This is a genomic window from Knoellia locipacati (assembly GCF_007992835.1).
GTDB classification, from domain to species: Bacteria; Actinomycetota; Actinomycetes; order Actinomycetales; family Dermatophilaceae; genus Knoellia; species Knoellia locipacati.
Window position 1 is genome coordinate 1 of sequence record NZ_BKBA01000011.1, and the last position, 113,441, is coordinate 113,441.

General features: G+C 72.4%; 101 protein-coding genes (1 of these 101 running past the window's edge). 57 read left to right on the forward strand and 44 right to left on the reverse strand.

Features of this window, described 5'->3' with window-relative positions; all coding sequences use genetic code 11:
• Window positions 1–155 precede the first annotated feature (155 nt).
• The 3 genes from KLO01_RS13975 to KLO01_RS13985 are packed head-to-tail and all read left to right on the forward strand — an operon-like array spanning window position 156 to window position 3,803.
• Window positions 156–761, forward strand: coding sequence for a hypothetical protein (locus KLO01_RS13975; protein ID WP_147066214.1), 606 nt, complete (start codon window positions 156–158; stop codon window positions 759–761).
• 2 nt (window positions 762–763) lie between these two features.
• Complete coding sequence (locus tag KLO01_RS13980) at window positions 764–2,296, forward strand: S8 family peptidase (protein WP_147066216.1); 1,533 nt, start codon at window positions 764–766, stop codon at window positions 2,294–2,296.
• On the forward strand, window positions 2,280–3,803 hold the full coding sequence (locus KLO01_RS13985; RefSeq protein ID WP_147066218.1) for a hypothetical protein: 1,524 nt from the start codon (window positions 2,280–2,282) through the stop codon (window positions 3,801–3,803). The genes KLO01_RS13980 and KLO01_RS13985 overlap by 17 nt, the downstream gene beginning before the upstream one ends.
• Window positions 3,804–3,834: 31 nt before the next feature.
• Here the strand turns inward: KLO01_RS13985 and KLO01_RS13990 are convergent, their stop codons facing one another.
• Complete coding sequence (locus KLO01_RS13990; protein ID WP_147066219.1) at window positions 3,835–5,436, reverse strand: hypothetical protein; 1,602 nt, start codon at window positions 5,434–5,436, stop codon at window positions 3,835–3,837.
• 135 nt (window positions 5,437–5,571) lie between these two features.
• Here KLO01_RS13990 and eccCa point away from each other — a divergent pair, with 135 nt between their 5' ends.
• From eccCa to KLO01_RS14010, 4 genes are all read left to right on the forward strand, one after another.
• Window positions 5,572–9,540, forward strand: a complete 3,969-nt coding sequence (gene eccCa / locus KLO01_RS13995; protein WP_147066221.1) for a type VII secretion protein EccCa — start codon at window positions 5,572–5,574, stop codon at window positions 9,538–9,540.
• 101 nt (window positions 9,541–9,641) lie between these two features.
• Window positions 9,642–10,721 (forward strand): hypothetical protein, encoded by a 1,080-nt coding sequence (locus KLO01_RS14000; protein ID WP_147066222.1) that lies wholly within the window; start codon window positions 9,642–9,644, stop codon window positions 10,719–10,721.
• Window positions 10,718–11,482, forward strand: coding sequence for a hypothetical protein (locus tag KLO01_RS14005; protein WP_147066224.1), 765 nt, complete (start codon window positions 10,718–10,720; stop codon window positions 11,480–11,482). The genes KLO01_RS14000 and KLO01_RS14005 overlap by 4 nt, the downstream gene beginning before the upstream one ends.
• Window positions 11,479–11,940 carry a hypothetical protein gene (locus tag KLO01_RS14010; RefSeq protein ID WP_147066227.1) on the forward strand — a complete coding sequence of 154 codons (462 nt, stop codon included), beginning with the start codon at window positions 11,479–11,481 and terminating at the stop codon, window positions 11,938–11,940. Before KLO01_RS14005 ends, KLO01_RS14010 begins: the two co-directional genes overlap by 4 nt.
• Here KLO01_RS14010 and KLO01_RS14015 read toward each other — a convergent pair.
• Entirely contained in the window at window positions 11,909–12,655 is a 747-nt protein-coding gene (locus tag KLO01_RS14015; protein WP_147066229.1) for a hypothetical protein, read from the reverse strand. The two genes, KLO01_RS14010 and KLO01_RS14015, sit on opposite strands and share 32 nt — an antisense overlap.
• A 71-nt stretch (window positions 12,656–12,726) precedes the next feature.
• Between KLO01_RS14015 and KLO01_RS14020 the strand changes: the two genes are divergently transcribed.
• On the forward strand, window positions 12,727–13,494 hold the full coding sequence (locus KLO01_RS14020; protein WP_147066231.1) for a lysophospholipid acyltransferase family protein: 768 nt from the start codon (window positions 12,727–12,729) through the stop codon (window positions 13,492–13,494).
• A 229-nt stretch (window positions 13,495–13,723) separates the two neighbouring features.
• Here the strand turns inward: KLO01_RS14020 and KLO01_RS14025 are convergent, their stop codons facing one another.
• From KLO01_RS14025 to KLO01_RS14050, 6 genes are read right to left on the reverse strand one after another with little or no spacing between them, the layout of a single operon-like run.
• Entirely contained in the window at window positions 13,724–14,263 is a 540-nt protein-coding gene (locus KLO01_RS14025) for an NUDIX hydrolase family protein (protein ID WP_147066233.1), read from the reverse strand.
• A 29-nt stretch (window positions 14,264–14,292) separates the two neighbouring features.
• Complete coding sequence (locus KLO01_RS14030; protein WP_246136227.1) at window positions 14,293–15,132, reverse strand: ECF transporter S component; 840 nt, start codon at window positions 15,130–15,132, stop codon at window positions 14,293–14,295.
• Window positions 15,129–16,748 carry an ABC transporter ATP-binding protein gene (locus KLO01_RS14035; RefSeq protein WP_147066235.1) on the reverse strand — a complete coding sequence of 540 codons (1,620 nt, stop codon included), beginning with the start codon at window positions 16,746–16,748 and terminating at the stop codon, window positions 15,129–15,131. The genes KLO01_RS14030 and KLO01_RS14035 overlap by 4 nt, the downstream gene beginning before the upstream one ends.
• Window positions 16,745–17,884, reverse strand: coding sequence for an energy-coupling factor transporter transmembrane component T (locus KLO01_RS14040; protein WP_246136228.1), 1,140 nt, complete (start codon window positions 17,882–17,884; stop codon window positions 16,745–16,747). The genes KLO01_RS14035 and KLO01_RS14040 overlap by 4 nt, the downstream gene beginning before the upstream one ends.
• 46 nt (window positions 17,885–17,930) lie before the next feature.
• Window positions 17,931–18,842, reverse strand: a complete 912-nt coding sequence (locus KLO01_RS14045) for a hypothetical protein (RefSeq protein ID WP_147066237.1) — start codon at window positions 18,840–18,842, stop codon at window positions 17,931–17,933.
• Window positions 18,842–20,818 carry a prenyltransferase/squalene oxidase repeat-containing protein gene (locus KLO01_RS14050; protein ID WP_147066239.1) on the reverse strand — a complete coding sequence of 659 codons (1,977 nt, stop codon included), beginning with the start codon at window positions 20,816–20,818 and terminating at the stop codon, window positions 18,842–18,844. Before KLO01_RS14050 ends, KLO01_RS14045 begins: the two co-directional genes overlap by 1 nt.
• A 533-nt stretch (window positions 20,819–21,351) precedes the next feature.
• On the opposite strand from KLO01_RS14050, the gene ileS reads away from it, so the two are divergent.
• The 5 genes from ileS (at window position 21,352) to KLO01_RS14075 (ending at window position 28,164) form a co-directional block, all read left to right on the forward strand.
• Window positions 21,352–24,702 carry an isoleucine--tRNA ligase gene (gene ileS, locus KLO01_RS14055; RefSeq protein ID WP_147066241.1) on the forward strand — a complete coding sequence of 1,117 codons (3,351 nt, stop codon included), beginning with the start codon at window positions 21,352–21,354 and terminating at the stop codon, window positions 24,700–24,702.
• A 156-nt stretch (window positions 24,703–24,858) separates the two neighbouring features.
• Window positions 24,859–25,767 carry a sterol desaturase family protein gene (locus tag KLO01_RS14060; RefSeq protein ID WP_147066243.1) on the forward strand — a complete coding sequence of 303 codons (909 nt, stop codon included), beginning with the start codon at window positions 24,859–24,861 and terminating at the stop codon, window positions 25,765–25,767.
• A gap of 21 nt (window positions 25,768–25,788) precedes the next feature.
• Window positions 25,789–26,268, forward strand: a complete 480-nt coding sequence (locus tag KLO01_RS14065) for a helix-turn-helix domain-containing protein (protein WP_147066684.1) — start codon at window positions 25,789–25,791, stop codon at window positions 26,266–26,268.
• 23 nt (window positions 26,269–26,291) lie between these two features.
• A complete protein-coding gene (locus tag KLO01_RS14070) occupies window positions 26,292–26,735 on the forward strand; it encodes a VOC family protein (protein ID WP_147066245.1) in 444 nt (147 codons plus the stop codon).
• Window positions 26,736–26,772: 37 nt separating this feature from the next.
• Window positions 26,773–28,164, forward strand: coding sequence for a bifunctional folylpolyglutamate synthase/dihydrofolate synthase (locus KLO01_RS14075; protein ID WP_147066247.1), 1,392 nt, complete (start codon window positions 26,773–26,775; stop codon window positions 28,162–28,164).
• Between the two features lie 204 nt (window positions 28,165–28,368).
• Here KLO01_RS14075 and KLO01_RS14080 read toward each other — a convergent pair whose 3' ends face one another.
• Window positions 28,369–29,034 carry a cation efflux transmembrane domain-containing protein gene (locus KLO01_RS14080; protein ID WP_246136229.1) on the reverse strand — a complete coding sequence of 222 codons (666 nt, stop codon included), beginning with the start codon at window positions 29,032–29,034 and terminating at the stop codon, window positions 28,369–28,371.
• Window positions 29,035–29,073: 39 nt separating this feature from the next.
• On the opposite strand from KLO01_RS14080, the gene KLO01_RS14085 reads away from it, so the two are divergent.
• The 9 genes from KLO01_RS14085 (at window position 29,074) to lpdA (ending at window position 38,415) form a co-directional block, all read left to right on the forward strand.
• A complete protein-coding gene (locus KLO01_RS14085; protein WP_147066249.1) occupies window positions 29,074–29,340 on the forward strand; it encodes a hypothetical protein in 267 nt (88 codons plus the stop codon).
• Complete coding sequence (locus KLO01_RS14090; protein ID WP_147066251.1) at window positions 29,337–29,741, forward strand: DUF4233 domain-containing protein; 405 nt, start codon at window positions 29,337–29,339, stop codon at window positions 29,739–29,741. Before KLO01_RS14085 ends, KLO01_RS14090 begins: the two co-directional genes overlap by 4 nt.
• Before the next feature lie 10 nt (window positions 29,742–29,751).
• The gene (ndk, locus tag KLO01_RS14095; RefSeq protein ID WP_147066253.1) at window positions 29,752–30,174 is read left to right on the forward strand and encodes a nucleoside-diphosphate kinase; all 423 of its coding nucleotides are present in this window, start codon (window positions 29,752–29,754) and stop codon (window positions 30,172–30,174) included.
• Window positions 30,175–30,336: 162 nt separating this feature from the next.
• On the forward strand, window positions 30,337–32,421 hold the full coding sequence (locus tag KLO01_RS14100) for a M14 family zinc carboxypeptidase (protein ID WP_246136230.1): 2,085 nt from the start codon (window positions 30,337–30,339) through the stop codon (window positions 32,419–32,421).
• A 226-nt stretch (window positions 32,422–32,647) separates the two neighbouring features.
• Window positions 32,648–33,658, forward strand: a complete 1,011-nt coding sequence (locus tag KLO01_RS14105) for a rod shape-determining protein (RefSeq protein ID WP_147066689.1) — start codon at window positions 32,648–32,650, stop codon at window positions 33,656–33,658.
• Window positions 33,655–34,494 (forward strand): rod shape-determining protein MreC, encoded by an 840-nt coding sequence (gene mreC, locus KLO01_RS14110; protein WP_147066255.1) that lies wholly within the window; start codon window positions 33,655–33,657, stop codon window positions 34,492–34,494. Before KLO01_RS14105 ends, mreC begins: the two co-directional genes overlap by 4 nt.
• The gene (gene mreD, locus KLO01_RS14115; protein ID WP_147066257.1) at window positions 34,491–34,979 is read left to right on the forward strand and encodes a rod shape-determining protein MreD; all 489 of its coding nucleotides are present in this window, start codon (window positions 34,491–34,493) and stop codon (window positions 34,977–34,979) included. The genes mreC and mreD overlap by 4 nt, the downstream gene beginning before the upstream one ends.
• Window positions 34,976–36,991, forward strand: a complete 2,016-nt coding sequence (mrdA, locus tag KLO01_RS14120; protein WP_147066259.1) for a penicillin-binding protein 2 — start codon at window positions 34,976–34,978, stop codon at window positions 36,989–36,991. Before mreD ends, mrdA begins: the two co-directional genes overlap by 4 nt.
• A 26-nt stretch (window positions 36,992–37,017) precedes the next feature.
• The gene (gene lpdA, locus KLO01_RS14125; RefSeq protein ID WP_147066262.1) at window positions 37,018–38,415 is read left to right on the forward strand and encodes a dihydrolipoyl dehydrogenase; all 1,398 of its coding nucleotides are present in this window, start codon (window positions 37,018–37,020) and stop codon (window positions 38,413–38,415) included.
• A gap of 87 nt (window positions 38,416–38,502) precedes the next feature.
• Here lpdA and KLO01_RS14130 read toward each other — a convergent pair whose 3' ends face one another.
• The 5 genes from KLO01_RS14130 to KLO01_RS14150 all read right to left on the reverse strand — a co-directional run bounded on the left by KLO01_RS14130 (window position 38,503) and on the right by KLO01_RS14150 (window position 41,931).
• Window positions 38,503–38,898 (reverse strand): VOC family protein, encoded by a 396-nt coding sequence (locus tag KLO01_RS14130; protein WP_147066264.1) that lies wholly within the window; start codon window positions 38,896–38,898, stop codon window positions 38,503–38,505.
• 132 nt (window positions 38,899–39,030) lie between these two features.
• Window positions 39,031–39,501 (reverse strand): SRPBCC family protein, encoded by a 471-nt coding sequence (locus KLO01_RS14135; RefSeq protein WP_147066266.1) that lies wholly within the window; start codon window positions 39,499–39,501, stop codon window positions 39,031–39,033.
• Entirely contained in the window at window positions 39,498–39,848 is a 351-nt protein-coding gene (locus KLO01_RS14140) for an ArsR/SmtB family transcription factor (protein ID WP_147066268.1), read from the reverse strand. Before KLO01_RS14140 ends, KLO01_RS14135 begins: the two co-directional genes overlap by 4 nt.
• Before the next feature lie 32 nt (window positions 39,849–39,880).
• Entirely contained in the window at window positions 39,881–41,305 is a 1,425-nt protein-coding gene (locus tag KLO01_RS14145) for a pyridoxal phosphate-dependent decarboxylase family protein (protein ID WP_147066270.1), read from the reverse strand.
• 74 nt (window positions 41,306–41,379) lie between these two features.
• A complete protein-coding gene (locus KLO01_RS14150; protein WP_246136231.1) occupies window positions 41,380–41,931 on the reverse strand; it encodes a CGNR zinc finger domain-containing protein in 552 nt (183 codons plus the stop codon).
• A 107-nt stretch (window positions 41,932–42,038) separates the two neighbouring features.
• Here KLO01_RS14150 and KLO01_RS14155 point away from each other — a divergent pair, with 107 nt between their 5' ends.
• From KLO01_RS14155 to KLO01_RS14180, 6 genes are all read left to right on the forward strand, one after another.
• Window positions 42,039–43,244, forward strand: coding sequence for an MFS transporter (locus tag KLO01_RS14155; protein ID WP_222611986.1), 1,206 nt, complete (start codon window positions 42,039–42,041; stop codon window positions 43,242–43,244).
• 44 nt (window positions 43,245–43,288) lie between these two features.
• Window positions 43,289–44,803 carry an amidohydrolase gene (locus KLO01_RS14160; RefSeq protein WP_147066274.1) on the forward strand — a complete coding sequence of 505 codons (1,515 nt, stop codon included), beginning with the start codon at window positions 43,289–43,291 and terminating at the stop codon, window positions 44,801–44,803.
• Between the two features lie 190 nt (window positions 44,804–44,993).
• A complete protein-coding gene (locus tag KLO01_RS14165; RefSeq protein ID WP_246136232.1) occupies window positions 44,994–46,757 on the forward strand; it encodes a polysaccharide biosynthesis protein in 1,764 nt (587 codons plus the stop codon).
• Window positions 46,754–48,067 (forward strand): Vi polysaccharide biosynthesis UDP-N-acetylglucosamine C-6 dehydrogenase TviB, encoded by a 1,314-nt coding sequence (tviB, locus tag KLO01_RS14170; RefSeq protein ID WP_246136233.1) that lies wholly within the window; start codon window positions 46,754–46,756, stop codon window positions 48,065–48,067. The genes KLO01_RS14165 and tviB overlap by 4 nt, the downstream gene beginning before the upstream one ends.
• Before the next feature lie 61 nt (window positions 48,068–48,128).
• Window positions 48,129–49,055, forward strand: coding sequence for a glycosyltransferase (locus KLO01_RS14175; protein ID WP_186828070.1), 927 nt, complete (start codon window positions 48,129–48,131; stop codon window positions 49,053–49,055).
• 74 nt (window positions 49,056–49,129) lie between these two features.
• Window positions 49,130–50,221 carry a glycosyltransferase family 2 protein gene (locus tag KLO01_RS14180; protein WP_186828071.1) on the forward strand — a complete coding sequence of 364 codons (1,092 nt, stop codon included), beginning with the start codon at window positions 49,130–49,132 and terminating at the stop codon, window positions 50,219–50,221.
• A gap of 13 nt (window positions 50,222–50,234) precedes the next feature.
• Here the strand turns inward: KLO01_RS14180 and KLO01_RS14185 are convergent, their stop codons facing one another.
• The 5 genes from KLO01_RS14185 to KLO01_RS14205 all read right to left on the reverse strand — a co-directional run bounded on the left by KLO01_RS14185 (window position 50,235) and on the right by KLO01_RS14205 (window position 56,236).
• On the reverse strand, window positions 50,235–51,377 hold the full coding sequence (locus KLO01_RS14185) for a glycosyltransferase family 4 protein (protein WP_147066282.1): 1,143 nt from the start codon (window positions 51,375–51,377) through the stop codon (window positions 50,235–50,237).
• A 7-nt stretch (window positions 51,378–51,384) separates the two neighbouring features.
• The gene (locus KLO01_RS14190) at window positions 51,385–53,145 is read right to left on the reverse strand and encodes an ABC transporter ATP-binding protein (RefSeq protein ID WP_147066284.1); all 1,761 of its coding nucleotides are present in this window, start codon (window positions 53,143–53,145) and stop codon (window positions 51,385–51,387) included.
• Window positions 53,142–54,305, reverse strand: coding sequence for a glycosyltransferase family 4 protein (locus tag KLO01_RS14195; protein ID WP_147066286.1), 1,164 nt, complete (start codon window positions 54,303–54,305; stop codon window positions 53,142–53,144). Before KLO01_RS14195 ends, KLO01_RS14190 begins: the two co-directional genes overlap by 4 nt.
• A complete protein-coding gene (locus KLO01_RS14200) occupies window positions 54,302–55,480 on the reverse strand; it encodes a glycosyltransferase family 4 protein (protein WP_246136234.1) in 1,179 nt (392 codons plus the stop codon). The genes KLO01_RS14195 and KLO01_RS14200 overlap by 4 nt, the downstream gene beginning before the upstream one ends.
• Before the next feature lie 63 nt (window positions 55,481–55,543).
• On the reverse strand, window positions 55,544–56,236 hold the full coding sequence (locus tag KLO01_RS14205) for a hypothetical protein (RefSeq protein WP_147066288.1): 693 nt from the start codon (window positions 56,234–56,236) through the stop codon (window positions 55,544–55,546).
• Between the two features lie 234 nt (window positions 56,237–56,470).
• On the opposite strand from KLO01_RS14205, the gene KLO01_RS14210 reads away from it, so the two are divergent.
• Window positions 56,471–56,719: a PqqD family protein gene (locus KLO01_RS14210; RefSeq protein ID WP_147066290.1), complete on the forward strand. Its 249-nt coding sequence runs from the start codon at window positions 56,471–56,473 to the stop codon at window positions 56,717–56,719.
• Entirely contained in the window at window positions 56,712–57,761 is a 1,050-nt protein-coding gene (locus KLO01_RS14215) for a nucleotidyltransferase family protein (protein WP_147066292.1), read from the forward strand. The genes KLO01_RS14210 and KLO01_RS14215 overlap by 8 nt, the downstream gene beginning before the upstream one ends.
• On the opposite strand, the gene KLO01_RS14220 is transcribed toward KLO01_RS14215, so the two are convergent.
• Both KLO01_RS14220 and KLO01_RS14225 read right to left on the reverse strand, forming a co-directional pair.
• Window positions 57,703–58,026, reverse strand: coding sequence for a PqqD family protein (locus KLO01_RS14220; protein ID WP_147066294.1), 324 nt, complete (start codon window positions 58,024–58,026; stop codon window positions 57,703–57,705). The two genes, KLO01_RS14215 and KLO01_RS14220, sit on opposite strands and share 59 nt — an antisense overlap.
• Entirely contained in the window at window positions 58,023–58,958 is a 936-nt protein-coding gene (locus KLO01_RS14225) for a hypothetical protein (RefSeq protein ID WP_147066296.1), read from the reverse strand. Before KLO01_RS14225 ends, KLO01_RS14220 begins: the two co-directional genes overlap by 4 nt.
• A 44-nt stretch (window positions 58,959–59,002) precedes the next feature.
• Between KLO01_RS14225 and KLO01_RS14230 the strand changes: the two genes are divergently transcribed.
• A complete protein-coding gene (locus tag KLO01_RS14230) occupies window positions 59,003–60,070 on the forward strand; it encodes an O-antigen ligase family protein (protein ID WP_147066298.1) in 1,068 nt (355 codons plus the stop codon).
• On the opposite strand, the gene KLO01_RS14235 is transcribed toward KLO01_RS14230, so the two are convergent.
• Entirely contained in the window at window positions 59,969–60,949 is a 981-nt protein-coding gene (locus KLO01_RS14235; RefSeq protein WP_147066299.1) for a GNAT family N-acetyltransferase, read from the reverse strand. The two genes, KLO01_RS14230 and KLO01_RS14235, sit on opposite strands and share 102 nt — an antisense overlap.
• Window positions 60,949–62,859, reverse strand: coding sequence for an asparagine synthase (glutamine-hydrolyzing) (asnB, locus tag KLO01_RS14240; protein WP_186828072.1), 1,911 nt, complete (start codon window positions 62,857–62,859; stop codon window positions 60,949–60,951). The genes KLO01_RS14235 and asnB overlap by 1 nt, the downstream gene beginning before the upstream one ends.
• Before the next feature lie 78 nt (window positions 62,860–62,937).
• Between asnB and KLO01_RS14245 the strand changes: the two genes are divergently transcribed.
• The 4 genes from KLO01_RS14245 (at window position 62,938) to KLO01_RS14260 (ending at window position 67,903) form a co-directional block, all read left to right on the forward strand.
• Window positions 62,938–64,062: a glycosyltransferase gene (locus tag KLO01_RS14245; RefSeq protein ID WP_246136235.1), complete on the forward strand. Its 1,125-nt coding sequence runs from the start codon at window positions 62,938–62,940 to the stop codon at window positions 64,060–64,062.
• Window positions 64,063–64,174: 112 nt separating this feature from the next.
• Window positions 64,175–65,752 carry a polysaccharide biosynthesis tyrosine autokinase gene (locus KLO01_RS14250; RefSeq protein ID WP_147066305.1) on the forward strand — a complete coding sequence of 526 codons (1,578 nt, stop codon included), beginning with the start codon at window positions 64,175–64,177 and terminating at the stop codon, window positions 65,750–65,752.
• 5 nt (window positions 65,753–65,757) lie between these two features.
• Entirely contained in the window at window positions 65,758–67,095 is a 1,338-nt protein-coding gene (locus KLO01_RS14255) for a hypothetical protein (RefSeq protein WP_147066306.1), read from the forward strand.
• A complete protein-coding gene (locus KLO01_RS14260; protein WP_147066308.1) occupies window positions 67,079–67,903 on the forward strand; it encodes a polysaccharide deacetylase family protein in 825 nt (274 codons plus the stop codon). Before KLO01_RS14255 ends, KLO01_RS14260 begins: the two co-directional genes overlap by 17 nt.
• On the opposite strand, the gene KLO01_RS14265 is transcribed toward KLO01_RS14260, so the two are convergent.
• Window positions 67,886–68,827 carry an NAD-dependent epimerase/dehydratase family protein gene (locus KLO01_RS14265; protein ID WP_147066311.1) on the reverse strand — a complete coding sequence of 314 codons (942 nt, stop codon included), beginning with the start codon at window positions 68,825–68,827 and terminating at the stop codon, window positions 67,886–67,888. The genes KLO01_RS14260 and KLO01_RS14265 overlap by 18 nt on opposite strands.
• Before the next feature lie 121 nt (window positions 68,828–68,948).
• Between KLO01_RS14265 and KLO01_RS14270 the strand changes: the two genes are divergently transcribed.
• The 4 genes from KLO01_RS14270 to KLO01_RS14285 all read left to right on the forward strand — a co-directional run bounded on the left by KLO01_RS14270 (window position 68,949) and on the right by KLO01_RS14285 (window position 73,636).
• Window positions 68,949–69,551, forward strand: coding sequence for an arsenate reductase/protein-tyrosine-phosphatase family protein (locus KLO01_RS14270; RefSeq protein WP_246136236.1), 603 nt, complete (start codon window positions 68,949–68,951; stop codon window positions 69,549–69,551).
• Window positions 69,552–69,671: 120 nt separating this feature from the next.
• Entirely contained in the window at window positions 69,672–69,941 is a 270-nt protein-coding gene (gene rpsO, locus KLO01_RS14275; RefSeq protein WP_147066313.1) for a 30S ribosomal protein S15, read from the forward strand.
• A gap of 158 nt (window positions 69,942–70,099) precedes the next feature.
• Window positions 70,100–72,502: a polyribonucleotide nucleotidyltransferase gene (locus KLO01_RS14280; protein WP_147066315.1), complete on the forward strand. Its 2,403-nt coding sequence runs from the start codon at window positions 70,100–70,102 to the stop codon at window positions 72,500–72,502.
• 198 nt (window positions 72,503–72,700) lie between these two features.
• A complete protein-coding gene (locus KLO01_RS14285; protein WP_147066316.1) occupies window positions 72,701–73,636 on the forward strand; it encodes a glycosyltransferase family 2 protein in 936 nt (311 codons plus the stop codon).
• Here the strand turns inward: KLO01_RS14285 and KLO01_RS14290 are convergent.
• Both KLO01_RS14290 and rfbC read right to left on the reverse strand, forming a co-directional pair.
• On the reverse strand, window positions 73,566–74,768 hold the full coding sequence (locus KLO01_RS14290; protein WP_147066318.1) for a methyltransferase C-terminal domain-containing protein: 1,203 nt from the start codon (window positions 74,766–74,768) through the stop codon (window positions 73,566–73,568). The two genes, KLO01_RS14285 and KLO01_RS14290, sit on opposite strands and share 71 nt — an antisense overlap.
• On the reverse strand, window positions 74,765–75,328 hold the full coding sequence (rfbC, locus tag KLO01_RS14295; RefSeq protein ID WP_147066320.1) for a dTDP-4-dehydrorhamnose 3,5-epimerase: 564 nt from the start codon (window positions 75,326–75,328) through the stop codon (window positions 74,765–74,767). Before rfbC ends, KLO01_RS14290 begins: the two co-directional genes overlap by 4 nt.
• 113 nt (window positions 75,329–75,441) lie before the next feature.
• Between rfbC and KLO01_RS14300 the strand changes: the two genes are divergently transcribed.
• The 5 genes from KLO01_RS14300 to KLO01_RS14320 are packed head-to-tail and all read left to right on the forward strand — an operon-like array spanning window position 75,442 to window position 80,587.
• A complete protein-coding gene (locus KLO01_RS14300; RefSeq protein WP_147066322.1) occupies window positions 75,442–76,476 on the forward strand; it encodes an NAD-dependent epimerase/dehydratase family protein in 1,035 nt (344 codons plus the stop codon).
• Window positions 76,476–77,750: a class I SAM-dependent methyltransferase gene (locus tag KLO01_RS14305; protein ID WP_147066324.1), complete on the forward strand. Its 1,275-nt coding sequence runs from the start codon at window positions 76,476–76,478 to the stop codon at window positions 77,748–77,750. The genes KLO01_RS14300 and KLO01_RS14305 overlap by 1 nt, the downstream gene beginning before the upstream one ends.
• Window positions 77,747–78,595, forward strand: a complete 849-nt coding sequence (locus KLO01_RS14310) for a sugar phosphate nucleotidyltransferase (RefSeq protein ID WP_147066326.1) — start codon at window positions 77,747–77,749, stop codon at window positions 78,593–78,595. The genes KLO01_RS14305 and KLO01_RS14310 overlap by 4 nt, the downstream gene beginning before the upstream one ends.
• Window positions 78,592–79,935, forward strand: a complete 1,344-nt coding sequence (locus tag KLO01_RS14315; RefSeq protein WP_147066328.1) for a glutamate-1-semialdehyde 2,1-aminomutase — start codon at window positions 78,592–78,594, stop codon at window positions 79,933–79,935. Before KLO01_RS14310 ends, KLO01_RS14315 begins: the two co-directional genes overlap by 4 nt.
• 22 nt (window positions 79,936–79,957) lie before the next feature.
• Window positions 79,958–80,587: a PIG-L deacetylase family protein gene (locus tag KLO01_RS14320; protein ID WP_147066330.1), complete on the forward strand. Its 630-nt coding sequence runs from the start codon at window positions 79,958–79,960 to the stop codon at window positions 80,585–80,587.
• Between the two features lie 13 nt (window positions 80,588–80,600).
• Here KLO01_RS14320 and KLO01_RS14325 read toward each other — a convergent pair whose 3' ends face one another.
• The 5 genes from KLO01_RS14325 to KLO01_RS17235 all read right to left on the reverse strand — a co-directional run bounded on the left by KLO01_RS14325 (window position 80,601) and on the right by KLO01_RS17235 (window position 86,162).
• On the reverse strand, window positions 80,601–81,950 hold the full coding sequence (locus tag KLO01_RS14325; protein WP_147066332.1) for a polysaccharide pyruvyl transferase family protein: 1,350 nt from the start codon (window positions 81,948–81,950) through the stop codon (window positions 80,601–80,603).
• Window positions 81,947–82,915 carry a polysaccharide deacetylase family protein gene (locus tag KLO01_RS14330; RefSeq protein ID WP_147066334.1) on the reverse strand — a complete coding sequence of 323 codons (969 nt, stop codon included), beginning with the start codon at window positions 82,913–82,915 and terminating at the stop codon, window positions 81,947–81,949. Before KLO01_RS14330 ends, KLO01_RS14325 begins: the two co-directional genes overlap by 4 nt.
• A complete protein-coding gene (locus tag KLO01_RS14335) occupies window positions 82,912–84,009 on the reverse strand; it encodes a GNAT family N-acetyltransferase (RefSeq protein ID WP_186828073.1) in 1,098 nt (365 codons plus the stop codon). Before KLO01_RS14335 ends, KLO01_RS14330 begins: the two co-directional genes overlap by 4 nt.
• A gap of 246 nt (window positions 84,010–84,255) precedes the next feature.
• Complete coding sequence (locus tag KLO01_RS14340) at window positions 84,256–85,899, reverse strand: hypothetical protein (protein WP_147066338.1); 1,644 nt, start codon at window positions 85,897–85,899, stop codon at window positions 84,256–84,258.
• 122 nt (window positions 85,900–86,021) lie between these two features.
• Window positions 86,022–86,162 (reverse strand): hypothetical protein, encoded by a 141-nt coding sequence (locus tag KLO01_RS17235; RefSeq protein WP_186828074.1) that lies wholly within the window; start codon window positions 86,160–86,162, stop codon window positions 86,022–86,024.
• 179 nt (window positions 86,163–86,341) lie between these two features.
• On the opposite strand from KLO01_RS17235, the gene dapB reads away from it, so the two are divergent.
• Window positions 86,342–87,085: a 4-hydroxy-tetrahydrodipicolinate reductase gene (dapB, locus tag KLO01_RS14345; protein ID WP_147066340.1), complete on the forward strand. Its 744-nt coding sequence runs from the start codon at window positions 86,342–86,344 to the stop codon at window positions 87,083–87,085.
• On the opposite strand, the gene KLO01_RS14350 is transcribed toward dapB, so the two are convergent.
• Genes KLO01_RS14350 through KLO01_RS14365 form a run of 4 tightly spaced genes read right to left on the reverse strand, consistent with a single transcriptional unit; the run spans window position 87,082 to window position 89,457 of the window.
• Window positions 87,082–87,396 (reverse strand): AzlD domain-containing protein, encoded by a 315-nt coding sequence (locus KLO01_RS14350; RefSeq protein ID WP_147066342.1) that lies wholly within the window; start codon window positions 87,394–87,396, stop codon window positions 87,082–87,084. The genes dapB and KLO01_RS14350 overlap by 4 nt on opposite strands.
• Window positions 87,393–88,160 carry an AzlC family ABC transporter permease gene (locus KLO01_RS14355; RefSeq protein ID WP_147066343.1) on the reverse strand — a complete coding sequence of 256 codons (768 nt, stop codon included), beginning with the start codon at window positions 88,158–88,160 and terminating at the stop codon, window positions 87,393–87,395. The genes KLO01_RS14350 and KLO01_RS14355 overlap by 4 nt, the downstream gene beginning before the upstream one ends.
• Entirely contained in the window at window positions 88,157–88,735 is a 579-nt protein-coding gene (locus KLO01_RS14360; protein WP_147066345.1) for a GNAT family N-acetyltransferase, read from the reverse strand. The genes KLO01_RS14355 and KLO01_RS14360 overlap by 4 nt, the downstream gene beginning before the upstream one ends.
• Complete coding sequence (locus tag KLO01_RS14365; protein ID WP_246136247.1) at window positions 88,732–89,457, reverse strand: enoyl-CoA hydratase-related protein; 726 nt, start codon at window positions 89,455–89,457, stop codon at window positions 88,732–88,734. The genes KLO01_RS14360 and KLO01_RS14365 overlap by 4 nt, the downstream gene beginning before the upstream one ends.
• Before the next feature lie 36 nt (window positions 89,458–89,493).
• Here KLO01_RS14365 and KLO01_RS14370 point away from each other — a divergent pair, with 36 nt between their 5' ends.
• A complete protein-coding gene (locus KLO01_RS14370) occupies window positions 89,494–90,318 on the forward strand; it encodes an FAD-binding oxidoreductase (RefSeq protein ID WP_147066349.1) in 825 nt (274 codons plus the stop codon).
• 34 nt (window positions 90,319–90,352) lie between these two features.
• On the opposite strand, the gene KLO01_RS14375 is transcribed toward KLO01_RS14370, so the two are convergent.
• On the reverse strand, window positions 90,353–90,817 hold the full coding sequence (locus tag KLO01_RS14375; RefSeq protein ID WP_147066351.1) for a dihydrofolate reductase: 465 nt from the start codon (window positions 90,815–90,817) through the stop codon (window positions 90,353–90,355).
• An 84-nt stretch (window positions 90,818–90,901) separates the two neighbouring features.
• Entirely contained in the window at window positions 90,902–91,693 is a 792-nt protein-coding gene (locus KLO01_RS14380; protein WP_147066352.1) for a thymidylate synthase, read from the reverse strand.
• Window positions 91,694–91,766: 73 nt separating this feature from the next.
• Here KLO01_RS14380 and dapA point away from each other — a divergent pair, with 73 nt between their 5' ends.
• The 3 genes from dapA (at window position 91,767) to KLO01_RS14395 (ending at window position 97,330) form a co-directional block, all read left to right on the forward strand.
• Complete coding sequence (dapA, locus tag KLO01_RS14385; RefSeq protein ID WP_147066354.1) at window positions 91,767–92,654, forward strand: 4-hydroxy-tetrahydrodipicolinate synthase; 888 nt, start codon at window positions 91,767–91,769, stop codon at window positions 92,652–92,654.
• Window positions 92,651–94,336 (forward strand): ribonuclease J, encoded by a 1,686-nt coding sequence (locus KLO01_RS14390; RefSeq protein ID WP_147066356.1) that lies wholly within the window; start codon window positions 92,651–92,653, stop codon window positions 94,334–94,336. Before dapA ends, KLO01_RS14390 begins: the two co-directional genes overlap by 4 nt.
• Before the next feature lie 252 nt (window positions 94,337–94,588).
• Window positions 94,589–97,330 (forward strand): FtsK/SpoIIIE family DNA translocase, encoded by a 2,742-nt coding sequence (locus tag KLO01_RS14395; protein WP_246136237.1) that lies wholly within the window; start codon window positions 94,589–94,591, stop codon window positions 97,328–97,330.
• 38 nt (window positions 97,331–97,368) lie between these two features.
• On the opposite strand, the gene KLO01_RS14400 is transcribed toward KLO01_RS14395, so the two are convergent.
• Window positions 97,369–98,508 (reverse strand): MauE/DoxX family redox-associated membrane protein, encoded by a 1,140-nt coding sequence (locus KLO01_RS14400; RefSeq protein ID WP_147066357.1) that lies wholly within the window; start codon window positions 98,506–98,508, stop codon window positions 97,369–97,371.
• A 53-nt stretch (window positions 98,509–98,561) separates the two neighbouring features.
• Here KLO01_RS14400 and KLO01_RS14405 point away from each other — a divergent pair, with 53 nt between their 5' ends.
• Complete coding sequence (locus KLO01_RS14405; protein WP_147066359.1) at window positions 98,562–99,269, forward strand: ion channel; 708 nt, start codon at window positions 98,562–98,564, stop codon at window positions 99,267–99,269.
• 3 nt (window positions 99,270–99,272) lie between these two features.
• On the opposite strand, the gene KLO01_RS14410 is transcribed toward KLO01_RS14405, so the two are convergent.
• A complete protein-coding gene (locus KLO01_RS14410) occupies window positions 99,273–100,463 on the reverse strand; it encodes a dipeptidase (RefSeq protein ID WP_147066361.1) in 1,191 nt (396 codons plus the stop codon).
• A gap of 18 nt (window positions 100,464–100,481) precedes the next feature.
• On the reverse strand, window positions 100,482–101,456 hold the full coding sequence (locus KLO01_RS14415) for a hypothetical protein (RefSeq protein ID WP_147066363.1): 975 nt from the start codon (window positions 101,454–101,456) through the stop codon (window positions 100,482–100,484).
• Window positions 101,457–101,654: 198 nt separating this feature from the next.
• Between KLO01_RS14415 and rimO the strand changes: the two genes are divergently transcribed.
• The 5 genes from rimO to KLO01_RS14440 all read left to right on the forward strand — a co-directional run bounded on the left by rimO (window position 101,655) and on the right by KLO01_RS14440 (window position 105,177).
• Window positions 101,655–103,064 (forward strand): 30S ribosomal protein S12 methylthiotransferase RimO, encoded by a 1,410-nt coding sequence (gene rimO, locus KLO01_RS14420; protein ID WP_147066365.1) that lies wholly within the window; start codon window positions 101,655–101,657, stop codon window positions 103,062–103,064.
• Window positions 103,061–103,717, forward strand: a complete 657-nt coding sequence (gene pgsA / locus KLO01_RS14425) for a CDP-diacylglycerol--glycerol-3-phosphate 3-phosphatidyltransferase (RefSeq protein ID WP_147066367.1) — start codon at window positions 103,061–103,063, stop codon at window positions 103,715–103,717. The genes rimO and pgsA overlap by 4 nt, the downstream gene beginning before the upstream one ends.
• Entirely contained in the window at window positions 103,714–104,187 is a 474-nt protein-coding gene (locus KLO01_RS14430) for a CinA family protein (RefSeq protein ID WP_147066368.1), read from the forward strand. The genes pgsA and KLO01_RS14430 overlap by 4 nt, the downstream gene beginning before the upstream one ends.
• A 109-nt stretch (window positions 104,188–104,296) precedes the next feature.
• The gene (locus KLO01_RS14435; protein ID WP_147066370.1) at window positions 104,297–104,599 is read left to right on the forward strand and encodes a helix-turn-helix domain-containing protein; all 303 of its coding nucleotides are present in this window, start codon (window positions 104,297–104,299) and stop codon (window positions 104,597–104,599) included.
• A gap of 11 nt (window positions 104,600–104,610) precedes the next feature.
• Window positions 104,611–105,177, forward strand: a complete 567-nt coding sequence (locus tag KLO01_RS14440) for a GrpB family protein (RefSeq protein WP_246136238.1) — start codon at window positions 104,611–104,613, stop codon at window positions 105,175–105,177.
• A gap of 235 nt (window positions 105,178–105,412) precedes the next feature.
• Here the strand turns inward: KLO01_RS14440 and KLO01_RS14445 are convergent, their stop codons facing one another.
• The 4 genes from KLO01_RS14445 to KLO01_RS14460 are packed head-to-tail and all read right to left on the reverse strand — an operon-like array spanning window position 105,413 to window position 112,908.
• Window positions 105,413–106,279, reverse strand: a complete 867-nt coding sequence (locus tag KLO01_RS14445; protein WP_147066374.1) for an Fpg/Nei family DNA glycosylase — start codon at window positions 106,277–106,279, stop codon at window positions 105,413–105,415.
• Window positions 106,280–106,285: 6 nt separating this feature from the next.
• Window positions 106,286–111,055: an ATP-dependent helicase gene (locus KLO01_RS14450; RefSeq protein WP_147066376.1), complete on the reverse strand. Its 4,770-nt coding sequence runs from the start codon at window positions 111,053–111,055 to the stop codon at window positions 106,286–106,288.
• Window positions 111,056–111,070: 15 nt separating this feature from the next.
• Window positions 111,071–112,282 (reverse strand): MFS transporter, encoded by a 1,212-nt coding sequence (locus tag KLO01_RS14455; protein WP_147066378.1) that lies wholly within the window; start codon window positions 112,280–112,282, stop codon window positions 111,071–111,073.
• Window positions 112,283–112,320: 38 nt separating this feature from the next.
• Window positions 112,321–112,908, reverse strand: coding sequence for a winged helix-turn-helix domain-containing protein (locus KLO01_RS14460; protein ID WP_186828075.1), 588 nt, complete (start codon window positions 112,906–112,908; stop codon window positions 112,321–112,323).
• Between the two features lie 97 nt (window positions 112,909–113,005).
• Between KLO01_RS14460 and KLO01_RS14465 the strand changes: the two genes are divergently transcribed.
• Window positions 113,006–113,230 (forward strand): DUF3046 domain-containing protein, encoded by a 225-nt coding sequence (locus KLO01_RS14465; RefSeq protein WP_147066382.1) that lies wholly within the window; start codon window positions 113,006–113,008, stop codon window positions 113,228–113,230.
• 3 nt (window positions 113,231–113,233) lie between these two features.
• Window positions 113,234–113,441, forward strand: the 5' end (the start) of a protein-coding gene (locus KLO01_RS14470; protein WP_147066384.1) for an NAD(P)H-dependent flavin oxidoreductase. The gene runs 800 nt beyond the window's last position; the window shows 208 of its 1,008 coding nt (coding positions 1–208); the start codon lies at window positions 113,234–113,236; its stop codon lies beyond the right edge, outside the window.

The following is a 113,441-nucleotide window of genomic DNA, read 5'->3' on the forward strand; positions in this document are numbered from 1 at the left end:
GCGGGGTGCCGGCACGGACCGCGTCACCGGCACCGCTGCTCGACCGTGCCGCAGGTGAGAACGACAGCAGCACCGCACCACCGCACCACCGCACCACCGCACCACCGCAGGACCGCACCACCGCACCGACGAGAAGTTCAGGGGAGGAACCATCCGTGTCAGGCGAGAACGAGGTCGAGTACCCGACCGAGACCATGACCACCTTGGCCAACACCAGGCAGACCAAGTGGGACACGGACGCCACCGAGGGCGTCAAGAAGATCCGCGACGCCCTCGCGGACAGGAGCACCTTCGGTGACCTGCCGGTGCTCGCCTCGTACGGCTCGGTCTTCGAGGAGGTCCGCACGATCTACCTCGAGACCCTGCGGGGTGCGAAGGCGGACCTCGAGGCCGTGGCCCAGGGCATCCGCACCTCCGCCCAGCAGATGAAGGACCGCGACGACCAGGCCGGCGCCGCGTTCGTCGACCTCTGGCAGCGCTGGGAGAACGGGCCGCTCGAGAGCACGCGCAACCACGAGCAGGCCTCGTCGACCGAGTCGGCGCAGACCGCCGCCGAGACGGCCGACTCGGCGCAGTCCGGTGCCGCGGCGCCCGGCGGCACCCCCGCCGAGGGCGGCGAGGTCCCGACCGGCGAGAACCCCGACACCCAGTCGGAGGGCGCGATCCCCACGGGCGACGCCCCACCCGCCTCCGGTGACGAAACGGACACCACGACCTACGACGCCACCTCCGGCCAGCCTCAGTCGCCGTACTTCCAGTGACCATGGCCCCGCGTCCGCTCCGCCTCCGTCGCGCGTTCGCCGTGGCCGCAGCCTCCGCTGTCGCCTCGGTGGCGCTCGTCGGCGCGCCCGCCGCGACGGCGGACCCGCTCGACGACGGTCAGTGGTGGCGTGCGGCGATGGGCGTCGACGAGCTCAACGGCGCCGGCGCCGGCCAGGGCGTGACGGTCGCGGTGATCGACGGGCCGATCGACTCGAGCGTCCCCGAGCTCAAGGGCCGGGTCGCGGCCTCGAGCACCGAGTGCCTCACGAAGACGGGCGGCCGACAGGCATCCACCGCCACGGGGGCCGCCGCCGACCACGCGACGAGCATGGCCTCGCTCATCGTCGGCAGCGGCAAGGGCACCGCCGCGGGCGGTCGCGGCATCGCGGGGATCGCCCCCAGGGCGACGCTGCGCCACTACGCCGTGCTCTACGCCGACACCACCGACGGCGGTCGCGACGGCTGCCGCCTCGACGTCTCGGGCCTCGACCAGTCGGGCAAGGCCACGGCCCGGGCCATCCGCCAGGCCGTCAAGGACGGCGCGAAGGTGCTGAGCATCAGCCTCTCCGTGGACTACGACGCAGACCTGGTCGGCGCGCTGCTCGACGCCTACAAGGCCGGCGCCATCGTCGTGGGGTCCACCAACAACGACACCACGAACGTCCGTTGGCCCGGGATCGGCAACGGCGTCGTCACGGTGACCCACGTCGACCGCAACGGCAACCTCGACTCCAGCGCGCTGCGCAAGAGCCCGCTGCTCGACTTCGCGGCTCCCGGAAGCAAGGTCGCCTCCGGCGGTTCGGGGTCGTCGGGGTGGCGCAGCGACGTCATCGCCGACGGGGCGTCGCAGGCCACCGCGATCACCGCGGGCGGGCTGGCCGCCATCTGGTCCGCACACCCCGACGCGACCGGCAACCAGGTCCTCCAGGCGGCGCGCCAGGCGGTGGGCATCCGCGCCAAGGACGGCAAGTACCTCACGTGGTTCCGGCGCGTGGGCAGCAACCTGCCCGCGGCCACGGGCAAGACCGAGTCCTACGGTTTCGGCATCTTCGCCCCCGCCGACGCCGTCAAGCTCGACGTCGAGACGCTGCCCGACACCAACCCGATGATCGTCGACAAGGGCGTCGTCGAGCCGACCGCGGAGCAGATCGCCGCGGCCACCGCCGGCGCGGCGAGCGCCGCGCCGACCGCGCCGAGCACGTCGTCGAGCAGCTCACCGGCCGCGTCGACCTCCCCGAGCGTCGACGCGGCCGCCCCGACGGGCACCCCCGACGACGGTGACGCCGACGGCGGAGGGTCGGGCTTCGCGTGGCTCGCCGCCGGGATCGGCGCGCTGGCCGTCGTCGCGGTGCTGGTCCTCCTTCTCCGGCGCAGGTCGGGCGGACCCGGAGCGGCTGACGGCGTGGTCGCGTCCCGCGCCCACGACACGAACGCCACCCACGACACGAACGACACGAACACGAACGACACGACGGCAGCGACGGATGGGGTCGCTGCCACGACGAAGGAGCACAGCAATGGCGTTGATCGCTGACGGCGGCGGGGGCGGACCCACGCTCAACCCCAAGGCCAAGCACTTCGAGCGCGAGCTCTTCAAGGTGTTCGCGGCCAGCACGTCGACCATCTGGCTGACGCAGGAGGACTGGCGGGGGGCCAAGACCCAGCTCGAGGACCTCGCCAAGGACGTCCAGCAGGTCAAGTCCGAGCTCCAGGCGCCGGGTGACGGCGGCAAGGGCTGGCAGGGGCCCGCCGCCGAGGCCGCCCTGGCCAGCCTCGACAAGCTCAGCACGACGCTCGACGGGCACGCGGCCAAGGTCGGCGAGGTCGACACCAGCCTCGGCCAGGTCTACAAGGCGATCAGCGACGCCAAGGCGGGGTGGTACTCCGACGTGGCGAGCATCTCGACCTACGTCGACCCCTCGGCCCACACCCGCCTGCCGGCGCCCTACCTGCCGACCCCGGAGAACAAGGCCCAGTACAGCGTGCCCGACGCCGAGGCCGCGGCCGCGGCCGAGGACGCCCTCTGGGAGCAGCGCAACCAGGCCGCCAAGGGCGTGCTCGAGCAGCTCGGTGCAGACACCCAGACCGCGACGGGCACGATGCCGATCGAGTCCAAGACCAAGTCCGAGACGCCCTACGCGCCGACCGGTCCCGGCCCGAGCACCAACTACCCGACGGGGACGTCCACCCCGTCGGGCGGTGGTGGCGGCTACCAGATCGGCCAGCCCGTCGGTCCCGGCTTCCAGGTGCAGCCCACCGACACCGGGGGCGACCCCGACGACGAGAACCCGATCCCGATCCCGGTCCACGAGGAGCCGGAGGAGATCACGATCGGCGACCCGCCCGGACCGGACCCCGACCCGACCTCCTACGAGGACCCGATCAGCTCCGACGGTGACGTCACGGGCTCGACGAGCGTGAGCACCGGCACGACCGGTGGCCAGACGTCCTTCCCGACCGGTGGTGGCGGTGGCGGCGGCGGACTCGGTGTCGCCGCTGGTGGCGTCGGCACGGGTGCCGCCGGAATCGGCGGCCTGCTCGGCGCCCGTGGCGGCGGCCTGTTCGGCTCCCGCGGCGGTGGCATGGTCCCCACCGGCGGCGCCCAGGGCCGCGGCACGGGGGCGGGGGCCCGCGGGACGGCGTTCCGCTCGGGCGGTGCCGCCGGCGCCACCGGTCGTGGTGGCCAGATGGTCCCCGGCGGTGGGCAGGGTCGCGGCGCGACCTCGGCCCGTGGCTCGGCGGTCAAGGGTGCCACCGGCTCGGGCCGCTACGGCGTCCCCAAGCTCGACGGCAAGGGCGGCGTGGCCGCCGGCTCCGGGCAGGGCGCCAAGGGCGGTGCCCGAGGTGGCGCCGGTGCCAACGGTCGTGGCTCGTCCGCGCGCGGCGGCGCAGCCCGCGCAGGTGCTGCCGGTGCCGCTGGCGGTCGTGGCTCACGCAAGGGCGACCGCGACCAGGCGCAGGACGTCGACAAGCTGACCCATGAGGACGAGGAGAGCTGGTACGACGGCACCGAGGAGTCCAGCCCCCAGGTCTGGGAGTAGCTCCCTTCAGGACGACATCCGGCGGGTGGCCTCAGCCCGAGGTCATCCGCCGGATTGCTTCGACACCACCCGCGGCGACGATGCCCAGGGGCAGCGACAGCGCCACGGTGAGGGTCTCGATGGCGTCGGCGAACCGCGACATCCGCGTCGAACGGTAGCCGCGCACGATGGCGGAGGAGCTGAGGACGCTGATCCAGGCGATGCCGGTCGCGACGACGAAGAGGACGACCGGGGCGGCGGACCACCCGGTCGCCAGCAACGCGTAGGCCGCGGCGAGCAGCAGCGACGCGCACGCCGCCAGCATGCTGTAGCGGGGGAGCCTGTCGCGCACCGATCGTGACTGGTAGCCGCAGGCCAGCGCGGCCCCGACGAGGAGGGCGACCGAGCCCCAGCGGACGACCGGGTCGCTCGGGGCGGAGCTGACGAGCAGCCACCCGCCCACGGCCGTCGTGAGGGACAGGTATGCCGTGCCGATCGCGACGATCTCACGGGCCGCGTCGAACCGCGCCCGCATGTCGCCGCGGGTGATCCGCTTGCGCCGGCCGAGGCCGCGCTCGCGGACCGACCAGATGGTCGTCGAGAGCCGCTCGGTGTCGACGAGCTGGTTCGCGTCGACGGTGAGGCTGGTCGTCGGCAGCAGGCGGATGAGCAGTGGTCCGAGGCCGGTGACGACGGCGGCGATCGAGGGGCCGGGCCAGTCGAGCACGGTGCCGAGCCCGACGAGCAGCCCCATCCCACCGATCGCCGACAGCACGGTGCGGTCACCGGGGGAGTCGACGGCGACCCGCGAGCGGGTGATCGCGAGGGCTAGCACGGCGACGGCGCAGCCGACGACGACCGCCACGGACTCGCGTCCGGGCGAGCTGGGCAGGGGGAGGGTCAGGCCGGCGGCAAGACCGAGGGCAGGAGCGGTGGCTGCTGCGGCGAACCGGTGTGCCCGCTCGCTGCTCAGGGCGGCGAGCCCGATGGCGCCGACGGCCAGGAGACCCGCGGCGACCGTGGGCATCCACGCCGAGGACAGTCCCCAGACAGTGAACCCGCTGACGTCGCCGTTGCTGCGGGCCAGCGTCCAGGCGGCGACGAGGCTGATGACCGCGCCGAACGCCGCGGAGAGCCAGATGAGCTGGGAGGCCACCGTGGGCACGGGGGCCACGGTGGGCGTGCGGCGGACCTCGCGCACGGTGGTGAGACTCGAGCGCGGGCCGGTGACCTCGGGGACCGGGACCGGTGCCGCCTCACCACGGCGGCGGGTGGACTCGTCGACCTCGGACGCGCTCGGCACGGGGTCGGGCTCGTCGCGGTGGCGTCCGCCGGAGCCGGCGGGTGCGCTCGAGCGGGCCCCGCCGGCGCTGCGGCCGCGGTCGAGGTTGAGGATGTCGCGGGTCACCGCGTGCGTCGTCACGGGGACGACGCTGAGGATCGACCCGGTCGGCACCGACTCGTCGAACGCGTCGTGCGGGCCGAGCACGCGACCGCTCGGGGTGGCGATGGCGTGGGGGTTCGCGCGCGACGCGATGCCGAGCACGGAGAGGACGTCGGTGACCCGGGCGCCGTGGGGCACGACGAGGTCGTAGCGGCGACCACCCGCGGTGAGGCTGATCTGGAGCCCCGCGGACGTGTCGGTGCCCGGCATACCGTCCCCCTCTTCTCCCAAGTCCCGTTCATCACGAAGAATAGGCCGCGGGGGAGCACCGTGGTGCGCCACCTCCATCCTGCCTGCGCGCCGTATAGGTTGGCCCAGGCATCAGCACACTCGGGGAGGGAACTCGTGACCGCGACAGTCGGAGGCACGCGCCAGGAGGCGCCGGCCGTCCCGTCGGGACGGATCGTCCTGCAGCCGCCACCGGAGATCACCCCCGCCGAGGGACTGAGCAACGTCCTCATGCAGGCCGTGCCGATGCTCGGCAGCGTCGGCTCGATGGGCTTCGTCGCGCTGTCGCAGCCGGGTCCGCGCGGCATCATCGGTGCTGGCATGTTCCTCGTCGCCTCGCTGGGCTTCGTCTTCGCGAGCGGCGTGCGCCAGCGCCAGCAGCACACGACCGAGGTCATCTCCAACCGGCGCGAGTACCTCGCCTACCTCGCCGAGGTCCGCGGCACCGTGCGCGACGCCGCGGCCAAGCAGCGTGAGGCGGGGCTGTGGAACTATCCGGCGCCGGCCTCGCTGCCGCTGCTCGCCGAGGAGAAGAGCCGCGTCTGGGAGCGCCTGCCCAAGGACGACGACTTCCTGCACGTGCGCATGGGCACGACCTCGCAGCCGCTGTGCCTCACGCTCGAGCCCGCCGAGACCCCGCCCCTGGCGCAGCTCGACCCGGTCGCGGCCTCGGGTCTGCACCGCCTCCTCACGACCCACCGCGTCCAGCACGGCCTGCCCGCGTCGGTGTCGCTGTCCGCGTGGGCACGGGTCCAGGTCACCGGTGAGGCCGGCCCGGCGCGGGCCCTCGCCCGCTCGCTCGTCGTCAACGCCGCGGTGATGCACTCGCCCGAGTCGCTCGTCGTCGCGGCGCTGGTCGGCCCTGACGTGCGTGACGAGTGGGACTGGCTCAAGTGGCTCCCGCACGCCCTCAGCCCGCGCGAGCGTGACGCGATCGGTCCGATGCGCCTCGTCGCCGAGTCGGTCGACGAGCTGCTCGAGCTCCTCCCCGACGACATCACCGACCGGCCGCGGTTCGGGCCGAGCGCCCAGCCGTCGACGCCGCACGTCCTCGTCATCGTCGACGGCGCACGCCTGCCGCGGCACAACCCGCTCGTCACCGAGGACGGCGTCCTCGGGGTCACCGTCCTCGACCTCCCGGAGCAGTGGGGAGAGCTCGACTCGACGACGACCCTGCGCCTCGCGGTCGACGCTGCGCGGCAGGGTATGCCGTCCGCCCAGGTCCCGTTCGAGATCCTCAGCCTGAGCCGTGGCGGGGCCAAGGGCCTCGCCGACCAGATGAGCATCACCGAGGCCGAGGCCGCCGCCCGACGTCTCGCGCCGATGTTCGTCAGCGGTGAGGTCGAGGTCCGCGACGCGCTCACGAGCAGCACCGAGCTGGTCGACCTGCTCGGTCTGGGCGACGTCCGCGACTTCGACCCGGCGACCGCGTGGCGCCCGCGTCTGCAGCGTGACCGGCTGCGGGTGCCGATCGGTGTCGGCGGCAACGGCCAGGTCGTCGCCCTCGACATCAAGGAGTCCGCCCAGCAGGGCATGGGCCCGCACGGTCTCGTCATCGGCGCCACCGGCTCCGGCAAGTCCGAGCTCCTGCGCACGCTCGTGCTCGCGCTCGCGATGACCCACTCGTCCGAGCAGCTCAACTTCGTCCTCGTCGACTTCAAGGGTGGTGCGACGTTCGCGGGCATGGCCGACATGCCGCACGTCTCGGCCGTCATCACCAACCTCGGTCAGGAGCTCACGCTCGTCGAGCGCATGCAGGACGCCCTGCAGGGAGAGATGACCCGCCGCCAGGAGCTCCTGCGCTCGGCCGGCAACTTCGCCAACGTCACCGACTACGAGAAGGCGCGGGCGGGTGGGGCCGATCTGGAGCCGCTCCCGGCGCTGCTCATCGTCGCCGACGAGTTCTCCGAGCTGCTCTCGGCCAAGCCCGAGTTCGCCGACCTCTTCGTCGCCATCGGCCGCCTCGGCCGGTCGCTCTCGATGCACCTGCTGCTCTCGTCGCAGCGCCTCGAGGAGGGCAGGCTCCGCGGCCTCGAGTCGCACCTGTCCTACCGGATCGGTCTGCGCACGTTCTCCGCGGGCGAGTCGCGCACCGTCATCGGCGTTCCCGATGCCTACGAGCTGCCGCCCGTGCCGGGTCTGGGCTACCTCAAGCCCGACCAGACCACGCTGCTCAAGTTCAAGGCCGCCTACGTCTCCGGTCCGCCGAAGGGACGTCGGCGCCGGTCGACCGCGGGCACCGGTGGCACGTCGATGCAGGTCCTGCCGTTCACCTCGACCAAGGCGGTCTCGGCGCTGCAGCGCGTCGACGAGGCGCCGGTCGCCACGAACGAGCCCGAGGAGACCCGTGCGGTCTTCGACATCGCCGTCGAGCGGATGAAGGGCAAGGGCAGGCCCGCCCACCAGGTCTGGCTGCCCCCGCTCGACGTGCCGAACTCCCTCGACCAGCTCCTCGGCGACCTCGCCACGGACCCGCAGCTCGGGCTGGTCAGCCGGCGCTGGCGCGACCGCGGCAGCTACGTCTTCCCGATGGGCATCGTCGACCGGCCGCTCGAGCAGCGCCGCGAGATGTTCGTGCTCAACCTCGGTGGGGCCGCCGGACACGTGGCCGTCGTCGGTGGACCGCGCACGGGTCGCAGCACCTTCGCGCGCACGCTCGTCAGCTCGATCTCGCTCACGACGACGCCGTTGGAGACGCAGTTCTACATCCTCGACTTCGGTGGCGGCACGTTCACGCCCTTCGCTGGGCTGCCGCACGTCGCCGGTGTGGCCAACCGCAACGAGCCCGACGTCGTGCGCCGCACGGTCGCCGAGATCAGCGGCATCATCGACAAGCGCGAGGCCTACTTCCGGGCGCAGGGCATCGACTCGATCGAGACCTACCGCCGCCGCCGCGCCGAGGGGCGTGCCGACGACGGCTACGGCGACGTCTTCCTCGTCGTCGACGGCTGGCCCACGATCCGGGCCGAGTTCGACGAGCTCGAGCAGTCGATCAGCGGCATCGCCGGGCGTGGTCTCACCTTCGGCATCCATGTCGTCATCACGACCTCGCGCTGGATGGACTTCCGGATGCAGATCCGCGACGTCCTCGGCACCCGCGTCGAGCTCGGGCTCGGTGACCCCGGCGACTCCGAGATCGACCGCCGGGTCGCGGCCAACGTGCCCAAGGGACGTCCCGGACGAGGCATCACGACGACCAAGCACCACTTCCTCGCCGGCATCCCGCGCGTCGACGGCTCCGGCCGGGTCGACGACCTCGGCGAGGGTGTCGACGACATGGTCGCCAGGGTCTCCGCCGCGTGGCAGGGTCCCCGGGGTCCCAAGCTCCGGCTCCTGCCAGAGCGGATCACGCTCGAGGCGATCCGTGCCCAGGCCGGTCCCGACGACAAGCGGGTCCTGCTCGGCATCGACGAGAACAACCTCGAGCCGGTCGGCGTCGACGTCACGGAGGAGTCGCACCTCTACCTCTTCGGGGACTCCGACTCCGGCAAGTCGGCGATGCTGCGCGGCTACGCCAGTGAGATCGCCCGCCTCTACACGCCCGAGCAGGCCAAGCTCTTCGTCGTCGACTACCGACGCGCCCTGCTCGGCGAGCTGCCGCCGGACCACGTCGCCGAGTACATGACGACCGAGGAGCAGGTGACGGCCGAGATGGAGGGCCTCACGGCGTTCCTGCGCACGCGCCTGCCCGGCCCCGACGTCACTCCCGAGCAGCTGCGCTCGCGGTCGTGGTGGTCGGGCTCGGAGGCGTTCATCCTCGTCGACGACTACGACCTCGTCGTGACGTCCGCCGGGTCGCCGCTGCGCCCGCTCGTGCCGCTGCTCGCCCAGGCGACCGACGTCGGCCTGCACCTCGTCGTGACGCGTCGCTCCGGTGGCGCCTCGCGGTCGAGCTACGAGCCGGTGCTCCAGGCGCTGCGCGACCTCGCGAGCCCCGGCATCCAGCTGAGCACGCCGCCCGACGAGGGTGCGCTCGTCGGCAACGTCCGCGGCTCGCTCCAGCCCGCCGGACGCGGTCGGCTCGTGACCCGCGACAACGGCAACCAGGTCGTCCAGCTCGCCTGGCACCCCGCCAAGCACAGCTGAGCGACGGCGCCGCGACGGGGAGTGCTCCCCATCGCGGCGCGGCGGGGGCGTCACTAGGTTTGGGGCACGACGAGGGATGACGACATGGCGAGGAGGGGTCCATGAACGACTTCAGGGTCGAGATCAGCCAGCTCGACACGGTCAACGGTGTGTTCAGGCTGCAGACGGGTCACCTGGGCAAGGTGCAGACCTATGTGCAGAGCAACTGCAACGCCGGTAGCGGTTTCACCGGTCTGGCGGTCGCGCCGCTGCAGGGGCACTACGACCGCGCCTACCAGATCGCCGACACCGGCACGGGTCAGGGCAAGGCGATCTCGCAGAACTGCACGACCACCATGAACACGACCAAGACCGAGTACCTCGCGCAGGACCGTGCGGCATACGACCGCATGGCTGCGCAGATGCGCCGGACCGGACAGACCCCGCCGCCCTACCGCGCGCCCGGCCAGGGTCCCGCGCCGCAGCCGGGAGCCTCGGCCGCCAACGTCCCGTCGGGTGACAACACCTGGTGGAAGTACACCAAGCAGGGGCTCTCGGAGACGACGAACGTCCTGGGCTACGCCGACAAGGTGCGCAGTATGGGGCCGTTCGGCCCGGGGATGGAGGCGCCGAAACCGCCGGAGTACCCCGACAGCCTCAACCCGGCGAAGTGGCGCGAGTACGCCATGAACAAGCGGCTCTACGACACCGTGACCCACCGCTGGGACTCGCGCACCGCCGCCGAGCACAACGCGCGCAACACCAGCGGCAACGACTCCTGGACCGAGGAGGACGCGCGGCGCTCGCGCGAGGACGGCTACACCCGTGACCGCCAGGCGGCGCGCGACGACTTCTGGGAGCGCGTCGACTGGGCCGAGGCCGACCGCCGCAACGGTGCCGACACCACCGGCAACAGCTCGGTCACCGCCGACGACATGCGGCGCGAGCGGGAGAGCACCTACCGCAACCCGGCGCCGACCGACGGCCGCGGCACGACGTGGGACGCGAACCAGACCTTCGGTGCCGCGCAGCGGGCCGTGGGGCTGCCCGGCGCACTCATCAGCACGACCGAGGGGCTCGTGAGCACCTGGCAGCACGGCCAGGACGCGAGCGACCTCAGGCAGGACGTCAACGCGTCCGTCGACGGACCATCCAACAGCGGCTCGGTCGACTGGGCCAACAGGAACGGGGGACAGTGGTGAGCACCATTGCAGAGCAGGTCGACGCGTCGAGCGCGCTCGTCCCGCCGGCGAGCGACGAGGGCAACTTCGTCGAGGACCTCGAGGCCAGCTCCGGTCTCGTGCTGCGACCGATCCTGTGGTTCATTCGCAAGGCGTTCGGCGTGAGCCCGATCGAGGAGCTCGTCAAGCCGATCGCCGGCGACTGGAACCAGCTGAGCCGGGCCAAGGACGCCTGGGGCCGCACCGAGATCGCGTGCAACGGCGTCGGCAAGAACTTCGGCGCCCTCAAGACCTCGACCACCGAGTGGACCGGCCCGTCGTCGGTCGCCTTCCGCGACCGGATGGGCAAGCTCGAGGAGAACTACACCAAGTACGGCACGGGGTGCGACCAGATCGGCCGGCTCGTCGGCGCCCTCATCGACATCACCAAGTCGGTGGCGAGCACGATCGCGACGATCATCGGGTTCATCGTCGACGAGATCACCTTCCTCGCCGCGTGCGCGTCGATCCCGGGGCCGGGCTGGCTCGTGGGTGGCGCGAAGATCGCGACGAGCATCCGCAAGTACTGGAACCTCATCCAGCGCGGCTACAACGCGATCCGCCGGGTGCTCATGGCGATCAACAGCTTCGTCAAGGGCTGCTACGCCGTCGTCAACGTGCTGCGCGTCCTCACTGTCCTGTCCAACACCCTCATCGCGCTGCAGAACTACGGCACCGGCACCGACATCGACGACGCGCAGGCCAACAACTTCGGCGTGCCGCCCGGCACGGTGCCCGCATGAGCGGGGCGTCGTTCGAGGAGTCCAGCCGCGAGGTCGAGGCGATCCTCGCCGAGCTGCTCGAGCTCCGGCACGAGATCGACGCCGAGCGCGAGGAGCTCGTCGACCAGTTCGTCTCCGACCCGACGACGGACCACCGTCGCGACTACGACGAGATGAGCGACAAGGCTCGTGCCGGTGAGCTCGGACCCGAGTGGCAGAAGCTCCAGCGCCGGGTCGACCTCGACGAGACCTCGCTCGACCGGGTCTTCTCCAGCGAGGACACGAGCTCGGAGGCCGAGTTCGTCCGTTCCGTCGCCGACGAGAAGGCCAGCAGGCTGCTCGAGATGCAGGTGGAGCCGGAGGCCGAGGAGGACCTCAGGCTCAACATGTCGACCTTCGCCGGGGTGCGCGAGCAGCAGGCCGAGATCGCGCGGATGCTGGCCGAGCTCAAGGACCTGCCGCTGCCCCCTCTGGACTGACCTCGTCGTCGGTGGCCGGGCGACCGGCCACCATGATGAAGCTCTCGCGTCGCGTCAGGGCCGACACCGAAGCTGCTCCGAGGACGAGCACGCCGAGCAGTCCGGGCAGCGCGAGGAGCAGCGTCCCGCCGACGCCCTCGGGCAGGCCCTCGCGGCCCCCGGCGGTCCGCGGCGGCAGCCAACCGGTGGGGTCGCGGAGCACGTCGACCGTCGTGCCGACCTTGGGCGCGACGTACTCGTTGCGCGACCCGAAGCGTTGGCTGAGCAGCGAGATGCCACGCTCCGACGTGCCGTCGGGGAAGGCGAAGGTCACGGCAACCGGCCCGCCCTCGCGCGGGGCGTCCGCGGCGCTCACCGTAGCGGTGGTGCGGTCCATGACGAACTGGCCGTGCAGGGCCATCGTCGCCATCGACGCATAGACGGGCGTCGGCCAGAAGAGGAGGAACGCGATGCCGATCGCGAAGGCCCTGACCCGCGAGCTCACCTGGAGCAGGAGGCCGACGAAGAGGACGAACCAGACGATCGCGGCCACCGGGTTGGGCAGGCCGATCGCCAGCCAGCCGTCGTCGAGGTCAGGGCGCAGCGAGGTCCACAGGGCGGCGAGGAACGCGAGCAGCGTCAGGCCCACGAGGACGACGCGGCGGGAGCGCCGCATGCCCTCCTCGACGGGTCGCTCGGGGCTGGCGACATCGGACGCTGGTGTCGGCTGGCTCACCGGCACGACGATAACCAAAGTCACTCCGGCTCGCTTTCCGACGCAACCTACGGACCCGTAGGCTGCGTTTCATGGAACCCGTGTACAGCTCGGTCATCACCACCGCCCGGGGCGTCTTCGCCGCCCAGGGCATCACCTTCCGGATCGAGGGCGAGCACAACGTGCCGACCACCGGAGGGGCCGTCATGGCGATCAACCACACGGGCTACTTCGACTTCACGTATGCCGGTCTCGCAGCTCGTCGTTCGGGTCGCCTCGTGCGGTTCATGGCGAAGAAGTCGATCTTCTCCCACCGGGTCGCCGGCCCCCTCATGCGCGGCATGAAGCACATCCCCGTCGACCGCCGCGACGGTCGCGCGTCGTTCATGCGCGCCGTGCAGGCCGTCAAGGACGGCGAGATCGTCGGTGTCTTCCCCGAGGCCACGATGTCGCGCTCGTTCGAGCTCAAGGAGTTCAAGCCCGGCGCCGCCCGGATGGCGCAGGAGGCGGGCGTCCCGATCCTCCCGACGACCATCTGGGGCTCGCAGCGCGTGTGGAGCAAGGACCTGCCCAAGCACCTCGGCCGGCACCGGATCCCGATCTCGATCGTCGTCGGCGAGCCCTTCCACGTCGGCCCGGACGAGAACCGCAACGAGGCCACCGTCCGGCTCCAGGCCGTCATGGAGGCGCAGCTCCACGCCCAGCAGGAGGCCTACCCGCGCCTCACCGGTGACGACCTCGTCTACCTACCGGCGCGGCTCGGAGGCACGGCCCCGACGCCCGAGGAGGCCGCGGCGCAGGACAACGCCGACATGACCCGCACCACCGACAAGTTCAACAAGGGCCGCCGCGACAGGTAGGCCCTCAGGCCGCGCGAGTCACGAGCGAGTCGCGCGGAGACCCGTGGAGCGAGGCAAGTGCAGGTTCGCCGAGGCGCTGCTGGAAGGCGCTCGTCCCGGGAGCGCCGTGAGTGTGTGTTCGCCGCTGGCTGGGCCTGGCGGGAGCACGGAGCGCGCCCAGCGCGCGCAGTGCGGATGGGACTGCGGCGAACACACACTCACGGCGCGTTGAAAGGGAAGACGAAGCGACTCAGACCGGGTGGCCGAGGTGGCTGAGCGCCTGGCGAAGCAGGACGCCGTGCCCGCGCTCCATCTCGGCGAGCACGCCAGGGTCGAGGGCCTCGTCGGGAGTGAGCCAGGCGAGGTCGAGGGCGTCCTGCTGGGGCGCACAGTCGCCCGAGACGGGGACGACGAAGGCGAGCGAGACGGCGTGCTGGCGCGGGTCGTGGAAGGGCGTGACGCCGGGGGTGGGGAAGTACTCGGCGACGGTGAAGGGCACCGGCGAGGTCGGGACGCGGGGGAGCGCCATCGGGCCGAGGTCCTTCTCGAGGTGACGGAGCAGGGCGTCGCGCACGCGCTCGTGGTAGAGCACGCGCCCCGAGACGAGCTCGCGCCGGATGCGTCCGTCCTCGGACGCCCGCAGCAGCAGCCCCACGGCGGTGACGGCGCCGCGGTCGTCGACCCGGACCGGCACGGCGTCGACGTAGAGGATGGGCAGGCGCTCGCGCGCGTTGTCGAGCTCCTCCCGGCTCAGCCATGCGGGGGTGTTGTCGAGTTCGAGGGGACCCATGGGCGCGATTGTGCCAAAGGGCCGGGGGCTCAGGTCGGCGGGCTCGCAGGGGTGAACTCGACCGGCGCCTCGAACGCGGCCTTGCGCGCCGCTCGACGCAGCGTGCGGAGCACGACGCCGCCGGTGAGGCTGATGAGGACGACGTTGGTGAGGGCCCGGCCGAGGTCCCACCCGAGCGAGGTCGCGAGCGAGAAGATCCCGAACCGGTGCAGGTTGTCGAGCAGGGGCGCCCCCGCGACGAACGACAGCTCGCCGTCGAGGCCGCTCGCGAACGGCCAGAACATGAGGTTGAGCGCGAAGCCGTAGAGCAGCCCCGACACCGCGCCGTAGGCCGCGAGGAGCGCGATCTCTGCCCGGCCCCTCAGCTGGGGCAGGAGCCCTCCGCCGAGACCGACCCAGGCGGCGCCGAGCATCTGGAAGGGCAGCCAGGGCCCCACGCCGCCGGTGATGAGGGCCGACGCGAAGAGCGTCGTGGCACCGAGGACGAACCCGAACCCGGCCCCGAAGACGCGTCCGCCGAGGACGAGCAGGAAGAAGACCGTCTCGAGCCCGGCGGTGCCGGCGCCGAGTGGACGCAGGGCGGCGCCCACGGCCGACAGGACGCCGAGCATCGCGATCGCCTTGACGTCGAGACCGCCCTCGGACACCTCCGCCATGACGACGGAGAGGAGCAGGGGCATGAGCAGGCCGAAGACGAGGGGCGCGTCGGTCGAGTGCGCGAACGCGGTGCCGGGGTCGACGAGCAGGGGCCAGCCGAAGGCGACGACGCCGGCGAGGCTGACGATGACGATCGCGGCGACCGACCGGGGCCGGAGCCGGATGGCGCGGGTCCGGTCGGAGGACGCCCGCACGGGCGAGAGGGTGCTCACGACGGCTCCCCGACGGCATACCGGACGTCGTCGACCGTGAGCCACGGCTGCGGTGAGGTGATCTTCGCGACCTGCGGGGCGAAGGCCGGGCTGGCGACGACGACGTCGGCGGTTGGTCCGTCGGCGACGACCTCGCCGGCCGCCATGACGACGACACGGTCGGCGGACTCGGCGACGAACTCGACGTCGTGGGTCGAGACGACGACGCTGCGGCCACGCTCGACGAGCCGACGCAGGGCGCGGCGCAGGGCCGCCTTGCCGGCGTAGTCGAGGCCACGGGTGGGCTCGTCGAGCAGGAGGACCGGCGGGTCGGCGGTGAGCTGCACGGCGAGGACGACGGCGAGGCGCTGCCCCTCGGACAGGTCCCGGGGGTGGCGGTCGTCCGGTATGCCGGGTGCCAGGTCGTCGAGCAGGCTGCGGCAGGTGCCCGGGTCGCGCCCGCTCTCGCGGTCGGCCTGCGCACACTCGGCGCCGACCGTGTCGAGGTAGAGCAGGTCCGCGGCCGACTGCGGGACGAGCCCGACATGGCGACGGCGCTCGGCGGCGTCGAGGGCGCGGACGTCGGTCGCGTCGGACGTCGTGCCGTGACGGCGCCTCACCGAGCCCGAGCGCATCGGACCGGAGCCCTGGAGCGCCCAGAGCAGCGAGGACTTGCCGGCGCCGTTGCGGCCCATGAGGGCGGTGACCTCGCCGGCGCGCAGCGACAGGTCGACCTCGGCGACGGCGACGACGGTGCCGTGGGTGACGGTGACCCGGCGCGCGTCGAGCAGGGCGTGGCCGGGGGCGGCGACGGGGGGACGCGGTGCGGTCGGCAGGGACCGCCACGGTGCGGCCCGGCGGCGGGCGTCGCGCACCGAGAGCGGCAGCGGCGACCAGCCGGCCCAGCGGCCCAGCTCGACGACGGGCGGGGCGACGTCGGCGGTGAGCATGACCTGCGCCGGGTCGCCCTGGGTGACGACGCCGTGCGCGCCGACGTGGACGAGGGTGTCGGCGTACTGGAGCACGCGCTCGATCCGGTGCTCGGCGACGACGACGGTCACGGCGAGGTCGTGCACGAGCCGGGTGATGGTCGCGAGGACGTCCTCGGCGCCGGTGGGGTCGAGGGCCGACGTCGGCTCGTCGAGGACGATGACCTTGGGGTGGGTGGTGAGCACGGAGCCGATGGCGACGCGCTGCTGCTGGCCACCCGAGAGCTCGCGCAGGGCGGCGCCGCGCAGGTCGGCGATGCCGAGCACGTCGAGGGTCTCCTCGACCCGCTTGCGCATGGTCGAGGCGCCGAGACCCAGCTGCTCCATGCCGTAGGCGAGCTCCTCCTCGACGGTGTCGGTGACGAAGCCTGCGAGGGGATCCTGGCCGACGACGCCGACGACGTCGGCGAGGTCGCGGGGCCGGTGCTCACGGGTGTCGCGGCCGGCGACCCGGACGGATCCGGCGAGTGTGCCGCCGGTGAAGTGCGGCACGTGCCCGGTGATGGCGCCGAGGAGCGTGGACTTGCCGGAGCCGGTGCGGCCGACGACGAGGGCGAGCTCGCCCTCGTCGACGCGCAGGGACACGTCGCGCAGGACGGGCTCGGTCGCGCCCTCGAAGGACACGGACACGCGGTCGAGCTCGATCATGGGTGCACCTCCGTGGCGACCGGTCGAGGGCGGGCCACACTCCTCGGGGCGGGCGGCGGGGGTTCGGGTGTGAGGAAGGCGGGCAGGGCGGCCACGAGCAGGCCCGCGAGGGCGAGCAGGGGGAGGGCCGGCACCCCGAGCGGGTCGAGCGGGACGCCGAGGGCCGCCGCGTCCGAGCGTCGGACGAGCTGGACGGCGACGGCGGCGGCAGCCCCGCACCCGACCGTGAGCCACTCGGCGGCGCGCCACGGGTCGGGACGGTAGGTCGTGCGGGCGTTGGCGGCGCCGCCGAGCCAGATGCCCAGGAGCGACAGGGCGACACCGGCAGCGAGGACGGGCAGGCCCATCCACCCGGGGGTGGTGGCGTCGAGGACGCCGTAGGTGCCGACAGCGCTCGCGAGCAGCCCACCGAGGGTGCACGCGGCGGTGAGGGCACGGCGTCCCGGTGCCACCTCGCGTCGGCGCCCGTAGCCGCGCGAGTCCATCGCCGAGGCCAGCATGAGCGAGCGGTCGAGGGTGTCCTCAAGCACCGGAAGGGCGACCCGGGGCACGGCGCGGATGCCACGTGCTGTGTCGCCGCGTAGGGCTCGGGCACGCATGACGCGCTGGACGCTCTCGGCCAGCTGGGGCGCCACGCTGATCGTCACGACGACGGCCGAGCCGATCTCGCTCAGCGCGCCGGGGAGGCTGCGGAGCAGGCGCTTGGGGTTGGCCAGTGAGTTGGCGGCGCCGATGCAGGCGATCATCACGGCGAGGCGCAGGCCCTCGGTGAGCGCGCCGACGAGACCGTCGAGGCGCACGTCGCCGAGCAGGTTGATGCCTGCGGCCCACGACGGCAGCGACACCTCGGGCAGCGGGAGGATGACGGGCTCGCCGAACTTGAGCCCGACGAGCACGTGCAGCACCGCCCGGACGCCGACGATGAAGCCGCCGAGCCAGAGGTAGAGACGGAACGACCGCGCCCACGGCGAGGACCCCCGCCGCGACAGGACGACGAGCGCGGCGACGGACAGGGCGGTGAGCAGCAGGAACGGGTTCGTCACGGTGCTCACCGCGACGGCCAGACCGATCGCCCAGAGCCACCACGCGGCCGGGTGGACCGCGCGGGGCAGGGGCGGCGTCAGCGGGCCGGCCATGCCGCCACCGCCCTCTCGTGGAGAGGGGGCGGGGCGACGGACGTCATCACACCGACGTCTGGGCCTGACGTCGACGCAGCCCGACGAAGGCCACGGCCGAGGCGAGGCCGGCGAGCAGTGCACCGCCGCCGAGGAGCCGGGCGGTGCCCGACCCTCCCGACCCGTCGGACGAGCGGCCGTCGGTGGGCCCGGCGGCGACAGCGTCGCTGCTGGACTCGGACGCGCTGGCGCTGGGCTCACCCGTCGCGGACGGGGAGGCCGACGACGGCGTGCTGGGTGTCGGGGAGGCGGTGGGGCTCGCGGCCCCAGGCGTGGGGGTGGTCCCCGGGGCAGCGTTCGGCGCCCGGGTCGCCCCTGCCGCCCCGCTCGTGGCGGGGGGCGCGGTGGTGCGGCCGGACGGTGCCTGCGTCGTCGACCGAGGAGTGTTCGGTGCCGTCGTCGCCCTGCGCGGCGTGGGCTTGGGCGCCGCCGTCGTGGGCCTGGGCGCGGCGGTCGTCGGCTTGGGAGCCGAGACGGTCGCCGGCTGGGTGCCGGGGGCGGTGCCCGACCCGAACCGGAAGCCGACCGACGAGCCGGGCTTGGGGTCCCAGCCCTTGATGCCGATCTGGCTGTAGGTCCACGAGCCGCCGTTGGGTGCGTGCCAGAACGACCAGTAGGCGCTCGCCGGAGGCATGTTGACGCACGGGTCCGACTTCGGGAACCCGTCGATCCGGCAGAGGGCGTCGGGGAAGCGCTGCACCGCGGTGAGCGAGAACCCGGCGGACTGCAGGGCGCCCCACGCCGAGCCGGGGTCCCCGCTCGCGCAGCGCACCGACGTGCCGTTCGAGCTCTGGACGACGACCGTGACGCCGCTGGTGCTGGAGCAGGCGGCCGCCTGCGCCGGGGCGGCCGCGCCGGTGAGCGCGGCTGCCCCGACCGCGGTGGCCGCGGCGAGCGAGAGGAGTCGCCGGAGCAGCATCAGGCGTGCACCCCGCGGCGGCGCGACAGGAGCACGAAGGCGGCTCCCGCGAGCAGCAGCAGCGATGCCACGGCGAGGGCGGGCCAGACCACGGCTCCGGTGTAGGCCAGACCGGGGGACGGGTCGCCCACGGGCTGGGCCCCGCCGCCTCCGACGCCGTCGGCCGAGCCGCCGCCGGTGCCGCCGGTGCCGGGCGTTCCCGCGGGGGGCGTGCTGCCGGGCGGGGTGCCCGTGCCGGGGGCCGTCGGCGTGGGGGTGGGGGTCGGCGTCGTGGGGGCGGCGGCCGTGACGAGGGTGTCGAAGCCGGGCAGCCCGAACGCGAGCATCGCCTGCGGAGTGGCGCGCTCCCACTGGTCGGTGCTCGTCGCCGCACCCGCGGCGAAGGCCTCGGGGGAGTAGGCGATGGCGCCGACGTTGGTCGTCGCGGCGTTGCTCGCCGGGAGGACCTGGAGGCCGGCGACCCAGGCGCGGCCCCTGCTCACGGCGTCCTCGGCGTCGGCCGATCCCGGGTGCTCGTCGAGGTAGGCCTGGAGCGCCTGGACGGCGAGACCCGTCGAGTTGGTGTTGACCGTCGTCGTGAAGCCGTCGTTGGCCCACCCGCCGGTCGTCGTGGCGGCCTTGGTGAGGAAGCCGACGGCGCGGGTGAGGTTGGACTCGGGCACGTCGACGCCGGAGCGGTCGGCCGCGAGCATCGCCTGCAGGCCCATGGCGGTGGCGTCGACCCCGACGGAGTCGGTGCCGTCGGCGCAGGGGGCCTTGCCGTGTCCGAGGCGGAACCCGCCGGACGGGCACTGCTGGGTGAGCATCGAGCCCAGGACCTTGGCGTCGAGGGCGTCGGCGCGGGCCAGCGCGAGGACCGCGATGGTCTGGCCGAACCCGTATGCCGGGGAGTTGCCGGAGTCGAGCACGGCACCGGTGTCGTCGATCTTGGAGACGAGGGTCTTGGCGACGTCGAGGCCACCGACGTCGTGGACGTCGTCACGCACGGCCTCGGCGGCGAGCATCGCCTTGGCGGCGGACGGACCGTCGACGTAGGACGTGCCCTCCCAGGTGAAGTCGACCCACTCCGGGATCTGCTTCTCGATGGCGGCCCAGAGGCCGGGGATGGCCTCGTGCTTCGGGTTCTGCGCGACGAGACCGAAGAGCATGTCGATCATGAGACCGGGGTTCGTCCCGTAGGACTGCAGGTCGTAGGTGCCGTCGCCCTGGAGGGCGCGCGAGACGAGCCACTGCGAGGCGAGGTCGGCGCGACCCGGGCCAGCGGGGGCCGTCGGGGTGGGCGTCGGCGTCGTCGGGGTCGGCGTCGGGGTGGGCGTGCTCGTCGAGGGCGTGGTCGACACCCGGGGCGCCGGGGCGTCCGGGACGTTGTCGACGAGGGACAGGGCGACGAAGGTGCCCGTCGGGGCGCCGGTCTCGTGGGCGCCGGTCTCGGCCTGCTTCCAGCCGGTGTCGGTGCCGGTCCAGAAGGACCACCACACACCGGTCCAGGCGTCGCACGGGTTGGTCGACGGGGCAGCGTCGACCTGGCAGATCTGCGGGCCGAAGCTCGTCGCCTTGGTGAGGACGTCGAAGCCGGCGTCGGCGAAGGTCTGGAGCGAGTTCGTCGACGAGTAGGCCGCGCCACCGGTCGTCGTGACGCAGCGCGCCACAGCGGGGTCGCTGCCCTGAAGGTCGATCACGGCGGTGACGCCGTCGACGTCGGGGGCGCACACCCCGGCGGTGAAGGTCGTGCCCGGTGCGGGCGGCAGGCCGGCCGGAGCCGCGGCGGGCGCCTTGGGCGTGGTCTGCGTCGCTGACGGGGTCGCCGTCGGGGCCGGCGCGGAGCCGGTCGGGGCGCTCGGCGACGGGGTGCTGCTCGCGGAGGCGGTGGGGCTGGGAGCGGACGCGGTCTCGGCGACGGCAGCGGCCGGCATACCGAGGACGAGGGCAGCCAGCGCGAGCGGCGCGACGGCGCGCAGGCGGGGGGAGCGGAGCATGTGGGGGACAGCCTTCCTGAGCGGTTCGTGACGAACGCCCGACCCGGCCACGAGTGGCTGCCCGGGCTCCGTCCCGTGACCTCGACGGGTGATGTGGAGCCGCTCGCGCCTGCGGGGCAGTCCGGCTCGCCACCCTCGCGGGTGGCCTACGGTTGCGGGTCAGCGCCGGACTTGGACCGGCTTCCCCCCGCGGACGCGGTTGGTGTCGCCGATCGCTCGGCAACCCGCCCACTGTAGCGCCATCCTGAGTGCCCCCTGACAGCCGCTAGACTCAGGTCACAGGCGTTCGAGCCGTCATCAGCGGCGAGCCTCCGGAAGAACGGCGTGACCCTCGCGAGGGGGCCGGGCCCACTAGAACCGGACGTACGGGTCACGTCACGACCTGGAGCAAGAGCGGTCGTATGCCGGACGCCCACGAGGGCGCGCGGCTGCGGCAAGCGAGGTGGTACCGCGGAGGGGCCCGGCCGGCATACGGCAGGGAGCCTTTCGTCCTCGTCCAGATGACGACGCGACGACCCGCAGGAGCCCCCGACATGACCTACCCCAAGGTCTCCACCAGCCAGCCCGGCGCTGCCTTCGGCGTGCCCTCGAGCCCGCGGTTCCCGCAGATCGAGGAGGCCGTCCTCGCCCACTGGGAGGCCGACGACACCTTCCGCGCGTCGATCGAGCAGCGCGAGGCGGGGGAGAACGGTGAGAACGAGTTCGTTTTCTACGACGGTCCGCCGTTCGCCAACGGGCTGCCGCACTACGGCCACCTGCTCACCGGCTACGTCAAGGACCTCGTGCCGCGCTACCAGACGATGCGCGGCCGCCGGGTCGAGCGCCGCTTCGGCTGGGACACCCACGGCCTGCCGGCCGAGCTCGAGGCGATGAGCCAGCTCGGCATCAAGACCAAGGACGAGATCGTCGAGCTCGGCATCGAGAAGTTCAACGACGCGTGCCGCACCTCGGTGCTCAAGTACACCGGTGACTGGCGCGAGTACGTCACCCGCCAGGCGCGCTGGGTCGACTTCGACAACGACTACAAGACGCTCAACGCGCCTTACATGGAGTCGGTGATCTGGGCGTTCAAGTCGCTCCACGACAAGGGCCTCGTCTACGAGGGCTTCCGCGTCCTGCCCTACTGCTGGAACGACCAGACGCCGCTGTCCAACCACGAGTTGCGGATGGACGACGAGGTCTACCAGATGCGCCAGGACCCGGCGGTCACCGTCGGCTACCTGCTCGACACCACAGGCTCGGACCCGGTGCTCGACGGCGCGCACCTGCTCGTGTGGACGACCACGCCGTGGACCCTGCCGAGCAACCTCGCCGCCATGGTCGGCTCCGACATCGACTACGTCGTCGTCGAGGCGCCGGTGCCGGGGCTCGAGGACGGGGCTCCGGCCCGCTACGTGCTCGCCGAGGCCCGGCTGGGCCACTACGCGCGCGAGCTCGGCGAGGACCCCGTCGTCGTCGGTCGCTACAAGGGCTCCGACCTCGTCGGCCGTTCGTACACGCCGCCGTTCTCCTACTACGCGGGCCACGAGAACGCCTTCCGGATCGTCGCCGCCGACGACGCCGTGACGACCACCGACGGCACCGGGGTCGTCCACACGGCCGGCGCGTTCGGTGAGGTCGACAAGGAGGTCACCGACCGCGAGGGCATCGAGCCGGTCATGCCGGTCGGGGCCGACGGTGCCTTCACGTTCCCCGTGTCCGAGTACGAAGGGATGCTCGTCTTCGACGCCAACGCGCCGATCATCGAGCACCTCAAGGCCGCGACGCGTGGCTCGGGCGAGGTGGGCTCGGTGACGCCGGGCACGGTGCTGCTGCGCCGCGAGACCTACGACCACTCCTACCCGCACTGTTGGCGCTGCCGCGAGCCCCTCATCTACAAGGGCGTCTCGTCGTGGTTCGTCGAGGTGACGAAGTTCCGTGACCGCATGGTCGAGCTCAACCAGCAGATCCAGTGGGTCCCCGACCACGTCAAGGACGGCCAGTTCGGCCGATGGCTCGAGAACGCCCGCGACTGGTCGATCACGCGGAACCGGTTCTGGGGCAGCCCCGTTCCCGTGTGGCGTTCGGACGACCCCGAGTACCCGCGCATCGACGTCTACGGCTCGTTCGAGGAGATCGAGCGCGACTTCGGCCGGCTGCCCCTGAACGCCCAGGGTGAGCCGGACCTGCACCGGCCGTACGTCGACTCGCTGACCCGTCCCAACCCCGACGACCCGACGGGGCGCTCGACGATGCGCCGGGTCGAGGACGTCATGGACGTGTGGTTCGACTCGGGCTCCATGTCGTTCGCGCAGGTGCACTACCCGTTCGAGAACGCCGAGTGGTTCGAGCACCACTTCCCGGGCGACTTCATCGTCGAGTACATCGGGCAGACGCGTGGCTGGTTCTACACGCTGCACGTGCTCGCGACCGCGCTCTTCGACCGTCCCGCGTTCACGTCGGTGATCTGCCACGGCATCGTCCTCGGCAACGACGGCCAGAAGATGAGCAAGTCGCTGCGCAACTACCCCGACGTGCGGGAGGTGTTCGACCGCGACGGCGCCGACGCGATGCGCTGGTTCCTCATGTCGTCGCCGATCCTGCGCGGTGGCAACCTCATCGTCACCGAGGAGGCGATCCGCGAGGGGGTGCGCCAGGTCCAGATCCCGCTGTGGAACAGCTGGTACTTCTTCACCCTCTACGCCAACGCCTTCGGTTCCGGTTCCGAGGGTGGTGACGGACAGGGGTATGCCGCGCAGTGGTCGACCGCGTCGACCGCGCCCCTCGACCGCTACCTGCTCGCCAAGCTGCGCCAGCTCGTCGAGACGACGACCAAGCAGCTCGACGGGCTCGACGTCGCCGGCGCCTGCGACTCGATCCGTGGCTTCGTCGACGTGCTGACGAACTGGTACATCCGCCGGTCGCGGGAACGCTTCTGGGACACCGGTTCTGGCGAGGGATCGGAGTCGGGTGCCGACGCACGTGCGGCGTTCGACACGCTCTACACCACCCTCGAGGTGCTGACCCGGGTCACCGCGCCGCTGCTGCCGCTCGTCTCCGAGGAGATCTGGCGCGGCCTCACGGGTGGGCGCTCGGTGCACCTCGCCGACTGGCCGTCGGCCGACGACCTGCCCTCCGACGACGAGCTCGTCGCGCGGATGGACCAGGCTCGGACGATCTGCTCGGTCGCGTCGTCGCTGCGCAAGTCCGAGAAGCTGCGCGTGCGGCTCCCGCTGCGCGACCTCACGGTCGTCGTGCCGGACGCCGCCGGCCTCACCGACTTCGCCGGGATCGTCGCCGACGAGGTCAACGTCCGCCAGGTCTCGCTGCTCGACCTCGACGCCGCGGGGGAGAGTGACTTCGGCGTGACCCAGAAGCTCACGGTCAACGCCCGCGCCGCCGGCCCGCGCCTGGGGCGCGAGGTGCAGACAGCCATCAAGGGCTCGAAGACCGGCGACTGGTCGGTGGCCGAGGACGGCACCGTGGTCAGCGGCGGGCTCGAGCTCGTCGAGGGCGAGTACCAGCTCGAGACGGTCGTCGAGGGTGGCGGCGAGTCCTCGCGTGCGACGGCCGTCCTGCCCGGCGGCGGGTTCGTCGTCCTCGACACCGAGGTCACGCCCGAGCTCGCGGCCGAGGGCCTCGCCCGCGACGTCATCCGCGCGGTCCAGCAGGCCCGCCGCGAGGCCGGGCTCGACGTGAGCGACCGCATCTCGCTCACGGTCACCGGGTCGCAGGCCCTGTGGGAGGCGACGGTCGCCCACCAGGCGCTCATCGTCGAGGAGACCCTCGCGACGCAGTTCGGCTCGGCGCCGCAGCTCGAGGCGCTGCCGCTCGGCGACGGTGTGAGCGTGGCCGACCTCAGCGACGGTGAGCAGGCCCGGATCCTCGTCACGAAGCTCGGCTGACCGGCATACCCCTGCCTACACCTCGACTGATTCCCCAGTGGGACACGAGCCGGAGGCCTTCGGCCAACGGAACGTGTCCCACTGGGGCAATCAGTCGCAGCAGGGTGTGGCGCGGGTTACGGCGGCGAAAGCTACGCGTGAGTAGGGTGCGGCGCCATGGACAGCCCGTGGGAGATCGTCAGCAACCCGACGCACGACCCGGTGACGTTCGCGCTGCCCTTCTTTGCGCTGTTCATCGTCCTCGAGCTCCTCGCCATCCGGTTCCTCGACGACGACGAGCGGGAGGCGCCGCGGCAGGGCTACTCGGCACCGGACACCGCCGCCAACCTCGCGAGCGGTGTCGGCTCGGTCGTCATCAACCTGGGCGCCCGGTTCGCGGCGCTCGTCCTCTACTTCGCGCTGTGGTCGGTGGCGCCGTGGCAGCTCGACGCGAGCAACCCGTGGACCTGGGTGTTCACGCTGCTCGCCGTCGACCTGCTCTGGTACGCCTATCACCGGGCCAGCCACCGCGTCCGGATCCTCTGGGCCGCGCACCAGGCACACCACTCGTCGGTCTACTTCAACTACTCGGTGGCGCTGCGGCAGAAGTGGAACCCGTGGGGCGAGCTGCTCTTCTGGACGCCGCTCCCGCTGCTCGGCGTGCCCCCGTGGATGATCTTCTTCGCGTTCTCGCTCAACCTCATCTACCAGTTCTGGGTCCACACCGAGACGATCCCCAAGCTCTGGGCGCCGGTCGAGTACGTCCTCAACACCCCGAGCCACCACCGCGTCCACCACGCCAGCCAGAAGCACTACCTCGACCGCAACCACGGCGGCATCCTCATCGTCTGGGACCGGCTCTTCGGGACCTACGCCGAGGAGGACGACGTGCCGGTCTACGGCCTCACGGTGCCGGTGACGACGCACAACCCGCTCCGGCTCCAGTACGGCGAGTTCCTCGCCGCCGTCCGCGACGTCCGCCGTGCCCGGTCGTGGCGCGAGCGCGCCGGCTACCTCCTCGCGCCGCCCGGGTGGAAGCCGGGGGAGCCCACCCTGCCGCCGGAGTCCGAGGTCGTCACCCGCTGAACCTAGGCTGGCCGTGTGCCGATGCCCGTGTCCCGACCCGTGCGTCGCGTCCCCGGTGACGCGCTCGTGCACCTGCGCCGGGCCCGCGACCACATCGACCGGCACTTCGCCGAGGAGCTCGACCTCGACGAGCTCGCGGCGATCGCCCTCATGAGCAAGTTCCACTTCCTGCGCTCGTTCGCGGCGGTCTACGGCATCACCCCGCTGGCCTACCTGGGGGAGCGGCGGGTCGAGCGCGCCCAGGACCTGCTGCGCACGAGCAACCTCACCGTGACCGAGGTCTGCCACGCCGTGGGCTACACGAGCCTCGGCTCGTTCTCGAGCCGATTCCGCGAGATCGTGGGCGAGACTCCCAGCGCCTTCCAGAGGAGGTATGCCGTCCGCGGCGCCCCTCGCATCCCGGGCTGCTGGGTCTTCATGGCGGGTCTCGTCGAGAGGCGAGCCGACAGCGGGAACGGGGCGGACGGCATACGGAGCAATGCGGGAGAAGCGCCGCGCTGAGGTGACCTCGTAGCGTCGCTCGCATGATCACCAACGTGTCCCTCGTGTCCGTCTGGGTGAAGGATCTCGACGAGTCCCTCGCCTTCTACACCGACGTCCTCGGCTTCGCCGCCGGCGACGACGTGGTCCTCGGGGAGGACTTCCGGTGGGTCACCGTGACCCACCCGTCGCAGCCCGAGCTCCACCTGCACCTCACGACGCCGAGCAAGCCGCTGTCGGACGACCTCATCGCCGCGATGCAGCGGGCCCAGCTCGAGGGTGGGCTGCCGGGCGTCGGGCTGCACGTCGACGACTGCCGCAGGACGGTCGAGGACCTCAAGGCCAAGGGCGTCGAGTTCCTCCAGGAGGCCGAGGACCGGCCCTACGGCGTCGAGGCGCTCATGCGCGACAACTCGGGCAACTGGATGGTGCTCGTCGAGCCGCGCGAGTACACCCCGGAGGACTTCGAGGGCGTCTCGTTCGACTGAGCGCGGGCCGGTGCCGCGCGGCTGAGACACTGGACGCATGGCACCGGCTCCCGACTCCTCCCAGCGCGAGGCTGCACGCACCCTCGAGATCCTCAAGCGACTGCGCGAGATCGAGGAGTCGATCCTCGCCCGGGCGCCCGAGCACGACCTCGAGCCCTCGCTCGACCGCATCCGCGCCGTCATGGAGCTGGCCGGAGAGCCGCAGCGCACCTTCCCCGTCATCCACCTGACGGGCACCAACGGCAAGACGACCACCGCGAGGGTCATCGAGTCGGTGCTGCGCGAGATGGGGCTCAAGACAGGCCGGTTCACCTCGCCGCACCTCCACACGATGCTCGAGCGGATCGCCATCGGTGGTGCTCCGATCGAGGCCGAGAAGTTCCTGCGCGCCTACGACGAGGTCATCGGCCTCATCGACATCGTCGACGCCAGGTCGGCCGCCGAGGGCGAGCCGCGGATGACGTACTTCGAGGTGCTCGTGGCCGTCGCTTATGCCGCGTTCGCCGATGCCCCGGTCGATGTGGCGATCGTCGAGGTCGGCATGGGGGGCAGCTGGGACGCGACCAACGTCGCCGACGGCGTCGTCTCGGTCATCACGCCGATCGCGCTCGACCACCAGCACTTCCTCGGCGACACCGAGACCGACATCGCCCTCGAGAAGTCCGGGATCATCAAGGCCGACGGCATCGCGATCTCGGCGACGCAGGCCGACCCGGCCGTGGCGACGATCCTGCGCGAGCGCGCCGAGGAGGTCGGCGCGCAGATCGCGTCCGAGGGGGAGCAGTTCGGCATCGAGGGCGCCGACGTCGCCGTCGGCGGTCAGGCACTCACCGTGCGCGGGCTCGCGGCGACCTACGAGGACCTGTTCCTGCCCTTCCACGGCACCCACATGGCGCAGAACGCTGCCGTCGCGATCGCGGCGGTCGAGGCCTTCCTCGGCGGGGGCGAGCAGCCGCTCGACATCGACGTCCTCAAGGCCGGGCTGGCCGCGGCCACGTCACCGGGCCGGCTCGAGGTCGTCCGCCGCAGCCCCACCGTCCTCGTCGACGCGGCCCACAACCCGGCCGGCGCCCGCGCGCTGCGGGACGGGCTCGAGGAGGCCTTCACCTTCACCACACTCGTCGGCGTCGTCGCGATCCTCAAGGACAAGGACGCCACCGAGATGCTCGAGATCCTCGAGCCCGTCCTCGACGAGGTCATCGTCACGCGCACCACGTCGCCGCGGGCGATGCGCCCGAACGACCTCGGCGAGATCGCCAAGGGCGTGTTCGGTGAGTCCCGCGTGACGGTCGTCGACGACCTGCCCGACGCCCTCGACCGTGCCGCCGGCATCGCCGACGGGGCAGGGGTGGGCGGAGGAGTGCTCGCCACCGGGTCGGTCATCACCGCCGCCGAGGTGCGGATGCTCCTCGGCGTCACCGACGCCTGATCGGATCCGGTCTGCGAGGCCGCCTGGTCTGCGAGGCCGCCTGGTCTGCGAGGCCGGCTGGTTCGCGAGGCCGGTTGGTCCGCAGGCCCGGGACCGCGGAGCGCAGCACGGTGTGCGAAAAGGGCCGATAGCCAATAAGTGTCCGGGCTGGACACTTATGGGTGATCGACCCTTCGCGACACCCACACGAGCCGGACCCCGCGGTCAGTCGATGTCCTCCCCGGCGAGGGCCTTGGCGGCGAGGTGCTCCTCGCTCGCGACCTCCCACACCTCGGCGGCAGCGTGCACCCCGAGTGCGACGATGCCGAGGCCGAGCACGATGTCCGGCCACCCCGAGCCGGTGAGGGCGGTGACGACGCCCATCGCGATGATCGCGACGTTGACGAGCACGTCGTTGCGGGCCGACAGGTAGGCCGCCCGCGACAGGCTCCCGCCGTCCGTGCGGACCCGGGCGAGCAGCCAGGCGCAGAGCCCGTTGACGAGGGCTGCCGAGCCTGCTGTGGCCACGAGCCAGCCCACCTGCGGCGGAACGGGGTCACCCCACTTCTGGACGGCCTGCCAGACGGCAGCGGCCGCCGGCACGAGCAGGATCCCGGCCATGACCTTGCCGGCGAGCGCCCGGTGCCGCACGCCCCAGCCGAGCGCCAGCGCGATGAGCAGGTTGATCGCCGTGTCCTCGAGGAAGTCGACGCTGTCCGCGAAGAGCGCCACCGACCCGATCGCCAGGGCGACGGCGACCTCGACCCAGAACCACGCGAAGTTCAGCGCGGCGACGGTGAGCACGACCCGGCGCAGCGGCCCGGCGTCGAGCAGCCGGTGCGGGGGAGGCGGCGAGGAAGGCGGCTCGGGTGAGCCGGCGGGAAGGGGCACCCGTCCATCCAACCAGCGCACGCGGCATACCCTCGTGCCATGACCCCGATCACGAAGCTGGTCCTCCTCATCGCCGTCGCGGTGCTGGTGTTCTGGCTCGTCACCCGGCTGCGCAACAGCACCCGCCGCGACAGGGTGAGCTTCCGCCCGGTCGAGGACCTGCCGCAGGACGTGCAGCAGTCGATCGACCACGCCCTGGCCCACGACAAGAAGGTCACCGCCATCAAGCTCTACCGTCAGGCCACCAAGGCGCCGCTCGACGCAGCCAAGGCCGCCATCGACGTGCGGGAGTGGAAGCGCGGATGAGCCGCATCCCGTTGACCGGCACGCTCGGCAAGTTCACGTGGCGGATGCTCGCCATGGTCCTCGGCAGCCAGGGGGTCGTCCTGCTCCTCGGTGCGCTCGTCGCCCGCGGCACGGCCCTGGCCGAGGGCGCCGACAACGCCCACACCCTGCTCTGGCTGGGCATCGCCCTCGCCGTGCTGTCCTTCGTCGCCGCAGGGATGATGCGCGGGCCCCTCGGGCTCCCCGTCGGATGGCTCGTCCAGCTGCTCACGTGGGCCAGCGCCGTCGTCGTCCCGGCGATGATCGGGGTCGGCCTCGTCTTCACGGGCCTGTGGCTGCTGTGCCTCGTCAAGGGCCAGCAGGTCGACGCCATGGTGGCTGCCCGGGAGTCCGGCGCCGCCGACGCCGAGGCCGCTCGCTAGGCTGGCCCGCGTGACTCTCGAACGTTCGCTCGTCCTCGTCAAGCCTGACGGCTACGCCCGCGGTCTCTCCGGGGAGGTGCTGCGCCGCATCGAGGCCAAGGGATACACCCTGGTCGCGCTGGCCGTGACCACGCCCGACCGCGACCGCCTCGCCGCCCACTACGCCGAGCACGAGGGCAAGCCGTTCTACGAGCCCCTCCTCGACTTCATGTCGTCGGGCCCCGTGACCGCCGCGGTCATCGAGGGCCAGGGCTGCATCCCCGGGTTCCGCTCGCTCGCCGGCGCCACCAACCCCACCGAGGCCGCGCCGGGCAGCATCCGCGGCGACCTCGGTCGCGACTGGGGCGAGAAGGTCCAGAAGAACATCGTCCACGGCTCCGACTCGCCCGAGTCGGCCGCGCGTGAGATCGGCATCTGGTTCCCCGAGCTCTGACCTGACCGACATCCCAGGTATGCCGGCCGCTCACCTTGAGCGGCCGGCATACCTGCGTCTGCGGCCAGAAGAAATCTCGTCGAGCGAACTCGCGGGTAGCGCCCTAGGTTGAGGATCGCGTGGACAACGGTGTCCGCGCGTCCGTGGATCGAAGGAGCCAGCATGAGGATCACTCGAGTCGGGCCGGGGGTGGTCTCGGCGGTCGCGCTGGTGGCCGCCGGGCTCGCGGGCGCCGGTGTCGCCGCCGCGGCGCCACAGCCCAACGCCCAGGACGACAAGGTGCAGATCGTCACCGTGCACGCGGCGACCCAGAAGGAACGCTCGGCCGTCGACGCCCTGGGCCTGGACACCACCGAGCACGCCGACGAGCACGGTGTGGACGTCGTCCTGCACGGCGCCGGCGACGTCGCGCGACTGCGGGCCGCGGGCAAGAAGTGGACCGTCAAGGTGGCCGACCTCGCCGCGGTCGAGCGCGCCAACGCCAAGAAGGACAAGGCCTACGCCGCGAGCGTGGCGTCGTCGCAGCTGCCCAGCGGCCGCACGAGCTATCGCACCCTCGCCGACTACAACGCCGAGATGGCCGCGCTCGCCAGGAAGTACCCGACCAAGGTCAAGCCACTCACGCTCGCGAACCCGTCGGTGCTCGGCAAGCCCATCAACGGCATCGAGATCACCGACGGCGCGGCCAACACCGCCGACGGCAAGCCGGTGTTCCTCATGATGGGAGCGCACCACGCCCGCGAGTGGCCGTCGTCCGAGCACTCGATGGAGTTCGCCTACGACCTCCTCGAGAGCGGCGACGCCCGCAACGCCGCGATCCTCAAGGGCGTGCGCACGATCGTCGTGCCGGTCGTCAACGTCGACGGCTTCCAGATCTCGCGCTCGGCGGCCCCGCTCGGCGACTTCAGCACCTTCGACTACGAGATGAAGCGCAAGAACTGCTCGATCAGCACGAAGACGCCGGCGCAGTACACGACCGGCACGTGTGACAACAACCTCGCCGGACGGCTGCGTGGCACCGACCCCAACCGCAACTACCCCGGCTTCTGGGGTGGCCCGGGTGCGTCGTTCACGTGGAGCAGCGACACCTACCGCGGTGACGGCCCGGGCTCCGAGCCCGAGGTTGACGCCGTCCGCAAGCTCATCAGCAGCCGGCAGGTGACCGCCCTCATCACCAACCACACCTACAGCAACCTCGTGCTGCGCCCGCCGTCGCTGGCCTCGACGGGCTTCAGCCCTGACGAGATCCAGTACCGCGCGCTCGGCGCCGACTTCGCCTCGCACAACGGCTACTCCAACATCCCGTCGTTCGGTCTCTACGACACGTCCGGCTCGGTCGAGGACTGGAGCTACTGGAACACCGGTGGCTACGGCTTCACCTTCGAGATCGGCACCGAGGGCTTCCACCCGCCCTACGAGACCGGCGTCGTCGCCGAGTACGCCGGCCTGGCACCCGCCGCGGGCGCAGGCAAGGGCGGCAACCGTGAGGCCTACTACCGCGCCGCCGCTGCCGCTATGGACAAGGGCATGCACTCGACGATCACCGGCAAGGCACCCGCCAACACCACCCTCACGGTCCGCAAGACCTACCAGGGCATGACGTCGCCGGTGCTCCAGCCGGGTGGCACCACGAGCCCGCCGATCCCCTACACGGACGTGCTCAGCTCGTCGCTGGCCGGCAAGGGCGGCTCGTTCTCGTGGGCGGTCAACCCGTCGACCCGCCCGCTCGTCGTCGGTCGCTACGGCCGTGACCCGGTGGCCCCGACGGCGCCGAGCCAGACCATCGCGAACCCCGCGGGCGTGCCCGCTGTCGGCGCGTCGGAGTTCTCGAACGTCACGATCCAGGGCCTGCCGACCTACGACAACGGCAAGGTGGTCTTCAACTTCAGCTGGCCCGGTGGCACCGCGGTCGACTGGGACTTCTACATCTACGACGCGGCCGGCAACCAGGTCGCGTCGGCGGCCACAGCCGACAACCCGGAGACGGCCACGGCGCTCGACCCGGTGCCCGGTGGCTACCGGATCGAGGCGAACAACTACGACGGCGGCTCCACCTCGACCGACTGGTCGGGCACGATGTCGTTCCTGCCGCCCGACCCGGCGATCGTCACCGGCGTCAAGGAGGCGTGGAACCTCACCTGCACGAGCACCAAGGGCAAGGTCCTGTCGACCCGCAGCGTCATCGTCGACCGTGGCCAGTCCGTGGACGTCGGCAACCCGTGCAACCGCGGCAAGAACCCCCGCTGACGCAGGACGCCTCCCACCCTCGTGAGGGGTGAGGAACCCCGAAAGGTATGCCGGCCGCGCACCCCGCGCGGCCGGCATACCTCTGCCTGCGGGGCCTTGCGTCCGCAAAGGTGGTCGCGATGCCGACCAGTGTCGCGGACGCAAGCGAGCAGGGACAGCGTGTTGGGCCGGGGAGGCGAGCGGGTCCGCGCGTAGCATCGCGAGCGTGGCTGGACTGAACCGGTGGATGGGCGGGCGTGACCTCGCCATCGACCTCGGGACGGCCAACACCGTGATCTACGAGCGGGGGCGCGGGGTCGTCCTCGACGAGCCGTCGGTCGTCGCCGTCCGGGCCGGGACCTCGCAGCTGCTCGCGGCCGGGCACCGCGCCAAGGAGATGCTCGGGCGCACCCCCGACTCCGTGACCGCGGTGCGACCGCTGCGCGACGGCGTGATCTCCGACGCGGACGTCACCGAGCGGATGCTGCGGTGGTTCGTCGACCAGGTCTCACCCTTGCGCATCCTGCGCCCGCGGATGGTCGTCTGCGTCCCGAGCGACATCACGAGCGTCGAGCGGCGGGCCCTCGAGGACTCGACGCTGCGCGCGGGCGCGCGGCGGGTGCACGTCATCGAGGAGCCCATGGCGGCGGCGATCGGTGCCGGTCTGCCGATCGAGGAGACGATGGCCTCGATGGTCGTCGACCTCGGTGGCGGCACGACCAACGTCGCCGTCATCAGCCTCGGCGGGATCGTGACGAGCCGCTCGATCCGCACCGGCGGCGACGAGGTCGACGAGGCGATCATCGCCCACGTGAAGTCCGAGTACTCCCTGCTCCTGGGCGAACGCAGCGCCGAGCAGATCAAGGTGGCCGTCGGCTCGGCGTTCCCCATGCGCGAGGAGCTGAGCGAGCGGGTCCGCGGGCGCGACCTCGTCACGGGGCTGCCCAAGACGGTGTCGATCTCGTCGGTCGAGGTCCGTCGCGCGATCGAGGGGCCGGTCCTGCAGATGGTCGAGCTGGCCCGGGCGGTGCTCGACGTGTGCCCGCCCGAGCTGGCCGGCGACATCCTCGACCGCGGGGTGACCCTCACCGGTGGGGGAGCGCTGCTGCGGGGTCTCGCCGAGCGGATGCACCACGAGCTCGGCGTCCCGGTCACGGTCGCCGACGACCCGTTGCGCGCCGTGGCCCGCGGAGCCGGCCGGTGCGTCGACGAGTTCGACACCCTGCACCGCGTCCTCGTCGACAACCGCCGGCTGTGAGGGGCGACGCGCCCGACCGCCGGCGGCGTCGTCTCGTCACGCTCGCGGTGCTCGCCACGTGCGCCCTCCTGCTCGTCGACCTCGTGGGCGGGCCGGGGCCGGGTGTGCTGCGCCGTGGTGCGGCCACCGTGCTCGGACCGCTCGAGCGGGTGCTCGCGCCGTCGGGCCGGGCGAGCGAGGACGAGCTGCGTCGCGACAACGAGGACCTCCAGAACGCACTGCGGCAGGCCGAGGTGGCCGGCCGCGAGGCGTCCGAGCTGTCCGCGCTGATGGCGTCGCCGGCGACCGCCGGGGCGCGGGTCGTCCCCGCTCGCGTCGTCGGGGTCGCCGCTCCCGGGCCGCAGGGCGTCGTCCGGCTCACCATCGACGTCGGCAGCCGCGACGGCATCGACGTCGACCGCACCGTCGTCGCGGCCGGTGGTCTCGTGGGGCGCGTCTCGTCGGTGGCGCCGTGGACGAGCGACGTCCTCGTCGTCGGCGGACCCGACGTCGTCATCGGGGCGCGGGTCGGAGCCGCGGGAGCGCTCGCGACCGTGAGTGGGGCCACGGTGGCGGCGACGGACCGGGCGCCGGGGGAGCTGGGGCTGGCCCTCGTCCAGACCGGAACCCTCGCCGTCGGGGACGACGTCCGCACGCTCGGCAGCGTCGACGGGCGTCCCTTCGTCCCCGGCGTCCTCGTCGGGCAGGTGACCGCGGTCGAGCCCCAGCGTGGTCGCCTCGCACCGTCGGGCACCGTGCAGCCGGCCGTCGACGTGGGGACGCTGTCGGTCGTCGGGGTCCTCCTGAGCCCGCCGCGCGCCACACCCCGCCCGGCCGCCACCGGGGGTGCGAGGTGACGCCGGCCGGTGCCCTCGCCCGCGCCGTCCTGCTCCTGCTCGGCGGCGTCCTCGGTGTGACCCTCGCTGCGCGCCACCTCTCCCCGCTGCCGGACCTCGTGCTCGTCGTCGTCGTCTCCGCCGCGCTGCGGGCCGGGCCGCGGGTGGGCCTGCTCACCGGGCTCGTCGGCGGCTGGCTCCTCGACCTCCTGCCGCCGGGTTCCGCGGTGCTCGGGACCCAGGCCCTCCTGTATGCCGTCGCCGGACTCTGCGTCGGCGCCCTCCGTCGTCCCGGGCCGGTGCCGGTGGTCTGGGTCGTGCTCGTCATCGCCGGTGCCGCGGGCGGCCTGGAGCTCGCCCGTGCGGTGCTCGCCCTCGCGCAGGGAGTCCCCGTCGACGTCGTGTCGTCGGCCCTGCGGGTGCTCGCCACGGCCACCGTGGGACTCGTCGTCGTCCCGCTCGTCAGCGCCGTCGAGCGCCGCTCCGAGAGGCGGCGGTTCGCGTGACCGACGTGGGGCTGCGGCCCCGGGACGGGTCCGGCCACCAGGGCCGCTTCGTCGCCGTGGCCGCCGTCGTGGGTCTGCTCTTCGTCGTCCTGTTCGGCCGGCTCGCCCAGGTCCAGCTCACCGAGCACTCCGACTACACGGCGGCTGCCGCGCAGCTCAACACCCGGACGATCGTCGTGCCCGCGGTGCGCGGCCGGATCCTCGACCGGACGGGCAAGGCGCTCGCCGACAACACGTCGGTGACCGTCGTGACGCTCGAGCGGCGGGTGGTGGCCGAGAGCGACGACGGCGCCCGCGGGCTGCTCGCCCGGGTGGCGACGGTCCTCGACCGTCCCGTCGACGAGCTCCTGGCCCGCACCCACCTGTGCGGCGAGAAGGGCGCGGCGCCCGCGCCGGCGTGCTGGGCCGGCTCGCCGCAGGTGCCGATCCCCGTCGCCAGCGGGGTCGACCCGCAGCGGGCGCTGAGCCTCGTCGAGCGACCCGGGGAGTTCCCGGGGGTGGCGGTCGAGGCGCTGCCGGTGCGTCGCTACCCCGCGCCGCTGGGCGTCAACGCCGCCCACGTGCTCGGCTACCTCGGACGGGCCACCGAGAATGAGGTGACGGCGTCTGCCGGTGCGGTCACCGCGGACGACCTCGTCGGCCGGGCGGGGCTGGAGCAGCAGTACGACACGGCACTGCGCGGGACCCCCGGTCGCACGGTCGTCTCGGTCGACCCGCGCGGTCTCGTGACCGGGGTCGTGTCCCGCGTCGACCCCGTGCCCGGCCGCGACCTCGTCACGAGCATCGACGCCGGGGTGCAGGCCACCACCGAGAGGGCGCTGGCCCGCGAGATGGCCGCGGCACGCAAGCGCGGACTGCCCGCGGACTCGGGCGGCGCCGTCGTCCTCGACGTCACCACCGGGCAGGTCGTGGCCTCGGCGAGCGCCCCGACCTACGACCCCAACGTCTGGACCGGCGGCATCTCGGCCACGCAGTACTCCGCGCTCACCGCGCCGAGCGCCGGGACGCCGCTCCTCTCGCGGGTCACGGGCTCCGCCATGGCGCCGGCGTCCACGCTCAAGGCACTGAGCGTGCCGGCAGCCGTGGCCGCCGGGAACTCGCTCACCCGCACCTACGAGTGCGGCTCGGCCTACCGCATCGGCAACCGGTCGTTCCGCAACTTCGAGTCACGCGGCTACGGCCCGATCACCTTCCACCGCGCCCTCGAGGTCTCGTGCGACACCGTGTTCTACGACGTGGCCTACCGGTCGTGGCTCGCGCTCGGGGGACTGAAGGGGAGTGACGCCAAGGACCCGTTCATCACGACGGTCCGCGACTTCGGGCTCGGCGCCCGCACCGGCATCGACCTCCCGGGCGAGAGCGCCGGACGCATCCCCGACCGCACGTGGAAGCGCCAGGTCTGGGAGGACACGAGGGACGAGACGTGCAGGCGGGCGAAGTCCGGCTACCCCGAGGTGGCGCGCGAGGACCGCGCGCGGGCGGCATACCTCACCGCCCTCGCGAAGGAGAACTGCCAGAGCGGCGCGCAGTTCCGCGCGGGCGACGCGGCGAACTTCTCGATCGGCCAGGGTGACGTCGCGACCACGCCGCTCCAGATGGGTGTGGCCTACGCCGCCATCGCCAACGGGGGAGTCGTCCACGCTCCGCGGGTCGGGGTGCGGGTGGTCGACCCCGTCTCGGGTGCCGCCGAGGCGGTCGCGGCCGGCCCCGCGCACCGGACGGCGCTGCGGGCGGACGTCGCGGCCTACGTGCAGACCGCCCTGCGCGCCGTCGTCGTGAGCGGCACCGGTGCGCCGACCTTCAGGGGCATGGCAGCCGACTGGCCGGTGTCGGGCAAGACGGGCACGGCCGAGGTCTTCGGACGCTCGGACACCTCGTGGTTCCTGTCCTACGCACCGACCACGAGACCGCGGTATGCCGTGTCCGTCGCGGTGAGCCAGGGTGGGCACGGGAGCGAGACGGCGGCGCCGATCGCCCGCTCGATCCACGAGGCCCTCCGCGTCATGCGGTGAGCGGGGCGCCCACTAGGCTTGGCGACATGGCTGACTTCGATCTCGTTGTTCTCGGTGCCGGTCCCGGAGGCTACGTCGCGGCGATCCGCGCCTCGCAGCTCGGGCTCAAGGTGGCCGTCGTGGAATCCAAGTACTGGGGCGGTGTCTGCCTCAACGTCGGGTGCATCCCGTCCAAGGCGCTCATCAAGAACGCCGAGCTGGCGCACACGCTCCAGCACGACAAGGCCAAGTTCGGCATCGAGGGCGACGCGACGATGTCCTACGGTCCGACCCACAAGCGCTCCCGCCAGGTCTCGGCCGGCATCGTCAAGGGCGTGCACTTCCTCATGAAGAAGAACAAGATCGAGGAGATCGACGGCTGGGGCACGCTCACCAGCCCGACCTCGATGGACGTCGCCCTCAGCTCGGGCGAGAAGCGCACCGTCTCGTTCGACAAGCTCATCATCGCCGCCGGCGCCGTGACCCGGATGCTGCCCGGCATGCAGGTCTCCAAGAACGTCGTGACCTACGAGGAGCAGATCCTCACCGAGGACCTCCCCGGCTCGATCGTCATCGCCGGCTCGGGTGCCATCGGCGTCGAGTTCGCCTACGTCATGAAGAACTTCGGCGTCGACGTCACCATCGTCGAGTTCCTCGACCGCATGGTGCCCACCGAGGACGCCGACGTCTCCAAGGAGCTGCTCAAGCACTACAAGAAGCTCGGCGTCAAGGTCATGCTCTCGACCAAGGTCGACGGCGTCGAGGACACCGGCTCGGGCGTCAAGGTCACCGTCTCGCCCGCCGCCGGCGGCGACGCGCAGGTCCTCGAGGCCGACAAGTTCCTCTCGGCGATCGGCTTCGCGCCGCGCACCGAGGGCTACGGCCTCGAGTCGCTCGGGGTCAAGGTCAGCGACCGTGGCGCCATCGAGATCGACGAGTACTGCCGCACCAACGTCGAGAACGTCTACGCCATCGGCGACTGCACCGCCAAGATGATGCTCGCCCACGTCGCCGAGGCCCAGGGCGTCGTCGCCGCGGAGCACATGGCCGGCGCCGAGACGATGCCGGTCGAGTACGACTTCATCCCGCGAGCGACCTACTGCCACCCGCAGATCGGCTCGTTCGGCTACTCCGAGGAGCAGGCCCGGGAGAAGGGCTACGACGTCAAGACGGCGCAGTTCCCGTTCAGCGCCAACGGCAAGGCGATGGGGCTCGGCGACGCCGTCGGCTTCGTCAAGATCGTCGCCGACGCCAAGCACAACGAGATCCTCGGCGCGCACATGATCGGCCCCGACGTCACCGAGCTGCTCCCGGTGCTCACCCTCGCGCAGAAGTGGGACCTCACCGCCGACGAGGTCGCCCGCAACGTCTTCGCGCACCCGACCCTGTCGGAGTCGGTCAAGGAGGCCATCGAGGGCATCGCGGGGCACATGATCAACCTCTGAGCCCGACCAGGCTCTGCACCGAGCGGCCCTGTGCCGCAGCGGTGCTCGTATGCCGTCCGCCCTTGTGGCGGACGGCATACGGCGTTCTCACCCCATGCCGGTGCCGAGGTTGAGGATGTTGCCGTCGGGGTCCTGGAACCAGACGCTGCGGAAGGAGGTGTCGCCCATGCTCATCGTGGCGACGCCGTCCTGCCACTGTGTGTCGGGCATGTCGTAGGTCTCGAAGCTCACGCCCTTGGCGCGCAGGTCGCTGATCTGGCCGTCGAACGCGTCGGCGGGGACCTCCATCATCATCGACGTCGCCTTGTTGGTGCCGGCGTACTCGGACTCGTAGACGAAGAGGCCGCCGGACCCGGCCTCGTAGGCCACGCCGCCGGGCATGTCGCGTCCGGGGGTGAGCCCGAGGACGCCCTCGTAGAACTCGCGTGCCCGGCCGAGGTCCTTGACGGCCAGGGTCGGGACGGGGGTGTGGTCACCGATCATCGTTGCTCCACGGGCGGACCGGACGACCCTCGTGCGGTCGGCCCTCTCCGAGCGTAGGCACCCGTGGGCGGTGGCGCCATGGGTCGAACCGGCCTGCCCGCAGGGTCCTCCGGGCCAGCCCCGGGCAACGGGTCAGGCAGGGTTCGCGGCCTGGGGCTCGCGGGCCACCGGGGGCAGGGCGGAGCCCGTCTCGAGCAGGCTCTTCATCGAGTCGAGGATCCAGACCCAGCCGTCGCGCACGGTCTCCGAGGTGAGCGGGCTCTGCTCGAGGGCGCTGTGGGTGAGCCGGAGGTGGGTCAGGCCCTCCCCGGCGGCGGTGAGCTCCCAGGCCACCCGGCTCGGGGGCTCGGCGGCGAGGTCGTCGGAGTAGACCGGGTGCCACGTGTGGACGAGCCGGTGCGGCGGCGTGACCTCCTCGACGACACCGTCGACGGCAGTGCTGCCGTCGGGCAGGAGCGTCGAGAACGCCTCACCGGCCACCGGTGGCGAGGTCCAGTGCGTGGCGTGGAAGTACTGCCGGGTCGCCTCAGGGTCGGTGAGCGCCCGCCACACCTCCTCGACCTCGGCGCGGATGTAGGTCTGGTAGACGTGCTGCGTGGTCATGGCTGCTCCCTGTCGGACGAGGCTCGGTGCGTGCTCTCCGCGACGCGCCGGACGTCGAGCACGGCGCGGGTGAAGGGTTGCGCGTACTTGCTGACCCAGCGGTCGGCGAGCAGCGCGATGGGGACGGGGTTGAGGTGGTGGCGCTTCTCGCGCCCCACGCGCTCGGTGCTCACGAGGTCGGCCTCCTCGAGCAGGGCGAGGTGCTTCATCACGGCGAAGCGGGTGACGTCGGGGAAGAGGGCCACGAGCTCGCCGACGCTCTGGCCGTCGGCCTCGAAGAGCGCGTCGAGCAGCGCCCGCCGGGTCGGGTCGGCGAGCGCCCTGAAGACGACCTGCTCCTCATCCACAGCGCCTATTATGTGACCGAAAGGTCACATGTTCAAGAGGTGCGCATCACCGCGCGGTATGCCGTGACGACCGCCTCCGCGCTCCGGCTCGCCTCGACCTCGTCGGTCTCGAAGCCGATGACCGAGAACCGCATCGCCTCACGCCCTCGCCAGGACGAGCCGCCGACGAAGCACACGCCGTCCGAGCGGATCCGGGCCACGGTCTCGCGGGTCACCCGGTCGCCCTCGTCGGCGTCGAGGCCGGCGCCGAACCGCACGAGCACCTGGTTGAGCCGGACGTCGCCCAGGACCTCGATCCCGGGCTCGGCCCGGAGGCGGTCGGCGACGAGGCGGGCGCAGGTGCAGTGCCGGTCGACCATCTCCTCGATGCCGTCGCGTCCGAGCGTCCGGATCATCGCCCAGGTGGCGAAGCCTCTGGCCCGGCGGGACAGCTCGGGCACGACGTGCGACGGGTCGCGGTCGCCGTCGCCCGACACGGGCAGGTAGCTCGCGGCGATCGTCATGGCGCGCTCGTGCGCCTCGCGGTCCCGGACCACGACGTAGCCGCAGTCGTAGGGCGTCTGGAGCCACTTGTGGCCGTCGACGGCCCACGAGTCCGCGGCCTCGACGCCCTCGGTGAGCTCGCGCGTCCGGCCCGAGGCCCGGGCCCAGAGCCCGAACGCGCCGTCGACGTGCACCCAGGCGCCGGCGTCGTGGGCGGCCGGCACGAGGGTGGCGAAGTCGTCGAAGGCGCCGGTGTTGAGCTGTCCGGCCTGGAGGATGACGATGGCGGGCTCGTGCACGGCGGCCATCGCCTCGAGCGCCGCGTCCGTGACGATGCGCCCCTGGTCGTCGGCGGGCAGGCGCACGACGCGGTCGCGCCCCAGGCCGAGGAGCTGCAACGCGGCATACGCGGTCGCGTGGGCCTCCTCGCCGATGAGCACCGTGACGCGTGGGGCGCCGAACAGTCCGTCGCTCTCGACGTCCCACCCGACGGCGCGGAGCACGGCGCTGCGGGCGGCGGCCAGTGCCGTGAAGTTCGCCATCGTCGCCCCCGTGACGAACCCGAGCGAGGCTTCGCGGGGGAGGTCGAGCAGCTCGAGGAGCCAGCCCGCGGCGACCGTCTCGGCGGCCGACGCCGCGGGTGACGCCTCGTGGTTGCCGGCGTTCTGGCCCCAGGCGCTCGTGAGCCAGTCGGCGGCGACACCGGCCGGGTGGGAGCCGCCGATGACCCAGCCGAAGAAGCGCGGTCCGGTCGGCGTCATGAGCCCGGAGTCGGCGAGGCGCACGAGATCGCCGAGCACCTCACCGGGGTCGGACCCGGTGTGGGGCAGGGGAGCCGAGAAGGCGCGCAGCGACGCGGCGTAGTCGTCCTGGGGGGCGGCCGCCCGGTTCGGCACGTCGTGCCGGAACGCGATGGCCGCCTCGCACGCGCGGCGCCACAGCGGTGCGACGTCCTCGGGGCGCGTCCTCGCCATGGAGCGTCAGTGTCCTCCTGCCCGGTGGGGCGCGCCAGCGTTTGGGCAGTCCTCGGGCGGGGGCGGGGCGCGGTTCAGCGTGTGGTGCGGGCGCGGTAGGCCGCCGTCTTGGTGCGGTTCTGGCACGAGGTGGAGCAGAAGCGCCGGCTGCCGTTCTTGGAGGTGTCGAGGTAGACGACGTCGCAGCGCTCGGCCTCGCAGGTCCCGAGCCGGCCTGCCCAGCTGCTGCCGAGGGCGAGCGCGAGCCCCGTGGCGCACCCCGCGGCCCACCCGACGGCGAGGCTGTCGTCGGCGCCGTGGAAGTGGACCTGCCAGGCCCCCTCGCGCTGGTCGAGCTGGGGGCGGGCGCCGGTGGCGAGGAGCATCGGGTTGAGCAGGCTGGCGGCCGTGTCGAGGTCGTTGGCGGCGGCGGCCACGAAGACCTGCCGGAGGTCGTGGGCTCGTGACACGAGGAGCTCGGCGTCGGCCCGGGTCACGCGTGGCACGCGCCCACCCTCCCGGGCGAGCGCGGTCGCGGTGGCCGCGATCCGGTCCTCGGACGACGTGGGTGGGGTGTGCTCCACCCCGCGGGCCCAGTCGCCGGTGTGGGCGTTGACGAGCCGCGCCGCGACATCGACGAGGGCCACCAGGTGACTGTCGAAGTCCATTTGACCAGTCACCTCCGTCCGTCTAGGTTGGCGTCGTCGGCGTGACCGACAAAATCTGGTTGACCAGTGACAGGAGCGTAGCCCACGTGTCGAGGACCCGACCTGCACGACACCCGCTGCCACGCACGGTGCGCGTCCTCGTCGCGGCCCGGGCCGTCAACCGCCTCGGTGCGTTCACGCTGCCGTTCCTCACGGTGACGCTCGTCGAGGAGCTGGGCGCCTCGGTGGCCGACGCCGGCTGGGTGCTCGCCGGCTTCGGGCTGGCCACGATCCCGTCCCGCCTCGTCGGGGGCCGCCTCAGCGACCGCCTCGGGGCGCGGGCGACGATCACGCTCGGGCTCCTCGGCACGGCCGCCGCCCAGCTCGGGGTGGCTGCCTCCCGGTCGCTCGTCCAGGCCGTCGTCGCCGCGGTCGTCCTCGGGCTCGTCTTCGAGGTGTACGAGCCCGCGAGCCAGTCCCTCGTCGCGGACGTCACGCCACCCGATCAGCGCCCCGCGGCATACGGGATGCTCGCCGCCGCGATGGCGGCTGCAGGGATGGGTGCCGGTCTGCTGGCCGCGATGCTCGCGAGCATCGACCTCAGGTGGCTCTTCGTCGTCGACGCCGTCACCTGCGTGGCGTGCGCGGCCGTCGTCCGCGCGCTGCTGCCCGGACGCGCGGCACCCGAGCCGGACGCCGCAGCGAGGGCCGACCCCGACCTGGGCGGGAGCAGTCCGTGGCGTGACACCCGGCTGCTCGCCATGCTCGGCATCGGGACCGGCTTCGCGCTGACCTACCTGCAGATCACGATCGCCCTGCCCCTCACGCTGAGCGCGCGTGGGCTGGCGCCCTCCACGCTCGGGCTCCTGCTCACCGTCTCGGCAGCGACCCTCACGGCGGGTCAGCCACTGCTCCGCCGGACGGCGCTGGGTGGCGACCACGTCGTCGCCATGACGGTCGGCTACGTCGTGCTCGCCGCCGGGCTGCTCGCCAACGGGTTCGCGACGACTCCGTGGATGTTCGTCGTGGCGACCGTGGTGTGGAGCGTGGGGGACCTCCTGCTCCTGGGTCACGCCCACAGCCTCGTCGCCGCGCTCGCGCCCGACGGCTCGCGTGGCCGCTACCTCGCGGTCCACGGCCTGAGCTGGGGCTTCGCCGCCGTCCTCGCGCCGGTGATGGGCACGCAGCTGCTCGAGCGCACCGGGCCGACGACGACGTGGGTGGCCGTCGCGGCGGGGTCGTGCGCGCTGGCCCTGGCCCAGCCGTGGCTGAGGGTCCGCCTGCGGGGCGCGGAGGTGGTGGCGCACGCCTGACCCCCTGACCGGGACAGGCGCCGGGGCGGTCCTAGGATCACCGGGTGAGCTCGCTGTTGATCCGTCAGGCCCGCGTCGTCCCCGTCGGCGGGGTGCCTGCCCCCTCCGGTCCGGTGGACCTGCGCATCGTCGGCGACCGCGTGCTCGAGGTGGCACCGTCGCTGCGTCCGGAGCCGACCGACGAGGTCCTCGAGGCCGAGGGTCGCTGGCTCGTCCCCGGTCTCTGGGACCAGCACGTCCACCTCGGACAGTGGGCGGCGAACGCCTCGCGGCTCGACCTCTCCGCCACGACGAGCGCGGACGAGGCGACCCGTCTCGTCGCCGCCGAGGTCGGCTCGCGCGCCGGGGGAGCCCCCGGCACCGTCATCCAGGGCTTTGGCCACCGGACCGCCGGATGGGACCGCCAGCCGACCGTCGCCGAGCTCGACGCCGTGAGCGGTGACCTGCCCGTGGTCCTCATCAGCGGGGACGCGCACCACGGCTGGCTCAACTCCGCCGCCCTCCGGCTGCTCGACGTGCCGCCGCGTGACGGCGTGGTCGAGGAGAACGACTGGTTCCCGGTCTTCGCCCGTCTCGACGAGGTGACGCAGACCGCGGAGGGCAAGCGGACGGCATACGCCAAGGTCCTCGACGCAGCCGTGCGCCGCGGCGTCGTCGGGATCCGCGAGATGGAGTGGGCCGACAACGCGACCGAGTGGGCCGAGCGTTCCGACTCCGGTCTCGACGTCATCCGCGTGCGGACCGCGACGTATGCCGTGGGGCTCGCCGAGACGATCGCGGCCGGCCGCCGCAGCGGGGACGTCCTCGACGAGGCCGGGCTCGTGACGATGGGTCCGCTCAAGATCATCAGTGACGGCTCGCTCAACACGCGGACGGCCTTCTGCCACGACCCCTACGTCGGTGCCGACGTCCTCGAGCACCCGCGGGGGAGGGCCAACAACTCACCTGAGGAGCTCGCCGACCTGCTCGCGACGGCGACGGCGAACGGGCTCGACGTCGCCGTGCACGCCATCGGTGACGCGGCGGTCGGTGTCGCGCTCGATGCGTTCTTGCGCACCGGCGCCCGTGGCTCGATCGAGCACGCCCAGCTCGTCGCGACGCCCGACGTGGAGCGCATGGCCCGCCTCGCAGTGGTCGCGAGCGTCCAGCCGGCCCACCTGCTCGACGACCGTGACGTCACCCACCAGTGCTGGCCCGACCGTGCCGACCGCTGCTTCCCGCTGCGGTCGATGCTCGACGCCGGGGTGCGCCTGGCCCTCGGCTCGGACGCGCCCGTCGCGCCGCTCGACCCGTGGGAGGCGATGGCCGCGGCCGTGCACCGCACGGGCGACGAGCGCGAGGAGTGGAACGCCGCCGAGGCCATCACCGTCGCGCAGGCGCTCGCGGGGAGCGTCGACGGCGCCACCACCGTCACGGTGGGCAGCCTGGCCGACCTCGTGCTGCTCGACGGCGACCCGCTGGACGGCGCGCCCCAGGGACCGGAGGCCGCACAACGCCTGCGCGCGACCGAGATTCACACCACCGTGGTCGCAGGACGGCCCACTCGGACAGGCCGTTGACCTGTCCTGACTAGCCAGAAGTAGTCCGGTCGCCCGGTCCAGATTTCCGGGTGGGTGGACTTACAACGATTTGGCGACGCTGGCGAAGAGGCGCGCCCTAGCGTGATCGCGTCGTCACCAACTGGCGACACGGCAGGTCACCAGGGGTGCAGGTATGTCGAGGTCGCAGATACTCGCTCGACGGTCGGTCATGATCGGCTGGGACGCCCTGGCGTGGGTTCTCGCGCTGGGTGGGTTCCTCATGGTCCGCCACGAGTTCTCGCTCAGCGAGCGCGTGTGGATCACCGCCGCCACCTATGTCGGCGCTGCCGTCACCCTGCAGGTCATCGGGGGTTTCTGGACCCACCTCTACCTCGGGCGCAGCAAGATCGGGAGCTTCGACGAGGTCACCTCGCTGGGCACCCTCGTCCTCGGCATCAGCCTCGTCCTCGGGGCCACGTCGTTCATCGCCGCACCGCTGTTCTCCCGCGGGATCGTCGTCGTCATGCCGATGCTGGCGCTGCTCATCATGGCCGCCGGCCGGTGGATCTTCCGCGCGACGCGTGGGGAGGACCGCCGACGCAACGTCGAGGTGCCGGGGGTGCCGGCCCTGGTCTACGGCGCCGGTGACGCCGGGCACCAGCTCGCCGGTCTCGTCGACCACTCCGCCGACCCGCCCTACGCGATCGTCGGCTTCATCGACGACGACCCGAGCCTGCGGTTCTTCCGCGTGCGGGGCTACCGCGTCCTCGGGCGTGGCAGGGACCTGCTGTCGGTAGCGCGGCGCACCGGCGCCGAGGCTGTGGTCCTCGCGGTCAGCCAGGCCTCGCCGCAGCTCATCCAGGACGTCAACGACGAGTGCACCGCGGCCGGTCTCGAGCTCGTCGTGGTCCCGCCCGTGCGCGAAATGATCTCGGGGCGGCTCGAGCTCGACAAGCTGCGCGCCTTCAACGTCGCCGACCTCCTCGGCCGCCGCCCCATCGAGACCGACCTCTCCGAGATCGCCGACTACGTCGCGGGCAAGGTCGTCCTCGTCACCGGCGCCGGCGGATCGATCGGGTCCGAGCTCGCCCGGCAGGTCCGGGCCTTCGGCCCGAGCAAGCTCGTGCTGCTCGACCGTGACGAGTCGGCGCTGCACGCCACCAAGCTCTCCCTCGACGGCAACGGCCTGCTCGACACCGACGACACGGTCCTGTGCGACATCCGCGACCGTGAGGCCGTCTGCGCCGTCTTCAGCCGGCTGGCCCCCGAGGTCGTCTTCCACGCGGCGGCGCTCAAGCACCTGCCGATGCTCGAGCGCTTCCCCGAGGAGGGGTGGAAGACCAACGTGCTCGGCACGCGCAACGTGCTGGAATGCGCTGCCACCAACGGTGTCCAGGCGTTCGTCAACATCTCGACCGACAAGGCGGCGGACGCGACGAGCGTGCTCGGCCAGACCAAGCGACTCGCCGAGCGCCTCACGGCCTGGTATGCCGGGCAGACCGGGATGCGCTACCTCTCGGTGCGCTTCGGGAACGTCCTCGGCTCGCGGGGTTCGGTCCTCGACACGTTCCGCGCCCAGATCGGCCGCGGCGGACCGGTCACCGTGACCGACCCCGAGGTCAGCCGGTTCTTCATGACGATCCCGGAGGCCTGCGAGCTCGTGCTGCAGGCAGCGGCCATCGGTCGCCCCGGCGACGTCCTCGTCCTCGACATGGGCGAGCCGGTGCGGATCGTCGACGTGGCCCGCCGGCTCATCGAGGAGTCCGGCAAGGACATCCAGATCACGTACACCGGCCTGCGCGACGGCGAGAAGCTCCACGAGGTGCTGCTCAGTGCCGGTGAACGCGGACAGGGCACCGAGCACTCGCTCATCACCCAGGTGTCCGTGCCACGACTCGAGCCGGGGGACCTGCTCGCCACACACGCCGACCTGGTTCAGGTCGAGGGAGCACTGCCGATGCAGGGCAACGTTGCAGGAAAGGGAGTCCGATGACCGACCACATCACGATGACGAGGCCGTTCCCGGCGCTGCCCGGGGGTGTCCGGCTGGCCGTCGTCGGCCTCGGCTACGTCGGCCTGCCGCTGGCGGTCGAGTTCGGCAAGACGATGGACGTCGTCGGCTTCGACATCAACGGCGCCCGCGTCAAGGAGCTGAGCACCGGCACCGACTTCACGCTCGAGGTCGAGGACGAGGCGCTCGCCGGCTCGCTCGGGCTGCACTTCACCGAGGACCCCGAGGACATCGCCGACTGCAACGTCTACATCGTCACGACGCCCACGCCGATCGACGCCGCCAAGCAGCCCGACCTCTCGCCGGTGCTGTCGGCCACCGAGACGATCGCCAAGGTCCTGAGCCCCGGCGACACCGTGATCTACGAGTCCACGGTCTACCCGGGTGCGACCGAGGAGCAGTGCGTGCCGGTCCTCGAGGACCTGTCCGGCCTCCTCGTCAACGTCGACTTCTTCGTCGGCTACAGCCCCGAGCGGATCAACCCCGGGGACAAGGAGCACCGGCTCCCGACCATCGTCAAGGTGACGTCGGGCTCGACCCCCGAGGCCGCCGACTTCGTCGATGCGCTCTACTCGTCGATCATCACGGCGGGGACGCACCGGGCCTCCTCCATCCGGGTCGCCGAGGCTGCCAAGGTCATCGAGAACACCCAGCGCGACGTCAACATCGCGCTCATCAACGAGCTCGCGATCCTCTTCAACCGTCTCGACATCGACACCGAGGAGGTGCTCCAGGCCGCCGGCTCGAAGTGGAACTTCCTCGGCTTCCGCCCGGGTCTCGTCGGGGGCCACTGCATCGGCGTCGACCCCTACTACCTGACGCACAAGGCGCAGGCCGTGGGCTACCACCCCGAGATCATCCTCGCGGGTCGCCGCCTCAACGACTCGATGGGGTCCTACGTCGCCTCGCAGCTCGTCAAGCGGATGACGAAGGAGCGGATCCCCGTGCGGGGTGCCCGCGTGCTCATGCTCGGGCTGACCTTCAAGGAGAACACCCCGGACCTGCGCAACTCGCACGTCGTCGACATCCTCACCGAGCTCCAGGAGTACGAGATCGACGTCGACGTCTACGACCCCTGGGCGCGCGCCGAGGAGGCGCAGAAGCACTACGGCATCGACCTCGTCGAGCAGCCCGAGCAGGGCGCGTATGCCGCGGTGATCGTCGCGGTGAGCCACCACCAGTTCGTCGAGATGGGGGCCGCGGGGATGCGTGCCTACGGTGACCCGGCGGGCCACATCCTCTACGACCTCAAGTACGTCCTCGACAAGTGCGAGTCGGACCTCCGGCTGTGACCCCCTCGACGCCCCTGCCCTCCTCGTGGGCGAGGGCGTGCCACGCCGGGGCGAACCGGCCGTGACGACCTTGTGGGGGGTGCTCGTGACCTACCGCCGTGAGGCGCTGCTCGCCGACACCCTCGCCCGGATCGCTGACCAGAGCAGGCCGCCCGACCAGCTCGTCGTCGTCGACAACGGCTCCGACCCGCGGGTGCGCACGGCCGCGGGACGGGCGGGCGCGGTCTACATCGACGCGGGCGACAACCTCGGGCCGGCCGGGGGCATCGCGCTGGGGATGGACTTCGTCCTCGAGCGGGCGGGCGACGACGACTGGCTCATGCTGTTCGACGACGACGACCCGCCTGAGACCTCCGAGGCGGTGGAGGAGGTGCTCGCCTTCGCTCAGACCTGCCTCGCGACTTCCCCGCGCACCGCGGCCGTCGGTCTCGTCGGGGCGCGCTACGACCGGTCCCGCGGTCGCGTCGAGCGGGTGCCGGACGACGAGCTCTCGGGCCCGGTCGAGGTCGACTACATCGGTGGCGGCCAGCTGCCGGTCTACCGGTGCGCCGCCCTGCGCGACGTCGGGGTCTTCGACACCTCGCTCTTCTTCGGCTTCGACGACCTCGAGCACGGGCTGCGCCTGCGGCGGGCGGGGTACTCCCTCTTCGTCGACGGAGGACCCTGGCTCGAGCGGCGCAGGCGACACGGGCGCACCGGGGCGACCCGCTCCGGGCTGCGCAGTGCGTCTCCGCCGTGGCGCACCTACTACTCGGCCCGCAACCTCGCCCTCATCGCCCGTGAGCACGCCTCGGGAGCCGCCTCCTGGCGGGTGGCCGTCCACGGCGCGCTCGCCGGTGCCGCGGCCGCCACGCGACCGGGCGGTGGCGTGGCCGGTGCGACTGCCGCCCTGCGCGGTGCGGGTGATGCGCTGCTGGGACGGCGCGGACGCCGGGTCGAGCCGGTCGTCGTCAGCAAGGACGTCGTCGTCACGTGTGGTGAGTCGTGAGCACCGCGGCGCACGCAGCATCCGGTGCGACGAGACTGACGACAGAGACGGCACCGACGGCACCCCAGGCCCGTGTGGCACCGGTCCTCACCATCGTCGTCCCGGTCTTCAACGTCGAGGAGTACCTCCCCGCAACGCTGCGGTCCCTCGCACCGTCACTGGGCCCCGAGGTCGAGCTCGTCCTCGTCGACGACGGCAGCACCGACGACAGCCTCCGCACGGGCCAGCGCGTCCTCGACGAGCTGGGCGTCACGGCATACCGGCTCCTCCGTCTCGACAACGGAGGCGTGAGCGTCGCCCGCAACGTGGGCCTGCGCGCCGCCACGGGCGACTACGTCCTCTTCCTCGACGGTGACGACCAGGTCTCGCCTAACTTCTTCGCGACGGTGCGGGCCGCGCTCGCCCCGGCGACCCACGACATCGTGTGCTGGAGGTACCGGTCCGCCGCGCGCGACGGCGCGAGCCAGCACGCGCCCGCACCGGCCGGGACGCCGGTCGTGCGCAGCCTCACGGGTGCCGACGCGTTCGAGGAGTTCCTCGGCGGGCGGCTCGACGTCTGGACCGGCAGTGCGGCGTACTCGCGGACGTTCCTCGAGCGCAGCGGGGTGACGTTCACGGAGGGGTGCGTCGCCGGGCAGGACCGGGAGTTCATCCACAAGGCGTTCGGTGTGGCCGCGTCCGTGGCGCACGTCGATGCCACCTGCTCGTTCTGGATCCAGCGCACGAGGTCGATCACCCACAGCTTCAACATCCGTCGCTTCGACGCCGTCGAGGCGCACCGACGCGCGTTCGACTTCCTCGAGGAGCGGTCGGTCGACGTCGGCCCCGGGCGCGACGTCGACGAGCTGCGCAACCGGGCGATCGTCGGTCACTACTTCTTCAACCTCCGCAGCTGCATTCGGTCGGCCCAGCCCGCGGACCGGCGCCGCATCCTCGCGCTCCTCGACGCGTCGTACCCCGGTCTCAACGCCGAGATCCGCCAGCGCGTCAGTGTCGGGAGCCCCTCGTTCGAGACCCGTCTCTATGTCCGGGCGCCGCGGCTCTACACGTCCTGGGTCGTGTGGCGCGGGGGAGTGGTCGAACAGCTCGTCACCGCGAAGCGCACGGCCCTCGCCATGCGCACCCAGCTGCTCGCCCCGGCCCGCGGACGGCACGCGGCTCACTGAGAAGCGTTGCGGCTCAGGCCTTCTGGGCCTGAGATTCGAGAAACCGCGCGAACCTGGCGTTGATGGGGTCGATCGCGTACTCCGTCTCGAAGCGGCGTCGAGCGCGCGCGACCGTGTCGGTGAGGACGCCCCGTGCGACGAGGACGTCGTCGAGGGCCCGGGCGAGCGCGACCGGGTCGCCCTGGGGCACGAGGGTGCCGCACTCACCCTCGGCGAGGACCTCGCGCGAGGCGGGGATGGAGGAGGCCACGATCGGACACCCCTGTGCCATGGCCTCGAGCAGGACGCCCCCGATGCCCTCGCGCGACGACGGGAGGCAGAAGGCGTCCGCGGCGGCCAGCAGCCGTGGGACGTCCTCCCGGTGCCCGAGGAACCTCACGGGCAGCGAGTGCTCGGCGACCGTCGCCCGGAGCGCGTCCGAGGCGCGCCCGTCCTTGCCGGCCACGAGGACGACGAGGTCCGGGTGGCTCGCGGTGAGGTGGGGGACGGCGGCCAGGAGGTGGTGCAGTCCCTTGGGGGGGTCCAGCCTCCCGACGGAGAGGACGACCGGTGTCCCCTCGGCGATCCCGAGCTCGGCGCGGACCCGGGCCCGCCACTGCGGAGAGCGGAAGTCGTACTTCTCGGGGTCGCGACCCCGCGGGATGACCTCGACCCGGTCCGCGCGGATGCGCAGGCGTGGAGCGACGCTGCCGGCGATGGCCGCGGTCACGGCGTGGAAGCGCGAGACGAGCCGACCCGTCGCGGCGTCCAGCGACTGCGCCGCCCGGAGCTTGACCCGGTTGCTCTCGGCGTAGTGGGTGGCGTCGTAGGCATCGCTCACGAGGCTGCCGGTCACGGGGACGCGGAGCAGGCGCGCGCCCAGCCGCCCGGCGATGTCGGCCTCGAAGAGTGTCGTGTGCACGAGGTGCGGCGCGATGTCCCGGCCCACCGTGACGACGCGACCGACGTTGCCGGCCCGGCCCTGGTGTGGGCTCGGGGGGTGCACGGTCGCACCTGCGCGTTCGAGGTCGCCGCGCAGGTCGTCGCGGGGGCCGAGTGCGAGCACGTGGAGGTCGATGCCGTTCTCCCGCAGGCCCGGCGCCATCTCGACGAGCGACGTCTCGGCCCCACCCGGTGCGAGTGAGTCGATGACGTACAGGACGCGCGTGGTGTCCACCGAGGTCCTAGAGGATGCCCGCGTGGGCCAAGGACTGCCGGTAGAAGTCGCTGCTCTCCCTCAGGGTGGCGGGGGAGTCCATCCTCGTCATCCGGCCGTCCTCGATCACCATGATCCGGTCGCAGATGTCGAGGGTCGACATCCGGTGGGCGATGATCACCACCGTCATCCCCTGGCGCAGCTCGGACAGCGTCCTCCTGATGAGGGCCTCGCTGGCACCGTCGAGGGCCGACGTCGGCTCGTCGAGGACGAGCAGCTCAGGGTCCGCGGCCAGGGCACGGGCGATGGACAGCCGCTGGCGCTGACCACCGGAGAGCTGGCCACCGCGTTCGCCGAGGTGGGTGTCGAAGCCGTGGGGGAGCGCCTCGACGTCGGCGAGGATGTTGGCCCGCCGGGCGGCCGAGCGCAGGGCGTCGTCGTCGATGCCCTCGCGGAAGAACCGGATGTTCTCGGCGACGGTGCCCGTGAAGAGGTTGGCGTCCTGGGGGACGAACCCCACCCGGGAGCTCCACCAGGAGCGGTCGACCTCGCGCATGTCGACACCGTCGACGCAGAGGGTCCCCGACGTGGGCTCGCGCAGGCCGAGGAGCAGCTGGGCCAAGGTCGACTTGCCGGCACCGGACGGGCCGATGATGCCGATGGCCTCGCGGCTCTCGATGCGGAAGGTGATGTCCGACAGGGCGACCCTGTCGTTGGGGTACCTGAAGTCGACACCGGTCGCGGTGAGCGGCGTCATGGAGCCCGGGTGACGGGACCCGCCGCTCGCCTTGGCCTCGGTGTACTTGGCGACGGTCTCGGACACGGCCTCGAGGAACGGCACCGCGGCAGCGAGCGAACCGAGGGCGGCGGTCAGCTGCTGGCCGTAGCTCAGCGAGCGGAGCATGAGGAGCATGACGCCACCGATGACCGCGAGGTCCTTGTAGCCCGTGAAGGCAAGGACGGCGACGCCGCCGAGGATGGCGGAGTACGCGATCGCGAGGTAGGCCGGCGCCATCGTCGCGGTGAGGAAGTCGACGCGCCGCTGCTTCACGGCGGCCTCCACGGTGAGCCGGTCCATCTCGTCGGCGAACCGCTGCTGCACACCGAAGGCCTGCATCTCGATCCCCAGCGAGCCGAGCTCGGAGACCTTGGTCGCGAACTCGAGGTTGGCCACGGCGGACGCCGCGGCGCGCCGGCGCACCCGGCGTCGGATGGGCACGAGGACGGCGCCCACGACGGTGAGCGCGGCGAGGACCGCCAGGGTCGAGGCCGCGTCGACGATGAACCCCGCACTGAGGAAGGCCAGCAGGCTCAGCAGGGCCGTGACCGCGTTGGCGAGCGTCGTGATGGCCCACGAGACCTTGACGACGAACGACGTGAGCAGCTCCTGGAGCCGACCCGACGGCTCGGCCTGCTGCACCGCCCAGCTCGAGCCGAGGTAGGCGTGCGACAGGCGACGGCGCTCGGTCTGGGTGATCTCGGCGGTGAGCCGGGTGCCGGCGCTCAGGCTGGCGAAGTTGAGGGCGAGCCGCAGGGCCAGCGCGACGGCGCCGATCCCGAGTGCGGCGCCGGTCGTGATCGTCTCGCCGAGGAAGGGCCCGATCGTGCCCGAGCCGTTGACGAGGGCCAGTGCGGTCGCGGTGATGAGGACGAGGAAGGAGGCCTCGAGCAGTGCCCCGGCGAACGACGAGACCGCCAACGCCACCACGAGCCGTCGGTGCGACCCGACGGCCTGCGACAGCACGGACAGGTACGCCGACTGCCGGTCTTCTCCCTTGTGCCGCTTCATGGGGTCCTCTGCGTCGATGGGTGGGTCGTGAGGGACGTCGGGCCGACCTGTCGTGCCGGCTCCAGGACGTCGGCCGCGACCTGTCGCCATTGCGCGGCTCCGGCCGCGATCGAGTAGGTGTCGATGCAGTGCGCACGAGCACGCACACCCATGATGCGTCGCAGGTCGGGGTCGCGCAGGAGATTGGCGGTCCTCGCCGCCAGCTCGGTCACGGAGTCGTCCGCCACGACGTGGCCGGTCACGCCGTCCACGACCACGTCGGCGGCGCCGGCGGAGGAGGTCGTGACGACGGGGACACCGGTGAGACCCGCCTCGATGCAGACGCCGGGCATGCCCTCGGTGTCGGCCGCGCTCGTCATGACGAGCACTGCTGCATCGCGCAGCCAGTCGGGGACGTCGTCGCGCACCCCGAGCATCGAGACCCCGAGCTGCTCGGCTCGGGGACCCACCACGGAGCGCAGCTCACCGTCGCCGATGATGACGGGCGTGAACTCCACGCCGTCGTGGCGCAGGCGTGCGACCACGTCGAGGAACAGCTCGGGTCGCTTCCCGGGCTCGAGCTGCCCGACGAAGAGGACCCGGGGCGGGCCCGCTGCGTCCTCCGCGACCGAATCTGCGCCCGCAGCCCCTGCATCGGGGTGGTAGGTCTCGGGGTCGCGCGCGTTGGGGACAACCCGCAGCCGGTCGGCCGGCATCCCGAGCACGTCGCGCATCTGGTCGCGCACGGCCGTCGAGACGGCCACGCCCATCGCGGTGCGTCGTGCGAGAGCCCGGTAGAGACGCCGGCGCCACGGCCGCGCCAGCTCGGCGGTGGACAGGCCGATCTTGTAGTAGACGACGGGCACCCGCCCGCTCGCGAGGACGGCATACTTCATCGACTCCCCGCCATGGGCGACGACGACGTCCGCGCGCTCGTGCCTCACGAGCGTGTGCAAGCGCTGTGCCGCAACGGGATCCAGCCCGAGACGTCGCGCGACGCCGGGTCGCCCGGACGCCACCAGGTCGGGCCGCAGCCCGGCGGCGGGGGCGTCGAAGAGGGCCACCGCCACGTGCCGCTGCGTGTCGTCGCGGGCAAGGGTGTCGCGCAACCGGCCGGCATACACCTGCGCTCCGCGCCACGAGTCCTGGGGGACGACGTGGAGGACGGTGAGGCGGCTCACCAGCCGAGGTCCTTGTCGTCCGCCACCGACGCGTAGGTCGCGAGCGACGTCGCGGCGACCCGGCGCTGGTCGAACTCGGCCAGCGCCCGCTCGCGTGCGGAGCTCCCGAGACGGGAGCGCAGTTCCGGGTCGTCGATCAGCCGGGCGACCGCCTCGGTGAGTGCGGTGGCGTCGGCAGCCGGGACGAGCAGCAGGTGCTCCTCGGACGTGCCGACCTCGCGGCAGCCCCGGATGTCGGTGAGCACCATGGGTCGACCACAGGCCGCGGCCTCCATTCCCGCTCGGGAGAACCCTTCTCGGTAGCTCGCGAGGACGAAGACGTCAAGGGCCGAGTAGACGGCCGTCATGTCCCGGCGCTCTCCGACGAACTCCACGGCACCGTCGTCGGCGTCGTGGGCCTCGCCGTCGTCCGGCCCGATCCACACGAAGCGGGCGCGCCCGGCGAGCGCCGACGACATGGCGACGAACTCGCGCTCGCCCTTCTCGACGACGCGTCGTCCGACGGCGCCGACGAGGATCTCGTCGTCACCCACCCCGAGCTCGGCGCGCACCCGCGCCCGGCCCTCGGGGTCGGGCTGGAAGCGTTCGAGGTCGATGCCGTTGCCGACGACCCGGCTGCGCCCCCGTCGCAGGGCACGTCGCAGGGTGTGCTGGTCCTCGGCGTTCTGGAAGAGCTCGTAGTCCGAGAAGCGCGACGCGACACCCTCGAGCCCGTAGACGAAGACGCGGCGCTTGAGGGAGTCACCGGGGCGGGCCCAGAGCCCGTGGCACGTGTTGACGACGACTGGTATGCCGCAGGCTCGCCCAGCGATGCGGCCCATGACTCCCGTCTTCGGGTTGTGCGTGTGCAGCACGTCGAGGTCGAGCCCGCGCAGCACACGGACGAGCTCGGCGAAGCCCCGCAGGTCGGCCTTCAGGCCCCAGCTGCGGGACAGCGACGGCACCGGGACGTGCCGGACGCCCAGGGCCTCGACGCGCTCGACGTAGCGGCCGGGCGCACTGATGCCGACGACGTCATGCCCCGCCTCGAGGTCGACGGTGAGCTCGGTGGCCAGCAGCAGGGCCAGGCTCATGTCGCTCGTCGTGAGGTGCGCGATCCGCAACGGACGCGTGGCGGTGCGGCCGGGGGGCCGGACGGTGCCGCCGGACGTGGCTCGCAGGTGGAAGCTCAGCACGAGCGCTCGCCACCTCCCACCACGCATCCCGTCGGACCCAGCGGTCCCAGACGCCCGAATCGATCAGCCGGCGCAACCGCTCACGGGGCCGGGCGCGTTGCACGTGTTCGAGCTGGAGACACCGCTCGGGTTGCCGGTGAGACCACCCATGCGGCTGCCACAGGCGCCCTGGCTCGGTGTCGCGGTGAACCGGAGCTTCATGTCGCTGTAGCGGTAGGTCGGGGTGCCGTTGCGATCGAGGCACTTCACGGCGACGCGGGCGCAGCCGTAGACGCAGCCGGCGCCGATCGCGCCACCACCGACCTTGCCGAGGATGAAGCCGGCACGCGGTCCGACGCCGGGGACGTTCCACGTCGTGTTGGTGACCGTGAGGGCCGAGCCGCCGGTGCAGTCGCCACTCGAGGAGGTGTCGAACCAGCTGACTCCGCTGGCGGTGACCGACTGGGGCGCGGCTGCGTCGAGGGAGTCACCGTCGCACGGGCAGACCGTGCCCGCGTTGGCGACGTCGGCATAGACGAAGAGCCACTTGTCGCCCGGGGACGGGCAGTAGCGCACGACGGTGAACGTCGGCGTGAGTGACGTGGGGAAGCACTTGGGGGTGCAGGTCGAGGTCGAGGCGCTGGCCGGTGCCGAGGCCACCACGGGGGTGGCCCACGCCAGCACTCCGACGGCGCCCCCCTTGGCCACCAGCGAGCGGCGTCGGATGCCTTGCGGCACCTTCTCGCCCGTCGTCGTGGCCGTCGCCCGATCGCTCATCTGTCCCACTCACCCTGACACTGCCGGGGTGGGACTCTGGTCGTCCCACGCCTTCGGATTCGAGGATATCTCCCGGTCGCAGGCTTCCGAGGGGAAACCGGGAAACCTGCGCGGGTTCCCGGGAGACAACCCAATTCGCCTCGTCCGCCCTAGGATGTGCGCGCGGGAACGCGCCTGCGCCGACCCGCCGGAACCGCCTCGTCGAGTGCGGACGGGAGCAGGGGACGAGGTGCCATGCGACGCCACCCGGAGACGATCTGGCGTGCAGCCCCGGGCTTCGTCGCGCTCGCCCGGCCGGGCGGCGAGATCCTCACCGTGACGGGTCCGGCCGCAGGACTCTGGGAGCTGCTCGAGCAGGGCACGACCCCGGCCGAGGCGGCGGAGGTCCTGGCCGGGCGCCACGGTGCGACGGTCGACGTCGTCCTCGCCGACCTCGAGCCGCTCTGGGACCGGCTACGTGCCGAGGGGCTCCTCGATGGCTGAGCTCCCGGCGCTCGTCGTCGCCGCGGGCTGGGGTCTGCCGACGACCACCGGCAGTGCCGTCGTCGACGACTCCGACCGCGACCGGTTGCTCCACGGTGCAGGGCGCGACCGGCTCGGTGGGCTCCTGGCGGCAGCGGTGGGGGACGGGTCGGTCGTCGTCTCGGCCGACCTCGCGGCGGAGGTGACGGCGACGTGGCACGAGCAGCTGGCCGCGTCCGTGACCGTCGAGTGCCTCGTCCCGCCCGTCGCGGACCTGCTGCACGGTGCCGGCGTCGACTGGCGGCTGACCAAGGGGCCGGCGCTGGCCCATCTCGACTATCCGGACCCGTCCCTGCGACCCTTCGGTGACGTCGACGTCCTCGTCCGGCCCGGGCAGTGGCAGGTGGCCCTGGACGCGCTCGCCGAGGGCGGGTGGGTCCGGGTGTCGCCCGAGCTGGCGCCGGGCTTCGACGAGAGGTTCGGCAAGGGAGCCACCCTCACCAACGCCGTGGGCCTCGAGGTCGATGCGCACCGACGGCTCGCCGCCGGTCGCTTCGGGCTGCGTCTCGACTCCGAGCAGCTCTTCGAGGACGTCGAGTGGCTCGAGCTGGGTGGCCGGCAGGTGCCGTGCCTCGCTGCCCGGGACCGGCTGCTGCACGCCTGCTTCCACGCCTCGCTCGGGGGCGCCCGACGGCTGCGTGCGTTCCGCGACGTCGCCCAGCTCCTGCTCATGACGGAGGCGGACTGGGAGGGCGCGGTCACCGCCGCCGAGCGCGCGTCGGTGCAGGCCGTGGTCGCGAGCGCGGTCGTGGAGACGTGGCGACGGCTCGGTCTGGCGACCGAGCACCCCGCCCTCGACTGGGCTCGCGGGGTCCGCGTGGGGGCGGTCGACCGTCGGGCCCTCCGGCTCTTCGAGGAGGAGCGGAGCTATGCCCAGCAGGCGCTGACCGCGGTCCCGGACCTGCTCGGCAGGGGAGCCGGGCGCTACCTCTGGGCTCTCGCGGTCAAACCCGGTCACCGTGCAGCGGCCCCGGCTCCACCGCGAACGGCGACGCATCCCTGAGCAGGCCGAGGCGGTCGAATTCCTCGACGGCTGCCACGACCTCATCGGTCACGGACCGGCCAACCCGCTCCCCGAGACGGTCGGCCATCGCGCCGACGCTGGTGGAACCGTCGACCGCGAGCCACACGAGTGACGCCGACTCGTTGAGCTCGTGCACGCCAGCGTCCCGGTCGTCGAAGAGCACGACCCGGTCGAGGACCTCAGCCGTCTCGATCGCCGGGTGCCGGCTCGGCGTCGACCCGAGCGCGTCGAGAGAGCTCGTCATGAGCCCAGCTCCGTGAGCAGCGAGGTGAGGGTGGTGTCGGCCTGCGCCAGGTCGTCGACCTCGAGCGTGAAGGCGGGGACGGAGAGCCCCAGGTCGACGACCTCGCGAAAGCCCGCCCGACCGTGCTCGCGTCGCAGCGGGAGGTGAGCAGCCAGGGCCCGCACCGCGCTGGCAGGGTGGGCGTCGCTCAGGGTCCCGTCGGAGCCGGGCCGGTGGGTCGGGAGGACGATCGCGGTCAGGGGCGCGCCACGGCTGAGGCTCCCGAGGGTCGAGGCGGGGACGAGTGACTCCGACCGAGCCTCGAGCGGTGCGCCGGGCCGTCCCCCGGGGAGGGCCGACCGGTGAGCGGCAAGGAACGGGTCCAGCGGGCTGGGGTGACGCACCCCCACCGGGCGGGGGAAGGGCCTGACCTCCCACGACCGCTCGTCACTGCGGGTCACGAGGGCGACCTCGTCGGTGAGGAACTCCCAGCCGTGGGCGGTGAGCCAGCCCGCGAGAGTGCTCTTGCCCGCGTGGGACTCTCCGGCGAGGACGATGGCCCGGCCGTCGCGGGCCACGGCCGCGGCGTGGACCGGCGTCACACCCTCGGTGCGTTCGAGGAGGAGCCGGGTGACCTCCCAGAGCACGTAGGGCACGAGGTAGTCCTCGGTCACGCGCTCGCACGGCTCGAGGTCCCGCCACAGCTGCCACGGGTGGGTCGTCGACGGCGGGTCACGCCGCGCGACCGTGAAGGTGACGTTGGCGTCCCCGCCGTCGGCGCTCGGGCCAGTGCGCGGGTCGGTGCGCAGGTCGGTGAGGACCGCGTCGAGCTCGGCGGCGACCGCGGGCTCGTCGGCCTCGATCACGAACCTCACCGAGCCCGCGGCGAACGGACCCACCCGGACCGGCGCGTCGAGCACCGGGCGCGTGTCATCCTGCAGCGGTGGCCTCACGTCCCCGATTGTCGCCGACCCGACGCCTCGGCCGGGTCGAAGTCGTGGCAATCGTCGCGCTCGCCCTCTGGCTGGTCTGGGCGGTGCTCGCGGCGGCCGCCCACGGTGAGCTCCTCCCCGTCTCGTCGCCCTACGTCCTCAGCACCCTCGCGCTCGGGGGCGGTGTCGTCCTCGGCGACGTCGTGTCGCGGGCGGTCCCGACGGCGCACGTGGCCATGGGCGTCGTCGCCCTCGTGGCGCTGCTGCTCGTCGCGACGCTGGTCTCGCCGGGGGTGACCGGACTGCCCCTGGGCTACGCCAACGCCAACGCCGCGCTGGCCATCCAGGCCATGGCCCTGTCCGGGCTGCTGCTCGTCCGGGTGCGACCGAACCGCCGGTGGGTCCTCATGGGGGCGGTCGCGGCGGCGTTCGTCGTCCTCGCCCTGAGCCGGTCGACCGCGGCGACGGCGCTCGCCGTCGCGCTCGTCCCGGTCCTCTGGTGGGCCGCCGGTCGTGGGTCGGCCGCGCGCCGCGCCGAGGCGCCCAGCACCGCGTCGTCCCGCCGCGCTCCGCTCGTGGCCGGTCTCGTCTCCGGCGCCGCGGCAATCGCGGTCGTCTGGCTGGCGCGGACCGACGAGTGGCCCAGCGGACTCGAGGCCGCACTCTCCACCGCGCGGCACACGTTGTGGCGCGACGCCCTGTCGGGCGCCACGTCCCATCCGCTCGTCGGCGTCGGCCCGGGCCACCTGGCCGAGGTGAGCTCGTTGAGCACCGACGTCGACCTCGGAGCGGCCCACTCGGCGGTGCTCCAGGTCGGTGCCGAGACGGGGTGGCCCGGGGTCGTCCTGCTGGCGCTGCTCACCGGGACGACGCTGGCATGGGCTTCACACCGCGGCGCCGCGGCCGCCACCATCGGCTCGTCCGCGGTCGCCGCGTTCACCGTGCACGCGCAGATCGACCACCTGCTCGAGTTCGCGCCGCTGCTGCTGCTCCTCGGAATCGTCGTCGGGGTGGCCGGTGCCCCGGCGCGGTCAGAACAGCTCGACGTCGCCGAGGGCGAGCGACCAGTCGCCGGGCGAGGGAGGGGTCCGGGCGAGTGGTCGCGACGTGAGGATCGGTCCCTGCCCGGGTAGCGGCAGCAGCCCGGGCCGGCGCCGGCGCGGGAGCCCGATGGCGTAGTCGGCGCCCGACTCGGCGAGCACCCGCCGCACGAGACGGATCGCGGTGACCGAGTCCGGGACGAGCTCCTCGATGATCGCCGCCTCGAGGGCCCGACCCCGCCGACGGACCCGGAACACGAGACCACCACGCGAGGGGTCTGACTCGGAGGCGAGGACGACCCGGTAGTGCAGGGGGCCGAACGACGTGCGCCACCGCAGGTACTCGGGCGAGCGCTGGGTCCGCACACCGGTCGTGGGCGCATGAAGCAGCAGGCCCGTGACGACGGCGTCGTCCACGAGCGCCTCCGCGGCGGGTCGTCCGGCAGTGGTCTCCTGCGACCAGAGGTCGGCGGCCTCGCGGGCCCGGAGCATCACCGCGGCCGAACCCACCCGTCGCGGCATGACACCCACCGGCAGGCGGCGGCTCACGGTCCAGCCCATCTTGAGGTAGCCGGGACGGCTCTGGTCGTTGGGCGTGTTGAAGATCCACGCGTCGCCCTCGCGGGTGAGGTCGGCGACGGCCTCGAGGGTGAGCAGGCGGAAGATCCCCCGGCCTCGGTGGTCGGGGTGCGTCACGGTGTCGACGGCACGCACGCAGCGCAGCGGCTTGCCGTCGTCGTCGAGGAAGGTCCAGCGCAGGAACGTGCGGTAGCCGACGACCTGCCCGTCGAACAGCGCCACCCACGCGGGGGACTCGCCGAACGGGTTGAGCCGGTGCTTCCACCAGAAGAAGTCCTCGTCGTGCCCGCCCGCGTCCCAGCCCATCGTCTCGCGCAGGAGCCCGAGCACCGCGGCGTCGTCGGAGGCCTGCGCCCGGCGGACCTCCACACCTCCGCCCTTCATGTCACCCATCAGGTCGTCCATCCCGTGAGGTCGAGCCAGGACTGCATCATGAGGACCGTCCACAGCCGGTAGTCGTGGTTCTCGCGCCCGGCGAGGTGGGACTCGAGCGCCCGGGTCACCGGCTCGGGGCGGATGAGCCCCTGCCGGCGCAGCCGCTCGGGTGCGAGGAGGTCACAGGCCCACTCCCGCAGCGGTCCCCGGAGCCACTGCGCGAGGGGCGGGTCGAAGCCGACCTTGGGCCGGTCCCAGAGCTCGCGCGGGACGTAGCGGTCGAGCAGGTCGCGCTCGATCCACTTGCCCTGTCCGCCGCGGATCTTGCTCGTGGCCGGCAACCGCCAGGACAGCTCGACGAGCCGGTGGTCGAGGAACGGGACGCGCACCTCGAGGGCCACGGCCATGCTCGCGCGGTCGACCTTGACGAGCATGTTGTCGGGGAGCATGACCTGCTGCTCGGTGAGGAGGAGCTCGGCGAGCGCGTCGTGCGCGGACGGCACGGAGCGCGGCAGCAGCGCGGGTGACGGGGCCAGCATGAGGCTGGACGGGACCCACATCGTCGCGAGGGCGGCATACGCGTCCGTGACCGAGTCGGCGCGCACCGCGTGGGCGAGCTTGTGCGCCTTGGTGCCCACGTCCGGTGTGCTCATGCCTGCGCGCGTCGCGAGGGCGTCCCACCGCGTCACCGGAACCCGACGTATGCCGTGCGCGATCCCTCGTCGGACCGGCGACGGGAGGGCGCGTACGCGGCTGAGGGTGCCGGTCGCGACCCGGTGCCGGTTGTAGCCGCCGAACAGCTCGTCGGCGCCGTCGCCGCTGAGGCACACGGTGACGTGCTCCCGCGCGGCGGCGCACAGGACGGTGGTCGGGACGGCCGAGGGGTCGGCGAACGGCTCGTCGTAGGTCGCGGCCACGCGCTCGGCCAGCGTGAGGGCGTCGAGCTCGGGCAGGGGGAGCGTGGTGTGGTCGGTGCCGAGGTGGGCGGCGATCTTGGCGGCGTGCCCCGACTCGTCGTTCGTGCCGCCGACGGCCACGGTGAAGGTGCGCACCGGCCCGGAGCTCACCGCCTGGGCGACGGCGGCGACGACCGAGGAGTCGACCCCGCCCGAGAGGAAGGCGCCCACCGGGACGTCGGCCACGAGCCGTCGTCGCACGGACGTCCGCAGGGCCTCGTCGAGGTGGTCGGTGAGCTCGGCGTCGTCGCCGACGAGGGGGTCGCCCAGCCCCGAGCGGCTCGCGTCCGCGAGCGACCAGTACGCCACGGGCTCACCGGCCTGGCCGGCGGCGTCGACGGTGAGCAGGCTCCCTGGCGGGAGCTTGCGGACCCCGGGAAGGATCGACAGGGGAGCGGGGACGTAGCCGAGCCGGAGGTACTCGGTGAGGGCTTCGGGGTCCGGGCTCGTCGGTGCCCCGGGCAGGAGCCGCAGCGCCCCGAGCTCGGAGGCGAAGGCGAAGAGGGGCCCGACGCGTCCGTAGAGCAGGGGCTTCTCGCCCAGCCGGTCCCGGGCCAGCGTGAACTCGCGGGTGTCGCGGTCCCAGACGCCGATGGCGAACATCCCGTCCACCGACCGCAGCGCGGACTCGACACCGTCGAGGGCGACGAGCTCGAGCAGCACCTCCGTGTCCGACGTGCCCCGCAGGTGAACACCCCTGTGCGACAGGCGTTCTCGGTGATCTGCGTGGTCGTAGATCTCGCCGTTGAGGACCAGGACCCAGCGGCCGTCGTGCGACGTCATGGGCTGGGCGCCGGTGGGAGAGAGGTCGACGATCGCCAGGCGGCTGTGGCCGAGACCGACGCCGCGGTCCTCGTCGCTCCACACGCCGTCGCCGTCGGGTCCGCGGTGCACGACTGCCTCGACCATGCGCTCGACCAGCGGCCCCGCCGACTGGTTCCGGGCACCGAGGATGCCCACGATTCCGCACACGGCAGGGCCTCCCGTCGCCGCGCCACCGATTGCCGGATGACACCTCGGATCGTAGGTCCGTTCGTGTTCAATGGGGCCGTGTCCGACGAATTGCCCCCAGCCGTGCGCGTGCTGTGGCTCATCAAGGGGCTGGGTCCCGGGGGAGCCGAGCAGCTGCTCGTCTCTGCCGCCGAGGTCGCCCGCGACGAGCGGTTCGCCTACTCGGTCGCCTACGTGCGGGCGGACAAGCAGCACCTCGTGGCCAAGCTCGCGGCGAGCGGCGTGCCGGCGACCTGCCTGGCGACCGGCGTCGGCGGCGCCCGCCTCTGGCCGCTGCGCCTGCGGCGCCGGCTGAGGGACGTCGACATCGTGCACGCCCACTCGCCCCTGCTCGCCGGGGTCGTGAGGCTGCTCGCGCGCACCCTCCCCACGGGAGCCCGACCCAAGGTCGTGACGACCGAGCACAACGTGTGGCGCAGCTTCTCCACGCCGACACGCTGGCTCAACCGGCTCACGTCCGGCCTGGACGACCACCGGTTCGCGGTCTCGGACGAGGTCCGCAGGTCGATGACGCCGCGGGCGTCGCGCCACAGCGAGGTCCTCGTCCACGGCATCAACCACGAGTCGTTCGAGCGGACGGGGGAGTCGCGCGACGCGGTGCGCACCGCCCTGAGCCTGCGCCCGGACACCGTGGCGGCGCTCACCGTGGCCAACTTCCGCACCGAGAAGGACTACCCGAACCTGCTGCGTGCGGCGGCGACCGCCTGTGCGGCCGATCCCCACCTCACGGTGCTCGCGGTGGGCCAGGGCCCCCTGGAGCACGAGGTCCGTGAGCTGCACGCCGCGCTCGGGCTCGGGGACCAGTTCGTCCTGCTCGGCTTCCGCGACGACGTGCCCGACCTCATGCGCGCCGTCGACCTCTTCGTGCTCGGCTCCGCGCACGAGGGACTCCCGGTGGCGGTCATGGAGGCCCTGGCCGCCGGGCTGCCCGTCGTCGCGACCGACGTCGGCGGGGTGGCCGAGGCCGTGGTCGACGGCCAGAACGGCTTCCTCGTCCCGTCCCGCGACCCGAAGGCGCTCGCGGCCGCGATGCTCCGGGTCGCCGGCGACCCCGGGCTCAGGGCCGTCCTGTCCCGCGGAGCGCGCGCGGGATCCTCGCGGTTCGACATCCGCACGGCCCTCACGAGGCAGCAGGACGTGTATGCCGTCCTCGCGGCTTCCTGACGAGGTCCGCGAACCGCCTGTGCCGCGAGTGACGAATGGCTACGATCGCCACAGGTCAAGGAAACACGTGGCGTCGTCGCGGAGTTTCCGAACCCAGGGGTGAGGAGACCCGTTGACGCTGCGCGACTATCTCATTGTCTTCAGGCACTACGGCGCGCTCATCGTCGCGACGATCCTGGCGGCTGCCACGCTCACGTGGGTGCTCACGCCTGCGCACGCCCAGGGGCCGGTGACGTCCTACACGGCGACGGCGACGCTGCTGGCGGCGAGCTCGGAGAACCCCCAGCTGCCACCGAGCCTCCCACTGGGCCGCATCGCCCTCTATGTCACCACCGGCGTGGTGCCGGTGCGTGTCGCCAAGAAGGTCGGCTTCGTCGGTCAGCCCACCGAGCTCGCGGGCCGCATCGACGTCGGCCAGGACTCCGAGGCGATGGCGCTGACGATCACGAGCAGCAACACCGACTCCAAGCGAGCGGGCCTCATCGTCAACACCTTTGCCGACGAGGCGGTCGCCTTCTTCTCCGGGACGCGCCCCGAGGCCGCCGGGACCCGGCTCTCGATCCTCCAGCGGGGGATCCCGGTCGCAGAGGCCCACAAGGGCACGCTCATCCCGCCGGGTCGCCCGCAACGCACCGGTCTGGCCGCAGGGCTCGGGCTCCTGCTCGGTCTGGCCATCGCCCTCGTCCTCAACCGCCTCGACTCCCGGATGCGCTCGCGCGAGGAGATCCAGGAGGCTCTCGGGCTGCCGATCATCGCGGAGGTGCCCAAGCTCGCGAGGGGCCAGCGGGCCTCGGCCGGGACGCTCGTCGTCACCGAGCCGCTCAGCCCGTTCGCCGACGGCTACCGCGCAGCCCGCACCGCGATCTCGCACACCCTCGGCCGGTCGGCGAAGCCGTCCGACATGTCACCGCGCGAGCGGCGGGGGACTCGCACCAACCACACGCCATGGGTGCTCGTCACGTCGGCGAACCCCGGTGACGGCAAGACGACCAGCGTCGGCAACCTCGCGGCGTCGTTCGCCGAGTCCGGCAAGAGCGTCCTCGTCCTCGACGCCGACCTCCGCTCGCCGGACACCCACAACGTCTTCGACGTGCCGCAGGGCGCCGGGATCTCCGACTACCTCACCGACCCCGACTTCGGCCCGCTCTCCAACCTCGTGCGGCCGACCAACCTCCCCGGCGTCAAGATCATCACGGCCGGCACCCAGCTCGAGCACCCGACGTCGCTGGCCAGCCGGATGGTGGCCCTGCAGGAGGGGACCCGCCAGCTCGCCGACGTCGTCATCGTCGACAGCGCACCGCTGCTCGCGGCGAGCGAGGTCTTCGACCTCCTGCCGCTCGTCGACACGATCATGCTCGTCGTCCGCAGCGGCCGCCTGTCCGAGACCTCGGGCAACCGGGTCTCCGAGCTGCTCGGCCGCTTCCGGGTCCCGGTGAGCGGCGTGCTCCTCATCGGCACCTCCCGGTCGCGCGGTCACGGCTACGGCTACGGCTACGGCTACGGCGAGTCCGGCCGGCGCCGCTCCGAGAAGCCCGTGGACCACCGGGCGCAGCGGGGCGCGTTCGACCCGGCGGCCGACGAGGACGGACAGTCCTCCGACATCGACACCCACGGGTCGAGCGGTCCCCGGTCCGCAGCAGTGCCCGGGTCCGGGGCCCGCAGCCCGCGGGCCAACCGAGCCACCGGCTGAGCGCCGTGCAGCACCACGGCGCGATCCGGGTGGGGACGGTCGCCCTGGGGTTGGTGGCCGGTGCCGTGGCCGGAGCGGTGTTCGTCTGGGCGCTCGACACCGGCAGCTACAACATCTGGGGGGCGATGGTCGTCATCCCGATCGTCGTCCTCGTCGACCTGCTCGTCCTCTCGTCGGTCCTCAAGCGCGAGGCCGACCCCTGGGTGCGGCGCGTCATCATGGCCGGGTTCCTCGCCAAGCTCGTCGGCATCCTCGCCCGCTACTTCGTCACCTACGTCGTCTACGGCGGGACCTCGGACGCGGAGCGCTACAACCAGTACGCCGCGTTCAAGTACCTCCGGTGGCGGGCCGGCGACCTCGACATCAGCTCGATCCCGCTCGAGGGCACGCAGTGGATGGAGCTCACGACGACGGCCGTCTACACCGTCATCGGACCCTCGCCGCTCGCGGCCTTCTTCGTCTTCGGGTCGGCGGCCTTCTGGGGCGTCTACCTCTGCTACCGAGCCTTCCGCACGGCCTTCCCCGGCGGCGACGCCCGGCGCTACGCGCTGCTCGTCTTCCTCCTGCCCTCGATCCTCTACTGGCCCTCGAGCATCGGCAAGGAGTCCTGGCTCATGCTCTTCGTCGGTGTCACGTCCCTGGGCGTCGCGCGGTTCTTCGCCGGCCGGACCGACGCCATCCCGCTGCTCGTGGCCGGGGCCTTCGGGACCGCCATCGTGCGGCCGCACATCGCGCTCATGCTCTTCGGCGCCCTGACCATCGCCCAGCTGTTCCGCCCCTCGTCCGGGCACGCGACGAGCATCCTGTCCAAGACGGCGGGGTTCGCGGTCCTCGCGCTCGGGGCGGTGCTGCTCGCCAGCCAGTCGGCGGCATTCCTCGGCATCGACGACCTCTCCGTGGGGTCGATCAGCGACCAGCTCCAGGAGCGCGGCGAGAACGCCACCCAAGGCGGGTCGTCGTTCACCGCGACACCGGCCCTGTCACCCCTGGCGTGGCCCGTGGCCCTCGTGACGGTCGTGTTCCGCCCGTTCCCGTTCGAGGCCAACAACGTCCAGCTCCTCGTCCAGAGCATGGAGGGTCTGGCCCTCATGGTCCTGTTCTACCGACAGCGCGCCCAGCTGCGCCAGCTCCCGAGCACCCTGCGGCGCAACCCCTACCTCGTCTTCGTCGTCTCCTACGTCCTCATCTTCTGCTGGGGGTTCTCGAGCATCGGCAACTTCGGGATCCTCGCCCGGCAGCGCGTGCTCATGCTCCCGCTGCTCGTCGTCCTGCTCGCCCTGCCACGCGTGCACCGCGACGTGCCCAAGGTCGCCCGGCGGAGGTTCCGTGTCACCGCCGAGTGAGCAGGCCGCCTCCTTCGGTGTGCGGGGGAGGGTCAAGAGCGGGCTGGCTCGGCTCGACCGCGGCGCACCCGCCAGCGGGGCGACCCTGCTCATCTACCACCGGGTGGGCGGGGACACCGGAGACGAGCTCGACCTCGCGACCGACAGCTTCACCCGGCAGGTCGCCCTGCTCGAGGGACACGACGTCCTGAGCCTCGACGCCGCGCTCGACCGCCTCGACGCGGGCGACGAGCGGCACAGCGTCGTGCTGACGTTCGACGACGGCTTCACCGACGTGTTCGACAACGCCTGGCCGCTCCTGCGCGAGCACGGGCTGCCCTTCACCATCTATCTCGCGACCGGGTTCATGGGCGAGACGATGCGCTGGGAGCACTCGACGGCCAGGGGCGCGCCCGGCCGGGGGCTGTCGTGGCGCCAGCTCGAGGAGATGCTCGCCTCGGGCCTGTGCACGGTCGGCAACCACACCCACCGCCACGTGCGCCCCGAGGAGCTCACCGAGCACGAGCTCGACGCCTGCTCGTCGGCCGCCGAGGCGGCCCTGGGGGTGCGGCCCCGGCACTTCACCTACCCGTGGGGGATCGCCGTGCCGGCCATGGAGCGCGCACTGAGGGAGCGCTTCCGCAGCGCCTCCACGGGCGAGCTCGGCCGCAACGCGCCCGACTGCGACCGGATGCGGCTGCGACGCGTCCCGGTGCGCCGCACCGACCCCGACGAGTTCTTCGCGGCCAAGCTCACCGGGCGGCTCGTGCCCGAGCGGGCCTACGCCACGACGGTGTCCGCCGCCAAGGCGCTAGGCGTACGCGCCTGACGCCCTGAACCACGCGACGGTCTGCGTCAGCCCGTCGCGCAGGCTGGTCGGCGCGACGTCGGGGAAGTGGGCCCGTAGCCGGTCGTTGGCCGCCTGCGAGTCGCGGACGTCACCGACCCGCGGCTCGACGTGCTCGACACGGACGTCGTGGCCGAGCACCTCGGCGAGCTCACCGACGAGCTCGTTGAGGGTGGTGCGGGTGCCGAACGCGAGGTTGACCGGCTCGAGGTCGGTGACGCGGTGCAGGGCCGCGTCGGCGAGCACCCGCGTCACCGTGCCCACGTAGGTGAAGTCGCGGGACTGCTCCCCGTCGCCGTGGATCGTCAGCGGTTCACCGCGCATCGCCGCGTCGACGAACGACGGGATGACCGCGGCATACGCGTGCCCGGCCGCCTGGAGCGGCCCGTAGACGTTGAAGAACCGGAACGCCAGCGTCGGGAGGCCGTACGCGTGGGCGAAGGCCACGGCATACGACTCGGTCGCCTGCTTGCTCACGGCGTAGGGCGAGATCGGCATCGTCCGCAGGCCCTCGTGCTTGGGCAGCTCGGGGTTGGCGCCGTAGACCGACGACGACGACGCGACGACGACGGGCAGGTCGCCGGCCCGGCGCGCGGCCTGGAGCACCTCGAGGGTGCCCGTCGCGTTGGCGTGGTGCGAGGCCACGGGGTCCTTGACCGAGCGCGGCACCGACGGGCGGGCGCCGAGGTGGACCACGGCGTCGACATCCCGGCACACGGCGTCGAGCGTCGCGGGGTCGAGGATCGTGCCCTCGGTGAGCTCGACGTCGACACCGTCGAGGTTGGACGCGAAGCCGCTCGACAGGTCGTCGAGCACGGCCACGCCGTCGACCTCGTCGCGGGACAGCAGCTCACGGCACAGGTTCGCGCCGATGAAGCCGGCCCCGCCGGTCACGAGAACCTTCATCGTGGATCGCCCTCCGCTCGCACGACCGGGCGACTGCACGCCGGCCCTTCGGAGGCTAGCAGCGGGCACAGTGTCTCCGGGCCGCCTTGGGAACTCCCGTCCCGGGTCTACGGTGAAGCCCATGGGCATGCGGTCGAAGGCGGTGGACGCGAGGGCGGTGGACACGGGCGACGGCGCGTTCCGCGTGCTCTTCGTCTGCGCGGCCAACATCGCCCGGTCGCCCTACGCCGCGCGGCGGGCGACCCACCTCGCGGAGCCCGGCCGGCTCGTGGCTGCCGGGGCGGGCATCCCGGGCTCGCCGGGACGCGGTCTGGACCTCGAGATGGTCAAGATCCTCAAGGAGCACGGCGCCGACCACCTCGGTCACGTGAGCAAGCGGCTCGACGGCGACGACCTCGCCTGGGCCGACCTCGTGCTCGTCATGGAGTTCTCGCACCAGATGCGGATCTACGACGAGTGGCCCGAGCACGACGCCAAGGTCTTCGGCCTGCTCCAGTTCGCCGAGACGATGCGCCTCACGCCGCCCTCGCCGCAGGACGACGTCACCGCCTTCGCCTTCGAGTACGCACCGCCCAACTCGATCGTCTGGGACGTCGAGGACCCCTACGGCCGGGGCGCCGCCGCGGCGCGGGCCGCGAGTCAGGTCATCGACGACGCCCTGCACATCCTCGTGCCCCACCTCCGCAGGCCGGAGGCCGCCGGCGAGACCCCCGTCGCCGATTAGGGCGGTTCCGACCGCCTCGGGTAGCCTTGTCCCGCCGTGAGAATCGGCCGCGGATCCATAGAGCCCCGGTGAACCAGCCCGGGAGCGCCGCGCAACCGTACGAGAAGGAGTCAGTCGCCCATGCCTTTGGACGCAGACGTCAAGCAGAAGATCATGTCCGAGTACGCCACGACCGAGGGCGACACCGGCTCCCCCGAGGTCCAGATCGCGCTCCTCACCCAGCGCATCCTCGACCTCACCGAGCACAGCCGTGAGCACAAGCACGACCACCACAGCCGTCGAGGCCTGCTGCTCCTCGTCGGCCGCCGCCGTCGCCTCCTCCGCTACCTGGAGAGCATCGACATCGAGCGCTACCGCTCGCTGATCAAGCGCCTCGGCCTGCGTCGCTGACGCCCCCGGATCTCCGTCGGAGCGGCTCTCCACTCCTGGAGGGCCGCTCTTTCGGATGTGTAGGACCACAACTTCATAGCTGGACCGCACCACCAGAAGACCGCCCGTGCACAACGACGATGCACGAGGTTCGTTGGACTGACAGAAAAGGAGGACCCATGGAGGGTCCTGAGATCACTTTCGCCGAAGCCACCATCGACAACGGCTCGTTCGGCACCCGCACCGTCCGGTTCGAGACCGGACGCCTGGCCAAGCAGGCCGGCGGCGCCGTCGCCGCATACCTGGACGAGGACACGATGCTCCTCTCCACCACCACTGCAGGGAAGTCCCCTCGCGAGGGTTTCGACTTCTTCCCCCTGACCGTCGACGTCGAAGAGCGCATGTATGCCGCGGGCAAGATCCCCGGCTCGTTCTTCCGTCGTGAGGGCCGCCCGTCCACCGAGGCGATCCTCACCTGCCGTCTCATCGACCGCCCGCTGCGCCCGACCTTCAAGAAGGGTCTGCGCAACGAGGTCCAGGTCGTCATCTCGGTGCTGGCGCTCAACCCCGACGCGCAGTACGACGTGCTCGCGATCAACGCCGCGTCCGCCTCGACGCAGATCTCCGGTCTGCCGTTCTCGGGCCCGATCGGCGCCACCCGCCTGTCGCTCATCGACGACCAGTGGGTCGCCTTCCCGCAGTTCTCCGACGTGGAGCGCTCCACGTTCGACATGGTCGTCGCCGGCCGTGTCGCGGGTGACGACGTCGCGATCATGATGGTCGAGGCCGAGGCCACCGACAGCACCTGGAACCTCGTCAAGAACGAGGGCAAGACGGCCCCCACCGAGGACGTCGTCGCCGAGGGCCTCGAGGCCTCCAAGAAGTTCATCAAGGTCCTCTGCGAGGCCCAGGCCGAGCTCGCCGCCAAGGCGGCCAAGCCGGTCCAGGAGTTCCCGGTCTTCCTCGACTACGAGGACGACGCCTACGCCGCCGTCGAGGCCCACGTGGGCTCCGACGCCGCTGCCGCCCTGCAGATCGCGGGCAAGCAGGAGCGCGAGGACCGTCTCGACGAGATCAAGGACTCCATGAAGGAGTCGCTCGCCGGCCAGTTCGAGGGTCGCGAGAAGGAGCTGTCCGCCGCCTACCGCGCCGTGCAGAAGAAGCTCATCCGCGAGCGCATCATCACCGACAAGGTCCGCATCGACGGCCGTGGCCTCGCCGACATCCGCGCGCTCAGCGCCGAGGTCGAGGTCCTGCCGCGCGTGCACGGCTCGGCGATCTTCGAGCGTGGCGAGACCCAGATCATGGGTGTCACGACGCTCAACATGCTCCGCATGGAGCAGCAGCTCGACACGCTGTCGCCCGTGACGCGCAAGCGCTACATGCACAACTACAACTTCCCGCCCTACTCCACCGGTGAGACCGGTCGAGTGGGTTCGCCGAAGCGTCGCGAGATCGGCCACGGAGCGCTCGCCGAGCGTGCGCTCATGCCGGTCCTGCCGACCCGCGAGGAGTTCCCCTACGCGATCCGCCAGGTGTCCGAGGCTCTCGGCTCCAACGGCTCGACGTCCATGGGCTCGGTCTGCGCCTCGACCCTGTCGCTGCTCAACGCCGGTGTGCCGCTGCGCGCCCCGGTCGCCGGCATCGCGATGGGCCTCGTCACCGCCGAGGTCGACGGCAAGACGCAGTACGCCGCGCTCACCGACATCCTCGGTGCCGAGGACGCGTTCGGCGACATGGACTTCAAGGTCGCCGGTACGCGCGAGTTCGTCACGGCCATCCAGCTCGACACCAAGCTCGACGGCATCCCCGCCGACGTGCTCGGTGGCGCGCTCACGCAGGCCCGTGAGGCCCGCCTGCACATCCTCGACGTCATGAACGAGGCCATCGACGCGCCCGACGAGATGAGCCCCTTCGCTCCACGCGTCATCGCGGTGACGGTCCCCGTCGACAAGATCGGTGAGGTCATCGGCCCGAAGGGCAAGATGATCAACCAGATCCAGGACGACACCGGCGCCCAGATCTCGATCGAGGACGACGGCACGATCTACATCGGTGCGACCGACGGCCCGTCGGCCGAGGCTGCGCGTGCGGCGATCAACGCGATCGCCAACCCGCAGATGCCCGAGATCGGCGAGCGCTTCCTGGGGACCGTCGTCAAGACGACGACCTTCGGCGCGTTCATCTCCCTGCTCCCGGGCAAGGACGGTCTGCTCCACATCTCCGAGGTGCGCAAGCTCGTCGGTGGCAAGCGGATCGACGCGGTCGAGGACGTCCTCGCGGTGGGCCAGAAGGTCCAGGTCGAGCTCAAGGAGATCGACCCGCGCGGCAAGCTCTCGCTCGCTGCGGTGCTCGCCGAGGGTGAGGGTGACGCGCAGAGCGACGACGCCCCCGCCTCCGACGACGACGCGGACGTCGACGCCCCGTCGGCCGACCAGGACAACGACACCGACTCCGACGAGTCGGGCGAGTCCACCGAGGGTGGCGAGGAGCGCGGCGAGCGTCGCCAGCGCAGCCGCCGCCGTGGTGGCCGTGGTCGCGGTCAGCGCTCGGACGCGGGAGACGCCTCCGGCGACGAGTGACCGACGTACCCACGTCAGGCGACGGGGCGGCATACCTTCTCGGTATGCCGCCCCGTCGGCGTTCCGGGACGGCTCACCCGGGCATGTCGCTGCCGTCCGCAAGGACCGCGGAGTCAGCCAAACGCCGGTCGTGGGCGGGCCGGGAGTCCTACCGTGGTGCGGGAGGTCGAGACGTCGGCCGCTGACGGGAGGGCCGCCATGGAGCAGGAGCAGCCGGGAGCGCCCCGGGTCAGCCTGGGGATGCCGGTCTACAACGCCCAGCGCTACCTGCGGGCCGCGCTCGACTCGGTGCTCGCCCAGGACCTCACGGACTTCGAGCTCATCGTCAGCGACAACGGATCGACCGACGACACGTGGCAGATCTGCACCGAGTACGCCGCCCGCGATCCGCGAATCCGGTTGTACCGCAACGAGACCAACATCGGCGTGGCCGGCAACTTCAACCGCGTCGTCGAGCTCGCGCGCGGTGAGCTGTTCCGGTGGGTCGCCTACGACGACCTGCTCCACCCGACGCTGCTGAGCGCGTGCGTGCGCGAGCTCGACCGGTCGGGCAGCGGCACCGTGCTCGCCTACCCCCGGACCGTCCTCATCGACGACGAAGGGGAGGTCGTGAGGCACTACGTCGACGGACTCGACCTCCGCCAGCCGAGCGCGAGCGCCCGCGTCGCAGCGGCGGCGCTGCGGTGGGACCTGCTCAACCCGCTGTACGGCGTCATCCGGCTCGACCAGCTGCGGCGCACGGGCCTCGAACGGGCGCACGTCTCGGGTGACGTGCCGCTGTTCATGGAGCTGGCCGCCCTCGGCGAGGTCCACGAGGTGCCCGAGGAGCTGTTCTTCCGTCGCTTCCACGTCGGGTCGAGCACGGGCCAGTCGGCCGCCTGGTACACCCCGCACAAGCCGGGCGCCGAACGGTTCGCCGCGACCCGTCTGGGGGCACGGACCGCGCGGGCCCTCGCCGGCTCGGACCATCCCGGCACCACGCGGCTCGCGGTCTCGGCGACGTATGCCGGTGCGTGGGGCTACCGCGAGGGCCGGGCCGCGCTCGCCCGCACCAAGCGGCGGCTCAAGGGGCTTGCTCGTGAGGGGCGTTCTGCCGCAGGGCGTTCCGGTCCCCGGGCCAGGTCGGCAGGCTGACCTCACGAGGCTCGGGGAGGGGGACGTAGATGCGCGGCGCCCACCCCGTGCCGGCGCTGCGTGCCGCGAGCTGGGCCGACACCTCGTCGACGAGGTCCCAGGTGAGCAGGACGACGTCGCTCGGCCGGGCGGCGAGGAGGTCGTCGACCGAGCGGATGGGGACCGACGTCCCCGCGATCCGCCTTCCGGTCTTGGCGGGGGAGAGGTCGCAGGTGAAGGGGAGGAGGTCGCGGTCGACCCGGGCGAGGGCGAGAAGCACCGGCGCCTTGGAAGGGGCGCCGTAGCCCGCGACGGTGCGGCCTCGGTCGCGCAGGTCCTCAAGGTGCTCCCGGAAGGCCCGGGCGACGACGCGACCCCGGGTGCCGAAGCCCTGGAGCGCGGCGACGTCGGCGAGCCCGTCGCGCCGCTCGCCCTCGCGGACCTCGGCGACGCCCGGGTCCACGACGGGGTCCTCGGAGGCGCGACGGGCAGTGAGCAGGAGCGAGCCGCCGTAGGAGGGCACCTCCTGAGCCCGGGTGACGACGAGACCGTGCCGCGCGAGCAGCGGCTCGGCGGCGAGCAGCGTGAGGTAGGTGAAGTGGCCGTGCCGGATCGTGTCGACGAGCGTGCGGGTCACGAGCGGGCGGCCGTGGAAGACCTCGGCGACGAGGACTCCACCGGGGGCGAGCCGGGCCGCATGGCGCCCGACGACGGCGTCGAGGTCCTCGTCGTGCATGAGGTGGTGGACGTCGACGAGGACGTCCACGTCACCCGCGCCGGTGGCGTCGGCCTCCTCGAGCCCGGCCTCCTGCAGGAACGGCGCCCACGAGCACCCGTGGCCGCTGTCGTAGGCCGCGAACCGGGCCCCGGGGGCGATGCCCTCGTCCTCGACGAGCCGCGCGACGGAGGCCCTCGCGTGGTCGAGGGCGGTCTGCGAGTCGACCGCGATCGGCGTCTCGGGTGCGCTCGGTGCGGTCGGTCCGAGCTGGAGCAGCAGGCACGCGCTGCAGACCACGAGCCGCAGTCCCGACGCAGGGTCGGGGCCGGGGTCGTCGGCGTCGGGGAACGCGTCCGAGGGTGGGACGAGCCCGAGGTCCATCACCTCGACGAGCGCCTCGCTGCGGCACGAACGGCAGCCCCCGTGAGCGGTCACCGTCGCGCCGCGTCGTCGGGCAGCGTGATGCCGGCTTCGGCGAGCGTCGGCGCCGTCCGGTCGGCCTGCGACATCACCGTGACCGGCAGTGGCCACGGGATCGCGAGGACGGGGTCGTCGTGCGCGAACGTCGCCGCCTCGGTGGGGTCGTGCTCGCGGTCGATCCGGTATGCCGTGTCCGCCGGCTCGGTGAGCGCCTGGAAGCCGTGCGCGCAGCCGGCAGGGATGTAGACGGACTGCTGGTTGTCCCCGGTGAGGTCGAAGGACTGCCACTGCCCGAACGTGGGGCTGTCCTCGCGCAGGTCCACGACGACGTCGAAGATCGCCCCCCACGGGCACCGCACGAGCTTGGCCTCACCACGGCCGCGCCGCACGTGCAGGCCCCTCACCACCCCGCGGAGGGAGCGGCTCTGGCTGTCCTGGACGAAGGCGTACGGGTCGAGCCCGGCGGCCCTGGCGACCTCGACGTCGAACGTCCGGCTGAAGAAGCCGCGCTCGTCGCTGACCGGGGTCGGGGTGAACAGCAGGCAGCCCGTGACCGACGTCTGCGAGACCTTCATGGCACCTCCTGCAGCGCAGGGTAGACCGTCGTCGGCCGGTGCGTGGCAGTTCGTCGAAACGCCTGTGCCGGCTCAGCGGCTGCGCGATCATGACGACAGGAAAGGGGTCGCTGATGCGCTGTCTTGTCACGGGGGATCGCGGTTACGTCGGTGCGGTCATGGTGCCGAAGCTCCGGGCCGCAGGTCACGAGGTCGTCGGTCTCGATGCCGACTGGTATGCCGGGTGCGACTTCGGTGCCCCGGTGGAGGGGTACGAGCAACGGGTGGGTGACATCCGGGATGCCACCCCCGAGGACCTCGAGGGGTTCGATGCGGTGATCCACCTCGCCGCGATCTCGAACGACCCGATCGGCCACCTCAACCCGGAGGCGACGTACTCGGTCAACGCGCACGGCGCCGTCCACATGGCCAGGGTCGCCAAGGCAGCCGGTGTGCCGAGGTTCCTCTTCTCGTCCTCGTGCTCGCTCTACGGCGCCGCCGGTGACGCACCGGTGGCGGAGGACTCGGCGTTCAACCCGGTGACGCCCTACGGCGAGAGCAAGGTCATGGCCGAGGAGGGCATCGGCGAGCTGGCCGACGGGACGTTCAGCCCCACCTACCTGCGCAACGCGACGGCATACGGCTCCTCGCCCCGGCTGCGCGCCGACATCGTCGTCAACAACCTCACCGGCACCGCCTTCACGCGAGGCGAGGTCCGGCTCCAGTCCGACGGGACGCCGTGGCGTCCGCTCGTGCACGTCGCCGACATCTCGAACGCGTTCCTCACCGTCCTCGACGCCCCCCGCGAGGCGGTCCACGACCAGGCCTTCAACGTCGGTCGGGACGAGGACGTCGTCCAGGTCCGCACCATCGCCACCGAGGTCTCCGAGCGGCTCGCGGTGCCCGTGACGTTCGCCGAGGGTGCCGGGCCGGACGCCCGCGACTACCGCGTCGACTTCACCAAGATCACCGAGCAGCTGCCGGGGTTCGTCCCCCGCTGGACGATCCTCGACGGGATCGACGAGCTCGCCCGCGACATGGCGGCCAATGGCCTCACCGCGGAGCAGTTCGAGGGGCCACGGTTCGTGCGCCTGGCGAGGATCAACCAGCTCATGGGCGAGGAACGGATGGACTCCGACCTGCGCATGCTCAGCCTGGAGCGACGCTGATGTCCGCGCCCGTGTGCCGGCTCTGCGGCACCGTCCTCGACACGACCTTCGTCGACCTCGGGATGTCGCCGCCCTGCGAGAGCTTCCTCAGGGCCGACGAGATCGACCAGGGCGAGGTGTTCTATCCGCTCCACGTGCGGGTGTGCCACGACTGCCTGCTCGTCCAGCTGCCGGCATACATCCCGGCGGAGGAGATCTTCGACGACTACGCCTACTTCTCCTCCTACAGCGAGAGCTGGGTGGCGCACGCCGGCAGGTTCGTCGACACCGCGGTCGAGCGGCTCGGGCTCGGCGAGGACTCGTTCATCGTCGAGGTCGCGAGCAACGACGGCTACCTGCTCCAGCACGCCGTGGCGCGCGGCATCCGGTGCCTGGGCATCGAGCCGGCGGCCAACGTCGCCGAGGCGGCGCTCGCCAAGGGTGTCCCCACCGAGGTGACCTTCCTCGGGGAGGTCACCGGCCAGAAGGTCGCGGCGCAGCACGGGCCGGCCGACCTCGTCGTCGCCAACAACGTCTTCGCGCACGTGCCCGACATCGTCGACTTCTCCAAGGGGCTGCGCGCGATGCTCGGCCCCGAGGGTGTCGTGAGCATCGAGATCCCGCACCTGCTGCGGCTCATCGAGGGCAACGAGTACGACACGATCTACCACGAGCACTTCTCCTACCTGTCGCTGCTGACGACCCAGCGGGTCCTCGCGAGCGCCGGGCTCAGGGTCGTCGACGTCGAGGAGCTCGGCACCCACGGCGGGTCGCTGCGCACCTGGTCCAGGCCGATCGAGGTGGCCGGGCCGCCCTCCGAGGCCGTCGCCCGCGTCCTCGCCGCCGAGGCCGCCGCCGGGCTGCACACCGTCGAGGGGCACCGCGGGTTCGCGGCCAAGGTCGCCACGGTCCGCAACGACCTCGTCTCCTTCCTCGTCGAGCAGTCCCGCGCCGGACGCACCGTCGCCGCCTACGGCGCCCCGGGCAAGGGCAACACCCTGCTCAACCACTGCGGGATCCGGTCCGACCTGCTGCAGTTCGCCGTCGACCGCAACCCCTACAAGCACGGCCGGTTCCTGCCCGGGACGCACATCCCGGTGCGACCCGTCGAGGCCCTCGCCGAGGCGAGGCCGGACTTCGTCCTCATCCTGCCGTGGAACCTCCGGACCGAGATCTCGGCGCAGCTGCGCTACGTCAGTGAGTGGGGAGGGCGCCTCGTCGTCCCGCTGCCCTCGCTCGAGATCCTCGACCAGCCCGACGACGTCATCGACACCGAGGTGGTGGCAGCGAGATGAAAGTGGTCCTGTTCTGCGGAGGGCTCGGGATGCGGATGCGCACCGGAGCTGAGTCCCTGCCCAAGCCGATGACCCCCATCGGGAGCCGCCCGGTGCTGTGGCACGTCATGCGCTACTACGCGCACTTCGGGCACACCGAGTTCATCCTCTGCCTCGGCTTCGGCGCCAAGGCCGTCAAGGACTACTTCCTCAACTACCGCGAGACCGAGTCCAACGACTTCGTCCTGCGGATGGGCGGCTCCGAGGTCGAGCTCCTCGAGACCGACATCTCCGACTGGCGGATCACCTTCGTCGACACCGGCATCAACACCCCGATCGGCGAGCGGCTGAGGCGGGTCCGCAGCCACCTCGACGGCGACGAGTTCTTCCTGGCGAACTACGGCGACGTGCTCACCGACGCACCGCTCGACTCGATCGTCGCCGACTTCAAGGCCACCGACGCCGTCGGCACGCTCCTCGCGGTCAAGCCCCAGGACTCCTTCCACGTCGTGCACATCGACCCGACCAACCACATCACCGGTCTCGAGGCCGTGGCCGAGATGCCGATGCGGATCAACGGTGGCTACTTCGTCCTGCGCCAGGGCATCTTCGACTACCTCCACGAGAACGAGGACCTCGTCATGGACGCCTGCACGCGGGCCTCCGCCGACGGCCGGATGCTCGCCGTGCCCTACGACGGCTTCTGGGCCCCGATGGACACCCTCAAGGAGCGCACGGCCCTCGAGTCCATGTACGCCACGGGCAGGAGCCCGTGGGCGCTGTGGCGCACGAGCGGCAACGGGATCAGCGCCCCCGTCGTCGTGGAGATGCCCGACGTCGCCCTCACCGGGGGACCGGTGTCGTGACCCAGGCACCTCCCGCGCACCCCGCCGCGGCCACGGGCTCGGAGTCCGCCCGCGTCGCGGCCGAGCTCGCCCGGCTCGTCCCGGGAGGCGCCCACACCTATGCCAAGGGGCCGGACCAGTACCCCGAGGACCTGGCACCCGTCATCGCACGCGGGCTGGGCGCCCACGTCTGGGACGTCGACGGCCGCGAGTTCGTCGAGTACGGCTCGGGCCTGCGCAGCGTCACGCTCGGTCACGCGCACCCGGCCGTCGTCGAGGCGGTGAGCCGACAGGTCGCGCGCGGCACGAACTTCGCGCGGCCGGCGCTCATCGAGCTCGAGGCGGCAGAGGCCTTCCTCGAGGCCGTGCCCACCGCCGACATGGTGAAGTTCGCCAAGAACGGCTCCGACGCGACGACCGCGGCGGTGCGCCTGGCGCGCGCCCACACCGGTCGTGACCTCGTCGCCATCTGCCGCGACCAGCCGTTCTTCTCCACCGACGACTGGTTCATCGGCACCACGCCCATGCCGGCGGGCATCCCCGAGGCCGTGACGCGGCTGACGACGACCTTCCCGTTCGGTGACCTCGCCGCCGCCGAGGCGATGCTCGAGGAGCACCGGGGCGAGGTTGCCGCGCTCGTGCTCGAGGCGGGGGGAGCGGCCGACCCCCCTGCCGGCTACCTCCAGGCGCTCGTGGACCTCGCCCACCGCCACGGGGCGCTCGTCGTGTTCGACGAAATGATCACCGGCTTCCGGTGGTCGCGGCACGGGGCCCAGGGCCTCTACGGCGTGACACCGGACCTGTCGACGTTCGGCAAGGCGCTCGGCAACGGCTGTGCCGTGTCCGCGCTGACCGGCCGGCGCGAGCTCATGCGGCGTGGAGGCCTGGACCACGACGACGAGCGCACCTTCCTGCTGTCGACCACCCACGGCGCCGAGGGCCACGCGCTCGCGGCCGCGATCGCGGTCATGGAGGTCTACCGGCGCGAGGACGTCATCGGACGGATGGAGCGGCTCGGCACGACGCTGCGCGCCGGTGTCGAGGAGGCGGTGGCCGCCGCCGGTGTGGGTGAGCACGTGCTCGTGCGCGGCCGGTCCTCGAACCTCGTCTTCGCCACGCTCGACGAGGCGGGCGCGCCGTCGCAGACCTACCGCACGCTCTTCATGCGCCAGCTCCTCGAGGGAGGCATCCTCGCCCCGTCGTTCGTCGTGAGCGCCGCCCTCACGGACGAGGACATCGAGCGCACGGTCGAGGTCGTCGCACGTGCCGCGCAGGTCTACCGTCGCGCCCTCGACGACGGCGACCCCTCGCCCTGGATGGGCGGTCGGTCGGTCAAGCCGGTCTTCCGTCCGCACGCCTGACACCCGGAAGGAGGACGAGAGCATGATCGGCGTGACCCTGCCGGGCCCGCTCACGGTGCTGTGCATCGGTGCCCATCCCGATGACATCGAGATCGGTTGTGGCGCAACGTTGCTCGAGCTCGCCGCCCGTGGTGACACGTCGTTCACCCACGTGCTCCTCACCGGCTCCCCGCAGCGCGTCGACGAGGCCCGCACGGCCACCGAGCTGTTCGTGCCCGGCGCGGACCTCGTGACCTTCGACCTGCCGGACGGCCGGCTTCCCGCGCACTGGGGTGCGGCCAAGGAGGCCCTCGAGAGCGTGGCGCAGGGGCTCTCGCCCGACCTCATCCTCGCCCCGCGGCTGAAGGACGCCCACCAGGACCACCGGGTCGTGGCCGAGCTCGTCTCGACGACATGGCGCGACTGCCTCACGCTGCACTACGAGATCCCCAAGTGGGACGGCGACCTCGGGCAGCTGACCCACTACGTCACCGTCCCCGAGGAGACGGCCCGTCGCAAGGTCGAGCTGCTCCACAAGGCCTACCCGTCGCAGCAGCACCGCGACTGGTGGGACGACGAGATGTTCCTCGGGATGATGCGGGTGCGCGGCATGGAGTGCCGCAGCCGCTACGCCGAGGCCTTCGAGGTGGCCAAGGAGCTCCTCACCCTGTGACGTCGCGACGCCCTCACGTGGCGGAGAACGCGCGCTGCGTGGTGTCGTCGCGGGCGAGGCCGACCGTGTCGATGAGGTGCTCGTAGTGGTCCGACAGCGTCGCGCGCAGCGCCGGCAGTCGCTCGCCCACGACGTCCCCGATGTCCTCGGTGCTCTGCTCGACCCGCTGTGACGCCGACACGAGGTCGGCGGCCGAGAAGGCGTCGACGTCGAAGCAGAGGTCGGACTGGCCCATGTAGTCCATGAGGGCGTCGGTCTTCGCGTGGTACGACATGCCGATCGCCGGGCGGCCGATGAGGTAGGGCAGCAGGATGCAGTGGAACCGCCCGGCGACGACGTAGTCGCACCCGGCCAGCGCCTCGAGCAGGTCGTCGACGGTGTCGATGAGGGGCCGCTCCACCTGCTCCAGCAGCGCGGGGTCGAGTCGCTCGGCGAGCAGCGCGAGGACGTCGTCGCAGACGAGCGGGTCGACACCGGTCTGCGAGTAGACGAAGACGAGCCGTCGCCCACCGGTGAGGACCCATTCCGCGTAGTCCGCGACCTTGGCGACGTACGCGGCATACCTCTCGTCGTCGACCGCGGGCCAGTATCGGCGGTCCATGTAGGGGATGGGGTTGAGCCCGACACGGACCTGGCCGTCGGTGGCGCCGGGACGCGGCCAGCCGCCGTCCGGGACGGGCAGGCTGATGGCGAGGTCGGGGACCACGCTCATCGGGCCGCGCACACCCAGACCGCGCACGAGGTCGGCCGAGGCCTCGTCGCGGACGCTGCGGAAGGCCGCCCAGCGCAGCGGCCCGGCGAGCAGGTAGCGGGACAGCCGGTGGTCGATCGGTCCGGCGCCCACCCCGAGGAAGGCGAACGGCACCCCCTTGAGCCGGGCGAGGAGTGACCACTTGAAGATCGTGTAGGGGTGGCTCCACGGCCCGCGCCAGTCGTCGGAGACGGGTCCGCTGCCCGCGACGACGATGAGGTCGATGTCGTCGAGCCGCTGGAGGCTGCGCCGGAGGAAGGCCGCCTCCGCGCCGAGGTCTCGCACCCGGGCGGCCAGCCGGCGTGCCTCGCGAACACCCCGGTGGTCGGAGCGCTTCGTGAGGCGCTCCTTGACCTTGCTCCCGGTCGGGTGCTGCGGCGGGCCACCACTGGTGAGCCGCTCCGCCGCCCAGCGCAGCGGGAGCGCCGGCATGCCGTGGCGCTCCTCGGTGTCCCTGGGCGACTGCGAGACCCCGACGAGCGACACCGAGGGCAGGCGCCGGCGCAGGTTGGCGGCGATGGTCGAGACGACGACCTCGTCGCCGAGGTTCCCACCGTGGTAGTGCCCCCAGATCGCCACGCGGGGTGGGCGTCCACCGCTCCGACCGGTCATGTGGCGTGCTCGCTCTCGTGGTGGCCGAGGAGGTCGGCCAGGCCCCCGAAGGTCAGCGTCTCGAGCCGGCCCTCGGACCTCAGCTCGGCGGCCAGCCGGCACAGGCTCTCGAGTCCCCGCAGGGCGTTCGCGGGGTCGGGCTGCAGGTTGTGGGGGTGGAACCAGACGTGGAACAGCCCGCCGTGCCGGGCGGCGTGGCGCAGCCGGCGCCGGTGCTGCCACTGCCAGAGCCGGGCGCGGCCCTGGTGCAGGTCGGCGCCGTACATCACGGTCGCCGGGAAGTTCCACAGGTCACCCTCGAGGACGGGCCGCACCACCGACCTCGGTGTCGGGATGAGGAGGTCGCCGACCCGGGCCAGCGGTCGCAGCCGCCCGTGGATCGAGCCGAACAGGTCGGGGCGCACCCCGCGGTAGGCGATGTAGCCGTGGCGCCGCAGCACGTCCTGGTGACCGATCGAGTTGCGGGGGTAGACGAACGAGCGCAGCTCGACGTCGTAGGGCTCGGCAGCGGCCCTCGCGGCGGCGAGCTCGCTGTCGAACACCTCGGCCGAGCAGCCGGGGTCCCCGACGATGAGGTGGGAGAAGCCGTGCGAGGCGACCTCGTGGCGGGTGCGTCGCTCGAGGATCTCGCGCACGAGGTCCGGTGCGTACCACCGCGAGTCCTCGGTGGCGGGGGCGCACGGGTCGTCCTCGAACCAGTCCTGGGCCAGCCACGGGTAGTCGGGCCGGGCGATCTCGGGGTGGACGTCGCCCTCGACGTTCTCGCACCCCTCGAGGAAGAGGTGGCCGACCGTGGCCCAGGTCGCAGGCACGTCGTACTCGTCGAGGATGTCGAGCAGGGACCGGAGGACGTCACGCTCCTCGGGCCAGTGGTAGCGGTTCGGTGAACCGTGGTGGACCGCACCCCACGCCATCTCGGTGTCGATCGAGATGAGCATGACGCCGCGGCTGAGCTCGTGGGTCACGAGGGGACGCTCCTTCCACGGTGCTCGCGCACACGCAGCGCCATCGCCGCGTGCCGGAGCCGAGAGCTGACCGAGGCGGGCATCCGCGCCGGGGTGAGCGAGCAGGACACGACGTCGTGGGCACCCGTGGCCCACCGCGCCTTGTAGGCGTCGGTCCCGCGCCCGAAGTTGAGCACCCGCACCCCGGAGCCGAGGCAGGCGGTGGCCACCTCGGACAGGAGGATGTGCCCCGGACCGAACTTCGCGTGGGCCGGGTCGAACGCGGGCTTGTGGTAGTAGTACGTCTCGCCCACGTGGTACCCCAGGCAGGCGGCGATGGGCTCGTCGTCGAGGTGCAGCGTCGAGAGCCAGGCGTCACCACGAGCGGCGAGGGCGGTGACGGCGTCGCGGGCGAAGGCACGCGCCGGGCCGTTCGACAGCAGTCCCTGCTCGCCGGCGCGTTCGGCCCACCGCAGGTCGTAGACGCGGAGCAGCTCGTCGAAGCCGGGGTCCACGGGCCGGTGGAGGTCGATGCGGACCTCGCCGCGCTCGGCGAGCCGCCGCCGCAGCCGGGGCACGTCGCACTTCTTCGCCCGCGCCGCGAGCTCCCGCTCCGGGTCGGCCAGCGCGCCGAGGTCGAGCACCGGGCAGGTCGACCGGCCCTCCTGGGAGACCCTGACCCGCTGCCGCCACGGGTGACCGGTGACGAGGGCGTGGTCGTCACCACTCTCGCGCAGCCGGGGGACGTTGACGCCCCGCCGCCCACCCTCGACGAGAGGGCCGAGGGCGTCGAGGAGGGCCGAGCCGTGCTCGCGTGCGTCGCCGAGGACGAGGAGACCCTCGTCCGCATGGTCCTGGCCGAGGGGCGTGAGGAGCTCGAACGACGCCGGGCCGACTCCGAGCCGGGTCGGGTGCAGCGCCGTCATCGCGACGACCTCGCCGTCCCGGTGGACCGAGACGACCTGGACCGGGCGGCGACGGCCCAGCGTCTGCCACCACGCCTGCACCCACTCCCAGGTCTGGAACGCCGTGAGCGCCCGGGTGCTGCCCTCGAGCCGGCGCCAGTCGTCCTCGAGCACGGCGAGGTCGCTCACGACCCGGGTGGACGTGGGCATGCGTCGGTCCGTGCGCATCATGCGGACCCCGCCTTCCTCCGAGCGCGGCCGACGAGGCAGGCCGTGCTGTTGAGCCACTTTCCCATCGAAGCGCCCTGCCTTCAGGGGCTTTGGCGGAAATGGCCCGTTCGGTGGACGCACGAGCCGTCCACGGCACGAGGGGCGCGGGCGTTCCTTCCGGAACGTGACGGGACCACGACGAGGGGTATGCCGTCCCGTCCCGTCCTGCTGCGCGGCGCGCCCCGCTCAGATGAGGCTGTCGACGTCCCCGCCGACGACCGTCGGCACGCCCTTGTCGTCGATCGTCACGGCCAGGGTCAGGGCTGCTCGGAAGCGCAGCGCGTCACGGCTCCCGGACTGTCCGATGACGGCGGCGAACTCCGTGTTCTCGAAGAAGACGCTCTGGCCGGGCTTGGCGACGTAGTCCACCCGCACGAGATAGCTGACGAGCGCCACGTGCCCGCTCGCCGTCCTCGCGACCTGGACCGAGCCAACCGGTGAGGTCTGGTCCTTCTCGTCGGGCGCCCACAGGGTCGCCATCGCCCTGGACGACGCGAGGTAGGACTTCGGCGTGCGCCACCCGGCGAGGAAGTCGGCGACGTTCTCGGGCAGCGCCACCGCACCCCTGCCGGTGTTGAGCTTCGTCGTGACCCGCGCGACGGCCGCGAGCACCTGGGTGGTGTCGGTCGGGCGCGCTCCGACGGCAGCGGTGTCGAGCGGCTGCGGCAGCGCCTTCCTCGGTGCCGGGGACGACGCCATCTTGCGCCAGGGCGTCGTGACGCTCTCGCGCTTCATGGCGACGAGCACCTCGGCCGGAGGAGTGGGTGTGGCCGGTGCCTTCGGCGCGGGCACGACCTTCCACGTCTCGGTGCCCGCGACGAGCGCGTACATCGGGTAGGCACCGAAGGACGGTGCGAACACGCGGTCGACGGTCGTCGTGCCCTGACCTGTCGCTGCAGGCCTGACCAGGCGGTTGTGGGCGGCGGCGTACTGGTCGCTCGCGAAGACGATGCCGGTGTCCACCTGCTGCCACGCGCGGGCGTCGAACGTCGTGGACGCCGTCCTGGTGGCCGCGGTGTTGCGGGCGTCGTAGGCCTTCATCGCCGCGACCGCCTCGGGGCGCGTCAGGGCGGGCTTGGTCAGGGTGTCGGGCTGCCAGGCCTGCACCTGGGTCGGCGCCAGTCCGCAGCCCGCCATCGTCGGGATGACGGCGAGGGCGAGCAGCGGAGCCGGCCGGCGCCCGGCCCGCGCCGGGGGCGCCGGGTCGCCGACGTCGCGCGACACCGAAGAGTGGTGCCGGCGGCGCTGACGGCGACGCAGCAGCAGGCCACCGGCCGCCACGAGGACGCCACCCACGAGCGCCGTGACGGACAGGGCGAAGCCGTGGGGGACCACGATCCCGCTGGTCACCTCGAGATCGCCACCCTGTCCGAGCGGGACGATCACCCAGGCGGTGGGGGAGCCGTCGAGGTCGAGAGAGAGGGACCGTGTGCCCGTGCCGGTGGTCCTGTCGGTCCAGAACGTCTGCACCGTCGGGTCCGCGGGCACGACCGTGGCCCTGCCCTCGACCACCTCGCCCGACAGGCCCGACGGCCCGACCCGGGTCACGGCATACGTCGGCACGTCCTTCAGGTAGCTGCCCACGTCGATCGGGTGCGCCCGGCCGAGGAAGACGCGACCCCCGTCGCGACGGGCGCTCACCCGCATCGTGGTGTCGCGGAACGCGAGGAGGCCGGGTGTCGACACGACCGCCTTCGCCCCGCCCAGCCTGAGGGTGGTGGTCGGGGAGTCGACCACGTCGTCGCTGCCGACGAGCACGATGCCCGCGACACCGACGCCGGCGAGCACCAGCCCCACGAACGCCACCAGGGTGGCCAGCGCCTTCTTCATGTGTCCCCGTCCGTCACGAGGGTCCCTGCCCGGATCCTCCTCGCAGGAGTGTGCCAGTGAGAGGCGGCGTCAGCCGGCCGTCGTCCACAGGCCCCGGGGACGGGGTGCGTCGGGTGGGGGAGTCAGGACGCCTTGGGGACGCGGCGCACGATGGCGGGCGCGCTCCAGCGCATCTCCATCCGCGTGCGGCCGTCGACGGTGACCGGCACCCAGCGCATCGTCAGGCAGGCCGGGCCCGTGGCGGTCGTCGAGACCTTCTTCATGGGTGGCTCCTCTGCATGCCTGGGACGTGGGACGGCACCGTGCGGGCCGTTCACCTGTTGTTCACCCAAGGGTAGCGCAAAGATGAACAGAAGGTGAACGAGCCCGTGAGACGCGCGGGTCGCGCCGTCGCGAACCCCGCACCCCGAGGGGGCGCCCGACCCGTCGCTACAGTTCGGGGGTGAGCAACACGAAGGTCTCGGTCATCGGCGCATCCGGTCGCATGGGCTCGGAGGTGTGCCGCGCGGTGGAGTCCGCCGACGGTCTCGAGCTCGTCGGGAGGTTCGACGTGGGTGACGACCTCGGCGACCTCTCCGGCGCCGACGTCGTGGTCGAGTTCTCTGTCCCCGCGGCCTCGGCCGGCAACGTCGCACACTGCGTCGACCGGGGCGTGCACGTCGTCGTCGGCACGACCGGCTGGGACGACGCGAAGCTCGCCGACCTGAGCACGCGGCTCGAGGCCCACCCCGAGGTCGGTGTCCTCATCGCCCCCAACTTCGCCATCGGCGCGGTGCTCATGATGGCGTTCGCGAGCAAGGCAGCCGAGTTCTACGAGTCGGCCGAGGTCATCGAGCTGCACCACCCCGACAAGGTCGACGCCCCCTCGGGCACGGCTGCCCGCACCGCCGAGCTCATCGGGGCCGCCCGCGACCGGGCCGGGCTCGCCGACGTCCCCGACGCGACCACGAGCGACCCGGACGGTGCGCGCGGGGCGCGGGCACACGGCATACCCGTGCACTCGGTCCGGCTGCGTGGCCTCGTCGCGCACCAGGAGGTCCTCTTCGGGCAGACCGGCGAGATGCTGACGATCCGGCACGACTCCTTCGACCGGGTCTCGTTCATGCCGGGGGTCGTCGCCGCGGTGCGCAAGGTGGGGGAGCACCCCGGTCTCACCGTGGGGCTCGAGCACTACCTCGGGATCTAGCCCCAGCCCATCGCGCGCAGGACGCCGGCCACGACGGCCGCGCCGATGACGACGACGAGGAAGTTCGCCCGCAGCAGGAGCAGCACGACCGCCGCGCCCACGGCGGCGAGCCGCGCGTCGACGTGGAGCGAGCCGCCGCTGCCACCGAACGTCTGGATCGCCACGAGTCCGGAGAGCAGGGCCACCGGCAGCAGCGTGAGGACGCGGCTGCGCCTCGGCCCCTCGACCCACGACTCCGGCACGAGGTGGCCCGCGAGCTTCGTGGCGTAGGCCAGTCCAGAGGCGAGCAGCACGACCGTCCAGGTGCTCATGACTCGTCCACCTCGGCCCGTCGCTCGTGCCGTCCGCCGCCGGAGAGGCCGACGACGACCGCGGCCACGACGGTGAGGATGACGGGCACCCCGACCGGCAGCACGGGGGAGGTGAGCAGCGCGATCGCGACGGCGAGGACCATCGTGGCGGCGGCGTCCCGGCTGCGCAGCCGCGGCCAGAGCAGCGCCGTGAAGGCCGCGGCGGCCGCGGCGTCGAGGCCCCACCGCTGCGGGTCGCCGAGCGCGTTGCCGACGACGGCACCGAGGAGCGTCATGAGGTTCCAGCAGACGAAGACCGCGACCCCGGTGACGAAGAAGCCGAGCCGGCCGGCCCGCCGGTCCTCGCGGCCCACCGCGACCGCGGTCGACTCGTCGATGGTGAGGTGCGCGGCCCAGAGCCGGCGCAGCCCGCGGACGTCGAGGATGCGTGAGGTCTGGAGGGCATAGAGCCCGTTGCGCACACCGAGCAGCGTCGAGGTCGCCACGGCCGCGGAGCCGGTGCCGCCCGCGCCGAGGATGCCGACGAGCGCGAACTGCGAGCCGCCGCTGAAGAGCAGCACCGACAGAGCCATCGTCTGCAGGATGCTCAGCCCGGACGCGACCCCGAGCGCGCCGAAGCTGATGCCGTAGGCCCCCGTCGCCAGGCCGATCGAGAGCGACTGCCGGACGACGGCCCGGCGCGTGTGGTGCTCGAGGGGCGCGTATGCCGTGTGCCCGCCGGCCGCCGCCTGCTCGCCCTCGGCGTCGGCGGCCCCACTGGTCACTCGGGGTCGTCCGTCGCCAGGGAGGCGACGAGGCGGACCTCCCGCAGGGTGGAGCCGTCGGGGGAGACGACGCGGTCGCGCCAGGCGCCGTCGGGGCCGAGCCCGGAGTCGGCGAGGAACGCGCGGGTGGCCTCGTCGTCGGCGAGCACCCAGATCGCGACGTCGTCGGCGCCGGCGCCGCGCAGGGTGTCGACGCAGGCGTTGAGCAGGCGCGAGCCGTGGCCCAGCCGTCGTGCGCCCGGGTGGACGCCGATGGCCGTCACCTCACCGCGAGCCGGTCCGGCGTCGGCGTCCTGGCTCGGGCCGATCGCCGCGAAGCCGACGACCTGCTCGCCGGCGCGGGCCACGAGGAGCCGGTGCACGCCCTCGGGCGGGTTCTCGAGGGACTGCCGCCACGCCTTGGCGAAGGCGGGGGCCTCGAAGAGGGCGACGACGTCGTCGGGGACGCGGCCGGCATACGCCTGGGTCCAGACCGCGGACTGGACGACACCCACGGCGGGTGCGTCGGTCGGCTTGGCGGTCCGGACGCTCGCGTCGGCGACGGGTCCGGGCTCGTGCGAGTGGTCGTGGCTCATCGGCCCTGGAACTCCGGGGTCCGGCGCTCGCGGAAGGCCGAGCGTCCCTCGCTGAGGTCATCGCTCGACCAGGCGGTCGCGAAGGCGGCCTCGTAGCGGGCGACGTCGGCGTGGTCGCCACCGTGCGTGTCGAAGCCGAGCTTGGACCCGGCCTGGGTGAGCGGCGCGAGGTCGACGGCGCGCCGGGCCAGCTCGAGGGCGGCGTCGAGGTCGCCGCGCACCTGCGTGAAGCCGAGCCGCCACGCGTCGTCGGCGGTGAGGACGGCACCGGTGAGGACCATGTGGCGCGCGGCGCCCTCGCCCCAGAAGCGGGTGACGCGCTCGAGCGTCCAGTGGTTGACCATGAGGCCCAGCCGGGCGACGGGCACCGCGAACGCGGCGTCGTCGGTGACGACCCGCAGGTCGCACGCGACGGCGAGCTGCATGCCCAGCCCCATGCAGGACCCCGAGATCGCCGCGACGGTCGTGATCGGGGCCCGCGACAGCAGGTCGAGGACCTCGGCGAGCCGGTCGGTGAAGCTCACGTCCTCGAGCTCGGTGAGGTCGGCGCCGGCGCAGAAGTGGCCGGCGGCACCCGTGACGACGAGCGCGCGGGACTGCGCCACGGCGTCGACGATCCCCGCCTCCAGCTCGTCGAGCGCGTCGTGGTTGAGCGCGTTGCGCCGCTCCGGACGGTCGAGGGTGAGGACGGTGACCCGGTCGGTGGTGCGTGAGGAAATCATCACGCGGTCGAGCCTAACGGGACGACGTTTGTGAGGATGGGGCGCGTGTCCCTGCTGCGCCGTCCCTCGAAGCCGCACCCGACCTTCCGGCCGCTCGCCGTCGCCGAGGTCGATCCGGTCGCCGAGCACGCCGTCTCGATCGGGTTCGACGTGAGCGAGATGCCCGGCTTCCTCGACTACGAGGCGGGGCAGTACGTCACGCTGCGCGCGCTCGTCGGGGGCGAGGACGTGCGCCAGTCGTACTCGATCTGGGTGCCGCCGAGCCGGGCCCGTCGCGAGGGGGTCATCCGGGTCGCCGCCGCGGCGGTGCAGGGCGGGCGCATGTCGCCGTGGCTGGCCAACGAGGTCCGCGTGGGCGAGGTCATGGGCGTCCTGCCGCCGCTCGGTGAGTTCGTCCTCGACCACGCCGACGGTCCGCGCCACCACGTCGGCATCGTCGGCGGGTCGGGGATCACGCCCGTCCTCGCCATCGCGGCCGCCGCGCTCGAGCAGCACCCCGGCTCGACCGTCGACCTCGTCGTCGCCAACCGCACCCGCGAGTCGACCGTCCTCGGGCGCGAGGCGGCCGAGCTGGCGGACGCGTCCGGTGGCCGGCTGCGCGTCGAGCACGTGCTCAGCCGTGAGCGCGTCGACGGGGTGCGGCACGGTCGGATCGACCCGCTCGTCGTGCGCAGCGTCCTCGCCGACGTCGGCGGCCTCGAGGAGGTCGACGACTGGTGGCTCTGCGGTCCGGAGGGGCTCATCGCCGACGTCGAGGCCTGGCTCGGGGGAGAGGGTGTCGCCGCCGAGCACATCCACCGCGAGCGGTTCACCTCGACCGGACCGGTCGACCCCCGCAAGCCCGCCACGTCCGCCGGCTGAACGGCATACCGCTGGTCCCGCGGACGCCCGTGCGTCAGCGCTCGTAGGTCACCCAGGCGAATCCGTCGCGCTCCTCGCGCGCGCTCTCGTGCCACACCGCCGGGTCGATCTCGGGGAACGTCACGTCACCCTCGGGCTCCTGCTCGACCTCGGTGATGAGCAGCCGGTGCGCGAAGGGCATCGCCTGCGCGTAGATCTCCCCACCACCGGCGACGAAGACCTCACCCACCGGGCCCGCGAGCCCCAGCGCGTCGTCGAGCGAGTGCACGGTCTCGACGTCGGGGTGGCGCCAGTCGGCCTGCCGCGTGATGACGATGGTGCGGCGACCCGGCAGCGCCCGGCCGATCGAGTCGAAGGTCTTGCGCCCCATGACCATCGCGTGGCCCATCGTCGTGCGCTTGAAGAACGCGAAGTCCTCCGGCAGGTGCCACGGCATGTCGTTGTCCGAGCCGATGACGCCGTTGCGCCCGACCGCCGCGATGAGGGTCACCTGGGTCATGGGCTCACCCTAGGGGCGGGGACGGCACGACGTCACGGTATGCCGGGTGCGCGCCGTGGGCGCGCGGCCCACGTCCGCCGTGGCTCAGACCGCGATGGGGGCCTTGATCGCGGGGTGCGGGTCGTAGCCGACGAGCTCGAAGTCGCCGAGGTCGTAGTCGTCGATGGCCGCCTTGGGCGTGATGCGCATCGTCGGCAGCGGGCGCGGCTCGCGGGTGAGCTGGAGGCGGGCCTGCTCGAGGTGGTTGGAGTAGAGGTGGGCGTCGCCGAGGGTGTGGACGAACTCGCCGGGCTCGAGGTCGGTGAGCTGGGCGACCATCATCGTGAGGAGGGCGTAGGAGGCGATGTTGAACGGCACGCCGAGGAAGACGTCGGCCGAGCGCTGGTAGAGCTGGCACGAGAGCCGCCCGTTGCTCACGTAGAACTGGAACAGCGCGTGGCACGGCGGCAGCGCCATGTCGTCGACGTCGGCGACGTTCCAGGCGCTGACGATGTGGCGACGGCTGTCGGGGTTGGTGCGGATCGACGCGATGACCTTGGCGATCTGGTCGACGTGGCGTCCGTCGGGGGTGGGCCAGGAGCGCCACTGGTGCCCGTAGACGGGGCCGAGGTCGCCGAGCTCGTCGGCCCACTCGTCCCAGATCGAGATGCCGCGCTCCTGGAGCCAGCGGACGTTGGTGTCGCCGCGCAGGAACCACAGCAGCTCGCCGATGATCGACTTGAGGTGCAGCTTCTTGGTCGTGACGACGGGGAAGCCCTCGGACAGGTCGAACCGCATCTGGTGGCCGAAGACGGAGCGGGTCCCCGTGCCCGTGCGGTCGGACTTGTCGACGCCCTCGTCGAGGATGCGGTCGAGGAGGTCGAGGTACTGGCGCATGGTTCCAGAGCGTAACCGCGAGCACCGTCGGCGTCGGGACGACGCCCGCACAGCAGCGACTACCCTGAGGCCCATGACGACGAACCCCTTCGGCCGGGTCATCACGGCCATGGTCACACCCATGCGCCCCGACGGATCCCTCGACGAGGTGGGCGTGCGTGCCGTCGTCGAGCACCTCGTCGCCAGTGGGCACGACGGCGTCGTCGTCAACGGCACGACGGGGGAGTCGGCCACCCTCACCGACGACGAGAGCATCGACGCGGTGCGCATCGTGGTCGAGGCCGCGGCCGGCCGCCTCGCGGTCACCGCCGGTGTCGGGTCCAACTCCACCGCGCACAGCATCGAGATGGCCGAGCGCGCCGTCGAGGTCGGCGCCGACGCGCTGCTGCTCGTGTCGCCGTACTACAACAAGCCGACGCAGGCCGGGCTCCTCGCCCACTGCCGCGCCGTCGCGGACTCGACCGAGCTGCCGATCATGCTCTACGACATCCCGGGTCGCACCGGTGTCGCCTTCAGCACCGAGACGCTCGTCGAGCTCGCCGCCCACCCGCGGATCCTCGCGGTCAAGGACGCCAAGGCCGACCTGTGGGCCTCCACCCACGTCATGGCCGCGACCGACCTGCTGTGGTTCAGCGGTGACGACGTCCTCACGCTGGCGCACCTCGTCCAGGGGGCCGTCGGCTGCGTCTCCGTCGTCGGCCACGTCGCGGGCAAGGAGTATGCCGCGATGCTCGCCGCCGTGGACGCCGGCGACCTCGCGACCGCGCGCGAGATCCACCAGCGCCTCATCCCCGTCGTCGACGCGATCATGACGCCCTCACAGGGCGCCATCATGGCCAAGGCCGCGCTCGCCGAGCTCGGCGTCATCGAGTCGGCCTTCGTCCGTCTGCCACTCGTCGAGTCACCACCGGAGCACCTCGAGGCCCTGCGCTCGGGTCTCGTGGAAGCAGGCCTGCGATGAGCCACCCCCACCCCGAGCTGTCCCTGCCCGCACCGCTCAAGGACGGAGGCGTGCGCGTCGTCGCCCTCGGCGGTCTCGGCGAGGTCGGCCGCAACATGGCGGTCATCGAGCACAAGGGCCAGCTGCTCGTCATCGACTGCGGCGTCCTCTTCCCCGACGACCACCACCCGGGCATCGACCTCATCCTCCCGGACTTCAGCTACATCAAGGACCGTCTGGACGACATCCAGGCGATCGTGCTCACCCACGGTCACGAGGACCACATCGGCGCCGTCCCGTTCCTACTGCGCCTCAAGCCGGACATCCCGCTCGTCGGCTCGACGCTGACGCTGGCCCTCATCGAGGCCAAGCTCAAGGAGCACCGGATCAAGCCCTACACGTTCTCCGTCAAGGAGGGCGACCGTGAGAGCTTCGGCGTCTTCGACTGCGAGTTCGTCGCCGTCAACCACTCGATCCCCGACGCGCTCGCGGTGTTCGTCCGGACGTCCGGCGGCACCCTGCTCCACACCGGCGACTTCAAGATGGACCAGCTGCCCCTCGACGGGCGCCTCACCGACCTGCGCGCCTTCGCGCGGCTGGGCGAGGAGGGCGTCGACCTCTTCCTCACCGACTCCACCAACGCCGAGGTGCCCGGGTTCACCACCCCCGAGAAGGACATCGCGCCGGCGATCGACCGCGTCTTCCGCGACGCGAAGCGCCGGATCATCGTCGCCTGCTTCTCCTCGCACGTGCACCGCGTCCAGCAGGTGCTCGACGCCGCCGAGAAGTCCGGCCGCAAGGTCGCCATGGTCGGGCGCTCGATGGTCCGCAACATGGGCATCGCCGCCGAGCTGGGCTACCTCCACGTGCCCGACGGGATCCTCGTCGACTTCAAGAAGCTCGGCGACCTGCCGGACAACAAGGTGACGCTCATCTGCACCGGGTCCCAGGGCGAGCCGATGGCAGCGCTGTCCCGCATGGCCAACCGCGACCACCAGATCGAGGTGGGCACGGGCGACACCGTCCTCATGGCCTCCTCGCTCATCCCGGGCAACGAGAACGCCGTCTACCGCGTCATCAACGGCCTCATGCGGCTCGGCGCCGACGTCGTGCACAAGGGCAACGCCAAGGTTCACGTCTCCGGTCACGCCAGCGCCGGCGAGCTCCTCTACTGCTACAACATCGTCAAGCCGCGCAACGTCATGCCGGTCCACGGAGAGTGGCGCCACCTTCGGGCGAACGCCGACCTCGCCCTCGCGACCGGCGTGCACCCCAAGGGCGTCGTCGTCGTCGAGGACGGCGTCGTCGTCGACCTGTTCGACGGCAAGGTCAAGGTGGCCGGCGCGGTCGAGTGCGGCTACGTCTACGTCGACGGCTCCTCCGTCGGCGAGGCCGACGAGACGCTGCTCAAGGACCGGCGCATCCTGCGCGACGAGGGGTTCGTCTCCGTCATCGTCGTCATGGACTCCACGAGCGGCAAGATCGTCGCCGGGCCGGAGATCACCGCCCGCGGCTTCGTCGAGGACGACGTGGTCTTCGACGACGTCATGCCCCAGCTCACGCGGGCGCTCGACGAGGCCACGGCCCAGGGGGTGTCCGACACCTACCAGCTCGAGCAGGTCATGCGGCGCACCGTCGGTGGCTGGGTCGGTCGCAAGATCCGTCGCCGCCCGATGATCATCCCCGTCGTCATCGAGGCGTAGCCACCTCGCTGACTCCGTGGGCCCACCCGTCGTCATCGAAGCGTCACGGCCCCACCCCAGTGGCCACACCAGCCACACCAACCACTTGTCCCGACGACAGCATTATCGGGTGACCCGAGAAAGGGCCGCTCGACCCCGCATGCCAACTCGGGTCGAGCGCAGCATTATCGGGTGACCCGATAATGCTGCGGGCCCGGGGTGGTGCGCGTGTGACGCGTGTGTCTGAGGTGACTTTGGCCTAGGGTGCGGACCATGGCCTCACGCTCGACGACCCCTGCGCGCTCCCGCACGGCATCCTCCCGTCCGGCGAACCGTCGGGCCCCTGCTCGCACGACGACGCGCAAGAAGGCCCCCGCCAAGGGCGGCACCCCCATGCCGGTCGCCGCCGTCCGCGGCGCGTGGATGGGTCTGGCCCACGTCGCCGGAGGCACGGCCCGCAAGGTCTCGCACGCCGGTCAGGACCTCGAGCCCGAGCACCGCCGCGACGGCGCCGGACTCACCCTCATCGCCCTCGCGGTCGTCGTCGCCGCCCGGGAGTGGTGGGGCCTCGCCGGCATGGTCGGCGACGCGACGCACGCCGTCGTGGCCGGCACCTTCGGCCGGGTCGGCTACGCCCTGCCCATCGTCCTGCTGCTCTTCGGCCTGCACCTGTGGCGCACCCCGCGCGAGCACCCCGCGACCAACAGGATGAGCATCGGCACGGCCGTCCTCGCCTTCGCCACGTGCGGCATCGCCCACGTCGCGGCCGGCATCCCGGAGCCCCCGGCCGGCGCCGACGGCATGCGCGCGGCCGGTGGCATCATCGGCTTCCTCGCCTCGAGCCCGCTCGAGGCCGCCGTCTCGATCTACGGCACCATCCCGCTCCTCATCCTCATCGGCATCTTCGGCCTGCTCGTGCTCACGGCCACCCCGGTGCACGAGATCCCGGACCGTCTCGACCAGCTGCGCGCCACGCTCCTGGGGCACCCGGCATACGCCGAGGAGGACGTGACCGACGAGGTCCCGGTCAAGAAGCCGCGCCGCTCGCGCGCGAAGACCGACGAGCCGTTGGTCGGTGACGAGGCCTACGAGCAGGCCGCGATCGTCGACTACGAGGACACCAAGGGCCGCAAGACCCGCCGCGTCGCGCCGACCGCGGACGTCGAGGAGGGCGCCCCCCGTCCCGGGGAGAAGCGCCCCACGGCTCCCGGCGTCCTCGCTCCGTCGGCGACCGCCAAGGCTCCCCTCGAGCCGACCCGACTCGAGGCCCCGCCGACGACCCCGCTGCCGCAGCGCGTCGAGCAGCTCTCGCTCGCAGGCGACGTCACCTACACGCTTCCGGACAACTCCGTGCTCAAGCAGGGCGCACCCCACAAGGAGCGTTCCGAGGCCAACGACCGCGTGGTCGAGTCGCTGACCACCGTGCTCGACGAGTTCGGCATCGACGCACAGGTCACGGGCTTCACCCGCGGCCCGACCGTGACCCGATACATCGTCGAGCTCGGCCCCGGCATCAAGGTCGAGCGCGTCACGGCGCTCTCCAAGAACATCGCGTATGCCGTCGCCTCGGCCGACGTGCGCATCCTCAGTCCCATCCCGGGCAAGTCGGCGATCGGCATCGAGATCCCGAACCCGGACAAGGAGATGGTCTGCCTCGGCGACGTCCTGCGCAGCCGGGTCGCCCGCGACAACCACCACCCGATGGTCATGGGGGTCGGCAAGGACGTCGAGGGCGGCTACGTCATCGCCAACCTCGCGAAGATGCCCCACCTGCTCGTGGCCGGTGCCACGGGTTCGGGAAAGTCCAGCTTCGTGAACTCGATGATCACCTCGATCCTCATGCGGTCCACCCCCGACGAGGTCCGCATGGTGCTCGTGGACCCCAAGCGGGTCGAGCTCACGGCATACGAGGGCATCCCGCACCTCATCACGCCGATCATCACCAACCCCAAGAAGGCCGCCGAGGCCCTCCAGTGGGTCGTGCGCGAGATGGACGCCCGCTACGACGACCTCGCGGCCTACGGCTACAAGCACGTCGACGACTTCAACAAGGCGGTCAAGGCCGGCAAGGTCCAGCCCCTGCCGGGGTCGAAGCGGGTCATCCAGGCCTACCCGTACCTCCTCGTCGTCGTCGACGAGCTCGCCGACCTCATGATGGTCGCCCCGCGCGACGTCGAGGAGTGCATCGTCCGCATCACCCAGCTGGCGCGTGCCGCCGGCATCCACCTCGTCCTCGCGACGCAGCGTCCCTCCGTCGACGTCGTCACCGGTCTCATCAAGGCCAACGTGCCGAGCCGCATGGCGTTCGCGACGTCCTCGCTCGCCGACAGCCGCGTCGTGCTCGACCAGCCGGGTGCCGAGAAGCTCCTCGGACAGGGCGACGCGCTCTTCCTGCCGATGGGCGCGAGCAAGCCGATGCGCGTCCAGGGCGCCTGGGTCACCGAGTCCGAGATCCAGGACGCCGTCGCGCACGTGACCGGTCAGCTCAAGCCGACCTACCGCGAGGACGTCGCCGTCGTCGCCCCCAAGAAGGACCTCGACGACGACATCGGCGACGACCTCGACCTGCTGCTGCAGGCCACGGAGCTCGTCGTGACGACCCAGTTCGGGTCGACGTCGATGCTCCAGCGCAAGCTGCGCGTCGGGTTCGCCAAGGCCGGCCGCCTCATGGACCTGCTCGAGTCCCGCGGGGTCGTGGGCCCATCCGAGGGCTCGAAGGCGCGAGACGTGCTCGTGCGCCCCGACGACCTGCCGACGACCCTCGCGCTCCTGCGCGGCGACGAGGTCCCCGAGACCGACACGGCGTTCGACAACGAGGCCTCCGACGGGTTCGAGGACGACTCCACTCCGTCACAGGTGGCGGACGCGGGGACGGCGCAGCCGCAGGCCGCAGCGCACGACCGATACGGCTCGGACGCCGTCGCCGACGACCTCGCCAGCCGCCCGCAGGCCGAGGCGTGGGACGAGGACGAGGACGACAGCGAGGACGCCTGGGAGCTCACCGGACGTCGGTGAGCCCCAGCGGGCGCCGGGGTCGACCGGGTGACCGGTGCTCACCGATCGCGGGTGAGCTGTCCGTCCTCGACGAGGCGGGCCTGCGCCTCGTGGTGGTGGTGCCCGGCGTCGTCACCGTGCGGGGCTGGCCCTGCGGTCACGCCGTGGGTGGCGGGCGCCGTCGGCTCGGGCAGCGACTCGCGCAGGACCTCGGCGACCTCGTCGAGGAGCTCGAGGACCTCGTCGGAGCCCGACACCGGACCGCCGGCGAGGTGGCCGTCGATGCCGAGGAGGACGGCGCTGGGGGAGTCGGTGAACCCGAACGCCTCCCACGCCAGTCCCGCGTGGTCGACCAGCGTGCCGGCAGGGGGCGGGCCGAGCGAGTCGACGATCGGGATCGAGAACACCAGCCGGACGTCGACGAGGTCGAAGCGCGCGTCCCACGCGGTGGCCTGTGCCATCGCCTCGCGGGTCGAGGCGCAGTAGCAGTTGACGAAGACGAGGAGCTGCGCGCGCTCGGCGGAGAGCTCGTGCAGGGTCACCGGGCCGCTGGCGAGGTCGTGGACCACCAGTCGCGGCGTGGGCGTACGGACGTAGTCGCCGTCGTCCCACGCGTCGCCGGCGACGAGGTCGTCCCGGCCGACCGGGTCCGGGGTCGCGACGACCGCTGCGTCGGAGCGCGGTGCGCCGAGCACGAGCCCGGTGACGGTGCAGGCCAGGGCGGCGAGCGCGAGCCACCACCAGTCGCCGGCGGTGGCGTCGCCGAGGAGCGACAGCGTCGTGCGTCCCGACACCGCCAGGGCGACCGTGGCCGCCGCGGCGAGGACGAGGAGCGTGTTGCGCAGCAGTGTCCGGCCCGTGATCTGGTGCTCGCCCGCCTGTCCGAAGCAGCCGCACGACGGGCGCGGGTGCAGCGTCAGCCCGCGCGCGATGAGCGCCCAGTAGACGAGCATAAGCACGAGGCAGGCCACGGCGGTGACGGTGAAGAGCGGCTGCGTGGTGCCGACGAGGAACAGCGCGAGGACGAGCTCGAGTCCGGGGATCGCCCGCGCCAGGGGCTTCGGGAGGATCCGGTCGGAGAGGTGGAGGTTGCGCACGATGCTGCGCAGCGACTCGCCCTTGCCGACCTTGGTGACGGCGCTGAAGCAGAGCACGGCCGCGAGGACGAGGGGTGGGACGACCCACGCGACGTGGTGCATGTCGTCATCCTAGGTCGGGCCCACGCCTCCTGTACGCGCCTAGAGTGACGCCCATGGAGACGACGCTCTGGGACGACCTGCGCGAGCCGCCGACCCGCGCCCAGCGGTGGCGGGCCGTGCTCCGCAAGCAGCCGTCGGCGTTCCTCCTCGGGGTGCAGCTCGTCGTCATCATCCTGCTGCCCTGGCTGCAGGACCTCGAGTACGGCCGGGTCGCCCTCACCGTCCTCAGCCTGTGCGCCCTCACGGTCGCGGTCTTCACGGTCCGCAGCACGCCCGCGCTGACCTGGCTCTCCGTCGGTCTCGGCCTGCCTGCCGGGGTGCTCGAGGTCTGGTCCTCGATCTCGGCCGACAACACCCTCGTCGTGGCGCTGGCCCACACGGCCCTGTCGCTCTTCTACTTCTACACGGCATACGGGCTCGTCTCCTACATGTTCGAGGACGCCTGGGTGACCAAGGACGAGCTGTTCGCCGTGGGTGCGGCGTTCACCGTCCTGCTCTTCGCGTTCGCCTACCTCTTCCTCGCGGTCCAGGAGATGTGGCCCGGGTCCTTCATCGGCCACGGCGCCGGCGACAAGCGCGACTTCCTCGAGCTGCTCTACTTCTCAGGCGCCAACCTCACGAGCGTGGGCCTGTCCGACGTCCTGCCGGTGGGCCCGCAGGCACGGGCGGTGTCGATCATCGAGCAGCTCGGCGGCGTCATGTACGTCGCGATGGTGATCTCGCGCCTCGTCGCGCTCACCGTGATGCGCAACCAGCGCTGACGGTCAGGCGCCGGCCACCCCGTCGAGGTCCTCGATCCGGGCCAGGCTCGGACCGCGGTCCGACAGGTCGTGCGCGGTCTCCTCGACGCCCTCGAGCACGCGCAGCGCGTTGCTCCACGTGAGCCGCCCGAGGTCGTCGTCGGACCAGCCGCGGTCGGCGAGCGCCTCGAGCAGCCGCGGGTAGCCCGAGACGTCCTCGAGGCCGGTCGGCAGCTGGCCGACGCCGTCGTAGTCCCCGCCGAGTCCGATGTGGTCCACGCCCGCGACCTCGCGCACGTGCTCGACGTGAGCGACGACGTCGTCGATGGTGGCGCGCGGCTGGGGGTGGCTCACCTTCCAGCGTGCGATGAACGCGCTGTATGCCGTGTGGTCGGCCCAGTGGACGTCCTCGGCCGCCGCGGCGTCCGCCGCCTCGAGGTCCCACTCGCGCACGGCGGGCGAGATGAACTTGGGGACGAAGGTGACCATGCACAGCCCACCGTTGGTGGCGAGGGTGGAGAGCACTTCGTCGGGGACGTTGCGCGGGTGGTCGCAGACGGCGCGGGCCGAGGAGTGCGAGAACATCACCGGCGCCGCGGTGGTGGCGAGGGCGTCGCGCATCGTGTCGGCGGAGACGTGGGAGAGGTCGACGACCATGCCGATGCGGTTCATCTCGCGCACGACCTCGTGGCCGAAGGAGGACAGGCCTCCGAGCACCGGCTCGTCGGTGGCCGAGTCGGCCCACGGCACGTTGTCGTTGTGGGTCAGCGTCATGTACCTCACGCCGAGCGCGTGCAGCATGCGCAGCGTCCCGAGCGAGCTGTCGATGCTGTGGCCGCCCTCGGCGCCCATGAGCGAGGCGATCCGCCCGGAGGCGCGGGCCCCGCGCACGTCGGCCGAGGTGACCGCGAGAGCCAGTTGGCCGGCATACCGGCTCGTGAACGTCCGGACGAAGTCGACCTGCTCGAGCGTGGCCGTGACGGCGCGCTCGCCGGCCCACTTGGCGTCGACGTAGACCGACCAGAACTGCGCCCCCATGCCACCGCGGCGCATCCGCGGGAGGTCGGTGTGGGTCGAGGCGACGTCGCCGCCGATGTCGAGGCGGTCGAGGTCATACGCGACCTGCTCGCGAGCCGCCCACGGGAGGTCGTTGTGACCGTCCCAGACGGGGTGGCTCGCGAGCAGGTCGGTGATGCGCTGGGGCGACGACGTCATCGCCCCAACCTAAGGGGGTCAGCCGCGGTTGGCGCGCTTGGCCAGGCGACCGGCGAACTTCTTGGCCTTGGCGACGCGGGCGCCGCCGGCCGCACGACCGGTCTTGGCGGCGTCGTAGCCGGACCAGTCGTTGCGGGTGCCGATGACGCGGACCGAGACGGTGCCGCCGGCCGTGCCGCCCGCGACCGAGATGACGTTGGTCGCGCCGTTGGTCGTGATCCACAGGTTGGGCATCGGGCCCGAGTTGGCGGACACGAGCGAGACGGCGTCGGTGAGGTCGACGTCGTCGCTGCCCGGACCGGTGAGGTCCCAGGTCGCCGCGCCGGAGCCGTTGAGCGTGAGCTTCGTGCTGTAGACGACCTCGGGGCCCATGGCGGAGGTGACGCCGTAGACGACCGCACCGCCCGCGGTCTCGACGACCTCGTGGCCCTCGATGAAGTAGAGGTCGCCGATGGAGACGACGGCCGGGACGCCGATCGGGGAGATCGCGGCGATGCCGACGCCCTCGCCACCGTCGGCCCAGAGGCCACCGCCGGAGCCCTCGCCCGAGTTGCTCGTCGAGAGGTTCGTGGCCTCGACGGCGAAGCGGTCGAGGTTGCCCGTGTTGGCGAGGACACCGGTGTTGTTGACACCGCTGGCGGCCAGGCCGGCGCCGGTGGCCGCGCCACCGGTGTTGGCGGCGGAGAGGCCGTACTTGGTGCCCGCGCCGGTGCCACCGGCGAAGCCGTTGTTGTTCTGGCCGAAGAAGTAGGCCGCCGCACCCGTGCCGGTGTTCTTGACGGTCAGGGTGATGGCCGAGCCGTTGCTCACGAGCGTCGTGCCCGCGGCGCCGGCGCCGTTGGCGCGGCCGGCGAGGATGGCCTGGCCCGCGGCAGCGGAGGCGCTGGACGCCGTCGCGACGGTGCCGACGGTGGCGGCGGTCGCAGCCGCGCCGACGGCGCCGACCCGGATCGCGGAACGACGGTCGAGGGCGGAGTTTGCCTTCTTGGACATGGTGGGGGCCCCTTGGTGGAGAGAAGTGAAGGTGACAGGAGTCGGGGCGAGTATCCACGCTCTGACCTGCGGTGCATAGGGTTTTCTGGAAATTTGCCGAGAGGTCGTGGCGGCCGAGCACGGGCCCCGCGTGGCGCATCGGCGGTGGTGGCCGTGGCGGCGTCGGGGAGGGCCACCCGGCGCAACTAGAGTGGGTGCATGCCAGCACCCGAGACGACCTCACGTTCGGTGGCAGTCGTGACGCTGGGGTGCACCCGCAACGACGTCGACTCCGAGGAGCTCGCCGGCCGACTCGCCGCCGGGGGCTGGACGCTCGTCGACGACGCCGCCGAGGCCGACGTCGCCGTCGTCAACACCTGCGGCTTCGTCGAGCAGGCCAAGAAGGACTCCATCGACAGCCTGCTCGAGGCGTCGTCGCTCAAGGAGCACGGGCAGACCCAGAAGGTCGTCGCGGTCGGCTGCCTCGCGGAGCGCTATGGCCAGACCCTCGCCGACGAGCTGCCCGAGGCCGACGCCGTGCTCGGCTTCGACACCTACGCCGACATGTCGACGCACCTCCGCACGATCCTCGACGGCGGCACCGTCGCGAGCCACGTGCCGAGTGACCGTCGCAAGCTCCTGCCGCTCTCACCCGCGACCCGTCAGGACGCCTCCGCGGAGGTGGCGCTGCCCGGTCACTCCGCGCCGCGCGCCCGTCTCGACAGCGGACCCTGGGCGCCGCTCAAGATCGCCTCGGGCTGCGACCGCCGGTGCGCCTTCTGCGCCATCCCGATGTTCCGTGGCTCGTTCGTGTCCCGGCGCCCCACCGACGTCCTCGACGAGGCGCGCTGGCTGGCCGGGCAGGGAGTGCGCGAGCTCTTCCTCGTGAGCGAGAACTCCACCTCCTACGGCAAGGACCTCGGCGACCTCGCCCTCATGGACGCCCTGCTGCCCGAGCTCGCCGACATCGACGGCATCGAGCGGGTCCGCGTGTCCTACCTGCAGCCGGCCGAGGTGCGTCCCGGGCTGCTCGACGCGATGGTCGCCGTGCCCGAGGTCATGCCGTGGTTCGACCTGTCGTTCCAGCACGCCTCGGCGCCGCTGCTGCGACGGATGCGCCGCTTCGGCGGCACCGACAGCTTCCTCGGCCTCATCGACGACGTCCGACGTCGCTCGCCCCTCGCGGGCATCCGCAGCAACGTCATCGTCGGCTTCCCCGGTGAGACCGATGCCGAGGTCGACGAGCTGGCTGAGTTCCTCACCGCCGCGCGGCTCGACGTCGTCGGGGTCTTCGGCTACTCCGACGAGGACGGCACCGAGGGCGAGCTCCTGCCCGACAAGGTCGCCCCGGAGGCCATCGCCGAGCGCGTCGCCCGGATCACCGACCTCGTCGAGGAGCTCACGGCCCAGCGGGCCGAGGACCGCATCGGCGAGACGGTGCGCGTCCTCGTCGAGGAGGTCGACGCGGTCGACGGTCCCGACGGCCACGTCGTCGGGCGGGCCGAGCACCAGGGACCCGACGTCGACGGCACGACCCGGGTCCACGGCGTCACCGCACGCGTGGGGGAGACCGTCATCGCCACGGTCGTGGGGACCGAGGGCATCGACCTCGTCGCGGAACCGACATGAGCGAGCGGCCCTCGCCGGTCGCGCGCATGGCGCCGAGTGCCTGGAACATCGCCAACGGCCTGACGATCCTGCGCCTGCTGCTGGTGCCGGTCTTCGGGTGGCTGCTGCTCTGGGGTGAGGGACAGGACGCCGCCACCCGGTGGTGGTCGTTCGGCGTGTTCGCCATCGCCATGGTCACCGACCGGATCGACGGCGACATCGCCCGCAGCCGCGGCCTCATCACCGACTTCGGCAAGGTCGCCGACCCCATCGCCGACAAGGCGCTCGTGACGATGGCCCTCGTCGGGCTGTCGATGATCGGTGAGATCCCGTGGTGGATCACCGTCGTCATCATCGTTCGCGAGTGGGGCATCACCGCGATGCGGTTCTGGGTGATCCGGCACGGCGTCATGGCGGCCGGGCGCGGCGGCAAGGTCAAGACCCTGCTGCAGGCCCTGGCCCTCGGCTTCTTCGTCATCCCTCGCTTCTCGCTCCCGCTCAGCGGGGCCCTCGACGCGATCGCGTGGTTCACCCTCGTCGCCGCCCTCGTCGTCACCGTGGTCACCGGCGTCGACTACGCCGTCGACGCCTTCCGGCTCCGGCGGACGAGCCCGCGCGCCCTCGCCAAGAAGGCCGCACGAGCCGCAGCGCGCGACGACTCCATCGAGCCGTGAGCCCGGCCGAGTCCCTCGTCGCCACGCTCGTCGAGCAAGGGCTCACCGTGGCCACGGCGGAGTCGCTCACGGGCGGCCTCGTCTGCGCGGCCCTCACCACCGTCGCGGGCTCGTCCAAGACCGTGCGGGGCGGTGTCGTGTCCTATGCCACCGACCTCAAGGCCGACCTGCTCGGCGTGGACCCCGACCGGCTGCACGAGGTCGGACCGGTGGACGCGCAGGTGGCCGAGGAGATGGCCCTCGGGGCCGCGCGGCTCCTCGGCGCAGACGTCGGTCTCGCGACGACCGGTGTCGCCGGTCCGGGACCTGCCGACGGTATGCCGGCCGGCACCGTCTTCGTCGCGGCCGCCGGTCCGTGGCCGGGCGGCGTCAAAAGCCGGCGGCTGGCGCTGTCGGGGGACCGCGACGAGGTGAGGCGCGCGAGCGTCGACGCCGTCCTCGACCTGCTCGACGAGCTGCTGCGCGGGTGAGCCCGGGCGCGGGAATACCCCGGCTCGGGGAAGTCTTCGACGGAAGGACACCCTCCCGATGTAGCGTGGAGGCAGACGACCACCGGTCACGACGAAGGGAGGCCCGATCATGATCCTGCTGCGACACGAGCTCGGTGAAGCACTGCGCGAGCGGCGGCAGCTCCAGGGCCGCACCCTGCGCGACGTGGCCGCGACCGCCGCGGTGTCTCTGGGATACCTCAGCGAGGTCGAGCGTGGCGTCAAGGAAGCCTCCTCCGAGCTGCTCTCCGCGATCTGTCTCGCGCTCGACGTGCCGCTTTCCGTCGTGCTCGACGACGTCAGCCGCCGGGCCGCCCACATGGAGTCGCTCAGCGCTCCCGTCTCGCTGCCGGTGGCCGGACGCTCCGAGGACGTCTCCGCCTCCGCTGCCTGAGCAGCCGCGTGGTGCCCGCCGAGTACGTCGAGGGACGTCCCGCACCATGGTCGGTGCCCGTCGTGCTGCACGACCCCGACCCGCAGTGGCCATCGCTCTTCGAGGCCGACGCCGCCCGGATCCGGGCCGTGCTCGGTGACGTGGCGCTGGCGGTCGACCATGTCGGCTCCACCTCGGTGCCGGGGCTGCCGGCCAAGCCCGTCATCGACATCCTGCTGCAGGTGGGCGACCCCGCGGACGAGGACGCCTACGTCCCGGACCTCGTCGAGCTCGGCTACTGGCTGCAGATCCGCGAGCCCGACTGGCTCGAGCACCGCGTGCTCTACCGGCGGCTGGAGCGCGGCAGTGATCACGACATCAACGTGCACGTCCTCGCGCCCGACACCGGGCGCGAGGAGGTCGACCGGCTGCTCGGCCTGCGTGACTGGCTGCGCACGCACGACGACGACCGCGAGCTCTATGCCGCCGAGAAGCGACGGCTCGCGGCGCGGAGGTGGCGCCACGTCCAGGACTACGCCGACGCGAAGTCGGGGGTCATCGAGGAGATCCTCGAACGGGTGGCCCGGGCGCGCAGCTAGGTGGTCGTGTGCCGGTGGCGTGACCGGCGCACTCCGTAGGGTCTCCGGCCCGGAGCAGAACGTGGTGATCGGCGCAGAACGTCGTGACCGGCGCAGCGATGGGAGCGCCGGTCGTCATGCTGTGCGCCGGTGGTGCCTGACGCAGCGACGGGGACGCCGTTGGCGCTCGGCGCACCGACGGGGACGCCGGTGGACTCCCTCGACCGGGGTCGGCGCCGGCTGGACCCCGGGTCGCTCAGGCGCGCCGGTAGGGCGTCGAGCGACCACCTGAGGAGCCGAGCGGACGCTGACGGCGCCCGTCGTCGGTCGGGGCGAGGCCGCCCTGGCACGTGGGGCAGTAGAACATCGTCCGCTCGCGGCCGGGAGGGCCGATCATCGAGACGCGGATGGTGTCGCCGCACCGGCGGCAGGGACGACCCGAGCGGGCGTGGACGTAGTGCTCCTCGCCCTTGCGGCGGACGCCGGTGCTCGACTGGACGGCGTGGTGCCGTGAGACGTCGAGCAGGCGGGAGATGCGTGCGATGAGCGGGTCGACCCGCTCTCGACCGAGCTCGGCCACGGCCGTCCACGGTCCGATGCGCTCGAGGAAGAGCGACTCCGAGGCCCAGAGTGTGCCGACCCCGGCGAGCACCCGCTGGTCGAGCAGGGCGGCGCCGACCTCCGTGCTCGAGGCCAGGAGCCGGGTGGCGGCCTCGTCGGGGTCCCAGTCGGGACCGAGGACGTCGGGGCCGAGGTGCCCCACGACCTGGTCCTCGTGCTGGGTCGGGACCACCTCGAGCAGCCCGAGACGCAGCCCGAGCGCCGACCAGGTGTCGGTGCCGACGGCGGCGCGCAGGTCGGCCCGGCGCAGCCACCGGGGCGTGTCCTCGGGGCGCTCGACGCGCCACTGCCCCTCCATCTTGAGGTGCGAGTGGATCGTCAGGCCCGAGTCGACGCGGTGCAGCAGGTGCTTGCCGCGGCTCACGACCTCGGTGGTGCGGCTGCCACGGAGGTCGAGGGTGGCGATCTCGGGGAAGCGGAAGTCGCTCAGCGTGATGACCTCACCGGCGAGGGCACGGTGGAGGCGGTCGGCCGAGCGCCAGACGGTGTCGCCCTCAGGCACGGCAGGTCACCGTCGCAGCCGCAGGCCGCGTGGCGTCGCGTGGAAGCCGGCCTGGGCGAGCGCGTCGACGAGCGGGTGACCAGAGCCGAGCAGGGCGCCACCGTCGGCCTTCTCGACGGTGAGCCGGCCGAGGGCGCCCTCGCGCACGGCGAGGGCGAGGGCATCGGCGGAGGCCTGCAGGCTCATCGGGTCGTCGGTCCACGAGAGCAGGGTCTTGCCGCCTCGCTCGACGTAGAGGACGAGGTCGCCGTCGACGAGCACGACGAGGGCACCCGCCTTGCGCCCGGGCTGATGACCCTTGCGGGCCGTGGACTCTCCCTCGTCGGCGGACGGGCTCACGGGACGGTCCGGCCAGGGCAGGGCGGCGCCGTAGGCGTTGGCGGGGTCAGTCGCTGCGAGGACGAGTGCGTGCTGCGCGCCCGCGTCGGGCGTCGAGCCCAGCACGCGTGCCCCGGCTCGGAGCCGGTCGATCGCGCCGGTGGTCGCGAACTGGGCGGCACCGAGCGACTCGACGAAGTAGCCGCGGCGCACCCGGCCGGACTCCTCGGCCGCGGCGAGCACGCGGTAGACCGCTGCGAAGCCCCCGGGGACGTCCTCGGCGACCACGCTGCCCCGGGTGAGGACGCCGTAGCGGTCCTGGAGGATCTCGGCGGTCGCCAGAGTCCGCACGGTCGTGTCGGCCTCGACCTCGGGCAGCAGCGCCCACCGACCTGCCGCGGCCCCGGGCGCGGAGCGGGCCACCGGGACCGGACGCGAGCCGCGACGGCCGCCGAGGGTGCCGAGCGAGCCGGCGCGACCGGCATACCTCGTCGACCGTGGTCCGGACGTGGCGCGCTTGTGCGCGGTGCGGCCACCGGCGAGCAGGGCCCGCACGGGAGCGAAGGTGTCACCGGAGACGTGACCGGACCAGACAAGGGACCAGAGGTCGTCGAGGACTTCGCTGTCGGAGCCCTCGACCGCGTCGGCGAGACCACGGAAGAAGTACGCACCGCCTCGGGCGAGCACGTCGAGGATCGACTGGGCGCGGTCGCCGAGCTCGGTGTCGTCGGGGGCGCTCATCGTGAGGTGCGCGGTGTCGGCGAGGTGCAGCGACACCCAGCCGTCGTCTCCGGGCAGCGAGCCGTGGCCGCGCCACACGACCTCGCCGACGCTCATGAGCTCGTCGAGCATCGCGGGGGAGTAGCCGGCGACGCGCGCCGGCAGCACGAGCGTCTCGAGGGCGCTCGCGGGTAGCACGGCGCCGGCCAGCTGCTCGACCGCGCGGATGAGACCCTCACGTCCGCGCAGGCCGCCACCGACGGACTGCCACTGCGGCAGGAAGCGCGCGAGCTCGACGGCGGCCACCGGCTCGACCTCGGCGCGCAGGGCGGCGAGCGAGCGGCGCCGCAGCGTGCGCAGCACCTCGGCGTCGCAGTAGTCGAGGCCGTGGACGCCGCCGCCGCTCTCGGTCGGCAGCAGCTCACCCTCGACGACGCGGCCGGACGAGACGAGGCGACGCAGTGCGTCGAGCGCCACGGCGGGGCCGACGCCCCACCACTGCGCGACGGCCGACACGGGGAAGGGGGCGTGGGTGCGGGCGTAGCGGGCGACGAGGTCACCCAGCGGGTCGGGCACGGGGTCGAGGAAGGTCTGCGGCACCCCGACCGGCAGCGAGACGCCGAGGGCGTCGCGCAGGCGGGAGGCGTCCTCGATGGCGGCCCAGCGCTCCTCGCCGGCGATGCGCACCCGGATCACGCGGCGCGCGCCCTCGAGGTCGACGAGCCACGTGCCGATGTCGCGCACGCTCGCGCCCTCGCGGGTGCGTCGCTCGATCTCGGGGAGCGAGAGCGGCCCGAGGGTGCGGAGCAGGTCGGCGACGTCCTCACCGTCGCGGCAGCGCCGCTCCTCGGCGAGCCGCTGGAGCTCGGACTCGGTGCGGGCGACGGCCTCGGGGTCGAGGAGGTCGCGCAGCGAGAGACCCTCGCCGCGGCCGAGGAGCTCGGCGAGCAGCGTCGGGTCGAGCGAGAGCGCGGCGGCGCGCTTCTCGGCGAGCGGGGAGTCGCCCTCGTAGAGGAACTGGGCGACGTAGCCGAACATCAGCGACCGGGCGAAGGGTGAGGGCTGGGCTGACTCGACGTCGACGAGCGTGACCTCACGGGACGCGATCGACGTCATGAGCGCGGTGAGCCCGGGCACGTCGAAGACGTCCTGCACGCACTCGCGGACGGTCTCGAGGACGATGGGGAAGGAGGCGTACTGGCTGGCGACCTGGAGCAGCTGGGCCGCGCGCTGCCGTTGCTGCCACAGCGGCTGGCGCCGGTCGGGACGGCGCCGCGGGAGCAGCAGGGCGCGGGAGGCGCACTCACGGAAGCGTGCGGCGAAGAGGGCGGACCCGCCGATCTCGCCGGTGACGAGGTCGTGGACGTCGTCGGGCTCGAGACGCACGAGGTCGAGCAGCTCGGCGGCGGCGCCGCGCCCGCTCGACCCCTCACCGTCGAGCTCGAGGTCGGGCAGGCGGAAGACGATGCCGTCGTCGCCGTGCATGGCCTGGACGTCGACACCGAAGCGCTCGCGCATCCGCGCGGACACGCAGAGGGCCCACGGGGCGTGCACCTGGCCGCCGAACGGGCTGTGGACGGCGACCCGCCAGTCGCCGATCTCGTCGCGGAACCGCTCGACGACGATGGTGCGGTCGTCGGGGACGTGGCCGGTCGCGGCGCGCTGCTCCTCGAGGTAGGCGACGAGGTTGTCGGTGGCCCACTCGTCGAGCCCGGCCGCGGAGACGCGGGCGCGGGCCTGCGCGGGGGTCGACGCGGCGACCTCGCGCACGAACGCGCCGACCGCCTTGCCGAGCTCGGCGGGCCGCCCGAGTTGGTCGCCCTTCCAGAACGGGAGCTTGCCGGGCTGGCCCGGCGCCGGGGTCACGAGGACGCGGTCGTGGGTGATGTCCTCGATCCGCCACGTCGAGGTGCCGAGGGTGAAGACGTCACCGACCCGCGACTCGTAGACCATCTCCTCGTCGAGCTCGCCGACCCGGCGACCGGTGCCCTCACCGGTGGCGAGGAAGACGGCATACAGGCCTCGGTCCGGGATCGTGCCACCGGAGGTGACCGCGAGGCGCTGGGCGCCGGGGCGACCCGAGAGCACGCCGGTGACGCGGTCCCAGACGATGCGCGGGCGCAGCTCGGCGAACTCGTCGCTGGGATAGCGGCCCGACAGCATGTCGAGCACCGACTCGAGGATCGACCGGGGGAGCGAGGCGAACGGCGCGGCCCGGCGCACGACCTGCTCGACCTCGTCGACGGTCCAGTCGTCGAGGGCGGTCATGGCGACGACCTGCTGGGCGAGGACGTCGACCGGGTTGGCCGGGACGTGCAGCGACTCGATCGCGCCCACACGCATGCGCTCGACGACGACCGCGGTTTGGACGAGGTCGCCGCGGAACTTGGGGAAGAGGACGCCGCGCGAGACGGCCCCCACCTGGTGCCCCGCGCGCCCGACCCGCTGCAGCCCGCTCGCCACCGACGGCGGTGACTCGACCTGGACGACGAGGTCGACGGCGCCCATGTCGATGCCGAGCTCGAGGCTCGAGGTGGCGACCACGGCGGGGAGCCGACCGGCCTTGAGGTCCTCCTCGATGACCTGGCGGTGCTCCTTGCTCACCGAGCCGTGGTGCGCCCGCGCGAGCACCGGTGGCGCACCGGACGACGTGCCGGCCTGCGCCATCATCTGCGCGGGGGTCCGGACCGACGAGGTGTGCCGGCCCACGCTGAGCGTGGGACCCGCGCCCCCGTCCGCGACCGGCTCACCGTCGTCGCCGGTCTCGGCCCGCGCTGCCTCGGCCGCCTCGGCCGCCGCCGTGAGGCGCTCGTCCCAGATCTCGTTGAGCCGCGAGGTGAGCCGCTCGGCGAGGCGGCGTGAGTTGGCGAAGACGAGCGTGGACCGGTGCGAGGCGACGAGGTCGACGATGCGTTCCTCGACGTGCGGCCAGATTGACGCGCGCCGCTCTGCGCCGGACGCCGGCCCGCTGAGGTCGTCCTCGACCACCTCGCCGAGCGAGGACATGTCGGCGATGGGGACGACGACGTCGAGGTCCCACTCCTTGGTCGAGGGTGGGCGGACGATGTCGACGGGCCGGCCGCCGGCGAGGTAGCGCGCCACCTCGTCGACGGGCTCGACCGTGGCCGACAGCCCGATGCGCTGGGCCGGGGTGTCGAGCAAGGCGTCGAGGCGCTCGAGCGACAGGGCCAGGTGGGCGCCGCGCTTGGTGCCGGCGACCGCGTGCACCTCGTCGAGGATCACCGTCTCGACGCCACGCAGCGCCTCGCGCGCCTGCGAGGTGAGGATGAGGAAGAGCGACTCGGGGGTCGTGATGAGGATGTCGCTCGGGGTGCGGGCGAACGCCCGGCGCTCGTTGGCCGGTGTGTCGCCGCTGCGCACCGACACCGTGATGTCGGGCTGGGCCTGGCCGAGGCGGGTGGCGGCGTGCCCGATGCCGACGAGCGGGCTGCGCAGGTTGCGCTCGACGTCGACGGCGAGGGCCTTCATGGGTGAGACGTAGAGGACCCGGCACCGCTTGAGCCGCTCCTCGGGCACGGGCTCGGTGCCGAGGCGGTCGAGCGCCCAGAGGAAGGCCGAGAGCGTCTTGCCCGAGCCGGTCGGTGCGACGACGAGCGCGTGGTGGCCCGAGCTGATCGCCTCCCAGGCACCGGCCTGGGCCGCCGTGGGCGCGCTGAAGGAGTCCCGGAACCACGTGGCCGTGGCCGGGGAGAACCGCTCGAGGACGTCAGAGGTCATGAGAGGACCAGCCTCTCACTCGGGTCTGACACCGGTCCGGGCTCGGTCCATCTCTCGCCACTCCGGTCTGAGCCCCGGGACGACGGTCGAGACGAGGTATGCCGTGCCCGCCACTCCCAGCGCCGGCGCGGCTCCCAGCGCGGTCACCGCGAGGCCGCCGACGACACCGCCGACCGGCAGCCCGGCCCAGGCGAGGGCGTCGGCGAGCGAGCCGACCCGCCCGACGAGGTGGCGGGGGACCCGCTCGAAGAAGAGGGCGTTGATCGTGGGGTTGATGAACCCGGCCCCGAGCCCGGCGACGACGTTGGCCGCGAGGATGACCCAGAGCGGCGCGCCGAACGCGAGGGCGAGGTAGCGGGGAGCACCGGCGAGCGTGAAGCCCACGAGGAACGCCGTGCGCCGGCTGAACCGGCCGGCCATCGACGTCGCGACGACGCTCGAGGCGACGGCCGCCCCGCCGTAGAGCACGCCGACGAGGCCGACCAGCCCGGCGTCGTAGCCGTTGTCGTAGGCCCACTTGGGCAGCATGACGCCGATGTAGGCGGCCTCGAGGAGGTTGGTCACCGCGATCATCGCCAGGATGCTGCGCAGCAGCCGGTCGCCGCGCAGGTAGTCCACGCCCGCCCGCAGCTGACCGAGGTAGGAGCCGGGGTCGTCGGGGTGGGTCGACGTGAGGTGGGGGACCACCGCGGCCACGACGACGGCGCTGAGGAACGAGGCCGCCGCCGTGACGGTCACCGCCTGGGCGGCGCCGAAGGCCGAGACGAGCAGACCGCCCACGCCGGCGCCGACGAGCCCGCTCGCGCGGTCGATGGTGCTGTCGATGCCGGTGATCCGCTCGACGGGCATGCCGACGGTCTCGGCCACCCCGGGGATCATCGCGTTGCGCGCGCCGTCACCCGGGCCGCGCACCGCGCCGGCGAGGGCCACGAGGGCCAGCAGCAGCGGGAGGCGGTCGGGGAGCGAGAGCTGCCCCGCGGCATACAGGATCGGGATGAGGACGAGGAACGCGCCGCTGACGAGGTCGCCGACGACGCTGATCCGGCGTGGGCCGTAGCGGTCGACGAGGGGTCCGCCCAGCGCCTTGGACGCGACGTAGGGCGTCATCTCGGCGGTGAGGACGAGACCGGCGAAGGCCGCGGACCGCGTCTCGCTGTAGACGAGCCAGGGCAGCGCGATGGTCGCGACTCGGGTGCCCGCGATCGACACGCCCGACGCGAAGAGCATGCCGTGGAGACTGCGCCGCGAGGGGCGCGCGGAAGCGCTCACTCCGTGGGCATCCCGGGGGCGAGGAAGACCTCGAGGTTGACGGACACCGGGCGGGCGTCCTCGGGTGCGTCGGTCGTGCCCTGGTGGGGGCGGTAGCCGCGGATGAGCGTGGTGAGCTCGGAGATGAGGGAGGCCGCCTCGTCGGGGGTGAGCCGCAGGGTGAAGTTGCTGAACGTCCCGGCGTCCTCCCACTCGCTGGGCAGGGTGGCGATCTCGGCGATTGCCCGCTGGGCGTTGTCGGCGTAGCCCGCGGCGACGGCCGACAGGTAGGCAGCGGAGGTCTCGGTGTCGGCGTCGTGGGTGTCGAAGTAGGTCCGCGCGTGGGCGGCCCGCCACCACCGGTCGCGGGCGTTGCCCATCTCGGTCGCCTCGACGACGAACCCTGCCTCGGCGAGCTGGCGCACGTGGTAGCTCGTGGCCCCCGTGTTGACCCCGAGGTGCTCCGCGAGACGCGACGCGGTGGCCGGTCCGTGCAGCCGCAGCGCGCTGAGGATCCGGGGACGCAGGGGGTGCGTCAGGGCTTTGAGGGTCGTCGCGTCGAGGACGAGATCCCGCCTCGGGTCCGGCTCCAGTGCACGCGACATGACGATGACCTTACAAAGGAAGTTCTGGAAACGCAGTATAGAGCCCGCGAGTCCGGCGCGGCAGGGCCCGACCGGGGGGTGTGACACACTCGCGGCCATGCGGATCAGCCACTTCTGGACGCTGATGAACGACGAGTTCGGTGAGTCCTACGCACCCACCCTGGCGCGTGACCACGTCCTCGGAGTCCTCGGCGGACGCAGCGTCGCCCAGGCCCTCGAGGACGGCATGCACCCGCGCCTCGTGTGGCTCGCGCTGTGCGACGACATGGACGTCCCGCAGGAGCGCCGGCTCGGCCGGGACGACCCCGCTCGGCACGGCTGACCCGTGACCCTCCTCGACCGGCGGCTCGTCCTCGCGCCCATGGCCGGAGGGCCGAGCACGGTCGAGCTCGCCGCCGCCGTCACCGCTGCCGGGGGCTTCGGCTTCCTCGCCGGCGCCTACCTCGCGCCCGACCGGCTCCGCGACGACATCGTCCTGCTGCGCTCGGCCGTCGGGGGAGCAGCGTTCGGTGTCAACCTCTTCGCGCCCTCGC

Excerpts from the sequence above, each read along its gene's own strand:
- KLO01_RS13980 (WP_147066216.1), top strand. The coding sequence starts at position 764 with ATGGCCCCGCGTCCGCTCCGCCTCCGTCGCGCGTTCGCCGTGGCCGCA.
- KLO01_RS13985 (WP_147066218.1), top strand. The coding sequence starts at position 2,280 with ATGGCGTTGATCGCTGACGGCGGCGGGGGCGGACCCACGCTCAACCCC.
- KLO01_RS13990 (WP_147066219.1), bottom strand. The coding sequence starts at position 5,436 with ATGCCGGGCACCGACACGTCCGCGGGGCTCCAGATCAGCCTCACCGCG.
- KLO01_RS14000 (WP_147066222.1), top strand. The coding sequence starts at position 9,642 with ATGAACGACTTCAGGGTCGAGATCAGCCAGCTCGACACGGTCAACGGT.
- KLO01_RS14010 (WP_147066227.1), top strand. The coding sequence starts at position 11,479 with ATGAGCGGGGCGTCGTTCGAGGAGTCCAGCCGCGAGGTCGAGGCGATC.
- KLO01_RS14020 (WP_147066231.1), top strand. The coding sequence starts at position 12,727 with ATGGAACCCGTGTACAGCTCGGTCATCACCACCGCCCGGGGCGTCTTC.
- KLO01_RS14025 (WP_147066233.1), bottom strand. The coding sequence starts at position 14,263 with ATGGGTCCCCTCGAACTCGACAACACCCCCGCATGGCTGAGCCGGGAG.
- KLO01_RS14035 (WP_147066235.1), bottom strand. The coding sequence starts at position 16,748 with ATGATCGAGCTCGACCGCGTGTCCGTGTCCTTCGAGGGCGCGACCGAG.
- KLO01_RS14040 (WP_246136228.1), bottom strand. The coding sequence starts at position 17,884 with ATGGCCGGCCCGCTGACGCCGCCCCTGCCCCGCGCGGTCCACCCGGCC.
- KLO01_RS14045 (WP_147066237.1), bottom strand. The coding sequence starts at position 18,842 with ATGCTGCTCCGGCGACTCCTCTCGCTCGCCGCGGCCACCGCGGTCGGG.
- KLO01_RS14050 (WP_147066239.1), bottom strand. The coding sequence starts at position 20,818 with ATGCTCCGCTCCCCCCGCCTGCGCGCCGTCGCGCCGCTCGCGCTGGCT.
- ileS (WP_147066241.1), top strand. The coding sequence starts at position 21,352 with ATGACCTACCCCAAGGTCTCCACCAGCCAGCCCGGCGCTGCCTTCGGC.
- KLO01_RS14060 (WP_147066243.1), top strand. The coding sequence starts at position 24,859 with ATGGACAGCCCGTGGGAGATCGTCAGCAACCCGACGCACGACCCGGTG.
- KLO01_RS14065 (WP_147066684.1), top strand. The coding sequence starts at position 25,789 with ATGCCCGTGTCCCGACCCGTGCGTCGCGTCCCCGGTGACGCGCTCGTG.
- KLO01_RS14070 (WP_147066245.1), top strand. The coding sequence starts at position 26,292 with ATGATCACCAACGTGTCCCTCGTGTCCGTCTGGGTGAAGGATCTCGAC.
- KLO01_RS14075 (WP_147066247.1), top strand. The coding sequence starts at position 26,773 with ATGGCACCGGCTCCCGACTCCTCCCAGCGCGAGGCTGCACGCACCCTC.
- KLO01_RS14085 (WP_147066249.1), top strand. The coding sequence starts at position 29,074 with ATGACCCCGATCACGAAGCTGGTCCTCCTCATCGCCGTCGCGGTGCTG.
- KLO01_RS14090 (WP_147066251.1), top strand. The coding sequence starts at position 29,337 with ATGAGCCGCATCCCGTTGACCGGCACGCTCGGCAAGTTCACGTGGCGG.
- KLO01_RS14100 (WP_246136230.1), top strand. The coding sequence starts at position 30,337 with ATGAGGATCACTCGAGTCGGGCCGGGGGTGGTCTCGGCGGTCGCGCTG.
- KLO01_RS14105 (WP_147066689.1), top strand. The coding sequence starts at position 32,648 with ATGGGCGGGCGTGACCTCGCCATCGACCTCGGGACGGCCAACACCGTG.
- lpdA (WP_147066262.1), top strand. The coding sequence starts at position 37,018 with ATGGCTGACTTCGATCTCGTTGTTCTCGGTGCCGGTCCCGGAGGCTAC.
- KLO01_RS14130 (WP_147066264.1), bottom strand. The coding sequence starts at position 38,898 with ATGATCGGTGACCACACCCCCGTCCCGACCCTGGCCGTCAAGGACCTC.
- KLO01_RS14135 (WP_147066266.1), bottom strand. The coding sequence starts at position 39,501 with ATGACCACGCAGCACGTCTACCAGACCTACATCCGCGCCGAGGTCGAG.
- KLO01_RS14145 (WP_147066270.1), bottom strand. The coding sequence starts at position 41,305 with ATGGCGAGGACGCGCCCCGAGGACGTCGCACCGCTGTGGCGCCGCGCG.
- KLO01_RS14165 (WP_246136232.1), top strand. The coding sequence starts at position 44,994 with ATGATCGGCTGGGACGCCCTGGCGTGGGTTCTCGCGCTGGGTGGGTTC.
- tviB (WP_246136233.1), top strand. The coding sequence starts at position 46,754 with ATGACCGACCACATCACGATGACGAGGCCGTTCCCGGCGCTGCCCGGG.
- KLO01_RS14190 (WP_147066284.1), bottom strand. The coding sequence starts at position 53,145 with ATGAAGCGGCACAAGGGAGAAGACCGGCAGTCGGCGTACCTGTCCGTG.
- KLO01_RS14205 (WP_147066288.1), bottom strand. The coding sequence starts at position 56,236 with ATGAGCGATCGGGCGACGGCCACGACGACGGGCGAGAAGGTGCCGCAA.
- KLO01_RS14210 (WP_147066290.1), top strand. The coding sequence starts at position 56,471 with ATGCGACGCCACCCGGAGACGATCTGGCGTGCAGCCCCGGGCTTCGTC.
- KLO01_RS14215 (WP_147066292.1), top strand. The coding sequence starts at position 56,712 with ATGGCTGAGCTCCCGGCGCTCGTCGTCGCCGCGGGCTGGGGTCTGCCG.
- KLO01_RS14220 (WP_147066294.1), bottom strand. The coding sequence starts at position 58,026 with ATGACGAGCTCTCTCGACGCGCTCGGGTCGACGCCGAGCCGGCACCCG.
- KLO01_RS14235 (WP_147066299.1), bottom strand. The coding sequence starts at position 60,949 with ATGGGTGACATGAAGGGCGGAGGTGTGGAGGTCCGCCGGGCGCAGGCC.
- KLO01_RS14265 (WP_147066311.1), bottom strand. The coding sequence starts at position 68,827 with ATGAAGGTTCTCGTGACCGGCGGGGCCGGCTTCATCGGCGCGAACCTG.
- KLO01_RS14270 (WP_246136236.1), top strand. The coding sequence starts at position 68,949 with ATGGGCATGCGGTCGAAGGCGGTGGACGCGAGGGCGGTGGACACGGGC.
- rpsO (WP_147066313.1), top strand. The coding sequence starts at position 69,672 with ATGCCTTTGGACGCAGACGTCAAGCAGAAGATCATGTCCGAGTACGCC.
- KLO01_RS14280 (WP_147066315.1), top strand. The coding sequence starts at position 70,100 with ATGGAGGGTCCTGAGATCACTTTCGCCGAAGCCACCATCGACAACGGC.
- KLO01_RS14285 (WP_147066316.1), top strand. The coding sequence starts at position 72,701 with ATGGAGCAGGAGCAGCCGGGAGCGCCCCGGGTCAGCCTGGGGATGCCG.
- rfbC (WP_147066320.1), bottom strand. The coding sequence starts at position 75,328 with ATGAAGGTCTCGCAGACGTCGGTCACGGGCTGCCTGCTGTTCACCCCG.
- KLO01_RS14300 (WP_147066322.1), top strand. The coding sequence starts at position 75,442 with ATGCGCTGTCTTGTCACGGGGGATCGCGGTTACGTCGGTGCGGTCATG.
- KLO01_RS14305 (WP_147066324.1), top strand. The coding sequence starts at position 76,476 with ATGTCCGCGCCCGTGTGCCGGCTCTGCGGCACCGTCCTCGACACGACC.
- KLO01_RS14310 (WP_147066326.1), top strand. The coding sequence starts at position 77,747 with ATGAAAGTGGTCCTGTTCTGCGGAGGGCTCGGGATGCGGATGCGCACC.
- KLO01_RS14320 (WP_147066330.1), top strand. The coding sequence starts at position 79,958 with ATGATCGGCGTGACCCTGCCGGGCCCGCTCACGGTGCTGTGCATCGGT.
- KLO01_RS14325 (WP_147066332.1), bottom strand. The coding sequence starts at position 81,950 with ATGACCGGTCGGAGCGGTGGACGCCCACCCCGCGTGGCGATCTGGGGG.
- KLO01_RS14335 (WP_186828073.1), bottom strand. The coding sequence starts at position 84,009 with ATGCCCACGTCCACCCGGGTCGTGAGCGACCTCGCCGTGCTCGAGGAC.
- KLO01_RS14340 (WP_147066338.1), bottom strand. The coding sequence starts at position 85,899 with ATGAAGAAGGCGCTGGCCACCCTGGTGGCGTTCGTGGGGCTGGTGCTC.
- KLO01_RS17235 (WP_186828074.1), bottom strand. The coding sequence starts at position 86,162 with ATGAAGAAGGTCTCGACGACCGCCACGGGCCCGGCCTGCCTGACGATG.
- KLO01_RS14350 (WP_147066342.1), bottom strand. The coding sequence starts at position 87,396 with ATGAGCACCTGGACGGTCGTGCTGCTCGCCTCTGGACTGGCCTACGCC.
- KLO01_RS14360 (WP_147066345.1), bottom strand. The coding sequence starts at position 88,735 with ATGAGCCACGACCACTCGCACGAGCCCGGACCCGTCGCCGACGCGAGC.
- KLO01_RS14365 (WP_246136247.1), bottom strand. The coding sequence starts at position 89,457 with ATGATTTCCTCACGCACCACCGACCGGGTCACCGTCCTCACCCTCGAC.
- KLO01_RS14370 (WP_147066349.1), top strand. The coding sequence starts at position 89,494 with ATGGGGCGCGTGTCCCTGCTGCGCCGTCCCTCGAAGCCGCACCCGACC.
- KLO01_RS14375 (WP_147066351.1), bottom strand. The coding sequence starts at position 90,817 with ATGACCCAGGTGACCCTCATCGCGGCGGTCGGGCGCAACGGCGTCATC.
- KLO01_RS14380 (WP_147066352.1), bottom strand. The coding sequence starts at position 91,693 with ATGCGCCAGTACCTCGACCTCCTCGACCGCATCCTCGACGAGGGCGTC.
- dapA (WP_147066354.1), top strand. The coding sequence starts at position 91,767 with ATGACGACGAACCCCTTCGGCCGGGTCATCACGGCCATGGTCACACCC.
- KLO01_RS14390 (WP_147066356.1), top strand. The coding sequence starts at position 92,651 with ATGAGCCACCCCCACCCCGAGCTGTCCCTGCCCGCACCGCTCAAGGAC.
- KLO01_RS14395 (WP_246136237.1), top strand. The coding sequence starts at position 94,589 with ATGGCCTCACGCTCGACGACCCCTGCGCGCTCCCGCACGGCATCCTCC.
- KLO01_RS14400 (WP_147066357.1), bottom strand. The coding sequence starts at position 98,508 with ATGCACCACGTCGCGTGGGTCGTCCCACCCCTCGTCCTCGCGGCCGTG.
- KLO01_RS14405 (WP_147066359.1), top strand. The coding sequence starts at position 98,562 with ATGGAGACGACGCTCTGGGACGACCTGCGCGAGCCGCCGACCCGCGCC.
- KLO01_RS14410 (WP_147066361.1), bottom strand. The coding sequence starts at position 100,463 with ATGACGTCGTCGCCCCAGCGCATCACCGACCTGCTCGCGAGCCACCCC.
- KLO01_RS14415 (WP_147066363.1), bottom strand. The coding sequence starts at position 101,456 with ATGTCCAAGAAGGCAAACTCCGCCCTCGACCGTCGTTCCGCGATCCGG.
- rimO (WP_147066365.1), top strand. The coding sequence starts at position 101,655 with ATGCCAGCACCCGAGACGACCTCACGTTCGGTGGCAGTCGTGACGCTG.
- pgsA (WP_147066367.1), top strand. The coding sequence starts at position 103,061 with ATGAGCGAGCGGCCCTCGCCGGTCGCGCGCATGGCGCCGAGTGCCTGG.
- KLO01_RS14435 (WP_147066370.1), top strand. The coding sequence starts at position 104,297 with ATGATCCTGCTGCGACACGAGCTCGGTGAAGCACTGCGCGAGCGGCGG.
- KLO01_RS14450 (WP_147066376.1), bottom strand. The coding sequence starts at position 111,055 with ATGACCTCTGACGTCCTCGAGCGGTTCTCCCCGGCCACGGCCACGTGG.
- KLO01_RS14455 (WP_147066378.1), bottom strand. The coding sequence starts at position 112,282 with ATGCTCTTCGCGTCGGGCGTGTCGATCGCGGGCACCCGAGTCGCGACC.
- KLO01_RS14460 (WP_186828075.1), bottom strand. The coding sequence starts at position 112,908 with ATGTCGCGTGCACTGGAGCCGGACCCGAGGCGGGATCTCGTCCTCGAC.
- KLO01_RS14465 (WP_147066382.1), top strand. The coding sequence starts at position 113,006 with ATGCGGATCAGCCACTTCTGGACGCTGATGAACGACGAGTTCGGTGAG.